The organism is Desulfomicrobium macestii (genome assembly GCF_014873765.1).
Taxonomy (GTDB): Bacteria; Desulfobacterota; Desulfovibrionia; order Desulfovibrionales; family Desulfomicrobiaceae; genus Desulfomicrobium; species Desulfomicrobium macestii.
Genome location: NZ_JADBGG010000018.1, coordinates 1 through 100,225, shown reverse-complemented (window position 1 = coordinate 100,225; position 100,225 = coordinate 1). Strand labels below are relative to the sequence as shown.

The window sequence follows — 100,225 nt, the reverse complement described above, 5'->3', positions numbered from 1 at the left end:
TCCGTTTTGCCTTGGCACATGAGGCCGACCAATGTGCGGAAAATTTCACGCTCCTTGATCTGCGGAGCTTTTCCAGGCCCAAGACGGTCGACCAGTGTATCCAGGCCGCAAACCCTGGCCATCTCGCCGATCAGAGCCAGGCCGACGTGGCCAATGTTGTTTCCTTCGTTTCGCTTGATATCGGTGATGAGCATTGCAAACTCCTGCCGCACCCAATGGGTGCAAAATCGTATTCAGGAAAAGCAAGTTCAATATACCGATATCATTGATTTATTTCAAGTGCAAAATGTTTCAAAACTGTATATTCAATGCAACTTTTTCACGGATTCAGGTTCTTTTCCCGGGTCATTTTCATTTCATGTGCTCCGAAATATGAGTGATCCCACCCAGTGAAAAACGGGTGATGTGCAGGGCCGCCTCCGAAACCTCGTCGGGTGTGAAAGGCAGGCCGTCGCGCTGGGCCATGAGCGCGTCCCTGTTCGTGTTGTAAAAAAGAATCTGGGCAACGATGGAACGCCCCATCATCTGGATGCGCATATCGTCCCGGCCATCCGCGATCATGCCCCCTTCCCGGGCCAGATCGAGCAGCAGCGGCGCCAGAAAATTCCGGACATCCTCCCTGTGCTTCCGGGCGTGAACCTCGAAAGGCGGCATGGGATGGACAAAGGCCTCGGACAGCATCCGCCCGAGCATGCACTCGTCCTCACGGCCCTCTGGAAACAGGATGCGACACAGAAACGCGAACACGAAACCATGCAGCCGCTCGGCCGAAGGGGCATCGTCGGACACCCCGCCATTCATGGGGTATATGGCCAAAAGCTCGTCCAGAAGGATGCGCAGGACCTCCGCCAGGAGCTCCTCCTTGCTGCCGAAATGGTAATTCACGGCAGCGACATTGGCATTGGCGGCGCGGCATATCTCCCGCACCGTGACCCCGCCCCCCTTGCGCCCGAACACCTCCCGCCCCGCCAGCAGGAGCCGGTGGCGCGTCTGGACGTCCGCCGCCGGGTCCCTGGCATCCTGTCCGAGGCACGAACCACGGCCGTCTATAACTCCCCGCGCGGCCTTCAGCAATCGCTCCGCCACCTTCTGCATCGTCATGGGCACCCCTTGTTTCAAACGGCGTTTGAAACAAGGTTTTGATCACGTCAAGCAAAAAATTGCCCAACCTTCGCACCCCGGCGCCACAAAAAAAACCCGCCTGGGCACGTGCACAGACGGGAAAGCAAAATTACGGAAATAAAGCCTCAAGGCGCTTTTAGCGCCCGTAGACGTCCTCGAAACGCCTACTACATTAATCTATAGCTTTTGCCCGCAGCGACGCAGCAATCGGGCCTTTCTCGCCTGCCCGGCGAAAAGTGCGATCCAAACTTTTTCTTTCCACCGTCAGCACACCACGGTGAGGGGCGATCCCAAACTTTTTTTTACACCGTCAGCACGCCACGGTGAGGGGCGAGAAAGGTTCGAGGGCAAGGAGCGTGGGTAAAAGCTGAGCCGAAGTGTAGCCGACTACATGAGGCTCAGCTTTTGCCCGCAGCGACGCAGCAATCGGGCCTTTATCGCCCCTCACCGGCCGTAGACGTCCTCGAAGCGGACGATATCGTCCTCGCCAAGGTAGCTCCCGACCTGCACCTCGATCAGTTCAAGCGGAATCTTGCCGGGGTTGGCCATGCGGTGCACCACTCCAAGAGGCAGGTATACGGACTCGTTCTCGCGCAGCAGGATCTCCTCGCTGTCCCGGGTAACCAGCGCCGTGCCCTGGACCACCACCCAGTGCTCGGCGCGATGAAAATGCTTCTGCAGGGACAAAACCTGCCCCGGCGCGACCACGATGCGCTTGACCTGATAACGCACGCCATCGCCGATGGACTCGTAATGCCCCCAGGGCCTGAAGACCTTCTTGTGGGAGACGGCCTCGATGCGATTCTCGGCCTTGAGCTTGTCCACGATCTTCTTGACTTCCTGCACCCGGTCACGCGGCGAAATGAGGACCGCGTCGGAGGTCTCGACCACGATGTGGTTCTCAAGGCCCACGGCGGCCAGAAGGCGTGTCTCGGCGTGCAGATAGGAGTCATGGACGTCGCAGAGAACCACGTCCCCCTTGCTCACGTTGCCGCTCTCGTCCTTGCTCCCGGCCTGCCACAGCGCGTCCCAGGAACCCAGATCGTTCCAGCCGCAGGACAGGGGGACCATTACCCCCCGGTCCGTCTGCTCCATGACCGCGTAATCCACGGAATCCTCGGGACAGGCGGCAAAGGCGTCCCGGTCCAGCCGCAGAAAGTCCAGGTCCTGTCCGGCAAGCTCAAGAGCCTTGCGGCAGGACTCCACGATGGCCGGTGCGAAGCGGTCCAGTTCGGACAGCACGGCCTTTGCGCGGAACACGAACATGCCGGAATTCCAGAAATATTGCCCAGAGGCGACATAGCTCTCCGCCGTAGGCAGGTCGGGCTTTTCCACGAAACGCTCGATGGCGCGGGCCGAGGAGTCCGGAAGCGCCGGTCCCTGGAGGATGTAGCCGTACCCGGTCTCCGGGGCCGAAGGGACGATGCCGAAGGTGACCAGATGGTCCGCTTCGGCATGCACGGCGGCTTGGCGCACGGCCTCGTGAAACCGCTCCGGTTCTCCGATGAGGTGATCCGCCGGAAGCACGAGGAGCACGGCCTCAGGGTCGGTCTCCAGGGCCTTCATGGCCGCGATGGCCACGGCCGGGGCGGTGTTCCTGCCGACGGGCTCAAGGATGATCGCCGCCGGCGACACGCCAAGGGCCCGCATCTGCTCGGCGATGATGAAGCGATGCTCTTCGTTGCATATGATGATGGGCCGTGCGACCTCGTCCAGTCCCTGCAAGCGCAGCAGCGTGTTCTGGACCAGGGTCCGGTCGTCGATGAGCGGCAGCAGCTGCTTGGGGTACAGTTTTCGCGATAGGGGCCAAAGCCTGGTGCCGGAGCCGCCGGCAAGAATGACTGGAATGATCATGTTCTGCTCCAAAAAAAAGAAATGAGGGCATGCGCGCCAAAACTCGGCTTATGTACCTTGGATGATGACAAAATCAAATGGCAATTTCAGCGCCCCTTGCCACGCGGAACGGGGTGTGCGACCGTCGCCGGACCCTTGCCGGTCATGCCCGGCCAGGGGGTCTGGATTTATGAATGTCTTTGCCGTACAGGAAGGGTTAACGCCAACCGAGGCACACAAAGAGGCAGGGTGATGAGCAGACAAGTTATTGATATTTTTCCAGATGAACTCGAAGAACTCAAGAACAAGACCAGGGAGCGCGACTATCTGCTGATCGATGTCCGACAGCCTGGAGAATTCGCCCAGAGCCACATTCCAGGCGCCCAGCTCATCCCGCTGCCGGAGATCGAAAACCGCATGACGGAGCTGGACGGGGAAAAAAACCTGATCCTCTACTGCCGCACCGGCGGCAGATCCTCCGTGGCCGCCGCCCTGATCAAGGACGCCGGACCAAGGCAGGGCGCGCTCTACAATCTGGTCGGCGGAATCGCCGGCTGGGAGGGCAAGGCCCTGAAAGACATCCCGCATCTGGAGCTCTTCCCCCGGGACATGGCCTTGAGCCAGACCCTCTACCGGGCCATGAACATGGAAAAGGGAGCCTGGCTTTTCTACAACGAGCTCGCCCAGGAATACAAGGGGAAGGAACTCGGCGACATGATCAAGGATCTTGGCGGCATGGAAGAGGTCCACGCCCGCGCCGTCTTCACCTACTGGAAGAAAAACAGCCCCACACCCATCACCGACGGCTTCGAGGAAACGTTCGAGCGCCTGGACGGCCGGATCATGGAGGGCGGCAAGCCCATTTCGGCCTGGATGGCCCGTCTGGGCACGGATCCCGAAGACCGAATGCTGCGACTTCTGGAACTGGCCTGCGAAATCGAGTACTACGCCTACGATCTCTACCGGGGTCTGGCCAAACGTGACCGCGACAGCGAAGCGGTCCGGACCTACCTCATGCTCGCCGAGCAGGAAAAAGCCCACGTCCGCGTCGTCACCAAGGCTCTGGACCGGTTCTTTGGTGATTGAAGTCTTCCTGAGGCAGACGCCGGACTACGCCCATGCCGCAGGCATGATCCCGGAACTGCTCGACAACGTGCTCCCGGACATCGCCGGCTCCCGGCTGCTCATCAAACCCAACTTCGTGGCGCTGCGCGGGGCGCACCCGTGCTGCACCCATCCCGTGGTCATCGCCGCCGTCGCAAGGCACTGCATTGAACGCGGGGCGCGCGTCACCATCGGGGATTCACCCGCATTCGGAACCGCCCAGGCCATCGCCCATGGCATCGGGCTGACCGAACTGCTGCGCCCCCTTGGCCTTGAGGTCGTCACCCTGAACAGCGGCGTTTGCGTCAAGAGCGGACCCGTGCGGGTCCAGGTCTCGTCTGTGGCGCTAAACGCCGACCTGATCCTGAATCTCCCCAAATTCAAGGCCCATTCACAGATGCGGTTCAGCGGCGCGGTCAAAAACCTGTTCGGATGCGTGACCGGGGTGCGCAAGGCCTGGCTGCACGCCCTGCACGGCGACAAAAAGGACCGCTTCGTGGCCATGATCTGCGGACTCATGCAAGTCCTGCCGCCCACGGTCAGCCTCATGGACGGAGTGCAGGCCATGCATCGCACCGGACCCATCTCAGGCGAGGCCTATCCGCTCGGCTTCCTCGGAGCGAGCGCCAGTCCCGTGGCCATGGATGCGGCGGCGGGCATGGTCCTTGGCGCGCCGCCGGAATTTTTCCCCATCTGGGCCCATTGCCTGCGCGAAAGGCTGCCCGGCGCGGACACGGCGGCCCTGGGCTTTCCCGGGGACAAACCCGAGGATTTCGACGCTGCGGACTTCATCCTCCCGGCATCGCTCAAGCCGGAGTCGTTTCGGCCGGACATCCTCTTTTGCAGCCTGGTCAAGCGCGCGTGGCTGGCTCGATGCAAAAGCTGACCAAACCGATTCTATTCATCTCAATAAAGGACACAACACCGGATATCTCAAATGCTCATGCAACGCTGGAAATGGATCATCACCGGAGGGGTGCAGGGTGTGGGCTTTCGGCCCTTCGTCTACAAGGCGGCACTGCACGCCAAGGTCACGGGGCAGGTCCTGAACACGCCCGAAGGAGTGCTCATCGAGGTTCAGGGCACGCCGGACCGGCTTGAGGCCTTCGAAGACACCTTCTCCGCCACCATCCCCCCCCTGGCCCGCATCGTGACCTGGGACCGGGAAGTGACCTCGCCGCTGCCCGGGGAGGACGCCTTCCAAATCCTCAAAAGTACGGGCGGGCACGGGCATCAGGTGCTCATCAGCCCCGACGTGGCCACCTGCGACGACTGCATCGCGGACATGCGCGACCCGGGCAACCGCAGATACCGCTACGCGTTCACCAACTGCACCAACTGCGGGCCGCGCTACACCATCACCCGCTCCATCCCCTACGATCGCGCCTGCACCTCCATGAGCTGCTTCCCGCTCTGTGCGGACTGCCAGGAGGAATACGAGAACCCGCTGGACCGGCGCTTCCACGCCCAGCCCAACGCCTGCCCCGAATGCGGCCCGAAACTGTGGCTGACGGACAGGACGGGCCGGACCCTGTGCGAAAACGACGAAGCCGTGCGCCGCACCGCCGCCCTGCTGCTTGAGGGCAGACTGTTGGCCATGAAGGGCCTGGGCGGTTTCCACCTCGTCTGCGACGCCCGCGACCAGGAGGCCGTGCAGGAACTCAGAACCCGCAAGAACCGCAAGGACAAACCCCTGGCGATCATGGTCGCGGACCTCGATGCGGCCCTGTCCTTCTGCGTTTTGTCCGAGGCTGAACGGGAACTGCTGACCGGCAGGCAGCGGCCCATCGTCCTGGCCCGGGCCCGCAAGGACTCGGGGCTCGCGCCCGGACTGTCCCCGGACACCGCCTTTCTGGGCGTCATGCTGCCCTACACGCCCCTGCACCATGTGCTCTTCGATGAACTCAAACGCTCAGGGATTCTCCCGGCGGCCCTGGTCATGACCTCCGGAAACCTGAGTTCCGACCCCATCTGCCTTGGCAATCGCGAGGCATTGCGACGCCTTTCCGGCATCGCCGACAATTTTCTGCTGCACGACCGCGACATCCTGATCCGCTGCGACGATTCGGTGCTGCGGGTGGTGGACGAAAAGCCCCAATTCATCCGCAGGGCGCGCGGCTACACCCCGGCACCCATCGATCTGGCCAAGGACGGCCCGACGGTGCTTGGCGTCGGCCCCCTGCTCAAGAACACCCTGTGCCTGACCAAGGGTCGGCAGGCTTTTGTTTCCCAGCACATCGGCGATCTGGACCACCTCGAAGCCTACGGCTTCTTCCGGGAAATCCGCGCCCACCTGCAGGACATCCTGCAAGTCGAACCACAGGCCGTGGTCCACGACCTGCACCCGGATTTTCTAAGCACCGGCTTCGCCCGTGAGTCCGGACTGCCCTGCCTGCCCCTGCAGCATCATTTTGCGCACATCCACGCGGTCCTGGCCGAAAACCGGCACATCGGGACGGCCATCGGACTGGCCCTGGACGGAGTCGGGCTTGGCGACGACGGCACCATGTGGGGCGGCGAGGCCCTGCTGGTCGATACGGCGAAACTCGAACACAGGCGTCTGGCGCGCTTTTCCCAGGTCATGCTGCCCGGCGGGGATGTGGCCACGCGCGAACCCTGGCGGCTGGCGCGGGCCCACCTGCATGCCCTCGGCATCCAGGCTCCGGGCGAAAAGCCCTGGCCCTGGCTGCAGGAATACGCCGCCGCCGACAAGGTCGTCGCCCAGGTGCTGGAGCGCCGCATCAATTCGCCGCTCTCCTCCAGCTGCGGAAGACTTTTCGATGCAGTGTCGGCCATGCTCGGCCTTTGCGAACGTATCTCCTACGAGGGGCAGGCGGCAATCAGGCTCGAAGCGATACAGGACAAAGAGGAAAAAGGTGTTTATTCGTGTCCCGTAATCGAATATGACGGGATCGTGGAACTTGATACCCTTGAACTTTTTGCGCAGGTTCATGCCGAGTGGCGCGACGGTGAACGCCCGGCAACAATAAGCAGGCGCTTTCATCTTGGTCTCATTGACGGACTGTGCAGGCTTTGCCTCCATCTGGCCGAGAGGTGCTCCTGCACCACCGTGGCCCTGAGCGGCGGGGTCATGCAGAATCTGACCCTGGCCACCGAGCTTCCCAGGGCCCTGGCCGCGCAGGGGGCAACCGTCCTGACCCACCGCGAACTGCCGCCCAACGATGCCTGCATCTCACTTGGCCAGGCAGCCTACGGACAACTGGTCCTGCAACCCTAACAGGAGTGCATCCCGTGGAAATACTCGCCCGCATGAAAACAATACTGAGCATACTGTGGAAGGTCCTGAGCACCACAAGAGTCGTCGTCGCCAACATTTTCTTTCTGGTGGTGGTCTTCATCCTCCTCGGGGTATTTTTTACCGATACGGAAGATGCGTTGCGCCAGAACTCGGTCCTTCTGGTCAACCCGGCCGGAACCCTGGTCGAACAGCGCAGCGCGCCGGAAGCGGCCGAGGCCCTGCTCAAGAAAATGGGCCGGGAGACGGCCAAGGCAGACGAGACCAAAACCCAGGACGTCATAGACGCCATCCGCAAGGCCGCCACGGATCCCAAAATTCTGGCCCTGGTCATCGACCCCCGGGACCTGCAGGGCTGCGACACGACCAAAATCCTCGACATCGGCAAGGCCATCCTCGATTTCAAGGAGACGGGAAAACCCGTGCTCGCGCACTCCATGGTCTACACCCAGGGCCAGTACCTGCTGTCGTCCTATGCCGACACGATCTCCGTCAATCCGCTGGGCGGAGTGCTGATCACCGGATTCGGCATGTACCAGACCTATTTCAAGGGCCTCCTGGACAAGACCCGCATCAATTTTCACGTCTTCCGCGTTGGCGACTACAAGACCGCCGTGGAACCCTTCGTACGCGAATCCATGTCCGAAGAAGCCCGGGAGTCCGGGCGGGAATGGCTGAACGGTCTCTGGCAGGCCTATCTTGACGAGGCGTCCAGGAACCGTGGCGTCTCCCCTTCCGACATCATCTCCTACGTGGAGAACATCGACACCAGACTTGCCGCGACGGGCGGCGATGCCGCGCGCCTGGCAGTGAATGCGCAACTGGTCGACGAAATCAAGACCTCCACCCAGTTCGACCAGTTGCTGGCCGGCAAGACCGGAAAGAGAATCCAAGACCTGCACCGGGTCGGCTTTCAGGACTACCTTGCCATGTCGCCCTCCTCCGAGCCCTCAGGCAAGGAAGTCATCGGCATCATCAGGGCCCGGGGAGCCATCCTGCCCGGCAAGCAGCCGGAAAACATGACCGGCAGCGAATCCATCGCCGAACTTTTCCAGAAGGCGCGACAGGATCCCGCCATTCTGGCCGTGGTCCTGCGTCTGGACAGCCCCGGCGGGAGCGCCGCCGCCTCCGAGGAAATCCACCACGAGATCGCCCGCACCCAGGAGGCCGGCAAGCCCGTCGTGGTATCCATGGGCAGCGTGGCCGCCTCGGGAGCGTACTGGATCGCATCCGGCGCCAACCGCATCGTGGCCGCTCCGACCACCCTGACCGGCTCCATAGGCATTTTCGCGGCCTTCCCCACTTTCGAAGACACGGCCATGAACCTTGGCATCACCACCGACGGCATCGGAACCACCGCCCTTGCCGATCTGGGCAATCCCCTGCGGCCCCTGTCCGCCCAAAGCGAGAGGGCCATCGGGCAACTGCTGCGTTTCGGCTACGACCTCTTCATAAACCGCGTGGCCAGCGGCCGCAGACTGCCCGCGGCCGAAGTCGAGAATTCGGCCCAGGGACGGGTCTTCCTGGGCCGCGAAGCCCATGACCGCAGGCTGGTCGATCAGCTCGGCGATCTGGACGACGCCCTGAAGACCGCCGCCAGCCTGGCCGGACTGACCGTGGTCAACAGCAAGGAACTGCGCCGGGAGCCCTCTCCCCACGAAAAGATCCTGCAGGCCTTTTTCTCGACGGCCCAGGCCCTTTTCACGCAACAGTCCCCGGCCGTGTCCAGACTGCTGAACATGGTCGAGACCCAGGCCCGGGTTCTGGAAAGCTTTGCCGATCCGAACCACATCTATGCCCGCAGCATGGAGTGCGAGGGCTCTCTCTTCTGAGCGAATTCCCCGCCCGGCGCCGGTCGCCGGGCGGCCCCTCTCTTTTTGCGCCTTGCCAACCCCTCGCCTTGTGTTTAAAAATACGGGTTTGCCTAACCGCGAACCCGCTTATCGCGTCCCGTCCAAAAACCGCAGCGGCCGCCTGCCGGCCTTATATATGGAACCGACATGCCTCAAAAAGGACCACATATCTCCCTTGCTCCCGAACGCCTGGTCAAACGCGTTCTGGGCCTCCCGCTCGAAGAATTCCAGACCTGGCCCGAATACCTGCAGCAGCTGGCGCTGGATCTGGCCGAAGAACTTTTCATCATCCGCTACAACCCCTTCATCCCGGCCAAGGATGTTCGCCAGAGCGTAAACGCCCGGTTGCAGGCCGAACGCGCGGCCCTGTCCCCGGAGTACTACCGCGAGCTGTCCGGTTGTCTTGAGCGTTTCTGGCAGAGCTACGAAGCCGACCAGAAATTCAAGGCCACGCTGATCTCGCGCCTGTCCTCGATCATGAACAAGGAGCAGATCGTCTCGACCTCGAACAACCTGATCGAGTGCTCCACCGACGCCACCGACCTGCGCATGGAATTGCCCGCCCTGGTCGTCTTTCCGGAAAACACCACCCAGATTCAGGGCATCATCCGTCTCGCCAACGAGATGGGCTTTCCCATCGTGCCCCGTGGCGGAGGGTCCGGCCTGACCGGCGGAGCCGTGCCAGCCAAGCCGCGCAGCGTGATTTTAAGCCTGAGCCGCTTCAAGGACATCCTCGACATCGACGTGCAGGCCCGGACCATCACCGTGCAGTCCGGAGTCATCACCCTGACCGCCATCCAGGCGGCGGCCGCCAAGGGCCTGCTCCTGACCGTGGACCCGGCCTCCAAGGCGGCCTCGTCCATCGGCGGCAACGTCTCGGAGAACGCCGGCGGTCCCTTCGCCTTCGAATACGGCACCACCCTCGATAACCTGCTGTCGTACAAGATGGTCCTGCCCACGGGTGACGTGATCCAGATCACCCGCAAGGACCATCCCCGGCACAAGATCATGCCGGAAGACACGGCAGTGTTCGAGATCACGGACGAATTCGGCAACAGCCGCGAGACCATCACCCTGCAGGGCGACGAGATCCGGGGCACGGCGCTGGGCAAGGACGTGACCAACAAATTCCTGGGCGGCCTGCCCGGAGTGCAGAAGGAAGGCGTGGACGGCATCATCACCGAGGCCACCTTCACCCTGTACCCCATCCTGCCCCACTCGCGAGTCATGTGCCTGGAATTCTACGGAAATTCCATGCGCAACGCCATGTACGTCATAAAAGACATCGTGGCCCTGCGCGACGAGATCCGCACCCAGGGCGACCTGGTCAAGCTCTCGGCCCTGGAGGAGTTTGGAATCAAGTACGTCCAGGCCATCGAATATTCGAAAAAATCGCAGCAATTCGACGGTATCCCCATTTCGGTCCTCATCGTGCAGCTCGATTCCATGGATGAAGAGGCCGTCCTCGATGCGGTGCACCGCATCACCGAGATCTGCGAACGCTACGACAACGTCGACAGCTTCATCGCGGCCGACGCCCATGAAGCGGAGGTGTTCTGGCACGACCGTCATCAGCTTTCGGCCATCTCCAAACGCACCAGCGGATTCAAGCTCAACGAGGATATCGTCATCCCCCTTGAGGTCATCCCGGATTTCGCGGACTTCCTGGAGGAGCAGAACCTCCATTACCTGGCCATCGCCTACCGCGAAGCCCTGCAACAGGTTCAGCTCCTGCCCGGCATCGAGGTCGACGACGAGTTCATCCGCATGGAGATGGACGTGGCCTCGTCCATCATCAAGGGCAAAACCACCAAGGAGAGTCTGCCCGAGCAGGAGCTGGAGCTTCAGACCTCCTTCTTCTTCCAGCATTTGAAATCCAAGTACCCCAAGGTGCACGAAGAGCTGACCAAGATCTTCGACAACATGCTGGCCACCCGCGTGGTCATCGCCAATCACATGCACGCGGGCGACGGCAACTGCCACGTCAACCTGCCGGTCAACTCCAACGATCCGCGCATGCTCGGGCTGGCCGAAGAGGCGGTGGAAAAGATTTTCCACAAGGTGCTCGAATTCAAGGGACAGGTCTCGGGAGAACATGGCATCGGCATCACCAAGATCGGCTTTCTGGCCGAGGAAAAGATCGCGGCGCTGCGGACCTACAAGAAAAAGGTCGATCCCAACAACATCTTCAACCCCGGCAAGCTGACCCAGCGCGACCTGGTGGTCGTGCCCTACACCTTCTCCTTCAACCGGCTGATAAAGGACATCAACAAGACCGCGCTGCCGGGCAAGGAAAGCCTGATCAACCTGCTCCTGAACGTCCAGACCTGCACCCGCTGCGGCAAATGCAAGCAGGTCTGCCCCATGTACCTGCCCCAGAAGGGGCTGCTCTTTCATCCGCGCAACAAGAACATCACTCTCGGCGCGCTGGTGGAGGCCATCTACTACTCGCAGTTGCAGAACGGGGAACCAGAGACGCGCCTTCTGGGCGAACTGCGCAAGATCCTTGAGCATTGCACGGCCTGCGGCAAATGCTACGCCATCTGTCCGGTGAAGATCCGCACCCAGGACGTGACCCTGCAGATGCGCGCCTACCTTGAGGAAAAAGGCGCGGGCGGACACCCGTTCAAAAACCGGGTCCTGAACCTTTTGAGCCAGGACCCGCAGACCACCCTGCCCAAGATGGCCAAGATCGCGGGCATAGGCCAGGAGATGGGCAACCGTGCCGTCGGACTGTTGCCCGCCAAATGGCGAGAGCGCCTGGACAGCCCGCTGCTGCGCGGCAAGGGCCCAAGCACCCAGTTCCGGAATCTCAAGGAAGGTCTCGGCCTGGCCAGGGGCAACATCATCACCGCCGAGAACCTCGGCAGCAAGCGCGCGGTGATCTATTTTCCGGGCTGCGGCGCGGGGCTCTTCTACCGCTCCATCGGCATGGCCGCGGTGCGCCTGCTGCTTGACGCGGGCGTGAGCGTGATCCTGCCGCCGGACCACCTGTGCTGCGGGTATCCGCTCCTGGCGTCGGGCTGCAAGGATCAATTCGAGCGCATCGGCATGGAAAATCAAAAGGTCATGGAAGGGCTGATCCGCCAGGCCGAGGCGGCTGGATTCGTCATCAAGGCGGTGCTGACCTCGTGCGGCACCTGCCGTGAAGGCATCCGCAACTATCGGCTCAAATCCCTGGAAACGAGGCAGGTGGAATTTCAGGACGTGGTCCAGTTCATCATCCAGCAGGGCAAGGGCAAATTCGGGCAGGGACCGGAGCAGCTTCTCTACCATGCGGCCTGCCATCACGAATGGACGGGAGTTTCTCCCCTCAAGGCCGGGGAAATCTACGCGTCGGAACTGGGCAAGATGGTCGGCTCCAAGGTTGCCATTTCGCCCCACTGCTGCGGCGAATCGGGCCTGGGCGCGCTGACTTCGCCCAAGATCTACAACCGTCTGCGCTTGCGCAAGAAGGAGCAGCTCGCCACCGACCTCACGGGCTACTCCGCCGAAAGCCCCGTGGTCGTCGGCTGCCCGTCCTGCAAGATCGGCATCAGCCGCACCCTGCTTGAGATGGGCGTGAAACGCGATGTCGTGCACACGCTCGAATTCCTGGCCCGGCTCAGGCACGGCGACACCTGGCGCAAGGACTTCCACAAGCTGTTGGCCAAGTCTTCAGCGCAGAACGACGTGCAGACGCTGACGCGGATTCCATGAAGATACTCGGCATCGATTACGGCCAAAAGAGAATCGGACTGGCCATGGCCCGGCACGGCATGGCCTTTCCGTTCAAAACCGTGGAAAAAAGCACCCGCGACAAGCTCTTTGCCGACCTCATGGGCATCATCGAGAGTGAAGGCGTGGAGGCCATCGTGCTGGGCCTGCCCCTTGACATGAACGGAGCCGAGACCCTCACCACCCGCCAGGTCCTGAACTTTCGCGACAGCCTGGCCAGGCGAACCGAGATTCCCATCCATCTGGTCAACGAGGCCCTGACCTCCTTTGACGCCCGGCAACGCCTCAGAGAAGCCGGCGTGCCGGAACGAAGGCACAAGGAAATGCTCGATCAGATGGCCGCGGTCTGCATTCTGGAAACGTATCTGGGGAATTCATGAAACTTTGGCTGAAGCTCTTTCTGGCAGGAATCGCGCTCATGCTGCTCGCAGCCGGGGCCACGCTCTTCGCGGCCCGGCAGTTCATCGAGACTCCGCTCGACATGGCCGCGAACGCCACGGTGATTTTCAATGTGGAACCGGGGGAAAACCTGTTCACGGTCTCCGCGCGACTGGAACGGGAAGGACTTGTACGCTGGGGCGAGGCTTTCCGAACCTACGGACGTTTGCGCAAGGCCACCTTGCAGGCCGGAGAATTCGAGCTCTCCGCGAGCATGTCGCCACGGCAGATCCTTGAAGTCCTGGCCTCCGGCAAACCCATCCTCTACCGTCTGCACTTCCCCGAGGGGCTGACCATGCGCGAAGTGGCACTGGCCGTGAATGCGACCGGGCTGACCACGACCGAAAAGTTCCTCGCGGCCTGCCGCGACCGGGACTTTCTTGTTTCACAGGGAATAAACGCCACAGACGCCGAAGGCTATCTCTTCCCCGAAACCTATTTTTTCCCGCGCATCCCGGACAAGAATCCCTACCCCATCCTGAAAGCCCTGCTGGGCCAATTCAAGGACACCGTCGCGGATCTGCCGCAGGCGCGGGACCCCGAAGAACTGCACCGCATGGTCATCCTGGCCTCGCTGGTGGAGAAGGAGACGGCCGTGCCCTCCGAGCGTGGCACCGTGGCCGGAGTCTATGCCAACCGCCTGCGTGTCGGCATGCTCCTGCAATGCGACCCGACCATCATCTACGGCCTGGGTGAAGATTTCGACGGCAATCTGCGCCGCTCCCATCTTCAGGACCCCAAGAATCCCTACAACACCTATGTCCACCCGGGGCTCCCCCCCGGCCCCATCTGCTCCCCCGGCGCGGCGGCACTGCAAGCCGCTTCCAACCCGGAAAAACACGACCTGTTCTACTTCGTGGCCAGACAGGACGGTTCCCACCACTTCAGCCGGTCCCTGCGTGAGCACACCAATGCGGTCATCAAGTACCAGCGCCGGGGCAAGCCGTTCCCGGACAGCTCGGGCGGGAAAGGCAATTGACACCGCGACGACGGGGCATTTTCAGCACATAAGGGCTTCGCGCTGTTCGTCGGACTCGGAATTGAACAGCGCCACCTGCCTGAAGCCCGGAGCGAACTCGCCGAAGACACTCACCAAATCGGGATCAAAATGCGTCCCCGCACCGTCGATGATTATCTCCATCGCACGGGTATGGGTAAAGGGCGCCTTGTAGACCCTGCGGCTGATGAGCGCATCGTACACATCGGCCAGGGCCATGATCCTGCCCGAAAGAGGAATGTCGGTCCCGGCAAGTCCTCTGGGATACCCGGTGCCGTCCCATTTTTCGTGGTGGGTGTACACGATGTCCTCGGCAATCTTCAAAAAAGGCATCGAGCCGAGCTTCTTCTGCACGGAGAGGATGGCGTTGCGGCCGTAATCGGTGTGGCGCTGCATTTCCCGGAATTCGTCGGCGTTCAGCGGACCGGGCTTCAGAAGAATCTGATCCGGCACTCCCACCTTGCCGATGTCGTGCAGGGGCGAAGAGAGGGCAAGGATTTCGATGTAGTCACGGCTCAGCAATCCGGCGTAGTTGGGCAGACTTCGCAATTCCTCGGCCAGCAAGGTCACGTAGCCCTTCACGCGATGAATGTGCAGTCCGGTTTCGGGATCGCGATACTCGGCCAGTGCGGCCATGCTCTCGATGGTGGCCTGCTGGGTCAGGATGAGCTCCCGGGTCCGCTCCCTGACCTTTTCCTCCAGAATTTCGTTGTGCCGCCGCAGATCCTTGTGAGCCTGCGCAAGCGACAGATGCGTCCGCACCCTGGCCCTGAGTTCCTCGACTTCAAAAGGCTTGCTGACATAGTCCACGGCTCCGAGCTGGAAACCCCTGGACTTGGTGTGCAGGTCCGAGAGCGCCGAAATCATGATGACCGGCACCGCCCTGGTCTCGGGGCGGCTCTTGAGCTTGGCCAGGACCTCATAGCCGTTCATGCCCGGCATCATGATGTCGAGCAGAATCAGATCAGGGGGTGAGGCCTGCACCATCTTCAGGGCCGTGACCCCGTCAAGCGCCACGGCGAGCTCATAGTCGGCCCCAAGAGAGTTGACCAGTATGTCCAGATTCAGCTTGGTGTCGTCGACCGCCAGCACCCTGCAATGCGAAAGCTCCATCATCGTCCCCTGTGCATCCGTTCCAGCATGTTTTCCACAAGCGCCAACGCCGGCGCGTAGTTGTACTGATCCATGAGAGCGCAAACCCGGGCCACATCTCCCTGGTAATTCCTTGAAGGAATCGCGTTGCAGAGCTTGTCCGCCACGGCCTGACAGTTCATGGGCGTGCGTGAGCGCAATCCGGGCAAAAGTTCCTCCAGCAACAGAGCCAGATCCCGGTCATCCAGAGCGGGAAGCCGACGGTCCTTGGCCGTGAAATCCCCAATCCTGCCTATTTCGCTGAGCATGGCATCAAAGCTGATGCGCATTTGAACGTACAGGGCGTCAACCTCGTGCAGGTTTTCAGCATCCAGAGCGCGTTCAAGATCAGCGGCCGCCGTCACGACCCTTGTGGCGCCAAGATTGCCGCACATCCCGAGCAAAGTGTGCACATACATTCTGGCTTCCTTGAACGCTCCGCCCTCAAGCTGGGCGCGCAGCACGGACATGGCCTGTGAATACTCCCGGCGCACCTGCAAAAGAGTCTTGAAATACGCATCCTTGTCGCCCAGAAAACGCCTCACTCCTCCGCACGTGTCGATGTCCCGCAAGACAGGAACGTCCTGACTTTCCGGCATCTGGACAGGCAGGGCCACGCGGCAGGCCTTGGGTTGCAGCCAACGGTTCAGCACGCGATACACCTCGTCCGGATCGATGGGTTTGAAGACATGATCGTCCATGCCTCCTTCCCTGATCCGCTGCTGCTCCTCGGGGAGGACATGAGCCGTCATGGCCACGATGGGCAGGCCGACCAGGCGCGTGATGGACTTTATCCGCCGCGCGGCCTCGAAACCATCCATGAGGGGCATCTGGATATCCATGAAGATCAGGTCGAACTCGCCCTCCTCGGCCATTTTCAGGGCCTCCCGGCCGTTCGACGCCAGGACCACGGTCAGGCCTGCCTGCTCCAGAATGCCCTTGGCCACCTGCTGATTGAGTTCGTTGTCCTCGGCCAGCAGGATGCGTCCGCCATCATACAGGGACCGGCTCTCGCCGGCGAGATTGACGGGACAATACTGGCCGAGCTGCAAATCAACGCCCAGGGCCTCGGACACCCCGTTGGCCAGGGATGTGCGGCTCACGGGCTTGGTCACCACGGCCGCGAACCCATGTTCGGGGGCGCTCTTGATCAACGTACCCTGGCCGAAGGGGCACAGCAGGATCGCCCGGGGAGCAGGATCAGGGCCGGGAAGACGGGCCATGCGCTCGAAGAGATCAAAGCCGCTCATATCCGGCAACTTCCAGTCCACAAGCGCGAGCCAGGGCGCGCCGTCTCGGTTGTTTTCGAGCACGTCGAGCCCCAGAGCCGCCGAAGCCACCCCCACGGCATCCAGACCCATGCCGTGCAGAGCATCCAGAATGACTTGGCGGGATGAATCCAGGTCGTCGATGACCAGCATGCGCCACTGACGGGCCTCTTCCAGAATTCCGGAAAAATCGCCGGCGGACGGAGCCGTGGATGAGAGGAGAAAGTCAGCCTTGAAAGCGAACGTGCTTCCCTTTGCAGGTTGGCTGCTCACGCTCAATTCCCCGCCCATGAGTTCCACGAGGTGCTTGCAGATGGACAGCCCCAACCCGCTGCCCCCGTAGCGTCTTGTGGTCGAGGCGTCTCCCTGGGAAAACGGGCTGAAGAGGGTTTTGATCTGTTCCGAAGTCATGCCGATGCCGGTGTCCATCACTTCGAAGCCAAGCCGCGCGGACTGGCCCGCAGTAGTGTCCTCAAGGGAAACGCTGACCCGAATCTCTCCCTCGTGCGTGAATTTGGCGGCGTTGCCCGCCAGGTTGATCAGGATCTGGCCGAGGCGCAAGGGATCTCCGATAAGCACACGCGGCACATCGCCGCCGACCATGATCACAAACTCCGGCCCCTCCTGGACGCGCACGCCCACGACCGCAGCCAGATTATCCAGAACCTCGGTCAGGTCGAACTCGACATTCTCCAGGGCGATCTTGCCCGCCTCGACCCTGGAAAAATCAAGGATGTCGTTCAGGATGCCAAGCAACGCCTTGGCCGAGCGCTCGACCTTGGTCAGATAATCGCGCTGGCGGATGGAGAGGTCGGTGCCGAGGGCCAGGTGGACCATGCCGAGAATGGCGTTCATGGGCGTGCGGATTTCATGGCTCATGATGGCCAGAAAACTGCTTTTGGCCTGGTTGGCGACTTCCGCCTCGCTGGCCAGCTTCTCGGCGCGGGCGATGGTTTGCTCGAGCTGCCGGTTGAGCATCCGCATGGACTCCTCGGCCTCCTTCCTGTCCCGGATGTCCACCAGACACTCAAGCAGCTTGTCCGTTCCGCCGACACTGATCCTGGTCACGGTCTTGAGCACCGGAATGCCTGTTCCGTCCGAACGGATCATCATCCGGTCGGAATTGTCCATGTTGCGGCCCAGATCCACTATGGGGCAACGGCTCTCGCTGGCCGGACACAGGAAGCGGTGACAGCGCTTCCCGACGATCTCCGCTTCGGGCGCGCCAAAAAGCAGGGCCGCGGCCGGGTTGATCTTCTCGATGATTCTGGTCTTCGCATCGATGATGATCAGCCCCACCGGGAGATGCTCCATCAGGCTGCGCTGCAGAAATTCGCTCTCCTGCAGTGCCATTTCCGTGTGCTTGCGCTCGGTGATGTCGTGAAAGGCCGTCACCGTGCTGACGAAAAGCCCCTTGCTGAAAATTGGACGGCTGGCCACTTCCACCTGCAGGAGTTTTCCGTCCTTGCCCAGAAAGCACTCCTGCGCGTCGTACGGCTCACCACGGCTGAGCGCCTTCAGAAACGGGCAGTCGGACTTCGACAGGTACGTGTTCCCTTTGTGGCAATGAAAGATATCGTGACCGATCCGCCCCAGAAGTTCCTCTTCGGAGTATCCGAGAATCTGGCACCCGGCCGGATTGATCCGGGTTATGACGCCCTCGGGATTGGTGACGTACACGCCTTCGGCCAGTGCGTCGTTCATTGCGCGCAGATTGCCGCGCTCTGCATCAAGGGCCAGACTTCGCTCACGCAGTCTGGAAATCAGCACGAAAAGCAGGGCCAGAACCCCGGCCGCAAGAAACATGGAGGTATGGAACTCCCGCCGGTATGAGGCCACGGCCCGATCACGCGAGTAGCTGACCAGATAGCCCGTGGTGCGCTCCAGGATATCCTTCAGAGGCAACAGGATCACATCGAAATCGGCGCCATCGACATTGACGCTGGTGGCGAAAGACAGGCCCTGCTCCATGGCGGCATCCAGGTCCGGATCACCGGCGAGGGCCTTGTTGATGCTCAGAGCCTGCGGCGACAGGGGCGGAGGGCTGGTCGGCAGAAAGGCGTTGGCGTCCTCCACCAGAAAATCGGGATTCAGGGTCGATGCGCTGTAGAGCCATTTTTGTTCGGGAAAAAGCAGCGCGTCGTTCAATTCGCCGGATAGGATGAACGAACTTTCGCGGCCGGGGTCGATGCCCGCCAGCGCGTCGCGCAGTGCCTTGGTGGTGATGAGCGTCTCCACGCTACCCAGATGCCTGTCGCCATCGCCCAGGGGAAATATGTAGCGAAATCCCGTGCCCGTATGTCCGATTTCAAAGCCCTGCGCGGGCTTTTTGAATTCGCTTGCGTACTTCACCAGCGGGCGGGTTTCGAAAAGCCGGTCTCCGTAATGCTCGGACATGTTGAAGCGCAGGAAACTCGTGCCGTCGGCCAGATGAAAATGCAGCTGGCGCAGGTTTTGACGCTGCATGGCCTCGAAAAGCGGAAACAGCTTTCTGTAGAGACGCCCGCGCGCCAGCGCCTTTTCGTTCTCCTGCGCCCCGGAAGCTTCGCGCATGAGTTCGAGCACTTCCCCGGTATTCAGGGACGTGTCGTAAAATCCCTCCATGGCCAGTCGGTACATCTGCACGCTGGCCTTGAAAGCCGTCTCAAGGACGCTCTTCTTCTCGGAGAAATGAGCCCGCTCCTTCTGGGCGAAGTGCGTGTACAGAAAAAAACAGGCGCCAAGGCCGATGACAAGGGTGAGCACCACCAATAAGTGGCGCTCGTTGATGGACTCACGGATGGATTCGCGGATGGAAGCCATCTAGAAGTTTCCGGTTTCCGGAATGAGGGTGTCTCCAAGCAGCTCGCGCACCGGAGCATAATCGCCGTCCCGGGCAGGCACCGCCCCATGGCGGATGTTCGCGCCCCAGGTTTCGAGCAGCGCCTTGTCCCTTCCGGCCGGATCAAGGCGGGTCAGGGCATCGCGGATGGCTTCTCGCTCCACGGCGCTCAAGGTCGCGCCGTTGCCGATGAGGGCGAAGGCAGGAAGCGGGGACGTGCGGGCCAGCACGACCAGCCCGAGGTGTCCATATTTCTCGGCGATGGCGGTCTTGAGCCCGCCGATATCGAACTCGCCGCGCACCACGGCCATGGCCACCTCGTCGTGCTTGCTCACGTAACGGTACAAATTTCCGGCCAGACTGGAGCCCTGCTTGCGCAGCAAGCCGTTGGTGGACAGAAAGCCGCAGGTGGACAAAGGCTGGGTCAAGGCGACCTTGCGCTTCTCCATGTTGGCCAGGGTGAAATTCGCGTCGGCGAGGGCGACAATGGAGCATGTGTAAAGAGGCCTTCCCGAAGCTTCGTTGAAATGAACCAGCGGCACGGCGTGCTCGTCGATGCTGCGAAGCGACACGTAGGGCAGCGGCCCCAGGTAGGCCAGATCGACCTTGCCCTGCCTGAATTTTTCCAGAATCTGAGCGTAATTGTCAGAGTAATCGAATTCGATTTCATGCCCCAGGGTCTGCTTCAGGTAGAACGCCAGGGGCATGAACTGCTTGAGCACCGTCTCCCGGCTTTCCATGGGCAGAGGGGCGAAAACGATGGTCCGGGCCTGGAGCGGGCACGGAAGCAGCAAAAAAATCATCCAGAAAAATATCGATCGCATGCGAAGTCTCCACGGACAAGTTCAAGCGCTGATGCAGTGAAAGTGCGGCACGTTAGCCGCGATGCTTACGGAAATCCAGCCCACAGGCGGAATTCGGCGGCGGGGCCCTGGTCATCGACCAGAACCGATTATATATAGTCCGGGGAAATTTTTCGCTTCAGTTATTTTCCATAATCAGCTATGCGTATTGCCGCCTTGTCATCTACGGCCAGGCACGAATCAGATTGTTTTGCCAAATACTTATCAACCAGCCCAAGCTCATGTGAAAACCCCGCCGGGATGTTCCCGGCAGGACGTCATACCGATTCATCATTCAAGGAGGTTGTTTGTGAAAAAACTGCTCTTTTTCGCACTGGCATTCATTTTTCTTGCTACGTCCGCCCAGGGCAAGACGCTGAAAATGGCCCTCGACGCCGACCCGGAATCCATGGACCCGCATGTCCAGCTCTCCGGCGGCATGCTGCAGTACACCCATCTGTGCTTTGATCCGCTGATCCGCTGGACCAAGGACATGAAGTTCGAACCGCGCCTGGCCACCAAGTGGGAGCGCATCGATGATTTGACCGTGCGTTTTTATCTGCGCGAAGGCGTCAAGTTTCACTCCGGCAACACCTTCACTGCGGCCGACGTGGCCTGGACCATGGACCGCCTGAAGAAGAGCGAGGACTTCAAGGGTCTGTTCACGTCCTTCGCCGAGCCGAAGATCATCGATGACTACACCATCGACATCATCACCACCGAGCCCTATCCGCTGGTGGAAAACATGGCCACCTACATTTTCCCCCTTGATTCCAAATTCTACACCGGCACCGACGAGAAAGGCCTGCCCAAGGACGCCATCGTCAAGACCGAGTACTCGTTTGCCAACCAGAACCAGTCCGGCACCGGTCCCTTCTACGTGGAATCCCGCGAGCAGGGCGTGAAGATGGTCTACAAGCGCTTCGCCGACTACTGGGACAAGGACAGCAAGGGCAACGTGAGCGAGATCATCCTCACCCCCATCAAGGAAAACGCGACCCGCACGGCGGCCCTTCTGTCCGGCGGCGTTGACTTCATCGCCCCTGTTCCTCCCCAGGATTTCGATCGTCTGAGCACCAACAAGGACATCAATCTGGTCAGCATGGCCGGCAGCCGCATCATCACCTTCCAGCTCAACCAGAAGAGAAAGCCCGAATTCGCCAACCTGAAGGTTCGCCAGGCCATCATCGCGGCCATCGACAACGCCGGCATCGTGGCCAAGCTCATGAAGGGCACCGCCACCGCCGCGCAGCAGCAGGGTCCCGAAGGCTTCGACGGCTATGTGGAAGGTCTGACTCCCCGCTTCGATCTGGCCAAGGCCAAGCAGCTCATGAAGGAAGCCGGATTCGAGAAGGGCTTCGAGGCGACCATGATCGCCCCCAACAACCGTTACGTGAACGACGAAAAGATCGCCGAGGCCGTGGTTTCCATGCTCTCCAAGATCGGCATCAAGGTCAGCCTCAAAACCATGCCCAAGGCCCAGTACTGGGATGAGTTCGACGCCCAGGTGGCCGACATCCAGATGATCGGCTGGCATTCCGACACCGAGGACTCCGCCAACTACTCCGAGTACCTGCTCATGTGCCCCAACAAGGACACCGGCAAGGGCCAGTACAACAGCGGCAACTACTGCAACGCCAAGCTTGACGAACTGGTCAACCAGGCCAACGTCGAGAACGACCGCGTCAAGCGCAGAGCGCTGCTGCAGGAAGTCGAGAAGATCGCCTACGAAGATGCCGCCTACGTGCCCCTGCACTGGCAGAATCTGTCCTGGGCAGCCAAGAAGGGCGTGGACATCGAGCCCGTCGTCAACATCATGGACTTCCCCTACCTTGGCGACCTGGTCGTGGAATAGTCCCGTTTGAAGACTTGATCCATTCGCCAAGACTGTGTACGCGGGGCAGGCTTTTCACGAGGCCTGCCCTTTTTCGAACAAACACCCCCCGTCCGCGCGGCCGCAGGCGCTCCTGACCGTCAGGACGGCAACGGATTCACACATGTTTGCATTCACTGTCCGCCGTATTATTCAAGCCATCATCGTCATGCTCATCATCAGCTTCATCGGCTTCGCCCTCAAGCAGAGCGTGGGCGACCCGGTGCGGGAACTGACCGGCATTTCGGTTTCAGCCGCCGAGCGCGACGCCATCCGCGAGAAGCTGGGGCTCAACGACCCGTTTCTCATCCAGTACGGACGCTTTTTGAAAGGCGCCATGCAGGGCAACATCGGCCAGTCCTTCTTCTACAAGAAGCCGGCCATGGAAGTCATCCTGAACAAGGCTCCGGCCACCATCGAGCTGGTCATGTGCTGCACTTTCCTCATTGTCGTCCTGTCCATACCCATGGGCATCTACAGCGCCATCTATCCCAAAAGGCTGCTTTCAAGGCTGATCATGGGCTTGAGCACCATCGGCGTGTCCGTACCAATTTTTCTCATCGCCATTCTGCTCATCTACGTCTTCGCCATCGAACTGAACTGGTTGCCGTCCTACGGGCGCGGGGAAACCGTGAACGTCTGGGGCTGGGAATCCGGGCTGTTGACCCTCGACGGCCTGCGGCATCTCATCCTGCCGACCACGGCCCTGACCGCGCTGATGCTGCCGCTCTTCGTGCGCCTCATCCGCTCGGAGATGATGGAGGTGCTAGAGACCGAATACGTCAAGTTCGCCTGGGCCAAGGGCCTGCCGCGCATGCGCATCTGGTTCGTGCACGCCTTCAAGAACACGCTCCTGCCGGTCATCACCGTGGGCGGCGTTCAGATCGGCACCATGATCGCCTTCACCATTCTGACCGAGACGGTTTTCCAGTGGGGCGGACTCGGCTTTCTTTTCCTGGAAGCCGTCGAGCGTGCCGACACCTCGCTTCTGGTGGCCTATCTGATTTTTGTCGGCATCATCTTTGTCGTGGTGAACACCGCCGTTGACATCATCTATGGCCTGGTCAATCCCATGGTCCGCATCACAGGAAGGAAATAATGAGACTTTGGAAGCAATTCCGCGGCTCGTACTTTTTGTACAGTTTTCTGCATGACCCCGTGGCCATGAGCAGCTTCGTCGTGCTGACCGTGCTGACCCTGTCCGCCTTCGGCGCGCCGGTCATCGCTCCCCACGACCCCTATGACACCACCACCATCAACATCATGGACTCGGAACTCCCGCCCGTGTGGATGGACGGAGGCGACAAGAGCTTCACCCTGGGCACCGACGCCCAGGGCCGGGACATGCTCAGCACCATGCTCTACGGCATGCGCATCTCGCTGATCATCGGCGTCGGCGCCGTGTTCATGCAGGCAGTCATCGGCATCGTGCTCGGCCTTCTGGCCGGATACAAGGGAGGAAAGATCGACAATTTCCTGATGCGCATGGCCGACGTGCAGCTCAGCTTCTCGACCCTCATGGTGGCCATCTTCCTCTCGGCCATCTTCCAGGCCGTCTTCGGCGTGGCCTCTTTCGAGCGCATGGCGGTGCCATTTCTGGTGCTGGTCATCGGCATCGCCGAGTGGCCGCAGTACGCGCGCACCGTGCGCGCCTCGGTCCTGGCCGAGAAAAAGAAGGAGTACGTGGAGGCGGCGCGGGTCATGGGCCTGCCCGCGGGCCGCATCATGTGGCGGCACATCCTCCCGAACACCATGTCGCCCATCCTGGTTCTGTCCACCGTACAGGTGGCCCACGCCATCATGAGCGAGGCCGCCCTGTCCTTTCTGGGGCTGGGCATGCCCATCACCAAGCCGTCCCTGGGATCGCTCATCAACTCGGGCTTCGACTACATCTTCAGCGGTTCGTGGTGGATCACCATGTTTCCCGGATTTCTGCTCGTGCTGCTGATTCTGGTCATCAACCTGCTCGGCGACTGGGTGCAGGACGTTCTCAACCCCAAACTGTACAAAGGATGACCAATGACCCATCTTCTTGAAGTGCAGGATCTGGTGGTCAAATTCGGCCTGCGTTCCGGAGACCTCACGGCCTTGAACGGCATCAATTTCACGCTCAATCCCGGCGAACGCATGGGACTGGTGGGCGAATCGGGCGCGGGCAAGTCCGTGGCCGGGTTCTCCATCATCAACCTCATAAGCAAGCCCGGATTCATCGCCTCCGGCCGCGTCCTCTTCGAAGGCGAGGAGATCAGCTCCTATCCGCTGGAGCAGATGCGCGACATTCGGGGCAACCGCATCAGCATGATCTTCCAGGACCCGATGATGACCCTGAACCCCGTGCTGACCATCGGCACCCAGATGGTCGAGACCATCCAGGCCCACAATCAGGTCAGCACCGCCCATGCCCGCGAGATCGCGCTCGAAAAGCTCCAGAAGGTCTACATTTCCTCGCCCGGCAAACGCCTCGGCCAGTATCCTCATGAACTCTCCGGCGGCATGCGCCAGCGCGTGGTCATCGCCATATCGCTCCTGACCAACCCGAGCCTGATCATCGCCGACGAACCCACCACGGCCCTTGATGTGACCATCCAGGCCGAGGTCATGGCCCTGCTCCTTGAACTGTGCAAACACGAGAACATGGGGCTCATCCTCATCACTCACGACCTTGGCGTGGTCTCGCAGGTCACGGAGAAGATCGCGGTCATGTACGCCGGGCGCATCGTGGAGCAGGGTTCGACCACAAGCATCGTCGGAAGTCCCCGGCACCCCTACACCAAGGGCCTGATCCAGGCACTGCCCCAGGGCGGGAGCGGGCGCGGCAGGCTGCACCAGATTCCGGGCATGATGCCCAACCTGACCAGCATCCCCCCGGGCTGCGCCTTTCATCCGCGCTGTGAACACGCCATGGACATCTGCCGGCGCGAGACGCCCGGACTCTTCGGCAATTCGGACAACTCGGGCCTGGTGGCCTGTCATCTTTACGCGCAAACCAGGTAGATCATGACAGCACAAAACAACTCCCTCGTGCGGATCACCAATGTGGTGAAGCACTTCGACATCTCCGGCGGCTTTCTGGACCGGATCAGCTTTTCCGGCGCGATGCCGACCCTGACCACGACCACGGTCAAGGCCCTGAACGACGTCTCCCTCGACATCGTGCAGGGCGAGATTCTCTCCGTGGTCGGCGAATCCGGCTGCGGCAAGTCCACCCTCGGGCGCACGGTGCTGGGCCTTTACCCGCCCACCAGCGGCGAAATCGCCTTTCGCGGGCAGCGCATCGACAATCTCTCGCCCAAGGAGATGCTCCCCTACCGCCGCAAGATGCAGATGGTCTTTCAGGACCCCTATGCATCGCTGAACCCGCGCATGACCGTGCGCCAGATTCTCGAGGAACCGACCCATTTCCACTTCCCCGACCTTTCGAATTCGCAGGTCCGGGACAAGGTGGCCGAGGTCATGCGTCAGGTGGGAGTCGACCCGGCCTGGGCCGGACGCTTTCCTCACGAATTTTCCGGCGGCCAGCGCCAGCGCATCAGCATCGCCCGCGCGCTGATGGTCGACCCGGAGTTCATCGTGGCCGACGAGCCCATCTCCGCCCTGGACGTATCCATCCAGGCGCAGATCCTGAATCTGATCATGGACTGTCAGGAACGCTTCGGCCTGACCTACATGTTCATCACCCACGATCTTTCGGTGGTCGAGCACATCAGCACCCGCGTGGCCGTCATGTATCTGGGCACGCTCTGTGAACTGGCCAGCAAGGAAAACCTCTACGGCGATCCGCGCCACCCCTATTCCCGCGCGCTGCTCTCGGCCATCCCCAAGCTCGGCGGCAAGGGATTTTCGCACATCCGCCTCAAGGGCGAGATGCCCACTCCCATCCTGCTGCCCACGGGCTGCGTCTTTCACACCCGCTGCCCGTTCGTCGACGAACGCTGCCGCCGTGAGATTCCGCCTCTGCTGCCCCAGCCGGGCGGCAGTCAGGCCGCCTGCCACGCACTGGAAGAAGGACGGCTCTCGTGAGCTCTATCGCCCGCAAGGTCAGCGAAAGCGAGACCCTGATGACCCACCGCGCCCTGCCGGAAGACGCCAACCCGGCTGGGAACGTGCACGGCGGGGTGATATTGAAGCACCTCGACCTGGCCGGGGCAGTCTGCGCCATGCGCCACGCGCGCATGAGCGTGGTCACGGCCTCCATCGACCGCATGGAGTTCAAGGCCGCCGTCAAGGTGGGAGAACTCATGCTGCTGCACGCCAGCGTGAACAGGGTCGGGAAACAGTCCATGGAGATCGGGGTTCGCGTGGTGGTGGAAAATCTCATGACCGGAGAGCAGCGTCACGCGGCCTCGGCCTACCTGACCTTCGTGGCCATGGGCCCGGACAAGAAGCCCGCGCCCGTGCCGGACCTCATCCTTGAGACTCCGACTCACCAGCGCCGCAACCGCGAAGCCATGATGCGCCGCGAATTGCGTCTGGAAGAACGCAAACGCGAACGACTGGCGCAGGAATCCGAACAGGCCTGACCGGAAAACCTGTCGGACCCCTTTTTCTGATCGTGCGCATGCCCAAATCCGGCATTTACAGCCCAGCCGCTTCAGTCTAGGGAAAGGCCCGAATTCATCTTCCGGAGCATCCCATGAACGCAATCGTCATTCTCGTGGCGTCCTATATCGCCCTGCAGATATTTTCCGATGTCGGTTCCCTGCGCATCGTCATACTCGGCGGCATGTCCATCGACGCCGGCACCTTCATCTATCCCCTGACATTCACCCTGCGCGACATGGTCCACAAGACCATGGGCAAGCAGGGCGCGCGGCTCATGATCATCACCGCCGCCGGCTTCAATCTGCTCATGGCCGCCTATTTCTGGATGGTCTCCATTTTGCCGCCGGACATGGGCGTGGGCTCGCAGGCGGAGTTCGGACAGGTGCTGGCCCCCCTGTGGCGGCTTGTTTTCGCGTCCATCATCGCCGAAGTCATTTCCGAACTGACCGACACGGAAATCTACAGCCTGTGGAAGGAAAAGGTCACGGCCCGGCATCAATGGTCCAGGGTCCTGGTCAGCAACGCGGTCAGCATCCCGCTGGACAGCCTCATCTTCTGCTGGATCGCTTTTGGCGGCCTGTTCGAGGGGGCCGTGGTCTGGTCCATATTCTTCAGCAACACCCTGATCAAATTCGCCACCACCCTCGTGTCCCTGCCTGCCATATATCTGGTCAAGGAAAAAGAAAGCGATCCTGCAGCCACAAACAACTGCTGACCACATTTTCGCACCAGAAAAGAGCACTGAAGTGCTCCTGAAAGCCGGGTAACCGGCTTTTTTTTGGCTCTCCGCCCTGCGCCGATCATACATTCATGACCGACCGCAAAAGCCGATTCTGTGACAAGAGCATTTCCTCTCAAAAAACACTGGATTTATCCTGCTCTACTCATATACATAAAAATATGTACCCCCCCTTTGAACCAGCCCGTCACATCAGCCCATCCCCAAACGGGGAAGGAGATCCGCATGAAGCTCTCCATTCGAAAAAAGCTTCTTTTGGCCTTCACCACCACCATCCTGACCTCGATCCTGATCATATGTGTCGTGCTGGGGCTCCAGATTCGTGAATCGTCCATCGACACGTTTCACAATTCCGCGGGCAAGGAATTATCCCAGATAGACCGGGCCATCGGCATCTTTGTCGACAAGGCGCTGAAAATGACGACCATGATCGCCCGCGACGCCCTGGTGCTCCAGGCCGATGAAAGCCTGCACAGCTATGTCGAGGAGACCGTGAAGAAAGCTCCCAAGGACATCGTGCGCAGTCCGTTGGAAGAAAATATTGCGCGGTTTTTTAAAAATATCCACACCACGCATCCCGAATACGTCGAAGTGTTTCTCGGCACCAAATGGGGCGGCTTCGTCTCTTCAGGCGAAAGCGAGATGCCTCCCGGTTACGATCCCCGCAAACGCCCCTGGTACACCACGGCCATGGCTACTCCGAACAAGGCATCCATTTCTCCTGCCTATCTTTCGACGACGGGCGAGGCGGTCATCAGCAACATGTTCCCCATCACCACCGAAGGCGGCGAGATCATCGGCTGCACAGGGCTGGACGTGGGGCTCGGGGTGCTGACCGAATTGATCGAAAAGTCTCCCATGGGCCAGACAGGATACGTGATTCTCGTACAGGACGACGGGACAATCCTGGCCAACCCCAGGCATGAAAACCTCAATTTCAAGAAGATGAATGAAAGCGATGTCCCGGCATTGGCGCAACTGGACACGATCGACCAGGGAGGAATGGAAGTGGTCATGGACGGTAAGGACTGGTTCGCCCAGGTGCACACCATCGAGGGACTGGGCTGGAAGCTCATTGGAGTCATCGAAAAAGAGGAGGTCATGATCGGATTCAACTCCATGCTGCGCAAGATGGCGATCATGGCCGTGGTGCTCGTGGCCATATTCCTGACTCTGGCCGCATTCTTCGCCAACACCATGGCCAGACCCGTCATCAACGCCACCGGCATGCTCAAGGATGTGGCCGAGGGTGAAGGAGATCTGACACGCAAGCTCGAAGTGACCTCCAACGATGAGATCGGCGAGATGGCGCGCTGGTTCAACACCTTTCTGGAAAAGCTGCGCGTCATAATCAGCGAGGTTGTCTCAAACGGCGGAAGCCTGAACAACGCTTCGGACCGCCTGCTGTCCATCTCCCAGGCTTTGACCTCCGGTGCGAACGAGGCGGCGCGCAAGGCAGAGTCCGTGGCCGCCGCGACCCAGGATCTCAACACAAGGTTCGGCAGCGTGGCCGCCGCCATGGAGCAGACCACCCAGAACACCAACATGGTGGCCACGGCCACCGAAGAAATGGCTGTGACCATAACCGAGATCGCCTCCAACACCGAAAAGGCCAGAACCGTCGCCGGGCGGGCAATGACCGAGGCCGATGCCGCGACAGCCGCAATGAGCGCGCTGGGCGACGCGGCCATGGATATCGGCAAGGTTACCGCCATCATCACCGAGATTTCGGATCAGACCAACCTGCTGGCCCTCAATGCCACCATCGAGGCCGCGAGAGCTGGAGAAGCTGGGCGCGGGTTTGCCGTTGTCGCCAATGAAATCAAGGAACTGGCCAAGCAGACCGCGACAGCCACGGAGGAGATCAAGGAGCGTATCGTCGAGGTCCAGGGAACGTCCAAGACCACCGAAGGTCAGATCATCACCATCTCCAAGATCATCGAAGAGATAAACAACATCATCGCCAGCGTGGCGGCCGCCATCGAAGAGCAGTCCGTGGCCACGCGCGACATCGCCGGCAACGTGGCGCAGGCTTCGCAAGGACTGCAGGAAATCAACGTGAACGTGGCCCAGAGTTCGGCGGTCATAAGGGACATCTCGGACGAGATAGCGGACGTGAACAGCGCGGCCGAAAGCACCAACCGGAACACGGCGGAAGTGGCCCTCAACGCGGAAGAGCTGCGCCGGCTGGCCTCCAACCTCTTCAACCTGCTCGGGCGGTTCCGTACCTGAGCCGAAGCGTTGCAAAAACCCGCCCCCCCTCCCTGCGCCGAAAACAGAGCATAAAAAAACGCCCCGCGATGCGGGGCGTTTTTTTTGACTTCAAGTGTCTGATTCCTGGATAAGAGCTAGAACTTGTAACCAATGGACAGGCCGACCATATGCGCATCGGCGTTGTCGATTTCACCTTCACGCACATAATCCGCTGCCCTGGCGTCAATGTCGCGATCCATGATCATAAGGTAAGTGTAGTTCACGTCCACAACCCAGCTGTCCCAATGAAAACCAAGACCACCGTTCAACAAGTGACGGTCATTGGCCGGGACCATGTAGTCGATGGTGTCGTCCTGAAGAGGAGACTGGTCATAGACGTATCCTACGCGCAGATCGAGCCAATCCAGAGCGGCGTATTCAACACCGATGTTGAAGCGCCATACGTCATCCCAATTTTTCTCCTGAACTGTCTGATCAACAAGGCCAACGCCTGGCTTGAGAACAACCGCATCTCCATAATTGATCTTCAGTTCGTCATACTTGCTCCACAATGTATATACTGCTCCAACTTCGACACTAAGCCTTTCCAGGGGATATATTGCGACGCCAAAAGAAAAAGAGTCAGGCAATGTTACAGTTCCACTTGCAGATGTATCTGTAAAAGCTACTCCAGGAACTCCAGGATATGCATAAATCCAGTCAGGAGTAGAGAATTCTGCATCTCCATTAACTTTCATCGTCACAGGACTTCTGTAAGAAAGACCAATCTTAGCATAATCACATGGCTGATAATGCAAAGCCATATTGAATCCGTAACCCCAACCATCGGCTTCAAGCTTTAAATCTCCATCTGGGTTTGAAGAATATGGAGCAAGGCTGAATTTTTGTTTTTTAGAAAAATTTAAATACATCGCTTCGACACCAAACGCAGCGGAAAGCTTGTCTGTAACCTTTACAGCCACGTTGGGATTGATGGACATGGATTCGATAATGGCTTCGTAGGAATTGTAACGGCCGCCCCAATCTTCATCAAAAACGGAGCCCAGGCCGAAGCGGGAGAACGTTCCAAGGCCTATGGAGTAGCGGTCGTTAACCTTCCAGGTGGCGAAAAAATGCGGCGGAATCCAGAGGGAATCCTTGTCCGAGGAATACCACTTGCCGTCAGTCTTGAGGTCAAGCACCGGATGAATTGCCGTGAACCCGCCCAGAACCTGCAAGCCATCAAGCTGGGTTATGCCTGCCGGGTTTGTGGCAAGGGCGGATGGATCGTCAGCACGGCCCACCGTGGCCCCGCCCAGGGCGTTGCCGCGAGCGCTCCATTCATAAATGCCGAACCCGGCCGCAAAGCCGAATTGCGCGGTTAACAGCACCAGACTCCAAGCAATGACCCACGATTTCAAAGTTTGCATCCATCCTCCCCTTAGTTGCACTGTTTTCGCCACAAGCGAAGCACCTTAAGTGCGCGCTCAATATATTTTTGCTAGAGCGCTAAATGAAGAAGGTTTCTGCGTCAAGAGTTTTGCAACGCACCGCCATTAAAGAGCATTGCCCGTACTCATCCTCATTTTCAGGCAATCAGCTTTATTGAACGGACAAGCAGGATTTGGACGGAAAAATGGTGGACTGGTCAATGGGGGCTGGGTACAAGTCAGAAAAAAAACAAGGGGAGAAGGCAAGTGGCCATAGGCAACAAAGAACGCATTCTGAAGACGGCCAAACGGCTTTTTGGGGAACTGGGGTACGCGGAAACCACCTACAAGCGCATCGCCCAGGAGGCGAGTATCGCCGACGGGCTCATCGCCCATCACTACGGAAGCAAGGAGAATCTGTTCCAGTTGGTGGAGATTGACATCCTCTCGAACCTGCTGCTCAAGATCGACGAGAGCCAGTACTATGCATCCGACGGACTGAGCGGCGTGCTAAATTTCGCCAAATGCATCCTGAAGGCGTCCACGGAGCCCGACTCAGGCTTCCTGACCCTGCTGCGCTGCTCCCCGTTTCTGGCCAACACCGTCGACGCGGACAACTCCGAAATCCTGAATGTCTGCTCCAAGGTAGTCGAAAAGATGCTTGAGTGCCTGCGCAAGGGCATCGCCGACGGCTCCATCCGCGCGGATCTGGAGCCCAATCTGGCCGCCAGCGTCATCTTCTCCACGGTCTTCGGCTCGACCCGCGCCCGCCTGCTGGCCAAGGAAAATATCCTGGGGCTGAGCTTTTCTGACGATTTCTATCCTGAAATCCTGCGGATTCTCACCAGGTACCTGGAGCCCGTCGAAAAGACCCTGCCTCAGGGCTGTGAGTCATCGTCATCATCCGAGCTTCCCTGAACCAGGGCATAGGCAACCAGACATCCGAGCAAAAATCCGCCAATCGTAATCCACCAGACCATCCCAGCCCCCTGTCGGCAATCAACCCAGATGAAAGGACCGGCCGCGCAGCATCCATCCGCCTGCGACGGCCGTGAAGAAAACATTGGCCGCCCAGGCTGCCAGCATCGGCGGCACAAGGCCCTTTTCCCCGGCCGAGGCGCACAGCACGAACAATCCGTAATAGCAGAATGTGGCCACCAGCCCAATGGGGATGATGACGAAAAGCGACCCGAAAAGAGACACCACGGCCAGGGCGATGAGCGCCATGACCAGGACCGAGCCCGCATAGGCCAGCTTCATGTGCCAGGCGGTCTGCAAACGCTCGATGTTCGAACCGGAATCTTGCAGCCGCTGTATTTCGGCTCCCAGTTGCCAGAGCGGCAACGACTCAAGCCGGGTCTTGGGATCGACGATCAGAAAGCTGCCCAGATCGGTACGCAGGTCAAGCTCCATTTGCGCCGCTTCGAGCACCTCGAAGGACGCAGGGAACGTGCGCGTCACATCCGTCAGAAGCCAGCCGGCGGCAGTCGACTTGAATGTCCGGGCACGCAGGATCTCTTTTATGCTCCCGGCGTCGTCATCTTCCAGGACATGCACCGTCAGTCTTGAACCCTGACCAGCGGCCGGAGTCACTTCGCCCATGTGCACGATGCGATTGCCCTCGCGAAACCAGATGTCGGCCAGCTGCCGTTTTTCAATCTGACGGTTGCGCACCTCCTCGTTCCAGATCCGATCCGCCGCCCTGTGACCGCTCACGCCCAACGCCTCGGAAAAAAGAAGCTGCGCCACGCAGAGGGCAAGGGCGTACCAGATCACGGATTTGGCCACAGCCCCCGGTGACACGGAACATGCTTCCAGGGCCAGAAGCTCGCGGCTGCGCAGCATGAGCCCCATCTGCACCATGAGCGCGATCAGGAAAACCGCAGGAAAGATCTGGGCCAGGATAAAGGGCGTGCGGTAGAGAAAATAGGCCCCAACGGAAGACAGACCTACCCCCGCCTCCAGAAAGTCATCGAGCCTGTCGAAAAGATCGATGAAGACATAGATCCCAAGGCCGATGCCGCAAACCAGCAGAAGAAGAAAAAGATTTTGCCGCAGGATGTAACGTGTCAGCAGCTTCATGCGTCTGCCCCCTTCAGGCCCAGGGTTCTGAGTACCCAGAACCGCAGCATCCGGAAATTGACCTCCTTCTCCGTCGCGACCAGCCACATGCCCACCGCCGCGGCCAGCAGGAAAATGAAGTTGGGCAGCCACAGGGCCAACGCCGGTGTCAACACCCCGCTTTCAGCCAGGGACATGCCCCCGGACAAAAGCACGTAGTAGAGGAAAAATGCGCCAAGGCAAACGATCAGCCCGAACTGGCGCTTCGTGCCCTGAAAGAAAAAGGCCAGCGGCAGGGCGAAAAATCCAAGCACGATGCAGGCCGCGGGCAAGGAAAAGCGTTTGTGCAGTTCTATCTCCACCCGGCGCTGAAAATTTTCGCTCCTGTCCTTGAATCCGTCGCCCTTCAACGCTTGAAGATCCTTCCAGGACATCTCCTTGGGGGCCTTGTCACTCAACTCGAAACCGCCCAGCAAGCGTGTCATGTCCAGGGAAAGGATGTAGCTTTCAAAGCTTATGACGCTCAGCTCACCACCCTCCTCGCGGTAGACATGCCCGTCCTTAAGGCGCACGAAAACCTGGCCAAGATCCGGGTCGGAATCAATCTGGCCGACAGGGGCGACAATGGTCGCACGGGCCTTGGATCTTGAACTGTCGAGAACGAAAACGTCCAGCAACGCGCCGCTGCCCGGGTCCGCCTGGCGGGCATACACGGTCAGGCCGGGAAAGGAGGTGTTGAAGACTCCGGGTTGTACGTTGACGGAAGTCTTGTGGCGGGCCAATTCCACCACCGTCTGCCGGAAATTGTCCATGCCCCAGGATATGCCCGAGAGGGAAATCCATACCGTCAGCGCGGAACACAGCAGGCACAGGAGCATGGGCGCGGGCAAGAGAGGCCAGATGCTGACTCCCCCGGCGCGCAGGGAAATGAGTTCCCGGTCGGCGCCCATACGCAGGAAAGTCAAAAAAAGTCCAAGCATGCACGACACCGGTATGAGCATGATCAGGAAAAAAGGGCTCAGATAGGTAAAGAGCTTGACCAGGTCGAAAAAAGTCACGCCCTGGGCCATGAACAGATCCCGCAATTGCAGGAGGCGGCCAAGCAGGATGAGACACAAAAAGCCGCCAAGGCAAATGGAGGCGATTATCCCCATCTCCTTGAAAAGCTCCCGTTGCAGAAGAGGCACTCGAATCACCGGGACACGGCCTCCTCGCGGTAGAATCTCGCCAGAGCCAGCTCTTCCGGCGGGGTCAGGTCGAACCGCATGGCCGCCTGGGCCATGAGCTTCTTCAAATCCGGGTCTTCGCGGCGATGCTCCTCGATCCAGGCGATGGCGTTGCGCAGGTTCTTGTCACCGGGCATGATGGTTGTCATCTGGTTCTCCTTCTGGGTTGTCCGTACCGCCACGCCCATACAGGAAAGACCCGCGAGGCACAATCGGATCAATCCCTGCAAAGCGCTCCGAAGCGCGCGCTTTCGACCCGCGCCGCCTTCTCTCCGCGCCAGCAAAATTTGAGCGCGCCATGTTCGGCGGTGGTCAGGACCTCAAGCCTCGCCCGCTTGCAGGCCAGCACCACGGAAGGATGAGGAAAACCGAACCGGTTGCCCGGCCCGCAGGCCGCCACGGCCCATGCCGCTCCGGCCTTGCCCAGGAAGCGGGGGTGCAGGCTCGATTTGGAGCCATGATGAGGAAGCACCAGCACTTCGGCCGTCAACGCACTTCCCTGCCTCATAAGCCGCTCCAAAGCGCTTTTTTCCAGATCGGCGGGCAAGAGGGCCAAGCCGCGCCCATTCCGCACCAGGCGCAGCGCCAGCGACGTGTCGTTGTCGGAAATGCCCGTCTCGGCGGGTGCAGGATAAAGCACCTCCAGATGAAGACCGGGCTCGATGACCACCTTGTCTCCGGCGCGCAACCGGTGCGCCGGCCAGGAGTTTTGCGCCAGCCTCTCCACCAGCCGCCGCGAATCATTCGACTGGTCCACAAGTCCGGACCACCCGAACCAGGCCACCTCAAAAGCATCCAGAATGTAAAAAAGACCCCGCAGATGATCGGCGTGAACGTGGGACAACAGCACCCTGTCAACTCGGGGAGGATGCTGCCAGCTCAAGGCCGGGCCAACCACGGCCCGCCCCGGATCATAATCGGCGCTCCAGCCTCCCCCGCCATCCACGAGCACCGTCCGGCCGGTACTGCCACGCACCATGATCGCCTGACTCATCCCCGTGTCCAGGACCGTCAATTCAACCTCGTCGCGCCACTGCCTGCCCTCCTGCCACAATGGCGGAACGGCCAACAAAGTCAGCCCCAGCCCCAGAAATGCAAGCGCCCTTGCCCTGGGCCGGGCGGGACTCAGGAGCACGCTTCCCGCCACCAGCACGACCCCGTACCCGACCACCTGCACCCCTGAAGGCCGCAGCACGGGCGTTACGGCAAGAAAACCCGCCCCATCGAGCAGCACCAGAAAGCGATCCAGAACGTCCACACCCCAGGCGGCAGCGAAGAAACATCCTTTGGCCAGGAGCGGGCAGCACGGCGACGCCGCAAGCCCCAGAAAGGCCAGGGGCAGCACCGCCAGGCTGAGCACCGGCAGCCACAAAAGATTGAGCCACAGGTGCGCGGTGACCTCGGAAAAATACAGGACCTGCGCCGGCAGGATGAACAGGTTGGCGCAGCATGTCACCGCCAGAAGCGTCAGCAGCCCATGAATGGGCCGCCAGAGGGCGCCGCGATCTCGCAAGGGAGCGATCAGGGCCGCAGCGATTGGCATGAACAGAACGAGGCCTCCGACGGCCAGCACGGAAAGCTGCAGGCTCAGATCGTGGGCCGAGGCGGGATCAGCCATGATCAGCACGGCCATGGCCGCAAAAAGAGCATCCTGCGGATGCGACCGTGAGCCAATAAATAGATGCAGGGACACGGCGGTAAGCATGACAAAGGCGCGCAGAAGCGACGGAGAAAAATCGCCGAGCCACAGATAGGCGGCGACAAGAGGAAAAGCCGAAAGGACGGCCAGTTTCCGGCGCGGCAGGATCAGAAGCAGCCAGGGACAGACCCGGCTCAAGACCGAGGCCGCGCCCAGGCCAAAGCTCGCGACCAGCGCCAGATGCAGCCCCGACAGAGCCAGGCTGTGGGACAGCCCGGCCCTGCGGATGCGGTCCATGAAGTCTGCCTCAAGCAAAAACCTGTCCCCGAAAAGCAGAGCCCGGACCGCCGCCCCGCCCTGGGTATCAGGCATCAGCGGACTGGCCAGATTCAACAGCCAGGCCCGAGGGCTGATCCGTCCTTCTTCCCAGGTTACGTGGGCGGCTCCTCGTGAGTACGCGCGGTGCCGAACGCCCTTTCGCTTCCAGTATGCCTCACTCGATGAAAGACCAAAATTGGCCCTTGAGCGCAGTTCGCGGATGCGCAGATCGGCCGTGAATTTCAGGCCAGCCTGCGGAATGAAGGGCGGATCCGTCCAGCTCCAGAGCAGCCTGCCTGGCAGGGTCGCGTTTGTGTCCAGCTCCACCACATCGCGGACCAGAACACTGATCCTGCGCCCCGGATGCGTGCGCACCGCATCCACTACTCCCTGCATTCGAAACTGACCATTCAAGAGCGCCATCTGATCATCCTCCACCCCTGGCATCCCCGCGAGCAGCCCGAGCCCGAAACACGACACCATGAGCGCAATGGTGCGGCCGCGACGGGCAAATGCCAGCGCGGTCAACATGCAGGCGATCACGACGGGGAGGGCGTGGGCCCAGACCAGAATACCGCCGAGATAGCCCATTACGCCAAGTTGCCAGGGAAGTGGGGGGATGGGGCCTTGAATGCGCGTACGCTGTTCCTCCTAAACGGACAAACTAGCAAAACGCATCTCGGGTGTCGTACGTAAAAGTCCGTATTATCGGCGACAAAGGACCAACAAGGGCGTTGCCTCCCGGCCGCATCTCGGGCTATGTATGCCTATAGGCAATTACGTGATGTCGGTGCCTGTTCGAAAGACTTCAAGGAGCCCAAATGGAAGAATTTTCTGTATTGCTTGTGGATGACGAGGAAGACTTCCTGCGCACTATCATAAAAAGGCTGGCCAAGCGGGGCCTGAAGGCCCAGGGCGCGTCGCGGGGAGAGCAGGCGCTGGCCATGCTGGCCGAGGAACCCCGGGACGTGGTTGTCCTGGACGTGAAGATGCCGGGCATGGACGGACTGGAGGTCCTGAGAAGAATCAAGGCCAACTGGCCCAGTACCGAAGTGATCATGCTTACCGGCCATGCCAGCATCGACGCGGCCATGGAAGGGATGAATCGTGGCGCCTTCGACTACCTGATGAAGCCAGCCGATTTGGAAGACCTGCTCTACAAGCTTGAGGACGCGTACCGCAAGAAGTGCGTCAACGACAGCCGCAAGGCCTCCTCCCCCACGAACAACGAACCGGCTTAGGCCAGGCTCGTCTACAACAGGACCAGACGTGGCGCATTCCCGGCTCTTCTTCGATTCCAACGACTATACGCTGCTGCGCATCGTCAACGATGTTTTGGACCGCACGGCGCAAAACACCAATATCCGTTCCCTGCTCGATTCGTGCATGCATCCGCACGGCATCAAGGAAATGGCCGCGCCACGGGTACTGCGCATCGCCTATGCCATCGCGAGCCTCCTCGGCTCCCTGGAAGTGGGCATGTCCTCCGACCGCCTCAACGCATTGCGCGCGCTCAAGGACGAGGTGCTTCTCGCGGGCAACGCCTACCTGCAGAAAAACACGTCGCGGGTGCTCCTGCAGATCATGAAGGAGCTCATACGCCACCGGGAAGACGAGGAAACCCAGCTGCGCCTCGCCCACGACTTCCGCATGGCTTCCTCCGGCAAGCCCCGCGTGGTCCGGGCCGAACTCGACAAATACCACCTTCTGGAAATGCCCGAGGAGTGGAATCAGCTCGCCTTCGACCACCATGTCCACGACGCCAACACCAAGGGCCGCAAATCCCCGACCCATCTTGTCATGGACGCATGGATCAAGGGCGTGCGCTTTTTGACCGTTGTCTATTACAACTATGTGGACGCCGAGGTGGCCGAGGAACTTCTGGAAGCGGGCTGCATACTGGGCATGCACATTCGCATCGGCATCGATGTGTCCTCGCGTTTTCGGGGCAAGTACGTACGCGTGATCTGGGAACCCCAGAGCTACACCGACCCCAAGTCCTTCCGCGCCTTTCTGGAGGAACAGCCGGTCAAGGCCTTCATGAAGGAAGGGCGGATGGTTTCCGCCTACCAGCAGAAATACGTATTCGAGGCGTTGCAGGCATACAACCGCATCCACCGCGGAGAATTGGCCCAGGAGTACGGACTGGAACTCGACCTGCTCGACGAAAAGGCCTTCGCCACCTTCGTGGGCACGGGCCAGCCGTCCCTCCTGCACCTGGCCAAATACATCCAGAGCGGCATGCAGCCAAAGCTCAAGCAGATCGCGCAGGTCATGGCCCAGGAGTACGAAACCGCCACGCCAAAAAGGCGCAAGGAATTGATTGAACGCCTCGACGCCCTGAACTCCATCGACTCGGAACTGCTCATCAACCGCTACCTGCAACCATGCCGCAACCCGGAACTGCACGACCCGACCATTCCCCAGGACACTCCCGAGGTTCCACCCCTGCTGCGCCTCAAGGTCGGGGAACTGTTGCCGAGACTGGCCAAATTTCACTCATCGTCACATTTCACGCTGAACCTGAGCAATCTCTCCACGGCCGATGCCCTGGAAATCCTGTATGATTGCCAGGGACATATCAGCAACATCGAACTCTACAATCTCAAAGACGCATCCAGGGGCAAATGGTCGATGCCCGTGTCCTCGCAACTGGTCTGTCCCGGCGATGCCGTGGACGCCATCAGTCCGGAGCGAACCTGCGCCCAGATCGCTGAGCTGCAAAAAGCCCTGAACGAGGACAACGTCATCGCCTTGAAGCGGGCCATCCGTGCCGTGATATGGTCCTTCGAGGAAGACCGCCTGGCCCTGGAAAACACAGTGGCCCATTCGCGAAACAAGAATGCCCTTTCACACGCGACCGAGCTTGAACGCGAACTACTGCTCATGGAGGCGCGCAAAAACAAACTCCTCGACATTCTTTTCAACATCGAAGCATTCCATAAGTACTACAAGAAGCGGCCCCTCGGCTCGCGCATCGGAAGCGGCTCCACGGGCCAGTCCAGGCACCAATACGGGATGGGCGTGGTGGTGCTTGAAACTCTGCCCAAGCGAGCCCAGAAAATCGCGCTGAACCAGTCTCAAAGGCAGCGCAAGCAGCTTCCGGTCACCGCCAGGATGACGGTCCATTTCCGCACCCGCTGTCACGCAAAAAATGAAGATACTTTCCTTTTGAGGCTGGCGCGAAAGATCCCAGGAATGGAACTGGCCGGATGCTGCCGGGAGCAGGAATGGTTTCTCGACAGCATCGACATCCATCCCAAACGCCGTGGCAATATCGTCACCTTGGGCGGCGTGCAGCTTGAGCACGACAACGGGCTACGCATCACCAAAAAAAGTGGTGCGGCCGGCGATAACCATCTTTCCTTGAAGTACCTGAACACGGGGCTGAAAAACGTCCTCAAGATACTGGTCGGATTCATTCCGGCCTTCCTGACCTTTGCCCTGACCAAGGACTGGTGGGTCCTGGCCTATTTCGGAGGACTGATCTGGTTCGCCATCACCGGAGTGCGCAACATCCTGCAGGCAGTGCTCGGCGGGGGCGGCTTGACGCGCTCACCTCTTTTGCAGTGGAATTCCCTGATCAGCTGGAGCCGCGTTGCCGACGATCTGCTGTACACAGGCTTCTCCGTCCCCCTGCTGGACCTCCTGGTCAAGACCATTATCCTGGATCGTGGCCTGGGCATCACCACGGCCACGGAGCCGGTCCTGCTTTTCGCGTCCATGGCCCTGGCCAACGGCATCTACATCTCCAGCCACAACACCTTTCGCGGCCTGCCGCGTGCCGTGGTCCTGGCCAACTTCTTCCGCAGCATCCTGTCCATCCCCCTGGCCGTTCTCTTCAACAGCGGCATAGCCGGCAGCATGCACCTGGCCGGAATGACCGGGGTGGAGCAGGCTCTGCAGAAATGGGCCGCCATCATCTCCAAATTCGCCTCGGACTGCGTGGCGGCGGTTATCGAAGGGCTGGGCGACCGTCACAACAATGTAAGGGTGCGCCTGGCCGACTACCGTGCCAAACTCATCGCCATGTTTGACGCCTTTGCCCGCCTGGATGTCCTTTTCCCGGAAGAAGACGTGCTGGACATGCTCCAGTCGCCCAAAATGTTCATGGAAACGATTTCCTACGAAGCCCGCGACCTGGAAAAGGTGCTCATCGTCAACGCCCTGGACCTGATGTATTTCTGGCTCTACCAACCCCGCGCCTCCAAAGCCCTGGAATTCATATCCCAGGACATGAGCAAGGAGGAATGGCTCATCTTTCTGCGCTCCCAGTACGTTCTCAAACGCTACCGCGAGATCAGCCAGATGTTCGTGGACGGTCTGGTAGGCAAGAACTTTTCCCGGGCCCTGGCCTTCTACCTGGACAGGTCGGATGAATACCTGCGGGAGGTGGAAAAGATGGGGAGCAGCCGCAGGCTGCGCTGAAGAGAATCAGAGATCCGGATCTGAGCGGACATGGAGAGCTGAAGCACCCTGGATTCCCGCCTTCGCGGGAATGACGTCGAGGCGGATTCGGCGACTCAATCCCGCGAACGTTTTTCCTGCACAGGTTGCAAAGGCTTGCGCCCGCCCGGATGGTTGAATTGTTCAAGGGCACCCGAGGGCGCAGGCTCCCGCCTCTTCAACTCCACTTCCTGTCTATCATCAGGTGCGAAAAATACCCCAGCACGGCCGCCCCGTAAAAAGGCGCCATGGCCTTGGGTGTTGCGCCGTACAGCCAGACCGGAAGCAGCACCAGGGGCAGGGGTACGGCGAGCATGGCCCACCAGGTGTGGGTCCAGCCGCGATGCGGGCCGATGGCCGGGAACATGGCCGCAAACCCCAGCACCGCCGCCCACTTGTAATAGCCCTGCACGATGAGGGCGAAATCGAGCACGGCCAGAGTCAGATAAAAGATGTGCTGGCCCTTGGAGTCCGTGTCGACGTCCGGAAAGAGGCTCCCCAGCAGCACCAGCGCGCCGAGCACGGCCAACTGCGGCATTTCCGGGACATACGTCCCGGTCCAGAACAATCCCCCCAGCACCGCGCCTCCCGTCAGCACCCCGCCGACCAGATGTCCCTTGTATCCGGGCATGGCATCCTCCAGAAATGCAAAAGCCCGGTCAAGCCGGGCCATTGCGAATGAATAAAGACGATTACATGGCGTCGCTGGCGTCCAGTTCGGCGATGGTCCGGTCGATGGACTCGCGCAGTTCCTGGGGCAGCCCCATTATCTCCACGTTCAGAAAGCCGCGCACGATGGTCGAGGTGGCTTCGTCCTCGTCCAGGCCGCGCGCCATGAGATACTCGATCTCCTCCTGGGCGATCTTGCCCACGGCCGCCTCATGAGACAGCTCCACACCGGTCACGCAGCCCTGCAACTCGGGGATGGCGTGGATCAGTCCGCCGCCGAGGATCAGGCCCTTGCACTCCAGATGTCCGCGCGCCGGAACCGCATTGCCGATGATCTCGCCGCGCGCGACGATGGTCCCGCCGGTAGTGATGGTGCGCGAAATGATCTCGCCGCGCGTGTTCGGGGCGTTGAGCACGATGCGGTTGCCCGTGTCCACATGGGAACCGGTGGGCGTGACGATGACGGAATTGAAGCGGGCCACGGCTCCGTCGCCGTTCAGATATATCGTCGGATAGGACTGCACGGACTTGACCTTTTTCAGAAGGACGTAGTTGTTCTGAAGAACCCCGTTCTCCTCCACTATGCCCACCGTGCGCGGCCGGACCATGACGTCCTCGCCCCAGTTGTGAACCATGGTGAAAGTCAGCTTGCCGCCCTTCTTGATGTAGAATTCGGAGATGCCCAGATGCAGAGCCGAAGTCACGTCGTGGGAAGTGGCGCAACCGGTGATGATGTGAACCTCGGAGTCCTCCTCCACGACCACGATGTTGTGCACGTTCTGGCCCACGTTCTGGCCTTTTATGAACAGGCAGGTCTGGACCGGCTCGGCGACCTTGACCCCTTTCTCGGTGCGGATGAAATAGCCGCCGTGCAGCTCTTCCTTGGCCGCCGTGCGGGTGAAATCGTCCTTTTCCGGGTCCATGGCCTTCCAGAAATATTCGGGCAGGCCGTCGTATTTCTTGAGCGCCTGACGAATGCCCAGCACCTCCACACCCTTGCCCGAGCTCTTGCAATGCACGGTGGAGTGGTCAAATTGCACAAACGTGCCCGCACGTTCGCCGGTGGCGTCGACGTCCACCCCGACCATGCGCAGCTCATGCTTGCTCTCTTCGGACAGGGAGGAAAAATCGGGCAGCTCGGGGCTCTGGCGACCGGTGAAGGAATAGGAGTTCAGATCGACCAGGGTTGGGCTTAGTTCAGACATCTGATGCACTCCTTGTAGCCGTACTTGCTGATGTGATCAAGAATGTCGCGGGGTCTGGTCGGCCGCGTGTCGCAGCACAACACACCGTTGTACATGACCTGGCCACGGTCGGCGTTGACGTAGTCGAGGATATAGCCGGTGTGGGTGATGATGAGGCCCGAGGTCTTGTTGCGGCGACGCAGGTCGCGCATGCACGTTTCGGGCGACGGAGCCGCCGCGCCGTCGAGCAGGGCGCGGGCCGTGTTGCCGATCAGGACCATGTTCTCCAGATCAACGCCCGATTCCGGCTCATCGAAGAGGATGAGGTCCGGATTCTGGGCCATGAGCTGCAAAAGCTCGGAGCGCTTGATCTCGCCTCCGGAAAAGCCCGAATTGATGTCACGATTCAGAAAGTCCTGAAAATTGACGGTCTTGGCCATGCCGTCCACGTCAATCTCACGGCCACGGGCGCACATGGAGACAAGATGGCGGGTTTTGAGCCCATGAATGGTCGGCGGCCGCTGGAAGGACATGCCGATGCCAAGCCGGGCCCGTTCGTAGGTGGGCATTGCGGTGATATCGACACCCTTGAAGACAATCTTGCCCGCGGTCACGGTGTAGCCGCCAAAACCCATGAGCGTCATGAGCAGGGTGGTTTTTCCGGAACCGTTGGGACCGAAGAGAATGAACGTCTCTCCTTCGTCGATGTTCAGGTTGATCCCTTTCAAGACTTCCCTGTCACCGATACTGACATGCAGGTTTTCAATCTGAAGCATATGGTATCCTTGTGGTATGAAAGGCAGGACGGCGCGACAAAACAAGAATCAGCGCTTAATTGAGGCAGGGCCAAATGTCCAGTCGCCCTACTTCCACTCCTTCCAGGTTTCGGAACGGTAGCAATAATAGCAGCGCGAATCGTCGCGAAAAAAACGCAGCAGGAGCATGCCGACCACGAAGCCGCCGATGTGCGCCCACCAGGCCACTCCCCCGCCGCCGGCCGGAGCAAGCATACCGGAGAAGACCTGGGTCATGAACCAGGCTCCAAGATAAAACACGGCGGGCAGCTCGAAGATGAAGGGAATGATCAGGATGGGCAGGAAAGTGACCACCTTGGCATGCGGATACAAAAAGAAATAGGCGCCCATGACCCCGGCGATGGCCCCGGAAGCCCCAACCACGGGCATGGTGGAAGAGGAATTGGTGAGCATGTGCACCGCCAGCGCTCCAAGACCGCACAGCAGGTAGAAAAGGAGAAACTTGAAGGGGCCCATCACGTCCTCCACGTTGTCCCCGAAAATCCAGAGCGTCCACATGTTGGCGATGAGGTGCAGCCAGCCGGAGTGCAGGAACATGTGCGTTGCAAGAGGCAAGAGCAGCCCTTCGGGATAGCCCTGGAACATGGCCCACTGAGAATCGAAATAGCGGGCCGGGACCACGCCGTAAAGATGAAAGAGCCTGAACTCCTGGGCATTGCTCAGGCCAAGCCCGGCCAGAAAAAAAGCGATGTTCAGGGCCAGCAGGGTCCACATCATGTAGGATCGATGCCGGGAGGGGATGTTGTCGCGCAGAGGAAACATGGGTCAGCTCCCCTCTTCCATGGTGTCCGGATTTTCAAAAATGTCCTGCAACTCCTCCATGCACCGCTCGGCATGGCCGAGCAGCATCCCATGCACGACCCGGATCAGGGCCCGCGCGCGGGACTCAAGTTCCTCCAGGGAGCCGGAGTTGTCGACCACGAACTGCGCCATGCCCACCTTTCTGGCCTGGGGCCACTGCCAGGCATCGACCATGACTATCCGCTCCGGACTCCATCCCCGGCCCTGCAGCCTGGCATGCCTCAGGGAATCCGGGCAGTAGACCACCGCCAGCAGATCGATCTCGCCGGCTAGCCCGGCTTCGCAAAGCAGGGGGATCTCGGCCAGGGTCACGTCCTCGTCATGCGCGGCCCGAAAGGCATGCAGGGCATGTCGCACCAGGGGATGAACCAGGCGCTCCACCTCACGGCGCAGGCTGTCGGATTCGGCCAGGGCGTCACGCAGCAGGTCCTTGTCCACGCCACCTCCGGGTTGCGTGAAGCGGCTTCCGAAATGATGCTCCAGAATGGCGCAGCCCTCCCCGCCCCTGGCGTAGGCTTCGGCCACCACCCGATCCGCGCAGAAAACCGGCACGCCCATCTCCTCGGCCACCGCGCGGACGGTGGACTTGCCGCTGCCCACTGCTCCGGTCAGACCGATGCAGGCCCGCTCGCGGCAAAGCCCGCGCAGCACCTGCATAAAATCTTCCGGCGGGGAAGCGCAAAACTCCAGGGGCTCAAGTCCCCGGGGATGCTCGAAACGCAGCTGCCAGGCATGCAACATCTGCCGGGGGGCGCGCGCGGCGGTCGTCTTGTCGGCATAGACCGAGTCCCCCAGCAGGGGGTGCCCCAGCGCGGCCATATGCACGCGGATCTGGTGAGTGCGGCCCGTCATGATGCGAACCCGGACCAGGGAAGCGCTCCTGTCCGAAGCGCTCCAGAGCAGCTCGTAGCGGGTCTCGGCCGCGCGTCCCCCACGTTCGACCACGGCCATGCGCGTCTTGATGCTCGGATGCCGCCCCAGGGCGAGATTCACGGTACCGGAAGAATCGGGCACTCCGGCGACCAGGGCCAGATATTCCTTGTAGACCTCGCGGGACGCGAAGGCCTGGGTCAGGCTCAGACGCGCCGACTCGGACAGCGCCAGCACGATAAGCCCGGAAGTGTCCTTGTCCAGGCGATGCACGACACCGGGACGCTCCCCGGACTGGGACAGCAAGGCCGGAAAATGGTGGGCCACGCGGTGCACAAGCGTCGGTTCAGCCACCGACGGCGCCGGATGCACGGTCATGGCCGGAGTCTTGTTGATCACGACCAGGTCGTCATCGGCGAATAAAACGTCCAGGGGGCCGTCATCGGGAACGATGCTCGAATCGATGTATTCCGGGGCCAAGGTCAGGGTCTGGCCGGGTGTGAGCCGGGTTGCCGCCTTGGTGCAGACCTGCCCATTGATACGCGCCCGTCCGTCCTTGATCCAGGCCTGGACGCGGCTTCTGGCCACGCCCTCCTCTTCAAGGCAAGCCTGCCAGAAAACATCCAGACGCTGCCCGACGTCCGTGACGCCAACCTTTTCCACGTATTCCTGCATGCAACCTTCCCATTTAGACCGTCATCGACCGCGCTCAAATCCGCAAACCAGCCAAAGATGCTCACTCTCATCACAACACGCCTTGCGTAGTCACCTTTCGCGCCGCTGACAAATAGAAAAGGCGGCCCCCCGCAAGGGACCGCCTCTGACGATTTCAAACGTCCTGAAAGACTACTTCTTCTTGAAGACGCCCTTCAGTTCGGCGAGGATGCGACGGTTTTCGGCGCGGCCTGCGTCGGTGTCATTGCTGGCAATGGGCTTGCTCTCGCCATAGCCTACGGCGGAGAACAGCTTGTCGTCCATGCCGAGTTCATTGACCATATAGTCGCGAACGGCCTTGGCGCGACGCTCGGACAACTTCTGGTTGTATTCATCGGAACCCACGGAATCGGTGTGACCGGCGATTTCAACAACAGTGAAGGACTGCTGCTGTCTCATGTAGGAGGCGAAATCAGCCAGTTCCTGGTAGTACTCGGGCTTGATGTCGGACTTGTCGAAGTCGAAGTTGATCTTGAGGGTCACGATATCGGCAACAGGGCAACCATCGGCGTCAACAGCCAGACCCTTGATGGTGTCGGGGCACTTGTCGATGCAGTTGTTCACGCCGTCGTTGTCGTCGTCAAGGGAGCAAGGGTCAACCGCGGCCGTATCGTAGAACACGTCCTGCACGAACTGCTTCAGAGCGGCGTCATCGGCCAACTGGGCAGCGGAAGCTCCAACGCCGCAAGGCTTCAGAGCGGTGATGGCATCAAGCAGGGCCTGGTTGCCGTTGACAGTGTCGGCAAAGCTGATGGTGTGGAAACACACGCCGTATTTTTCAGCCAAGGCGGCGGCAACCTGCAAGGAGCCTTCGCCGACATTCTCACGTCCGTCCGACACAATGATAACCGCACTGCGGCCCACGGCGCTCTGCAGGGCAGGCTCAAGAGCGGCGAGTCCATGGCCAAGAGGGGTGGGATTGGAACCGATCAGTGTAGGAACCTTGGCCAGGGAAGCACCGTAACCGGCATTGGAATATGCTTCCATACCCTGGAGTTCACCTACCGGAGCGGCAGTATTCAGGCCGCCCATGTAACCAAGCTCGGGAATCATGCCGTTCATGCGCTCAAGCAGGGCCTTGGCCAGAACGATTTTCTTGTCCTTGGTGCCTACATACTTTTCATCCATGGAACCGGAGCGGTCCACCAGGATTATGAAGTTGTCGACCTTGCGCACGTAATTTTCGGCGGCCACCGCCACGGAGGCGGAAAACATGGCCACGAGCAGTGCCAGAAGAACCAATTTTTTAACTTTCATACGTCCTACTCCTCGGGTTGATATTGCTACTCAGATGAAAAAGGGACAATTCTCTAAAAACGTGTCTCATTATCTTTAGCTCTATCACATTTTATTGTCAAAGACAGAAAAATGAAAGAAATATAAAATCGCCTTCGGCAAAGGGCGGCACCGCGACAAATACGACTTGACCCAGGACTGGGCAGCGCCGACAATCAACAATATGCAAGATCCTCTCAATGATGCCCCGGACTTTAAACGGGTCATTTTGCACTTGGACATGGACGCGTTTTTCACCTCCGTGGAACAGGCCGACGATCCGAGGCTGCAGGGACAACCTGTAGTGATCGGACAATCCCTGCGCGGAGTGGCTTCGGCAGCGTCATACGAAGCCAGGAAATACGGCATCAGATCCGCCATGCCCATCGTACAGGCCAAAAAACTCTGCCCTCACGCAGTGTTTCTGCCGGGCCGCATGTCCCGCTACCGTGAAATCTCCGGCAAGATCATGAACATCATGCGCGCGCTGTGTCCCGTGGTCGAGCAGGCCTCCGTCGACGAAGCATATGCGGATATAAGTGGCACGCTTCGAATCTTCGGACCTCCGGAAAACCTCGCCCGACGTCTGAAGGCAGAGATTCTGTCCGACACCAATCTGACCTGCTCCGTGGGCATCGCCCCCAACAAGTTTCTCGCCAAGATCGCTTCGGACTGGGACAAGCCAGGAGGCCTGACAAGCATCCGCCCCGCCGACGTGCCCACGTTCCTGCACGAGCTCCCGCTGGGCAAAATCCCCGGGGTTGGAAAACACTTCCAGGAGGAGCTTCGCCGAATCGGCGTGACCACGGTTCCCCACGTGCTGGCCCGCCCCCGGGCCTACTGGAGCGAGACCATGGGCAAACGCGGAGCGTTTCTGCACGACAGGGCGTGCGGCATCGATGATTCGCCGGTGGTTCCCGGGCACGACCCCAAGTCCTGCAGCGCGGAGAACACGCTGGAGCGGGACACGCTGGACCGGACCCTGCTTGAGCGGTGGTTGCTCATCCAGGCGGAACGCATCGGGCGGGAGCTGCGCGGGCTCGGAAAAAAAGGGCTGACCGTGACCCTCAAGATCAAATTCAAGGATTTCTCTTCCATCACGCGCAGCAGGACCCTGACCCGGCCCACGGACATCACCACGGAAATCCTCGAAGCCGCGCGCAAACTCCTGGCGGCCGAAAAACTCCCCCAGCCCGTTCGACTCATCGGCATCGGGGTCTCCAATTTCCGCTTCGTGCAGGCCGAACTGCCGCTCATGCCCGATGCAAACCGCAAGCGCAGTCAAAAGCTGGACCAGGCCATGGACCGCATCCGGGACAAATTCGGAAGCACGAGCATCCTCCGAGCTGAGGCCGCGGTCAGGGAAACGGAAGCCATCGAGGACCTTTTATCCCAAAAAAACCGCACTTTGAACGGACAATAATACTTGCCAAAGAAGATTTTTCTTGCTTGGGATTTCCGCTTCGAACATCAAGCATATAAGGATATCCCATGTTCTCTCATGCCATCACCCGCATTCCCGGCCCCGATTACTCCAAAGGTCTGACCACCTCCACCCTGCCCGCTCCGGACCTTGAGCTGGCGCTCCGGCAGCACGGCGCATACGTGCGCTGCCTCGAATCCCTGGGGCTGACCGTAGAAGTCCTGCCCGCCGCGCCCGGCTTTCCCGACGCCTGCTTTGTCGAGGACACGGCCGTGGTCACCCGCGAGATCGCGGTCATCTCCCGGCCCGGCGCGCCCTCCCGCCGCGATGAAATCCTGTCCACGATCGGCCCGCTGTCCGCTCACCGCCCCCTGGCCCGCATCGAAGATCCGGGCACCCTCGACGGCGGTGACATCCTGCAGGTTGAAAAGCGCTTTTTCATCGGCGTCTCCGATCGCACCAACGAGGAAGGCGCAAGGCAGCTGGCCGCCATTCTGGCAGGCCACGGCTACGAAAGCAGCATCATCAAGGTCGCAGCCGGCCTGCACCTCAAATCCAGCCTTAATTTCGTTGGCGAAAACACCATGCTGGTCACCCGTGATTTCGCCGGGCATCCGGCCATCTCCAATTTCAGGCAGATCATCTGCCCCGAAGGCGAAGAGTACGCGGCCAACACCCTGCTCGTGAACGGCACCCTGATCATGCCCACGGGCTATCCCCGGACCAGGGTCCTGCTCGAATCCCTGAGTCTGCCCATCGTGGAACTGGACACCAGCGAATACCGCAAGATGGACGGCGGCCTGACCTGCCTGTCACTGCGTCTCTAAAGCCCTGTTTCTTGAGTTTTCAGCCATCACGGCGTAGGGGAATCAACGCGAGGGGGATATATAATGGAACTGTTCAAAAATCGGTACAAGCGTGAATTCGTCGAAGTCGCCTGCCCCAAATGCAAGCAGACCAAAATCATCTGCCTGCCCGAGGAGGAGATACCCACCTGCGAATACTGCAAAGTGAAGATGAACATCAAAGAGGTTCTGACCGAGGGAAAATATTGACCCCTGGCAAGCCTTGTAACCAAAGAGGAGGCTTTATGCGTTTTATGACGAAGATTGTTTTGGCCCTGCTCCTGGTCGCCTTCGCGGCCATGCCGATCATGGCCGCGGACCATGAACTCGCCCAGAAATCCACCCTGAACCAGATTCTCAAGCGCGGCGAACTGCGTGTCGGTCTCGATGCCGGCTACATGCCCTTCGAGATGACGGACAAGAAAGGCGACATCGTCGGCTTCGACGTCGACATGGCCAAGGAAATGGCCAAGGCCATGGGCGTCAAGCTGACCATCGTCAACACCGACTATGACGGCATCATCCCCGCGCTGATGGCCGACAAGTTCGATATCATCATCAGCGGCATGACCGTGAACCAGGAACGCAACCTGCAGATCAACTTCGCCGATCCGTACATCGTTGTCGGCCAGGCCATCCTGCTGTCCAAGAAGCACGAAGGCAAGATCACCTCCTACAAGGACCTGAACGATCCCAAATACATCGTCGCCTCCCGCATCGGCACCACCGGCGAGCAGGCCGCCAAGCGCATGATCCCCAAGGCCCAGTACAAGAGCTTTGAGAAGGAATCCGACGGCGCCATGGAAGTGGTCAACGGACAGGCCGACGCCTTTGTCTACGACCTGCCCTTCTGCGCGGTCTTCATGGCCCAGCAGGGCGGCGCCAACCTCGTCCTGCTGGACAAGGTCTTCACCTACGAGCCCCTGGGCTTCGGCGTGAAGAAGGGCGACCCCGATTTCCTGAACTGGCTGGACAACTTCCTGACCCAGATCAAGGCCGACGGCCGCTTCGACCGCATCTACGACAAATGGATCAAGGGCACCGAGTGGCTCAAGGAAATCCAGTAATCAAGCAATGTTGAGGGATCCGGCTTTCACGCCGGATTCCTCGTTTTCATGACTTAAGCATCACTAGGACGGATAATGGCCACCTACACCGGACTCGATCGGCCCAAAAGCAAGTTTTATTACCAGTTCTGGAGTTTCGCCTTCGTGATAGGGCTCTGCGGCGCCATGGCCCTGCTCTACTACTCCACGAAAAAAGTGGAGTACACGTGGAGATGGAACCGCGTGCCACAGTATTTCATCTACGACGAAAAGGTGAACATCCGCGCCGAAATGGAAGGCACCATCACCTCGATAACCAAGTCCGGCGAGAACGTGCTTGTTACGGTGCAAGGCGACGACGGAGAGGAAAGCCACACCCTGCCCGGCACCTCGCTGCTGCTGGCCCAGGGCGACTATGTCTATGCGGGCGACAACATCGGATTCTACACCCAGACCAAGCCCGGAATCCTGATCGAGGGGTTGCTGCTGACTCTTGAGGTCAGCGCTCTGGCCATCGTCTTCGGCATCCTGCTCGGCCTCTTCACGGGCCTGGCCCGCATCTCCGACAACCCGGCCTTGCGCTGGGGAGCCATCGCCTACATCGAGCTCATTCGCGGTTCACCGCTTCTGGTGCAGATTTTTCTCTGGTATTTCGTGGTCGGCACGGTCATCAACAGCATGCTGTCCCAATACGGGATCGGCCAGATTCCTCCGCTCTGGTTCGGCGTCATGGCCCTGGCCATCTTCACCGGCGCCTACACCGCAGAAATCGTGCGCGCGGGCATCCAGTCCGTGCACCGAGGCCAGATGGAGGCCGCGCGCTCTCTTGGAATGACCTACCCCCTGGCCATGCGCAAGGTCATCCTGCCCCAGGCCTTTCGCCGCATACTGCCGCCCCTGGCCGGACAGTTCATCAGCCTGGTCAAGGACTCGTCCCTGCTCGGCGTCATCTCCATCCGCGAACTGACCAAGGCCTCCCGCGAGGTGGTGTCCTCGTCTCTGCAGCCCTTTGAAATCTGGATCGTGTGCGCCATCCTGTACCTGGTCCTGACCTTTACCCTGTCCATGTTCGTGCAATATCTCGAACGCAAGGCCATCTAGAGGATATTCATGCACAAGCAGCCCATCATCGACGTACAAAGCATCGACAAGTTCTTCTACACCCCGGAGCGCCTTCAGGCCTTGAACCGCGTCTCCTGCACCGTGGCGCACGGCGAGGTCGTGGTCATCATCGGACCGTCCGGCTCCGGCAAATCAACCTTCCTGCGCTGCCTGAATCGGCTGGAATACGCCGATACCGGCCACATCATCATCGACGGCGTGGACATTCTCGATCCCAAATGCGATATCAACGCGATTCGCGCCGAGGTGGGCATGGTCTTCCAGTCCTTCAACCTCTTCCCGCACAAGACGGTGCTGGAAAACCTGACCATGGCCCAGATGACGGTCCGCGGGCGTTCCAAAAAAGAGGCCGAGGCCAAGGGCATGGCGCTCCTTGAAAAGGTCGGCATCGCCGAAAAATTCGCGGCCCGGCCCGAGCAGCTTTCCGGCGGCCAGCAGCAACGCGTGGCCATCGCGCGCTCCCTGGCCATGGATCCAAAGATCATGCTTTTCGACGAACCCACTTCCGCCCTCGATCCGGAAATGGTCGGCGAGGTTCTCGACGTCATGAAGAACCTGGCCCGCGAAGGCATGACCATGGTCGTGGTCACCCACGAAATGGGTTTCGCGCGTGAGGTGGCGGACCGGGTCCTCTTCATGGACAAAGGCGAAATTCTGGAACAGGGCGCGCCCGAACATTTCTTCACCGCGCCCACCCTGGAACGAACCAAGGAGTTTTTGGGGCAAATTCTCTGATCTGACAACGACAAACCGAGGAAGGAGCGAGATGAGCAAGGCGCTACAGAATCAATTGGCCAAGACCATCAAGGAACAGGGGGACATGGCCCGGGACATGGCCATCGCGGAACTCAAGGATCTGAAAAAAGACCTCTTGGAACTGGAAAAAGCCCTGGGTACCAAGAAGACCCCGGACCAGGGTCTGCTCATGGACATCTCCCACGGCGCCTTCGAGCTCTTCCGCACCGCCTCCATCGTCCTTGAGACGGACAACCTGCAGGAGCAGCTCCAGCACGCTGCCGAAGCCGGCAAGGACCTCGAATACCTCGAAAAGAAAGGCGCCATCCTGCTCACCAAACCCGAAGGCTGGCACTGGTTCACACCCAAGGGCGAAATGCTCTTCCTGGCGGCCCCGAACGAGACCAGGCTGGCAGCCCAGAAGCTGCAGGAACGCATCAGCCGCAAGACCCCGGCAAAACCAGCCCCCAAACCCCAACCAACCCCCAAAGCCCCACCCATTTCGCTGGAAGATTGATCCCGGCTTAAACGCAAGAATGCCCGCCGGACCGAAAGGTTCGAGCGGGCTTTTTTTTAGTTGTGTGCGTCAAGTTCTGCAAATTCTTCCACAGCATAACGGGTATGCTCAAGCATCTGGCGACCGAGAATGGGCCACCCAGAGCTCGTCGGAGGTCGCCAGATGCGTTTTCCTGCATTTTTTTGACATGGCTCAAAGCGGGCATATCCCAAAACCCATAGACAGGACTCACGCAACAAACAGCGGAGGAACACATGAAAAGAAAAATCATCGAGATAGACGAAGAAAAATGCACGGGCTGCGGCCAGTGCGTGACTGGATGCGCCGAGGGCGCTTTGGCCATCATCGACGGCAAGGCCAAGATCGTAAGGGATATGTTTTGTGACGGGCTTGGGGCCTGCATCGGGCACTGCCCGGAGGACGCGCTGCATATCATAGAGCGCGAAGCAGACGAATTCGACGAGGAAGCCGCCATGGAGCATGTGCGCAAGGTGGGCGGCGTCGAGGCCCTGGTTCACGGAGCGGGACATGGTGGCTGCCCATCGGCCCAAGTTTCGACCCGCACGCCCGGCCACGGCGGCTGCCCTTCGGCCGGCATGATGCAGATGAGCCCCTGCGAGCAGGCCAACGTGCCCGCCGGACAGGTCGGCTCCGCCCTGACCCACTGGCCGGTTCAGATTCGTCTGATCCCGCCCCACGCGCCCTTCCTGCAGGACGCGGACCTGTTGATCGCTGGCGACTGCTGCCCTGTGGCGGCCCCGGACTTCCACGCTCGGTTCCTGGCCGGGAGGACCATCATGCTCGGTTGCCCGAAATTCGACAACGCCGGGGAATACGTGGAGAAATTGACGCAGGTCTTTGCCCAGAACAGAATCAAGTCCGTGACCATCCTGGAGATGGAAGTGCCCTGCTGCTCCGGACTTTCGCGCATCGTCGCCCAGGCCCTGACCGGAAGCGGCAAGAACATCCCTTGCGTGCGGGCCATCGTGGGCCGGGACGGCAAGACCACCGAAGAAGCGTTTACTCCCGCCGTGGCGGCTCCCGCAGGACTGACCCGGCTCTAGACTCACCCGCCCGGTTCACGACGCATCCCCTTGAACCGGGCGCCCGTCCAATCAATCCTTGCCGCGCACCGGAACAAGGACACTTTCAAGAGACGTCCCGTCGAGGGATACCGTCACGGATTCAACCAGGGCACCCTCTTCCGCCAGATCGCGGACGAGGGTGTTTCTGTTTTCAGTCTCCGGCCACTGCTGACACAGCAGCACCCCGGCAAAAACCACTCCCACTCCCGCAAGTTGCGAAAAATTGAGCCGTTCATCAAGGCAAAGCCAGCCCAGGAGCATGGAGAAGACCGGGATGAGGTTGACAAAAGCCGAAGCCTGCCAGGCCGGAAGCTTGCTGATCCCGTAATTGTAGAAACCGTACGCGCCGATGCTTATGAACACGCACAGGTAGAGCACGGCCAGACTTGGACCAACGGGAAAGGCCACCGGCAAGGCCGTCGATGGCAGAAAAAGAAGCGGAAAAAAGAAAACCGTGCCTACCATGGACTGCACGGCGGTCAGAAACCATGGGGAATAGCGGGCGCAGAGCTTTTTCATACTCACGGTGTAGCCAGCCGCGCAGAACATGGCCAGCAGCTCAAGAAAATTGCCCAAAAGCGGACGTGGAGCCGCTTCCGTGGCAACTCCCGAGATGCTGACCCAGACCACTCCGGCCAAGGCCAGGACAAGCCCGGTCCATGAGCGCGAGCTCAGTTGCTCCCCAAGAAAAAAGCCCGCGCAGACCGCCACCAGAATCGGCAGCGTAGCCGCGACCATGCCTGCCTGGGAAGCCGAGGTCAGGGTCAGGGCCTGGCCCTCGAACACAAAATAGAAACACGGTTCGCACAGGGCCATGAAGACCATGAACCCCAGATCCTCCCTGCGCAGGTTCCGGGGACGCCAGCGCGGCAGCACGAGCAGAAACAGAAAGGCTGAAAGAGCCATGCGCATGAAGACGACGACAATGGGATCGAAAAACATCACGGCATACTTGAAGGCCACAAAAGAGCTGCCCCAAAGCAGCATGCCGACAAAGAGTGAAATAAAGGGAAGGGCTGGAAAAAATGTCATCGTGATCCACCAAACCATGCATAATAGCAGTATATTTTAAAAAAAAGCTTGCATAGAATTAAGGCTGCACCTACGTATTAAGCGAAGGCTCATAAATAATCATGAGTATCAGACGCCACCCCGATAACTTTTCGAAAAGCAGACATTCCATGCACGACTCACCTTTTGAAAACATGTCCGAAACTGCACAGCACTTCAGTACTCCGCAGCTTGAAGACATTTTTCAATCTGTCTTGAGCGACATACAAAGCCATCGTCTGCTGAGCTGTGTGATCGGATTTCCAAAATCAGGCAAGACTTTTTTTCTGAACCGCCTAAAGTCTGCCCAAAGCGCCCACACGTTAAGCATCACCGCATCATCCGGACTGACACTTTCTCAAACGATAAATGAAAATTTGTCACCCGAGAAAGAAAATAAAGCGGCTTTGACCCAACTGCTTCGCGAAAAGAAGCACGTCATTCTCTTTGTCGACAATGCCCATCTGCTCACGGATGCGGATTTCGCCTTTCTTGGAGGTCTTTTCAGCCTGACAAAGCACCTCACAACAGTGCTCCAGGTTGTCCTGGTCGGAAACGGAGAGATCGTGCACCGGCTGGCCCGACCCGAAAACCGGCCCATCTACAACATGCTCGGAGCCATCTGGACTCTTCCCAAACTGACCCGCGAACAGTCGCTGGCCTACATCCGCTTTCTCCTCGACGGGGCCGGGCTGGCGACAGACCTCATCGGCAATCCCGAAGCGGTGGCCAAACGCGCGGCCGGAGTGATCGGCATCCTGCGCATGCTGACCATGACGCTCGCCTTGAAGGCCCTGCATTCGGATCAATGCTGCGATGCCGAAGAGGCCCTGAATTTCAAAACCAACTGCCCGGACACTGAGGCCCCGATGCCGGACGAAGCCATGCCGACCCAGAACATGGCCTCCGGCAACTCCTGGATGGCAGGCGTGGTCCTGGCCCTGAGCATGGCGGCAATCATCGGAACATTTTTATTCTTTTTTTCCTGGCTCATGCCGGAGGCGCGCATGAGCGACCTTTTCCATGCCTTCACCGGAACGCCACGGGAAACGACTGTCGAGCCCGCTCCGAGCGCTCCCGCCCTCCCGGAAAACATCCACACGGCGTCCGGGTCCGTACACTGGCAGAGCGTGGCCAAAACCGTCTTCCGCAAGCGCACCACCGACGGCCCCTATTCACTCCAGCTCGGCGCCTATCCGACCATGGAATCCCTCTTGCTGCACCTGCCGCGCTTCATGGACCAGAAACAACCCCTGTTCTGGAACCAGGACCAAAGCGGCGAAGCCCCCTTCACCCTGTTCGTGGGCCGCTTCGAAAGTTTCGAGCAGGCCGGAAGATTCGCATCCCAAAACAGCCTGGCCGATACGCCGGTGGTCTTCAGGCCATTTGTGGCCACGGTGGGCCCGCTCACGGATCAGCAGCAGATCGACCGCGCAAGCATGAGCCTTGGACTGCCAGAGCAGCTGAACATTTTCGAACGCGAGCTGGTCAGCGGCATTGAGATCCAGTTCGCCCTCGAACGGTCCCGCGACGATGCCCTGGCGCATTGCACCCGCGCCGAGGAAAAAGGGCTGTCCTGCGCGGTCACGCAATACGAATGAAAAAAGGACGACCCCAGCCATTTGCGGCCAGGGTCGTCCCGAACGTCTGATCTGAAATCAGTTGCCGACTGCTCTTTATTCGCGCAGATCCAGAACCCGCTGTGCCTTGCCTTCCGACTTGGGCAAGGAGTTCTGCTCCACCAGATCGATGCGCGCGGTAATGAGGATCTCGTCGCGCAGCCTGGAGCTGATGCGACTTTGCAGGCTCTTGAGTTCACGCATGTCTTCCACGAAGTACTCTTCCTTGACCTCCACCTTGACGCGCATCTGGTCCAGATAGCCGTCACGCTCCAGCACGATCAGATAATTCTGCCCGACCTCCGGAATGCTCATCAGCACCTGCTCGACCTGCATGGGGTAGATATTGACCCCCTTCAGGATGATCATGTCGTCGGCGCGGCCCATGATGCGGTCCAGGCGACGATGCGCGCGGCCGCAGGCGCAGTCGCCGGGAATGAAGCGGGTCAGGTCCTTGGTGCGATAGCGAATCAGCGGCATGCCCTCGCGGCACAGTGTGGTGATGACCAGCTCGCCGACTTCGCCGTCCGGCAACTGCTCGCCCGTTTCCGGATCAACGATTTCGGCCAGGTAGGCGTCCTCCCAGATGTGCATGCCGTTCTGCTCAAGGCACTCGAAAGCCACGCCCGGACCGTTCATCTCGGACAGCCCGTAGGAGTTGTAGGCCTTGATTCCGTAGACTTCCTCGATGCGCTGCCGGATGGCCGCGGTGTGCGGCTCCGCACCGATGAGGGCCACGCGCAGGTTCAGGCGATCGGGAGTGTAGCCAAGCTCGTCTTTGACCGTGCCCAGATGCAGGGCATAGGACGGGATGATATGGACGACGGAAACCTGAAAATCTTCCAGCAGCTTGAGCTGGCGCTTGGAATTGCCCGCCCCGGCCGGGATGGTCAGGCAGCCCAGCCGCTCGGCTCCGTAGTGAATGCCAAGACCGCCGGTGAAGAGGCCGTAGCCGGACATGTTCTGAAAAGTGTCCTCGGCCCTGATTCCGACCATGTGCATGCACCGGGCCATGAGATCGGCCCAGGAATCGATGTCGTTTCTGGTGTAGTAGATGACCGTGGCCGAACCCGTGGTACCCGAGGATGCGTGCAGGCGGACCATGTCGGTCACGGGCCGGGTCAGCATGCGCGCGGGGTAGGCGCTGCGCAGGTCATCCTTGGTGGTGAAGGGGAGGCGCGTGATGTCGGCGGCGGAAGTGATCGCCTCGGGGCGTATTCCCGTTTCGGCGAAGCGGTGGCCATAAAATTCGGACTTGGCAGCACGTTCGAGAGTGGTTGCAAGACGCGTTTTCTGAACCTTGTCCAATTCGCTGCGCGAAAAAAATTCTTCCGGGCAATAGGCTTTCATGGGTTTGTCCGCTCTTGAGTTGAAGGTGCGCGGGATTGGTCAGTACACGCCGCCGTTCTCGGACGGCAACCCCACTTCCGTAAGATTCTCGAAAACAGTGTACTGACCGAAATAGCCCAGACGGATGGCCCCGACAGGGCCGTTACGCTGTTTGCCGATGATGATCTCGGCGATATTCTTGTTCGGATTGTCCTCGGCCTTGTTGTAGGCCGCGTCGCGGTAGATGAAGACAATGACGTCGGCGTCCTGCTCGATGGCTCCGGATTCGCGCAAATCCGAGATCATGGGCCGCTTGTCGGAACGCTCCTCGACCTTGCGGTTGAGCTGCGACAGGGCGATGACCGGCACCTCAAGTTCCTTGGCCAGGGCCTTGAGGTTACGCGAGATATCCGAAATTTCCTGCTCGCGGGAGTCGCTCTTGTGGGAAGAGCGCATGAGCTGCAGATAGTCGACGATGATGAGCCCCACGCCCTTCTCGGCCTTGAGGCGCCGGCTGCGGGCCCGTATTTCCATGGTCGAAAGGGCCGGAGTGTCGTCGATGTAGATGGGCGCCCGGGAAAGATCCTCGGCGGCCTGATAGAGCCTGCTCCAGTCCTCGTCGTTCAGATAGCCGCTGCGCAGACGGCTCAGGTCCACGCGTCCGTGACAACCCAGAAGGCGCATCATGAGCTGGTCCATGGACATTTCAAGCGAGAAGACCGCCACGGGTACATCGTGCTGAATGGCGGCGCGCATGCCCATGTTCAGTGCCAGGGCGGTCTTGCCCATGGACGGGCGGGCCGCGAGAATGATCAGGTCGGACTTCTGCAGTCCGGCGGTCATCTGATCGAAATCGGTGTAGCCCGTGGGCACGCCCGTGACCAGCTCGCCCTGCCCGGCCCGCGTCTCAAGCTGCTCGAAGACCCGCTGGACCAGGTCCTTGCTGCTCATGAAGACGGGCTTGCCCTTGGATTCGGCGATGGAGAAAATCTGCTGCTCGGCCTGATCCAGCAGGGATTCTGTCTGCTCGCCGGCTTCGAAGCAACTGGTCAGGATCTCGGAAGAGGTCTGGATGAGCCTGCGCCGCACGGACTTGTCGCGCACGATCTGGGCGTGAAAGACTGAGTTGGACGCCGAGGCCACGGACTCGGCCAGGGAGGCGAGATAGACCGTGCCGCCGACCTCGTCGAGCTGGCCCTTGGTCTGCAGATATTCGGCCACCGTGACCAGATCGACGGGCTCGCGGCGGCGGTAGAGTTCCTGGAAGGCCTGATAGATGGTGCGGTGCACCGGAGAATAGAAATCCTCGTCGTTTATCGTGTCGACCAGAGTATGAAAAATGTCGTTACGCAGAAAAACCCCGCCCAGCACCGCCTGTTCGGCTTCGGTGTTGTGCGGGGGGACTCGGCGCAACAAATCAGAAGAGGCCTTTTGCAAGGCCTCCTCTGGTTGGATTCGAGTTTCGAGGCGCTGCCCGAACTTATTCCGCGGCGGCTTCTTCGGTTGCATCGGCCTGCGGTTCGGGTTCGTTCACCTGCTCAGGACGACCAAACTTGACCACGTTCACGGTCAGCTTGGCCACGACTTCGGGGTGCAGCTTCACGTCGATGACGTATTCGCCCAGGGAGCGGATGCCGTCTTCGAGCTGGATCTTGCGGCGATCCACTTCCACGCCCTGCTCTTCCAGGATCGTGGCGATCTGGGGAGTGGTGACGGAGCCGTAAAGCTTGTCGCCGTCGCCCACGCGCACTTCGATCACGACCTTGGCGGCCTCGATCTTGGCGGCCAAAGCGGCTGCCTCGGCCTTGACGGCGTCGTTCATGGCCTGCAGCTTGCGGCGTTCCTGTTCAAAGACCTTCAGGTTGCCGGGAGTTGCCATGGAGGCAAGACCCTGAGGCAACAGATAATTTCTGCCATAACCGGGACGGACCGCGACGATGTCGCCAAGTCGGCCCAGATTATCCACGTCTGCTCTCAAAATGACCTTCATGATCAAATCTCCTAGACTCTAGATTTTTTGAGCACGTCGGTGCTGTGGGTAGCCGTGTAGAACATCAGAGCCATCTGGCGGGCGCGCTTCACTTCACGGGTGAGAGCCCGCTGGTGCTTGGCGCAGGTGCCGGTGATGCGGCTGGCAATGATCTTGCCGCGATCGGTCACGAAATCGTTCAGGACTTCGGGATGCTTGTAATCAAGCAGGATCTCGGGATTCTCGCAGAAACGGCAGTACTTTCTCCGGGGTGCGAATTTCTTCTTAAAGGACATGCTATGCCTCCTCGGTTGCCGCAACAGGAGTCTCGGCGAGTCTGACGGTGATGAACTTGAACACGCCATCGGTGATGCGGACATTGCGTTCCAATTCCGCGACAGCCTTGCCGGGCATGTTCAGTTCCATGCGGACGTACCGGCCACGATTGAACTTGCGCACCGGATATGCCGTATCCTTGACGCCCCAGTCATCGATCTTGAGGACGGTGCCGCCCTCGCGCTCGACAATGGCGCTGAAGTTGTTCACGATTTCGCGACATTCTTCCACACCCAGCTCAGGGCTGAGCAGGATCAATTCCTCGTACCTGGTCATCATTATAAATCCTCCTTACGGGTAAAAGCCCACCCCATTCCATTCGGGGGAGCAAGGAAACAAGGATCGTTATTCCCATCCTCCCAGCCTGTCAAGGATAGCGGCCCTCAGACTTGAAGGTCGCACGGATTGCGCTTACACCGTGCCCATGACGCGCATCATTCTTTTTCTCCTGCTGTTCCTGCCGCCCTTGCCGCTCCTGGCCGCACCGCCAAGCGTGCTCGTTCTGCACTCCTATCATCCGGGCCTGTCCTGGACCGACACCCTGAACACGGGCATCAGCGAAACGTTTCGCGCCGAAATGCCCGGAGCACTGCTCTGGGTTGAATACCTAGACACCAAGCGCAACACCGACACATCCTATCTCTCCCTGCAGGCCGCGCTTCTGCGGCACAAACTCGCCGAGAGCACCTTCAACCTCATCCTCACCACGGACAACGACGCCCTGGACTTCGTGCTCGAATATCGTGACAGCATCTTCCGCGGCGCGCCCGTCGTCTTTTGCGGCGTCAACGATTTCACACCCGGACAATTGCGCGGCCAGAAGGACATCACCGGCCTGGCCGAAAACCCGGCCTTTGCCGAAACCATGCTCTCGGCCCTCTCGCTCCATCCCGGCACACGGGAGTTCGTGGTCATCGGCGCGGATCAGTCCATCACCGACCTGCTCACGGACCGTTCCCTGCACGCCCTGGAACGGCAGTTTCCGGGCATCCGCTTCACCTATTGGAACAACCTCGACGCGCTGGAACTGCGTGATAGGCTCAAGGAACTGGGCCCCGGCCAGGTCATCCTCATCCACGGAGTCATGCGCAACGAGGAAGGGGTACTGGTCGATTATCGCGGCAAGAATCTCTTCCTCTCCACCCACACCAAAGTGCCTATTTACGGATTCTGGGATTTCGAGATGGGCACGGGCTGCGTGGGCGGCAAGATGGTTCAGGGGCGCACCGAGGGCGAACGCGCGGCCCGGCTGGCCATGGAGGTCCTCGGCGGAACCGATCCCGACGACATCCCCGTGCACACGAAGACCCCTTCGCGCTTCATCTTCGACTACATCCAGTTGCAGCGCCTTGGAATCAGCGAGAAGGCCCTGCCCGCAGGCAGCCTCGTTCTCAACCAGCCCGCCCGTTTCTACCAGATCGACAAACGCTACATCTGGACCGCCACCGTGGGCGTGGCAGTACTTCTGGCCGCCCTGGCCATGCTCCTGAGCTCCATCCGCCGCCGTCAGGAGGCCCAGGCCGTGCTGCGCCGTCACAAGGAGCAGCTCGAAGAGGCGGTCCGCGCCCGCACCGAGCATCTGCGCACAGCCAATGACGAACTTGAACGCGAAGTCCACGAGCGCATCCGGGCCGAAGGCGATCTGCGCAAGGCGCGCGCCAGCCTGGAGATCGAGGTGGACCGCCGCACCACCGATCTGCGCTTCGAGATCGAACAGCGCCGCCTGGCCGAGGCCCATATCCGCGACCGCGAGGCCAAGGCCCGGGCGCTCATCAATGCCCCGACAGAAACCCTGCTGCTCATGGATCAGGCCGGAATCATCCTCGACATCAACGAAACCGGGGCATCACGCCTGGGCAGAAACCGGGAGTCCCTCTACGGGCTGTCCCTGTATGCCCTGCTGCCCGAAACACGCGCCGAGCGATTTCGGCAGGCCGTGGACAAGGTCTTCGCCAGCGGGGAAGTTCGCTCCATCAACGAGTACGGGGAAGAGCGCGATCTGGACCTGCGCTTCTACCCCGTCCTGGACGATCTCGGACAGGTCACGCGCGTGGCCGTGTTCATGGCCGACGTCACGGGAGCCCGGCGCATGGCCCGGCAGATCATGCTCCTCGACAAGATCAATTCCCTGGGCCGCATGGCCGCCGGCATCGCCCACGAGATCCGCAACCCCCTGACCGGCATCCACGGGTATCTCTACGCCATGGACGAGATCTGCGACGACCTTCCGGCCACAGAGCCCGCCTCGGTCCTGCGCCAGACCATCGCCAAGATCCGCAAGGCCGCCGGCAAGATGGAGTCCGTCATCCGCAGGGTGCTGGATTTCTCCAAACCCGGCACGCCGCGCCTCGAACTGCTCGACCTGTCCGTTCCGGTGCAGGAGGGCCTGAGCCTCATGCTCCCGACCCTGCGCAAGGCCGGGATTACCGTGGATACGGATCTCACCGCCGCGCCGGCCATCCTCGGAGACCGCATGCAGCTTGAGCAGGCGGTCATCAACATCGTGGATAACGCGGCCCGGGCATTGCGTCACAACGAGGGAGCCAAGAACATCTCGCTGCGCGTCCTGTCCGACCAGGACCGGCTCAGTCTGTGCATCGCGGACAACGGGCCGGGCATAGCCCCGGCCGATCGGGAACGCATTTTCGACCCGTTCTACACCACCGCGAACGACGGCACCGGCATCGGCCTGTCCATCGTGCAACGCATCGTCGCCGACCACAGCGGCACCATCCACGTGGGCGAAAGCCCCTCGGGCGGAGCGGAATTCAGACTCGAATTCCCTCTCCCGGCCCCGGAGCACCAATGAACTACTCCCTGCTCATCATCGACGATGAAGAATCCATCCGAGACAGCCTGTCCATGGCCCTCGGCCGCCACTACAAGGTCAGCGCCCTGGCCAGCGGCAAGGAAGCCCTGGAATCGCTGCCCGCCCTGGCCCCGGACCTCGTGCTCCTGGACATCGGACTGCCCGACATCAGCGGCCTAGAGGTGTTGGATCACATCCGAGGACAGGCGCCTCACGCCGCCGTGATCATGATCACGGCCTTCGAGGATCTGGACACGGTCATCTCGGCCATGAAGCGCGGCGCCTTCGATTACCTTCTGAAGCCACTGCGCATGGATGCCCTCAAGCTTTGCCTGGAACGGGCGGGGAGTTCCATCCGCCTCGGCAAGGAAATCCGGCTCCTGCAGGACAAGGCCCTCAGGGAACAGATTCCCTTTTTCGTGGCCGAGAGCGAGGCCCTGACCGATGTGGTCCAGACCGTGGCCAAGGTCGCGGTCAGCCCGGACACGCCGGTGCTCGTCGAAGGCGACACGGGCACGGGCAAGGAGCTCATCGCCAGCGCCATCCATTACCGCAGCCCGAATTTTCGCGGCCCGCTGATCACGGTCAACTGCGCGGCTATCCCCGCTGAACTGATCGAGAGCGAGCTCTTCGGCTACGCGCCGGGAGCCTTCAGCGGCGCCGGAAAAAGGGGCAAGACGGGACTGGTGGAGGAAGCGGCTGGAGGCACGCTCTTTCTGGACGAAATCGGAGAACTGCCGGGCAGCGCCCAGGCCAAGCTGCTGCGCTTTTTGCAGGAGGGCGAATTCTACCCCCTGGGCTCCACGGCCAAGCGCACGGTGCGCACCCGGGTCGTGGCCGCTACCAACCGTGACCTCGAAGAGATGGTCCGCACCGGGACGTTCCGGCAGGACCTCTTCTACCGCCTGGCGGTGGTCCGCATCCGCGTGCCCTCGCTGGCCCGCCGCAAGGAAGACATCCTGCCTCTGGCACGGCTCTTCCTGCATCAATACGGGGAAAAATTCGGCAAGAAATTCAATGATCTCACCCAGAGCGCCCGCACCGCCCTGCTCGACCATTCATGGACGGGCAACGTGCGCGAACTGCGCAACATCATGGAGCGGGCCACACTCATGGCCTGCGGGCCGGAGCTGGATGCCGGGGATCTCGGGCTTGCGACGGACTGCGCGCCGGTCGCTGAAAACCGGGCGCCGCTCACGCGGGAAGGAGTGGATCTGCCAGCCCTGCTGCACGATCTGGAACGCGGGTATTACGAGCAGGCGCTGGCCCTGGCGGAAGGAAACGAATCCCAGGCCGCCAGACTGCTGGGAGTCTCAAGGGACACCTTCAGGTACAGACGCGGCAAGCTGGGCGTCTAGAAGCCGGGAAGCACATTCGCCTGCCGCGCTAGCGCCCTTCTTCAGCGCCGAGGCCGTAGGTCTTGAGCTTGCGGTACAGATACGTCCGCTCCAGCCCTATGTTTTCCGACATCCGCGCGACGTTTCCGTCTGCGTGGGCCAGCTCGCGGCGCAGGAAGGCTTCCTCGAACCGGGCCCGGGCCTCTTTGAAGTCCGTGATTCCGTCCGGGACCATGGCCAGGCTGTCACGGGCGGCGCTGGCCCTGTATTCCGGCGGAAGCATGGAGACGTTCACTTCCTGGCCCTGATAAAGAATGAAGAGCCGCTCCACGAAATTCTTGAGCTCGCGCACATTGCCGGGCCAAGCGTAGCGCTTGAGCAGATCCAGGGACTCCCGATCGAAACGCACGGGCCTCAAGCTTTGCTCCTCGATCATGCGCCGCGAGAAAAACTCGATCATCTCCGGAATGTCCTCGGCCCGCTCGCGCAGCGGTGGAACGGACAGGGGAAAGACATTGAGCCGGTAATACAGATCCTGCCTGAAGCGCCCCTCGACCATCTCCTGCACGAGGTCCTTGTTGGTGGCCGCGATGACGCGCACGTCAACCTTGAAGGTCTTGGTCCCCCCCACCCTCTCGAATTTCTGCTCCTGCAGGATGCGCAGGATCTTGGCCTGGGTCTTGAGGCTCATGTCGGCAATTTCATCCAGAAACAGGGTGCTCTTGTCGGCCAGCTCGAATTTGCCCTTCTTGGCCTTGTCCGCGCCGGTGAAGGCGCCCTTTTCGTGGCCGAACAGCTCGGATTCGATCAACTCCTCCGGAATGGCCGCGCAGTTGACGCAGATCATCTCCTTGGAAGCCCGTTTGCTGGCGCGGTGGATGGCCCGGGCCGCGATCTCCTTGCCGGTCCCGTTTTCACCGGTGATGAGCACCCAGGCCTCGGTGGGGCCGACCTGGGCGACAAGCTCGCGCAGCCGGACAATGCCCGGCGAAGACCCGGTTATGGTCGGAGCCTCTTCGGGCTGGATGCGGGAACGCAGCTCCCTGTTTTCACGCTTGAGCAGGGACAGCTCCAGGGCCTTGCCCGCCGTGACCAGAACGTTGTCCAGGGACAGGGGTTTCTCGATGAAATCGAAGGCTCCGTTTTTTAGAGCCGTGACCGCGGTCTCGATGTTTCCGTGGCCGGAGATCATGATCACCGGAGTGTCCACGCCCTTGTCCCGCAGCGCGCACAAAACCGCCATGCCGTCCATGCCGGGCATCCAGATGTCGAGAAAGATGAGATCGAAATCCCCTTCCAGCGCCAGCCCAAGCCCCTCGGTTCCGTTGCCGGCCTCGGTCACCTGCCAGTCTTCGTCCTCGAAAATCCCGCGCAGGGACAGGCGGATGTCTCGTTCATCGTCGATAATGAGAATGGAAGCGTTGGTATGCATCATGCCTCGCCGCGTGCGGCCGGAAGTTCAATGACAAAGGTGGTGCCGGCCGGTTCGTTGGGTTTGACCCGGATATGCCCGTGATGGTCGCTGATGATGGATTTGACGATGGCCAGGCCAAGGCCGGTGCCGCTGCGCTTGGTCGAGTAGTAGGGCTCGAACATGCGCGACTGTTCCTCGGGCTTGATGCCAGGGCCGTTGTCGCTGATCTCTATGTAGATCCTGCCCTTGCGCTTGCGCGCATAGAGAACGGTCTCGACCCGTCCGTCTTCCTGATCGGCCAACACTTCGGCCGCGTTCAGCAGGATATTGTAGATGGCACGGCCCATGGCTTCGCGATCGAGCATGACCGCAGGGACATCCTCGGCCCTAAGGACCCAGCGAATGGAAGCGTGACTGTTCGAAAAAACCGAGATGGCCTCCTGCAGCAGGGGCTCGACGCGACCGGCGGAAAGCATCACCTCGGGCAGTTTGGCAAAGCTTGAAAATTCCCGCACCATTTCCTGCAGATGCTCGACCTGCTTGACGATGAGCCCCGTGCACTGGGTGAAGACGGGGTCCGCCACCACGGGCCCGAACTTGCGCTCCAGCCGCTCGGCCGAGAGCTTGATGGGGGTGAGCGGATTCTTGATCTCATGGGCGATGCGCCGGGCCACTTCCTTCCAGGCGTCGAGACGCTGCATCTTTTCAAGCTCCGAAATGTTCTCGAAAACCGCGACGATGCCGCTGTCCCCACCTTCGTTGTCCATCAGCGCCACCGCGTTGATCAGAAGCTTGATGGTTTCGCCGCCGACCTCCAGGTCGAGCCTGCGCTGCCACTGGGATCCCGGACTGCCGCGCAGCAGCTGACTGACTTCCTGCACCAGCCCACGATGGGCCGGGCCCATCAGGTCCAGGGCGGACTCGCCGATGAGCGCACCGGCTTCAAGCCCGAGAATGCCCTCGGCCGCGCGGTTCATGGTCGTGATCCGTCCGGCCCTGTCCAAGGAAACAACGCCCGCGGTGATATTCTCCAAAATGGCCTGTACGTAGTGATTCTTGGCGATAAGCGCCTGATACTGCTCTTCGAGCTGTAGATTGGCGCGGGTCAGGTGCGTGCGGCTCTGCTCCAGATCCTCGGCCATGCTGTTGAATGACTGGACCAGAAGACCGAGCTCGTCGCGGGACTCGTCCATGAGCCGGACCGAAAGGTCACCCTGGGCGATGCGCTGGGTTCCAGCGGCCAGCGCCTGGATGGGGGCGCTAAGTTCCCGGGCCAGCCGAAACCCGAACCAGGTCGCCCCGAGAAAGATGAGCATGGTCATGAGTCCAAGGACCATGTAAAGGGTCATTTTCAATGGATATTTGAGACTGCGCAGCTGTTTGTACTCGCCCACGCCCTGGGCGATCAGTTCCAGCCGGTCCAGAAAACCCGCTCCCACCTCCGCGCCTACGACAAGAAAGGCCGACCCGGCCTCGTCCACGGGCATGACCCCGATCACCAGATCCGAATCCGCATGCGGCCAGAGGGTGCTCCAATACCGGGCGCCCTTGGCCAGCTCGGCAAAAGGCACTTCGCTTCTGATCCGGGGCCAGATGTCGTTCCAGACCGGAGTGGACTCCCAGTGTTTCTGCTGCATGGTGCCGGTGATCACGCCGCTCAGGCTCAGTCTGTACTCACGGCTTTTTTTCCGCAGGGCCTCGTCCGCCCCCTTGGCCTTGAAATCCAGCTTCCGTTCCCGCAAATGCTCAAGGATTCCCAGTGCCTTGATCTCAAGACCAGATTCGGCGGACGCATAAAAATCCTGCCCCACGCTCAATGCCTGATCCATGGACGTCTCGACCTGGGCCTGGAACCAATAATCGACGGAGGTCTGCACGAACCAGGTCGAAAGAACGAACATGATGAAGGTCGGGACCATGGACAGGGTGACGAAAACAAGGACCAGCTTGGCTCTGAGGCCCGACCCGAGCACCCTCCTGCGCCGATCCAGCACGAGTTTAATGACATTGCGCAGGACCAGGAAGAGAACCAGAATGAGGAGGATCAGATTGACGTTGAAGAGGGCGAAGAAAAGGTAGGAATTGAGACCCAGCAGGCGCAGCTCGATCCAGGTCAGGATGACGATAAGGAAGATGCCTACGGCGGCCAGGGTGATTTCCCGCTGCCGCTTGCGACGTTCATGCGCGGTGCGTTCCTGCACGGGAATGTGACGAGATGACTTGTCCATGCTCCTCGCGGCTGGTTGAAATCAGAAATCGAAATCCAGTACGTACACCACTTCGGGGACCAGGTCCCAGCTGACGAAAAAGAGCGGCTTGCTGACCCAGCCCGGAACATTGGTGCGCGTGACGCTGAACGTGAGCACGACGCGGTAGGCCTTTCCGCGCTCGATGGCGTCCCAACTGCCCATGGGCAAGGACAGTCGCGACCAGAAACGGTTCAGTTCGTCCTCCAGGCCCGTGAACTCAAAGGTATGACTGCCCCGGTGATCCGTGACCACGCATTCACGCGCGATGGGCTTGCTCGCCACGGTGCATGAGTACTCTGCCTCGGCCAGGAAGGCATCCCAGAAACCAAGGCGGCGCTTGTAAAGCTTGCCGGAACAGCGCACCTCGTATTGTCCGCCGTTCTGCAAGGCCTCCATCAGGGGGGCTATTTCATTGATCACGACGCTGAAACCCACTGAGACGGAGCCTTGGGCGTTATCCACCCCGAGATCCGTAAGCGCGATGGAATCGGCCCGCAGCACCGACGCCGAAAAAAGATTCAACGTCAAGGCCAATCCGATGGTGATTAAAATTCTTAATTTTTGCATTTTTGACGGATTACATGAATAAAAAAAGAGTGTTGTCGTAATTTTTCTTGATTTTCAACCCAAGGCAGGTATGCAACAGACAAAATCGCGAGGCCCGGGCAGTCACCACCCGGAAGCCCCGTCCCGAATGTCATTTCGCGGTGATAGTCCAAGGCATGGTATTTGACAACAGCTGAAGCGAGGAGAGAGTCATGAAGCTCAATGAACACAACAGCAAGCGACTTTTCGAGGAGGCGGGCATTCCTGTCCCCCGAGGGACGCTTCTCGGGCCGGGAGACGAACCGGCCCCCCCTTTCGCGCTGCCCTGGGTCCTTAAATCGCAGGTCTTGAGCGGCGGCAGGGGCAAGGCCGGCGGCATCCGCATGGCGGATACCCTTGAGCAGGCCGAAAGCGAACTGACCAAGCTCTTCACGCTCGCCATCAAGGGCGAAAAAGTCAAGCTGGTGCGCATCGAACCCAAGGCCGCGTACACTCGCGAACTGTATCTCTCCATAACCCTGGACCGTCAAAGCCGCTCTTTCGTCATCACCGCCGGACGCTTCGGCGGGGTGGACATCGAGGCCTGCGCCCCGGAAACCCTGCTGATCGAACACGCCGCCCCCGACACCGGACTGGCCCCCTTTCAGATCCGCAACATCTTTTTCCACCTGGGCCTGCCCAAGGAACTTTCCAAACCCTTCCATGCCCTGCTCACAAACCTCTTCGATTGCTGCCTGCGCCATCGTCTGCTCCTGGCCGAAATCAACCCCCTGGTCATCACCACGGACGGAGGGCTTCTGGCCCTGGACGGCAAGGTCGAGATCGACGGACACAGGATCGGCATCGATCCTTCCCTGAACCGCTTTTTCGAGGCCGCGCACTTAAGCGACGAGGAAAACAGGTCCCGCGAGGCGGGCCTCAGTTACCACAAACTCGACGGCTATGTCGGGCTCATGGTCAACGGCGCGGGCCTGGCCATGGCCAGCATGGACATCCTCAATTACTCGGGCTTGGAGGCGGCCAATTTCCTGGATCTGGGCGGAGGCGCGGACAGCGAAGCCATGCGCACGGCCCTGGACATCCTTTTTGACGACTCCCGCGTGGGCATGGTCTTCATCAACATTTTCGGCGGAATCCTGTCCTGCCACAAGGTAGCCCGGTCCATGCTCGAAGCGCTGGACGGGCAGGAGCCGCGCAAACCAATCGTGGTCCGCTTCGCGGGCAACGGCTCGGTCCAGGGGCTGGAACTCCTGAACCAGGCAGCCCTGAACGGACTGCATCTGTGCCCCGATCTGACCTCGGCCCGCGCCGCCCTGGAAAAACTCAAGGGCGACAGGCCCGAAGCCCGGCACAAGCCCCTGATCGTCCCGTCCACGGCCCCCCTGCTCCCGGCCCGGCCGCGCCAGACGAGCACGCCCTTCCCCCTGCCCGACGATTGCCGCATCCTGGTCCAGGGCCTGACCGGCAAGCAGGGGCAACTGCACTGCCGCCTGATGCAGGAATACGGTTCGAAGGTCGTGGCCGGAGTGACCCCCGGCAAGGGCGGTACCGAGGTCCTTGGAGTCCCGGTCTTTGACACCGTGCGCGAGGCCGTAAAAGCCATGCGCATCGACGCGTCCATCATCTTCGTGCCCGGAGCCATGGCTCCGGATGCGGTGCTGGAGGCCGCTGCCGCGGGGATCGGCTGGGTGGTCTGCATCACCGACGGCATCCCCCAGCTCGACATGCTGCGCGCCCTGGAGCGCCTGAAAGGCAGCCCGACACGAGTCATCGGGCCCAACTGTCCCGGCCTGGTCATGGCCGGCAAGACCAAGATCGGCATCATGCCCGGCGACATCTTCACCCCCGGCCCGGTGGCCGTCTTCTCGCGCAGCGGCACCCTGACCTATGAATGCGTGGACCGGCTGACCAAAGCGGGGATCGGACAATCCGTGTGCGTCGGCATCGGCGGCGATCCTTTCGTGGGCACCTCCTTCACGGACCTGTGCAAACTGGTGCGCCACGATCCGCAGACACGCGCCGTGGTCATCCTGGGCGAGATTGGCGGAAAGGCCGAGGAGGAGCTTGGGCAATACATGCGGGAAAGCGGCTTCGAACTCCCGGTCTTCGGCTTCATCGCAGGGCGCACGGCCCCTCCTGGCAAGCGCCTTGGCCACGCCGGAGCCATCCTCGAAAAAGGGGCTGGCGGCATAGAGGTCAAACTCCAGGCCATGGCCGACTCCGGCTTCCACCTCATCGACGACCTGGACCAGATCGCGGGGGCGGTGGCGCAGGTGCTCTAGCCCCGCGTCACGACGTATCCACATGCAGACGACAAAGCCCCGACCGGAGAGTTCCGGCCGGGGCTTTGCTTGTTATGAGAGGCGATTTTGCGCCGGAGCCTCAGCGGCCCACGCAAAAATAGGCGAACCCTTCGGCTGCAAGGAGCGCCGGCGAATAGAGGTTGCGGCCGTCAAAGAGGATGGGAGCGGCCAGGGCCGCCTTGATCCTGGCGAATTCGGGATTCCGGAACTGGTTCCATTCCGTGACCACGGCCAGGGCCTCGGCGCCATTGAGCGTCTCGTACTGATCCTCGCATATCTCCACCAGCGGGTTGTCCTGAAGGATGCGGCGTGCATTGGGACCGGCCACCGGATCGAAGGCGCGCACGCGCATGCCAAGATCAGTCAGGTGCCGGATCAGCTCCAGGGAGGGGGCCTCGCGCATGTCGTCGGTGTTGGCCTTGAAGGCCAGACCCCACAAGGCCAAGGTCTTGCCCTTCACACCGCCCTGCTCGGCGAAATAGGTCTCGATCTTGCGCGCGATGACGGTCTTCTGGCGATCGTTGACCTCGTCCACGGCATTCAGGAGCTGCGGCTCGTAGCCCACGCCCTGGGCCGTGCCGATGAGCGCCTTCACGTCCTTGGGGAAGCAGGACCCGCCGTAGCCGACGCCCGGATAGATGAACTGGTAGCCGATGCGATGATCCGCCCCGATGCCGTGGCGCACGTCGCGCACGTCGGCTCCGACCTTCTCGCAGATGTTGGCGATTTCGTTGATGAAGGAGATCTTGGTGGCCAGCATGCAGTTGGCTGCGTACTTGGTCATCTCAGCGCTGCGCACGCCCATGATGATCATTTTCTCGCGACTGCGGGCGTAGGGGGCGTAGAGGCTCTTCAGAAGCTCGGCCGTGCGCACGTTATCGGTGCCCACGACCACGCGGTCGGGTTTCAGGAAGTCGTTGACCGCGTCGCCTTCCTTCAGAAACTCGGGGTTGGAAACCACGTCGAACTCGATATTGAGCCCGCGCTTGTCCAGCTCCTCCTGCACGGTGGCGCGCACGCTGTCGGCGGTGCCCACGGGCACGGTCGATTTGTCCACGATGATCTTGTAATCGTTCATCTGACGGCCCACGTCGCGGGCCACCTGATGGACGTAGCGCAGATCGGCGGTGCCGTCCTCGCCTTCGGGGGTGCCCACGCAGCAGAAAACGAAGAGGCTGTCTTTCAGGCCTTCGGCCAGATCCGTGGTGAAGGTCAGGCGGCCTTCCTGGAAATTGCGGCGGACCATGGCCTCAAGGCCAGGCTCGTAGATGTGCACCTCGCCCTTCTTGAGCCGCTCGATCACGTCGGGGTTGATGTCGACGCAGGTCACCGCGTTGCCCATCTCGGCGAAGCAGGCCGCGGACACCAGTCCGACGTACCCCGTTCCGACAATGCATATGTTCATTGGTATGTACTCCTTTTGGCCGGCGTCCGGTATCAGAATCCGGAGAAGCGTTTGGCCAGCATTATTTTTAAAATGGTCCGATCAGTCTCGATCATGCCTTCGGTGCTGAGCATGCCTATGTTCTGCATGGTCTGCTCGGGCGAAGCGCCGATGATGCCGTCGGTGTCCATGACATTGACGCCTTGCAGCGAAAAAAGTGCGGCCTGTACGGCCGTTCCCGCGGCCGTGGCCAGCTTCAGGGAGCAGCCGGCCTTGGCCCCGTCGCAGATGACTCCGGCCAGGTCCTCGATGATGTTCTTGATGGCCCCTGCGATATGCGCCAGATTGCCGCCCAGCAGATAGGCCACCCCGGCGCTGGCTCCGGCCCCGGCCGCCACGGAGCAGCCGCAGACGGCGGAAAGCCGTCCGGTGTGGGCCTTGACGTAGGCCGTGACCAGATGACTGAGCGCCATGGCTTCAAGCACGTCCTTTTCCTCGCAGGTGATGAATTCGCGGATGGCCCAGATGGGCAGAATGGCGGTCAGACCGTGATTTCCGCTTCCGGCGGAACTCATGGCCGGAAGCTTGACTCCGCCCATGCGCGCATCGGAGGCGGCGGAGGTCAGGATGCGCGCGGCCAGGATCATGTCCCGGCAGACGAGCTTCTGCCGGACCAATCGGTCCAGGGCCTTGCCTATGCCAAGGCCGGGCCCGAATTTCAGACCATGCTCGGCAAGGCGCACGTTGGTGCGCACGCCTTCCATCAGAAATTCGCGGTCCTCGTCGTCCAGATCGTCGAGCAGGCGGACCAGATCCTCCAGGGCGAGGCCCTTGATCCATGCCTCCAGACGCGGCATCTCGCTTGAGGCGGCGACTTTCCCGGAAGTCTGGGCGCGAGGCAACAGGGTGCCGTCAAGGCTCACGCTGACCACGTTGTCGTGCATGTCGCGAACGACCGCCTCGGCCACGTGCGAGCCGTCGAAAACCTCGGCGCGGATGAAAAGCCCCCGCTGCTCATGCAGCAGGTTGAGGGTCACCCTTCCGTCACGCACCAGGGTCCGGGCGGCCTGCACGGACTCGTCGTTTAGCGGTTCGAGGACTTCCAGGCCCAGCGCGGCGTCCCCGCCGAAAACGCCCAGCGCCCCGGCCAGATCCAGACCGCTCAGACCTCCCGTGCCGGGAATGATGACGGCCAGACCGTTCTTGTAAATATTGGGATCGACCCACAAATCCAGCCGCTCGGGTCTGCCGGGCAGAACAGCCGTGGCAGCGGCGGCAGCCAGGGCCACGGCCACGGGCTCGGTGCAGCCCAATGCCGGCGCGACCTGCATGCGCAGAATATCCTTGACACAAAAGCTCATTGCCGCCTCACGAAAATGTTCGCAAAAGCCGAGTTCATGGCCGACTTGCCCGGGGCTGTCAATTCAACGCTAGTCGCGGACTTCGAGCCGGGGCTCGAAAAGCTGAACCAGCCGTACAAAGAGGTCCGGAATCTTGTCCGGATCGGCGGCGGCCGATCCGGCGTAAATCTTGGTGATCTCCAGAGCCGTGTCGATGCCGGTGGTCTTGCCGAAACCCACATCGAAAAAGTCATCCAGACGCTTGCGCAATTCGGAATCCATGGTCACCCCCAGATTAAATTCCAGTCCGGCAAAGAAGCTTCGCCGCGTTGGTGCATTCGCCAAGCCTGTTACCATGACCAGACACGAATTCCAACGCCAAACCTGCGAAAAGCCGCTTTGAAACGCGATCGATGGAAACGACAAGACAAAAAAAGGCGCGCCCCACCGGGACGCGCCGCGAACATTCATCCGAACCTTTGTCGCTACCTGGTCTTGAGCCGCATCCAGCATTCCTCGTAGGCCTTCACGGCGGGTCCGAGATCGGTCTCGAATTCGCCCCGGGCCATGTCTTCGGCCCCGGGATAGACGATGGCGTTGCCGCGCACGTCCTCGGGAAGGATCGCCTGGGCCGCAAGGTTCGGGGTGGAATATCCCATCTCCTGGCAAATGAACGCCGCCACTTCGGGACGCAACAGGTAGTCGATGAAGAGATGGGCGTTGTCCGCGTTGCCCGCGTTCTTGGGGATGCAGAGATTGTCGATCCAGAGGCTGTAGCCTTCTGTCGGATAGATGTAGCGGATATCCGGATTTTCGCCGGTGGCGATGTACGCCTCGCCGTTCCAGAGCACCGCCGCCTGCACCTCGTTGTTGAGCATGGCCTGCTTGGGCGAATCGGAATCAAAGACGCGCACGCTGGACATGAGCGGCTGCAGAAGCTCGCAGGCCTCGGCGACCTTGGCCGGATCGGTCTCGTTGAGGGAATAGCCCAGGCGCTTGAGGCCCATGCCGAGCACGCCGCGCATGTCGTTGGGCAAAAGAATCTTTCCTGCCAGCTCAGGCTTCCACAGGTCGGCGAACGACGTCACCGAGGCCGCGGCCGGATCCTTGGTGTTCACGGCGATGGCCGTCGATCCCCACATGTAGGGCACGCTGTAGTTGTTGTCCGGATCGAAGGACTGATTCATCAGCTTTGGATTGAGGTTGCCAAGATTGCTCAGCTTGGACTTGTCCAGCTTCATGAGCAGGCCTTCCTTGTGCATGCGCGCCACGAAATCGGTGGACGGCACAATAATATCGTACCCCTTGGCCTCGACCATCCGTATCTTTGCGTACAGGGCCTCGTTGCTGTCATAGGTCGACATGATGACCTTGACTCCGGTCTCCTTCGTAAAATCCTCAAGCACGCTGTCCGGCATGTATTCGGACCAATTGTAGACATAGAGTTCCTTGGATGCCGCAAGAACCTGGGTGGCCAGCATGAGGCACAGGACCGTCAATACCAATCTTTTCATGATTTCTCCTTCAAAAAGCGCTGGGACGCGAAGACCGCCACAGCGGTTATAAGAATCATGATCGCGCACAGGGCGTTGACCTCGGGCTTGAGCCCCAGTCGGACCATGGAATAGATGCGCAAGGGCAGTACCTCGAACGTGGGTCCGGTGGTGAAGAAACTGATGATGACGTCGTCGATGGACAGGGTGAAGCTCAAAAACCACCCGGCCAGAACGGCGGGAAAGACCATGGGCAGGACCACGTGTCGAAAGACCTCGTACTCCCCCGCTCCGAGATCGCGCGCGGCCTCCACCACATGCGGGTCGAACCCCTGGAGCCTGCCGTAAACCGTGATGCCGACAAAGGGCACGCACAGGGTGACGTGGGCCATGAGCAGGGTCCAGAAGCCCAGGGGCAGGGACAGGGCCATGAAGAGCACCAGAAGCGAAATGCCGATGACGATGTCCGGAGACATCATCATGACAAAAAGCGAGGTGCGGATGACCTTGCGCGACGGAAAGCGCCAGCGCTGCAACGCCATGGCTATGAGCGTGCCCAGGATGCTGGAGCATGTCGCCGCCAGAGCCGCTATGAAAAGCGAGTGCAGGGCCGCCTGCATGAGCGCGGTGTTGCTGAAGAGCTTGACGTACCAGTCCAGGGTCAGGCCCTTCCAGGCCATGGAAAACCGGGACGAGTTGAAGGAATAGGCGATCATGACGCCAAGCGGCAAATACAGGAAAAAAAAGACCAGCGTGGCGTAGAGAATGCGCAATTTCCGCATCATGCCTCCTTCCTGCCCAGCCGGGCGGCGCTTTTCCAGTACAGGAGCAGCATGAGCCCCATGAGCACGGTCAGGGTCACGCTGGCCGCCGCGCCCAGAGGCCAGTCGCGGGTGGTCAGGAACTGGTCGCGGATGAAGTTGCCAAGCAGCATGGCCTTGGCCCCGCCAAGCACGTCGGACACGTAGAACATGCCGATGCCCGGCAGGAAGACCAGCATGCAACCGGAGACAATGCCGGGCATGGTCAGGGGCACGACCACTTTCCAGAACGCCCGCCAGGGGCTCGCGCCCAAGTCCCGGGCCGCTTCGAGATAACGGCGGTCCAGGCGCTCAAGGGCGGCGTACAGGGGCAGGATCATGAACGGCAGCAGCGTGTACACAAGGCCCAGGACCACGGCGCCGGGGGTGTACATCATGGCCAGGGGCGCATCGATGACGCCCAGAAACAGCAGTACGTTGTTCACGATGCCGCTGGAGTTGAGCATGGCGGTCATGGCGTAGGTGCGCACCAGGGAATTCGTCCAGAAGGGGATGACCACCAGCAGGAGCAACGTGTTGCGCAGCGGCTTGCGGGTCCGGGCCAGGATGGCGGCGAAGGGATAGGCCGTGACCAGGCAGATGACCGTGACCAGCCCAGAAAGCCGCAGGGATGACAGCAGAATGTCGAGATGTGTCGTGTCCATCAGCCGGGCGTAATTGTTCAGGGAAAAGCCGGGCTCGATGAAATTCGCGGACGAGGTGGAGCTGAAACTGGCCAAAAATACCAGGACATTGGGCACAAAGGCGAAAATCGCCATCCAGGAGATGACGCCAACTATGACGGTAAGCTTGAAGAAGCCGTCATTTTTCATACGGCAGCACCACTTCCCAGCCTTCGACCCAGCTCACGGCCACCCGATCCGAGGCCTTGAAATAGACGGTCTCGTCGTCCTCGTTGAAAAATTCCGTGGCCGTGACGATGCCTCCGGCATCCAGCCTGACCACGACATCGTAGGTCGCGCCCTTGTAGATGGTCTCCTCCACCGTGCCCACCAGGAAACGATCGCGGGAGAAGACACCCTCCAGTTCCGGGTCCTCGGCCAGGTCCTTCAGGGTCTCGACCCGCAGATCCTCCGGGCGCAGCAGGATGTGCACCTTTTCGCCCGGGTGGAAGGCGTGGCTGGTGCGCATGAACACGTCCAGCCCCTGCGCCCTCACCCTGGCGCGCCCCTCGCCAAGCTCAACCACCTCGGCATTGATGATGTTGATCTCGCCCACGAAGCGGGCCACGTAGAGATTGCGGGGCTCCTCGTAAACGCTGACCGGGGTTCCGATCTGCTCGATGTGGCCGTTGTTCATGACCACGACGCGATCGGACATGGAAAATGCCTCCTCCTGATCGTGGGTGACCAGGACGAAGGTGATGCCGAGCTTGCGTTGCAGGTGTTTGAGATCGAGTTGCATCTGCTTGCGCAGCCGGTAATCGAGAGCGGAGAGAGGTTCGTCCAGAAGCAGGACAAGCGGCCGGTTGATGATGGCCCGGGCGATGGCCACGCGCTGCTGCTGACCGCCGGAGAGCTTGCCGACCATGCGAGTCTCGAAGCCCTCTAACTGGACCAGACGCAGGGTTTCGCGCACTTCGATGGCGATTTCGGCGGCAGGGCGCTTCTTCATGCGCAGCCCGAAGGCCACGTTGTCGAACACGTTCATGTGCGGAAAAAGAGCGTAACTCTGAAAGACCGTATTGACGTTGCGCCGCTCCGGAGGAAGGTCGGTCACGATCTTGCCGTCAATGGAGATGACTCCGGCGGTGGCGCTCTCAAAGCCGGCCACGAGGCGCAGGATGGTCGTCTTGCCGCAACCCGAAGGCCCAAGAATGGTCAGAAACTCGCCGCGCTGCACGTCGAGGGACACGTCCGTCAAGGCGTGGTGTCCGTCGTAACTCTTTGCCACGTTTCGCAATTGAACAACCGGCAATGCCTGGCTCTGCGCCGCCGAATCCGTCATGACCCCTCCGGACAAATAATTCAGCCGGGGCGCGGACATGGCGACACTTCCCAGCAAGCCCTTTTTTTTGGAGAAGATAGAGTGCCGAGTCAAGGACAATTTTCCCGAAATCGGCATGGTCTCGACGCAAGATCGTGAGGAAAAGGACATGGGTGGCGCGTGACAAAAAATAATGGCACAGAGCCCTCTCATATACATAAGGCCACAACCGGGCCTCGCCTTCCACTTTTGAAGGCAGCGACGACGACCTCACACGAAGGAGATCAAATGGTTACCCTTTTGCCCACTCCCGAGGAAATGTCCCGTTGGGACAGACTGACCATCGATGAATTCGGACTTTCCGGACAAATCCTGATGGAAAACGCCAGCAGGGCCGCTCTTTACGCCCTCAAAAAAGAATTCGGGCCCTTGCGTGACGCATCGGTCATGGTTTTTGCCGGTCCCGGCAACAACGGCGGTGACGCCTTCGCCCTGGCCAGGCATCTGGTCAATCTCGGAGCGACTGTGCTCATCCTGCACGCCAAGCACCTCGCGCAGTACACCCATGACTCCGCCTACCACCTGAAACTGGCCATGGACATGGGCATCCCCTGCTCCTACCTGCCCGAATACGAAATGGACCTGGTGCCGAGGATCGACATTGTCGTGGACGGCCTGCTCGGAACCGGCTTCGAGGGTCCGCTGCGCCCCAACATGCAGGGCTGGATCAAATCCATCAACAAACTGGGCATGCATTCCCATGTCCTGTCCCTGGACATCCCCTCCGGGCTGAACGGCACCACGGGCCAGCCCATGCCGATCGCGGTCGAGGCCGACATGACCGTGACCTTCGAGGAGGCCAAGCTCGGGCTTTTCCTGCCTCCCGCCAAAGCCCATGTGGGCAAGCTGGTCACGTCCAAGATCGGCATTCCCCGGCACATCAAGGACCGACACCCCACAGCCCACATCGCCCTGGGGCCGGATCTTGCCAACCTGCTGCCCGAACCCGGCTCGACCATGCACAAGGGAGAGGCGGGACACATCCTGGTCCTGGGCGGCTCCCCCGGACTGACCGGCGCGCCCATGCTTGCGGCCCGCGCGGCCTTCCGCTCCGGCGCGGGGCTGGTCAGCATCGCCTGCCCCAAGGCCCTGACCCCGGCCTACGGCAGCTTCCCCGAAGTCATGACCCTGGGCCTTGGCAATTCGGACCAATGGAGCTCCGAGTGTTTCGATTCCCTGCAGCCGCACCTTTCGCGCTTCTCGGCCGTGGTCTTCGGACCCGGTTTTGGACGCAGTGACGGAGCCATGGCATTCCTGGAACGCTATCTGGCCAATCCGCACGCCAAAACCCTCTACGACGCCGACGCCCTCTTTCTCCTGGCCCAGCGCCCCGACCTTTTAGCCCTGGTCGGGCAGGACGCCGTGCTGACCCCGCATCCCGGTGAGATGGCCAATTTTTTCGGCGTCACGGCCGGGGCCATCAATCTGGCCAGAGCCCGCTACGCAAGGGAATTTTCTTTCGGACACCGCGTCAACCTGGTCCTGAAGGGCGCGGCGACAATCGTCGCCGGACACGAAGATCCCATCGCCATCTCGCCGTTCTGCGCCCCGAATCTGGCCATTGCCGGATCGGGCGACGTGCTCTCCGGGATCATCGGCAGCCTCGTGGCCCAGGGGCACCCGCCATTGACCGCCGCCCGGATCGGCGTGTACTGGCATGGATATGCGGGCACTCAGCTCGCCAATGATTTCCCGTACCGGGGCAACACCCCCATGGAAATCGCCGATCACCTGCCAACCGCCCTGAAGGAGTGGAAAAAATGCGTACAGCTCAAGATATCATGACCGCCGAGGTCATCACCATCAGCCCCGATGCAGACATAACCGAAGCCGTGAAGATCCTGCTCGACAAGGGCGTCAACGGACTCCCCGTGGTCGATGAAAGCGGTCATCTGGTCGGCATTCTGTGCCAGAGCGATCTGGTCCGCATGCAGAAAAGCCTGCCCATCCCCTCTCTTTTCACCCTGCTGGACGGCTTCGTGCCCCTGTCCTCCTCGGCGCTGCTCGAAGCGGAGGTCAAACGCATTGCCGCTTCCAAGGTTTCCGACGCCATGAGCACCAAAGTGGTCACCATCGCCCCGGACATGACCATCGACGAAATCGCGGCCCTCATGGTCGACAAGAAATTCCACACCCTGCCTGTCGCGGACAACGGCAAGCTGCTGGGCATTGTCGGCAAGAAGGACGTCCTCAAAACCCTGATCCCGCGTTCATGATCCTTGTTCTGACCTCTCTGGAGGCCACGGCAGCCCTGGCTCGGGCCTTCGCGGAATGCATCGCCGACAGTCCGGCCCTGCCCCCCGTGCTCCTGCGCGGACAGCTCGGGGCCGGAAAGACGACTTTCATCCGCGAGCTGGTCCAGGCCCTGCCTGGAAGCGAGAACGCCGAGGTCAGCAGCCCCAGCTTCAACATCCTGAACCTCTACCCCACGACGCCGCCCGTGGGGCATTTCGACCTTTACCGCACCGAGGGCCGGGACTTTGATCCCGATCTGGAAGAAACCCTCTTCGCCCCGGACCATTTCTGCCTGCTGGAATGGGCCGAATACCTCCCTGCGGACTGCATGCCCGACTCCCATATCGACATGTCCTGGACGGCCGAGGGAGAGACCAGGACCGTGGAGATCACCGCCCACGGACCCGAAGCCCTGGCCCTTCTTGGGTGTCTGGAACAGGCCACAAGCATTTAGCCGGAATTATCATCGTGTCCCAAAAACGACCTCTCGCCGAATCCCTGCGCCCGGAGTCCCTCGACGACTTCATCGGGCAAAGCCATTTTCGCCAGCGCCTGCGCACCCTGATGCAGTCCAAGGACCTGCCGAGCCTTCTGCTCTTCGGTCCTCCCGGTTGCGGCAAATCCACGGTGGCCCTTCTTTTGGCCAGACATGCGGGCAAGCCCTTCGTGCGGGTCAGCGCGCCCGAAGTGGGCATAACCGCCCTGCGCAAACAGATTCAGGACAAGGAAATCCTCATCCTGGACGAACTGCACCGCTATTCCAAGGCCCAGCAGGATTTCTTCCTGCCGCTCCTTGAGACGGGTGAACTGACGCTCATTGCCACGACCACGGAAAACCCGTCCTTCAGCGTCACACGGCAGCTTCTTTCACGGCTGCACGTATTGCGTCTGCGCTCGCTCGGCATGGCCGAACTGGTGGATGTAGGCAAACGGGGCATGGAGAAGCTGGGCCCTCGCATCCCGGAAAAAAGCCTGGAGCTTCTGGCCACCCTCTCGGGCGGGGATGCGCGCACCATGCTCAATCTGGTGGAGTTCGCGGCGGGGCTTGAGGAAAAGGACCTGGAACCTGACCAGCTCAAGACCCGATTGCCGGAGATCGTGCTGCGCGGAGACCGGGAAGGTGATTCGCATTACGAACTGGCGTCGGCGCTGATCAAATCCATCAGGGGCTCGGACCCGGATGCGGCCCTGTATTATCTGGCTTGTCTGGTGGAGACGGGCGAGGACCCGCGTTTCATCTGCCGCAGGCTGATTCTCTCGGCAGCCGAGGATGTCGGCCTGGGCGACCCCATGGCCCTGCCCTTGGCCGTATCATGTGAACAGGCGGTGGAACGCATCGGCATGCCCGAGGGCTGGATTCCAATGGCCGAAGCGACCGTGTATTTGGCCCTGGCGCCCAAAAGCAACTCGGCCTACGCAGGGTATCTCGCGGCCATGAAGGAAGTCCGGACCAATGGCGCAAGGCCCGTGCCGCTGCATTTGCGCAACGCCTCCACAAGCCTGCAAAAGGAGTGGGGCTACGGCCAGGGCTACAAATATCCCCACGCCTACCCAGAGGCATGGGTCGAACAGGATTACCTGCCCCCTGAACTCAAGGGACGCATTTTCTACCAGGCCAAAACCAGCGGCCACGAGGAACGTCTGTCCCTGTGGACCCGCAAGCTCAAAGCCTCGCGCAGCAAGCCCAAATCCAAGGACGCAAAGGATTGGACGAGATGAAAGAATGCCAAATCCCGATCCGCGCGTTGCCGGCTCAGCCGGACGGGGGGCGCCGACTGTCTGACTGAGTCAGGCATCGTTTGCCGAACCGTTGCCGCTCGTCTCATCCCGACTTCCCGACCCGGCACGCAACGATTCGGCATTACGAGGCCCACGAAGGAGTTTCGGAGGCCCCCGTCCGGCTGAGCCGGCACCGCGACCGCCACTCCTCGATCCGTTAACGCATCAAATCCTCACTCCTTCCCAGTCTGCCCGAACAGCATCCTCTGCACATCCCCGAGCCGCGACCATCCCTTCCCCCTGGCTCCGGTCTTGGGGTGGACCATGGGCGCATAGCCCAGGTTCGCGGCCTGGCGCAGCCTTACATCATGCCCCGTGACCGGCCTGATCTGGCCGTTCAAATCCACCTCGCCCCAGAACACCGCGCCCTCGGGCAGGGAGCGGTCATAAAAAGACGACAAAATGGCCGCGACAATGCCCAGATCAAGGCCAGGGTCCTTCATGCGCAGCCCCCCGCCGACCTTGGCGTAGACATCGACCTGCCCCAGACTGATTTGCAGGCGCTTCTCCATGACCGCGATCAGAAGATGCAGGCGGTTGGCGTCAAAGCCCAGGGCCGTACGCCGGGGAAAGGCCAGGAAGGTGCGCGTGACCAGCGCCTGCACCTCGACCACAAAGGGCCGCTGGGACTCCATGGACATGACCAGTGCCGTGCCGGAGAGCGCCGTGTCCCGGGCCTGCAGGAAGAAGGTAGAGGGGTCCTCGATGACGCTCATGCCCTTTTCCCGCATCTCGAAAAGCAGGATCTCGTTGGACGGACCAAAACGGTTCTTGACCACGCGCAGGATGCGGAAAAGGTGCTCCTTGTCGCCTTCGAGGTACAGCACCGTGTCGACCATGTGCTCCAGCAGCTTGGGGCCGGCGATCTGGCCGTCCTTGGTCACGTGCCCGACCAGGATGACCGTGACCCCGGTCTGCTTGGCCCGCTCGGTCAGGGCCGTGGCCACTGCCCGGACCTGGCTGACGGAACCAGGCAGGCCTTCGACCCTGGATGAAATCATGGTCTGCACCGAGTCCACGACAATGAGCGCCGGGGCGTCCTCCATGCAGGCCAGGATATCGTCGACCTGGTTGGTGGCAAGAGCGGTCAGCCTGTCTCCGAGCATGCCCAGGCGTTCGGCTCGGCCGCGGATCTGGGACAGGGACTCCTCGCCGGAAACATAGATGACGCCCTTGCCGGAGCGCTCCATGGACGCGCCCACCTGCAAGAGCAGCGTGGACTTGCCGATGCCCGGCTCCCCGCCGAGCAGGATGACGCCTCCGGGCACGAACCCGCTGCCGAGAATTCCGTCAAGCCCGGACAGCTGAGAGCTGACACGGTCTTCGAGGAGTGTCGGCAGCTCACGCAGATCGACGGGACGGTTCAGGGGCATGTCCATGGCCGAACCGGACTGTCGTATTGCCGGCTCCAGGGTGTTCCAGGCCAGACATTTGGGACACTGCCCCTGCCAGCGGGGACTGACAGCCTTGCAGGCCGTACACACATAAGCGCTCTTTGTTTTCATGAGGGAATAAAAAAGGCAGACTTGCGCCTGCCTTTCGTGGGTCAAAAGTTGTGCTATTGCTGCGGGACGCTGGATTGAATCACTTCCAGCCCGAATTCCTCGACAGAGTCCGGGGTCTGGAAAAACACGGCCATGAACGGCACGGACGCGCCGGGCTGGATATTGGTGTTGTTGGTCAGAATGCCGACCTTGGCGGTAAGGGCCGTCTCGATGTCCGCCCGGGTCGAAACCTGAAGCTGGTACAGGGAAACGACATTGCCGCACATGAATTCCTGGGTGGCGACCTCGGATCCCTGTCTGTCGAAGAGGGAGGCCTTGATGCGAATGAGCTCACGCGCCTCGGGAAAACGATTCACGGCCTTGCCTTCAATGATGAAAAGCTGGCCTTCCTTTTCGTTGGGGACAAAGTACTGGCGCACGTTCTCCAAGGCGATCTGGGCCGCACCTTCACGCGCGACGGTTTCCTGGGTCGCGGGAGCGTCCGGAACCGAGGGCGCAAGCCCGAGCAGGCCCGGCTGGAAGAAATAGACTCCGCCCAGGCCGCAGGCCAGAAGCAGGACAACAAGGCCGATGATCAGGCCTGCGGCCCCGGATTTTCGGGACTTGCGGGCAGAACTGTCGGCGGATCGCAAATCGTGATCGAGCTGATCGGTCAAAGGCTGCTGAAAGGCGCCCTGAAGATCGGCCAGCATTTCCTGATCCGCCGAGGACTTCGATCCGGCCTTGGTGCTTTTTTCTTCCAGCATGGCCGTCAGGTCGTCTTCAAAGGACTCGTTTGCGGCGGATTTCGGCGCGGGCCGAGACTTTTTCCCATCCAGCATGGCCGCCAGATCATCTTCAAAAGCGTCGGCATCGGCAGACTTCCTGGGGGCGGCCGCAGGCTTCACATCCTCGAACATGGCCGCGAACTCTTCCTCGAAGGAATCCTTTGAGGCCGGGGGAGCACCTTTTTTATCCTCGAAAGCCGACGCCAGATCGTCATCAAAAGAATCGTCCTCGAATGCGCCGGCCGCGGAGGCTGGTTCGGGAACCTCCGGCGTCACGACATCCTCGGAGATGGGGCGGAACACGGTGAACACGTTCTTGCAACGCGTACAACGGACCTTGCTGCCGTCGTGTCCGATCTTGCTTTCATCCAGATTGTATTTGGTGGTGCACTCAGGGCATTGAACGAGCATGGCCTTTCCTTGAAAAAGTTCAGTCTGGAGGCAGGGGTCTATGCTTCCGAGAATTTGAGATCGTATATACCGTCAAGTTCTCTGTATTGCTCGGCGTAGTCAAGTCCATAGCCGACGATGTATCCCTTATCCAGTGGGAAACCCACAAAATCCACATTCACATCAACCTCGCGGCGCTCTCTCTTGTCGATCATGGCCGCGATCTTGATGGATTTGGGACCACGCGCCTCGAGAACCTTGGTCAGAAAGCCCATGGAATGGCCCGTATCGACGATATCCTCGACCACGAGCACATGCTTGTCCCTGATATCGATTTCCTTGTCCTTGGAGAAAACCATCTTCGATTTGCGTGAAGTCTGATCCGCATAACTGGAAAGACGAACAAAATCCATGCTTGGATGGATGCTCAAATTACGCATCAGATCAGTAAAAAATGCGTAGGCGCCTTTAAGCACGCATACGCAAACCAAGGGCTCGTCGCCATAATGGCTGGATATTTCCCGACCCAATTCCTGGGCCCGTGCTTCAATTTGCGAACGGTCGAAAAGCTGTACAAATTTCATGAATTCTCCCGGAGAACCGATATGTCAAACTTACAATTCAATCATCATGGCCACTTCGTCACATTCGGGAAACTGGGGGCATTTGAGACAATCGGCCCACACCTTCTGCGGCAGGATGTCCTTGCTCACTTCCGAAAAACCCAGTTTCTGAAAAAAGGGGACCTGATAGGTCAAGGCGAATACCTTGTAAACACCAAAGGTCACGGCGTCGCTGACGCAAAACTCCACCAGCCTGCGCCCCAGGCCCTGGCCCTGGGCGCTCTCGGCAACCACCAGCGACCGGACTTCGGCCAAGGCTTCCCAGGTGATGGTCAAGGCGCAGCAGCCGACCACGGTTCCGGACTTTTCATCCTCGGCCACGATGAAATCCCTCAGGTGGGAATAGAGTTCACCGAAGGATCGGGGCAGAAGCAACCGTTTGGTGGCGCAATCCATGAGTAGCCGGTGAATGGCTTTGACATCGGCGATTGTCGCCTTTCTGAGTATATATTTTTCCATGCTTGCTCCCGCGTGATTCCTTGAAAGATCAGGCCGACCGGACCTCGGCGCACAACCGGGTGGCCACGCGCACCGCCGCCACCGCGTCGTCGGCATAGCCGTCGGCGCCGATCAGGTCCGCATAGGACTGGCTGACCACCGCGCCACCGACCATGACCCGGCAGGGAAGGCCCTGCTCGCGGACCAGGCGCACGGTATCCTCCATGCGGACCATGGTCGTGGTCATGAGCGCGGACAGGCCGATGACCGAGGCCTTGTGGGCCACTGCCGCCGCGACGATGTCCACGGCCGCAACATCCTTGCCCAGATCGACGACATTGTAGCCGAAATTCCTGAGCATCAGGCAGACGATATTCTTGCCGATGTCGTGAATGTCGCCCTCCACCGTGGCCATGACAATGGTGGCCTTGACCTCCTGCCCCTCGCGCACGAGCAGATGCTTGATGGACTCGAAGCCGATCTGCATGGTTTCGGCGCAGAGCAGGAGTTGCGGCAGAAAATACTCTTTCTTCTCGTACTTTTCCCCCACCTTGGCAATGGCCGGAATCATCTCTCCGTCGACAAGGACAAACGGATCCTCGCCCGCCGCGATGCGCTCGCGCAGCATCTCGACGATGCGATCCTTCTGGCCCTTGATCACCGCCAGCGCGACAGGGCTGCCTTCCTCTTCGGCCGGTCCGGAAACGGCCGCGGCCACCGGATTTCCAGGATTCCATCCGGCATAGGAGGCGATGAAGCCCGCAGCCTGGCGGTCCCGGCCAAGGAGCACCTCCGCCGCCGCCAGATTCTCGCGCAGGCGCACGGCGTTGGGGTTGGCGATGAACGAGGTCATGCCGACGCCCATGGCCATGGCCAGGAAGGTCGAGTTGATCAGATCCCGCGCAGGCAGGCCAAATGAGATGTTGGACAGGCCCATGGTCGAACCCAGGCCCCAGCGCTCACGGCAGTGCCGGATGACATCGAGGCAGGCCTTGGCCGCCTCGGGCTTGGAGGATACGGTCAGGGCCAGGGCATCGACCAGGATGAGGCGCCTCGGGATGCGCAGGCTTTCGGCCTTGATCAATAGTTCCTCAATGATGGCCAGCCTCTCGGCCGCCGTGACGGGCAGCTTGCGGCCTTTGAGCGGCAGCAGGATGAACGGCGCGCCGTAGTCGCGACAGAGCGGGCCAAGGATATCCATCCGCTCTTCCTCGCCGCTGATGGAATTGACCAGCGCCGAACCCGGATAGGCCTCAAGGCCCGCCCGGATCGCCGATATGTCGCTGGAGTCCAGGCACAGGGGGATGGAGTGGGCGCTGGTCAGGGTGCGCACGGCCAAAGGCAGCATGCGCGCCTCCTCGACCATGGGTGCGCCCACGTTGACGTCCAGAAGATCGGCTCCGCGCTCGACCTGCTCCTCGGCGTAGACCATGAGGCGACGGGTCTCAAGGCGTTGCAGCTCGGCCGCGAGCTCGGCCTTGCCCGTGGGGTTGATCCGCTCTCCGATGATGCGGCAGGGACGATCAAACCCGAACTCCACCGCCCGGGAACGGGAGGTGACGATCAGGCAGGGAGGATCGGAAATCTCGGGACGCGACACGCTCTTGCCGGTGCAAAGCGCGTTCAGGGCCTGGATGTGCTCAGGCGTGGTGCCGCAACACCCGCCGAGGCAGGAAACGCCCACTTCCACAAGGGTCGAGACCGTGGCCGCGAAAGGATCCGGGGGCAGGCGAAAAACCGTGGCCCCATCCACCAGTTCGGGCAGGCCCGCGTTGGGCTCGATGAGCACCGGAGTCCGGCTTACGCGCAGCATGGCCCTGGCGACCTCGATCAGCTGCTCTGGTCCGGCGCTGCAATTGGAGGCGATGAGGTCCACGCCCATGTTTTCCATGGTCTGGGCAAAGATTTCCGGGGTGGTTCCGGTCAGGCTGACTCCGCCCTCGAAGGTCATGCTGATGCCCACGGGCAGATCGCAGACTTCGCGCGCGGCCACGACCACCGCCCTGGCCTCGGCCAGATCGAAATGGGTCTCGCCCAGGATCAGGTCCGCGCCGCCTGCCGCCAGGCCACGAATCTGCTCCTTGAAGACGTCCACCAGCCCGCGAAAGGAGATGTCGCCCAAGGGCTCGATCATCTTGCCCGTGGGCCCGACGCTGCCGGCCACGAAAACCGCGTCACCCACGGCTTGACGCGCGGCGCGGGTCATGGTCTCATTGACTTCGAACACGTCCAGGCCGTGTGGAAGCTTGTAGCGGGTCGCTCCAAACGTGTTGGTGGTGACCACATGCGCCCCGGAACGGGCATATTCGGCATGGATCGCCGCGACAACATCCGGTCGCGCCATACCGAATTCCTCGGGGGACTGTCCGGCCTGAAGGCCGCGACGCTGGAGCAGGCTACCCATGCCCCCGTCAAAAATAAGAACGTTTCCGCCCTTGAGTGCCTGGCGAAAATCGCGCATTTCAACACCTCACGTAGTTCAAAAATTCACACTCCGGTGAACGAAGGGCCCTACTGAAAATCATTGAAAAGGACAAACAAAAACTCTATGATGGAAAACTCCGAAATAACGGATAGCTTCTCCAGAGAGCTTCTCGCGGAACAGCCCCGGGCACATTTTTTTCACCATTGCAGCACGTGATGCCCAAGAACCACCTCCATTCACGCACCATCATGAATCCCAATAAAAGACCCGAAGACAATGCTCTGGATGAAGAGCTCGAAACACCCTTGTCAGAGGATACCGAAGAATTCGACGACGATGATATCGACGATTCCGACAAGATCGACACTGTCGATATCGACGAAATCGCCCCGCTGGTCCTGGCCACCGTACCCAAACGGGAAGTCGCGACCCTGGACCCGCTGCACATCTACCTTCAGGAAATAAAGAAGTTCAAACCGCTGGAACAGGACGAAGAATTCGACCTGGCCCGGCGCTACCGGGATGAAAAGGAAGAGCAGGCGGCCTTTATCCTCATCACCTCCAATCTGCGGCTGGTGGTCAAGATAGCCATGGACTTCCAGCGGCGATGGATGAAGAATGTGCTCGACCTGATCCAGGAAGGCAACGTGGGCCTCATGAAGGCGGTCCAGAAATTCGACCCGGACAAGGGCATCAAATTTTCCTATTATGCCTCGTTCTGGATCAAGGCCTACATCCTGAAATTCATCATGGACAACTGGCGCATGGTCAAGATCGGGACCACCCAGGCCCAGCGCAAACTCTTCTACAACCTGGGCAAGGAGCGCCAGCGCCTGCAGGCCCAGGGTTTTGACCCGAGCACATCGACCCTCTCCAAGAATCTGCAGGTCTCCGAAGCCGACATCGTGGAGATGGGACAGCGCCTGGGTCAGCACGACGTGTCCCTGGACATGAAGATCGGGGACGATTCGAGCTTCACGCCCATGGACTTCATACCGGCCCTTGAAGCCGGAATCGAGGAGCAGATGGCCGCCGACGAGATCAGTGTGCTCATCCATGACAATATTGATGCCATACGGGACGGCCTGAACGAAAAGGAACTCGACATCCTTGAGCAGCGTCTTCTGGCCGATTCGCCCATCACCCTGCGTGAAATCGGCGACAAGTACGGGATCACCCGCGAGCGGGTACGTCAGATCGAAGCCCGCCTGCTGCAAAAGATAAAGGCCCAGATGTCGAGCACCATCCAAGATTTCTCCGCAGAATGGATTGAACATGAAGAATGAAACTCTCCTTCGCATCAAACAGGAAAGTGCAGCCGTCACCCCTGACGCCCTGCCCAGCTTTTATACGGCCATGAGCGCGGAGCTCGCCTCCGCCCGGGACACCTTCTTTTCGCACCCCATGGTCCTGCGGTGCCGCGAGGACGTGCTGCCCTTTCTGAACGACGAATTCGGACACGGCATCGACCATTCGAAAAAAGTCGCCATCGAATGCAGCGCGCTGATCCTTGGCGAGGCAGAGGCGCTGGGGCTGGAGCAGGCGCGGCGGCTGAGTCTTCTGGCCATGCTCGCGGGCCTGTTGCATGACACCTGCCGCCTCGAAGGCGATCACGCCACGCGCGGCGCCGACCTTGCGCTGCTGATCCTCCGGGACTATCCCCTCACGGACGAGGAAAAGCAGATGATCGCCGACGCGGTGCGCTGCCACGAAGCCTTCTCGCCTCCGGCCGAATTTGCCCACCACGGGACGCAGGTCCTGGCCGACGCGCTCTATGACGCAGACAAATTTCGATGGGGACCCGACAATTTCATCACCACCCTGTGGGAAATATGCAATTATCAGGAGTGGACCCTCGAACAGATTCTGGATAAATTTCCTGCCGGGCTTGAGGTCGTGGCTTCCATCCAGAACACGTTCCGCACTTCCGCCGGAAAAATTTACGGTCCGGAATTCATAGAGTTGGGCCTCGACATGGGAAAAAAAATTTACCAAATAATCCAGGCATTTTGTAGAAAAAATGACTGCTCCGGACACATCACTGCATGATCAGAAAGCTTGTCCAACGGCTCCTTCTTCCCGCCGCCCTAGCGGCTTCCCTGGGGTGCACCCATCAGGCGGCATCGACGCCTTTGCCCATGCCGCCCACGCCAGTGCCGGCCTCTGCCGAAGCCGAGGCCATCTATTCCTATCTGGCCTACCGAGAACTGCTACAGGAAGACAAAAAAGACCAGGCAGCCCAGGCGCTTGAGCAGGCCATCGCCCTCGCACCCACGCCGGAGCTCTACCTTGAACTGGGCAACCTGCACTGGCGCGCCTCCAAGTTTGCCGATGCCCTGGTTGTCCTCAATCAGGGTCTGGCCAGATACCCTGATTTTGAAGCGCTGGTCAGCACCCTGGCCAAGACCTATGCGGCCCAGGGGCGTTTTGACGACGCAGTGCTCGTTCTGGACGACTACCGCGAGAAGCACCCCGAGCAGATCGATCTGGCCCATGAAGCCGCGCTCTATCGTCTTGAGCAGGGAGAGTTCGGCGAAGCCGTGGACAGGCTGAACGCCATCCCCCAAAAAGACGCCAACGCGACAACGAAATTTCTCCTTGGAAAGGGCTTTTTCGGCCTCGAACTCTATGACAAGGCCATCACCGCCTACCAGCAGGCCGTAGCCGCGGACCCTGAGTATTACAATGCGTGGATAGAGCTCGGCCTGACCTACGAGGTCCAGAAAAACTATATCGACGCGGAACGCGTCTTCGCCAAACTCGTGGATTCGGGAATCGGGAACCAGCAGATTCTCTTTCGCCTGATCGAACTCAACCTGAAGCTCAACAATCCCGATCAGGCTCTTGCCTATGTACAACAGGGCGCTGATGACCAGTCGCTGGTCCTGGAAGCGGCCAATCTGCTGCTCAACCAGGATTTCTTCGACCACGCGGCGGAGCTTCTGGACCCCATGGCCCGGGAAAATCCGATCCCCAGCGACGCGCTTTTTTTCCTGGCCGTGCTCGAATACGAAGGCCGCGACAATGCGGACAAGGCCATGGCCTATCTGGAAGCCATACCCACAAGCCATCAGCACTATGAGCGCAGCCTGATATTCCGCATTCATCTTCTCTACCAGAAAAACCAGAGGGAAACGGCCAGGGAGCTGTGCCTGTCGGCCATGACGCTTTTTCCCAGACAGCCGGAATTTCGCATCATCATGGCGGAGATGCACGAGTTTGAAAAAGAGTACCAGCAGGCGCTGGACGTACTGCTTAAGGCCACGGCCCTCTGGCCGGAGAACACGACCATCCTCTACCGCCTGGGCCTGATCTACGATCGCATGGAACACCGGGACCAGGCCATGATCATGATGGAAAAGGTCATCTCCAAGGATCCCGAACACGCGGACGCGCTCAACTACCTCGGCTACACCCTGGCGGAACAGGGCCTCGATCTGGAAAGGGCGCAACTGCTGATCGAAAGCGCCCTCAAGGTCAAACCGGACAACGGCTACTTTGTCGACTCCCTGGCCTGGGTCTACTTCAAGCAGGGCAAGAACACGCTTGCCTGGCAGGAAATAAGGCGCGCCGTCCAGCTCGTGGATTCGGACCCGGTCATCTGGGAGCACTACGGAGACATCGCCCGCGCCATGGGTCTCATCTCCCAGGCCCGCGAAGGCTATGCAAACTCGCTGGATCTTGAAGGCGAAAATGCCGAGACAGTGCGAACCAAACTCAATTCCCTGGGCCGGACGCGATGAGAGCTTTTGCTCTGTTCATCCTGCTTGCCGTCCTTGGGGGATGCGCCCCGCAAATACCGATCCGGGACCCGGAAGCGGTTTCGCGCATATGGTCCACCCTGCATCCCAGATCCTCGGCCGCGGACCGCATCACGGCCCGCTTTTCCATGCACGTGGCGACCAGCGAGCGCACGGGGCGCCTGGTGGGGCAGCTTTGGGGCTATCCTGCTTCCGTCATCCGCATGGATCTGTCCTCGGGCACCGGTGCATCGGTGGCCATGATTCGTGAAACCCCGGACCTCTGGACCGCCTTCATCCCGTCGGAAAACAAGGCCTACCACCACGCCCAGGCCCGGGCCGGGTTGGCCCTTTTCCAGATTCCCGTGCCGTTCGACGCCAGACAGATCGGCAGCCTGCTCGGCGGAGATCTCGGGCCGGTCCTGCCGCCGGAATACACCTCTGTAGAGGGTACCCGGGAAGGCCGCATCCGTTTCAATTTTTCCTCGGGCGACGTAGCCTACATGGAAACCCCGGAAAACATGGAAATGCTGATCCTTGGCGGCAGGCAGGGCTGGACGCTGACCTGCGAAGGGGCCTACTCGGCACCGGCATTTCCCGACCATGTCCTCTATGACAAACACACTTTTTCATCCCCCAGGGATGGCAAGGCCGTGCTCAGGGTCAAATCCCTTGACGCCGGCGGAGAATGGCAAAACCGCGACCTGGACTTAAGTCTACCCCAGGACGTGCAATGGATGCGCATCACATCCACGCCTCGGAACAACTAAAACTTCATTGGAGGGAGTGAATGCTCAAGGACACGTTAAAACCCGTCACCAACGGATTCAAGCTCCTTGCCAGCGAGGGCAAGTGGGTATTCATCAAGGGCTTTCGGCGCTGGGAAATCCGGCAGATGGAAAAACGTCTGGCCGAAGAATTCCAGAACCTTGGCCGCAGCTATGCCGCAAGCCGGAACAAGGGCGAATCCTTCGACCCCAAGGCCAGCGACAACGACCTGACCCTGAAGCAGATCAGCTTCCTGCAGGAAGAAATCGCCCATCTGGAGCAGGAACTGGCCTCCACCCGGGCAGAATACATCAAGAACCGCGCGGAAAAACGCGGCGCCGAGGTCTAGATGCGCACCATCGTCTTCGGCTCCGACCACGCGGGTTTCGGCCTCAAGAACATTCTCATGGAGCACCTCGCGGGGCGCTTCAAAACCATCGATGTCGGCACGCACTCTCTTGAGAGCTGCGACTACCCCAATATCGCGGGCAAATTGGCTGAAGAGGTGCTGAATCTTGAAGCCACGGGCATACTCATCTGCGGCTCCGGGATCGGCGTGTCCATCACCGCCAACCGCTTCGAGGGCATCCGTGCCGCCCTGTGCGCCAACGAATACATGGCCCGCATGAGCCGTATGCACAACGACGCCAATGTGCTGTGCATGGGCGAACGCATCATCGGAGTCGATCTGGCCAAGGCCATCGCCGACGCTTTCCTGGACACCGAGTTCGAGGGCGGGCGGCATCAGCGCCGTGTAGACCTGATCGACCGGCAGACTCCTGCACATAAACAATCATAACGCCTTTTCCGCACATCACGAGAATCATCATGACCACCAACGCTTCCCAGATAGATACCAAAGCCGTCAACGTCATCAAGGGCCTGATCATGGACACCGTCCGGGCCTCCAACTCCGGGCATCCCGGCGGAGCCATGTCCTCGGCCGACTTTGCCTATGTCCTGTTCAAGGAATTCCTCAACTTCGATCCCAAGGACGCCAAGTGGTTCAACCGCGACCGCTTCGTACTGTCCGCTGGTCATGAATCCGCCCTGCTTTACGCCATCCTGACCTTGCAGGGCAGTCTGAGCGTCGATGACCTCAAGGCATTCCGCCAGTTCGGCAGCAAGACCCCCGGACACCCCGAACACGACATGACCGACGGCGTCGAGGCCACCACCGGCCCACTCGGCCAGGGTTTTGCCATGGCCGGCGGCATGGCCGTGGCCGAGGCGTTCCTGCGCGACTATCTGGACGCCCAGAGCGCAGGGCACTTCACCTACGCGCTGGTTTCCGACGGCGACGTTCAGGAACCCATTTGCCTTGGCAGCGCCGCCCTCTTCGGCCATTGGGGACTGGGCAGGCTCATCGCCTACTATGACAGCAATAAGATCCAGCTGGCCGGTCCCACCTGCCGGGCGGACAAAATCGACCACAAGGCTCTTTTCGAGAGCATGCACTGGCAGGTCATCGAGATCGACGGCCACGACCACGAGCAGATCCGAAAAGCCATCCTTGAAGGCCAGGCCGAAACGGCAAAGCCGACCCTGATCCTCGGTCACACGACCATGGCCAAGGGCTGCGCCACTCTGGAAGGCAGCGAATCCACCCACGGCTCTCCGTTGCCCGAGGCGGAAATCACGGCCACCAAAGCCAAGCTCGGACTGCCCGACGAGAGTTTTTATCTCCCCGAAGACGTACTCTCGCACTTTCGCGCCCGCTTCGCCTCCCTGGGCGCGGCCCGCAATGACTGGGACAAGCTGATCACAGCCAGGCTTTCGGATGCTGACTTCGCGGCCAGATGGGAAAACGCGACCACTCCGGTCTGCCAGCGCAGCCTGAACTGGCCGGAATTCGAGTCCGGATCCAGCGTGGCCACACGCAAGGCCTTTGGCGCCTGCCTGGGGGCCATGATGGAGCAACTGCCCACGCTCATGGGCGGTTCGGCCGACCTTGATCCGTCCAACCAGACCGTCAAATTCCGCGAGTTTGCAGGGATTTTCAATGCCGCCAGCAACGCAAAGGGCCGCAACCTCTGCTTCGGCGTGCGCGAATTCCCCATGGGCGCGATCCTGAACGGCATGTCCCTGCACGGCGGCATCGTTCCCTTCGGTGCGACCTTCCTCGTCTTCTCGGATTATGAAAGAAACGCCATCCGCATGTCTGCGCTGCAGCATCTGCCGGTCCTGCACGTCTTCACCCACGATTCCTTTTTCGTCGGCGAGGACGGCCCGACCCATCAGCCCATCGAGCATGTCAGCTCCCTGCGTCTCATCCCGAACCTTCTGGTGCTGCGCCCCGCCGACGCCCGCGAAAGCGCGGCCTGCATGGCGGTGGCCCTGAAACAGAAATCACGGCCCTCCGTGCTGATCTTCACCCGCCAGGGCCTCCCCGTGCTCGACCTGCCGAACCCGCTGGAAGAACACGTGAGCAAGGGCGCATACGTTGTCCGCGACCCTGAAGATGCAGCTCCCCAGATGCTGATCCTGGCCTCCGGCTCGGAAGTGCACCTGGCACTGGAAGCCGCCGAGGCGTGCCCGGAGCTGAAAATCCGCGTCGTGTCCGTTCCGAGCATGGAACTTTTCGACGAACAGAGCGCACAGTACCGCGAATCCGTCATGCCCCGCTCCATCACCCGCCGCGTGGCCATCGAGGCCGGACGCTCGGACCTGTGGTACAAATACGTCGGCCTGGACGGAAAAGTGTGGGGAATCAACCACTTCGGAGCTTCAGCTCCGGCTGGCGTGCTGAAGGAAAAATACGGATTCACCACCGCCAACCTGATCAAGTTCATCAAGGAATAGCATGGAAGCCCCGCAACGAAATCTGGCCATGGACCTGGTCCGGGTCACTGAAGCCGCGGCTCTGGCCTCGGCCCGTTGGCTCGGCAAGGGCGCCAAGAACGAGGGCGACGGAGCTGCCGTGGACGCCATGCGGCTGTCCTTCAACACCCTGGATATCGATGGCCGCATCGTCATCGGCGAGGGAGAGAAGGACGAAGCTCCCATGCTCTACAACGGCGAGCACATCGGCACGGGCCGTGGCGCGGCCGTGGACGTGGCTGTCGATCCTGTCGAGGGCACCAATCTGCTGGCCTACGGACGGCCCAACGCCATTGCCGTGGTCGGACTGGCTCCAGCCGGAACCATGTTCAATCCGGGCCCGAGCTATTACATGAAGAAGCTTGTGGTTCCGGCTCCGGCCAAGGGCGTGGTCGACATGAACGCCCCCGTGGCCCACAATCTTGAGGCCACGGCCAGGGCCCTTGGCAAAAAGGTCGAGGATCTGGTCATCTTCGTTCTGGACAAACCCCGCCACAAAGACCTCATCGCCCAGATCCGCACCGCCGGGGCGCGCATCCAGCTGCACACCGACGGTGACGTGGCCGGGGCGCTCATGGCCGTCGATCCATCATCCAACGTGGACATGATGTTCGGCACCGGCGGCACTCCCGAAGGAGTTTTGGCGGCCTGCGCCATCAAGGCTCTTGGCGGAGAGATCCTGGCCCAATTCGATCCCCAGTCCGAATCCGAACGCAAGAACGTGCTCGAATTCGGACTGGACCTGAACCAGGTGCTGACCACGGACACGCTCATCCGCGACGACAACGTCTTCTTCGCGGCCACGGGCATTTCGGGCGGCACGTTCCTGGGCGGCGTTTCCTACACCGGCACGGGAGCTACCACGCACTCTCTGGTCCTGCGCGGGAAGACCGGCACCATCCGCCGCATCACCTCTACCCACCAGTGGGACAAACTGATGCGTTTTTCGTCCATCAAGTACTAGACTCGCACGCTCACAAAACATCAAGCGCCTCCAGCCGAAACCCGGCCGGAGGCGCTTTTTTCATTTCTGTACTTGCCGCAAAAAACTCTTCCAAACTCTCAGCAAAACACCCTCAAACCAATCCTTAAAATCAAAATCTTACCCCATCGCCGCCACAAGGCCCGGGGCCGTCATGGTCTTGGGGTCCGTCGGCTGTCTGACTGAACCAGGCATCGTTTGTTGAAACGTTGCCTGTGAGCGGCCTCGATTGTCCGTCCGGCACGCAACGATTCAACTCTACGAAGCCGGAGAAGGAGTTCCGGCGGGCCCCAAGGCCATGGCGGCACCGGGCCGCTTCCCGCAAAAAAACTCTTCCAAACTCTCAGCGAAACACCGTCAAACCAATCCTTAAAATCAAAATCGTACCCCATCGACGCCACAAAGCCCGGGGCTGTCATGGTCTTGGGGCCCGTCGGCTGTCTGACTGATCCAGGCATCGTTTGTTGAATCGTTGCCTGTGAGCGCCCTCGATTTCCGTCCGGCACGCAACGATTCAACTCTACGAGGCCGGAGAAGGAGTTCCGGCGGGCCGCAAGGCCATGACGGCACCGGGCCGCTTGCCGAAAAATATCGAATTGAAAACGCCTAGAGCCCCCGGCTCTCAAACCAGCGGAAAAGCCCCAGCACAACGCAGATAAACACGATAATCACGACCCAGGGCGAAACGCCCAGAGCCTCGGGCAGTCCAATCTTGCCGTAGTCGGCCCAAGACAGAACCGTGCGCTGAAAAAAGGGATACAGTTCCGCGTAGATTGCCGCGCCCGCCAACATGCCGGCAATGGCGAAGATGGCGTGCCAGCGTCCTTCTCCAAGCGCCCCCATGGAGGTGCCTGGGCAGTAGCCCATGACTGCCCAACCGGCACCGAACAAAGCTCCGCCGACAAGAACCGCGCCCACGTTCATGGACTTGTGGCCCAGGGTGATCATCCCTGCGCTGGACATCAGGGCAATGCCTACCATGCCGACAATGATGGCGGAGAGCATGAACTTGAGAATGGTCATGTCTTTAAGCAACATGGCCCCGACCTGTTTCTCGAAGCGCAATACCCGGCCCTTCTGCAACAAAAAACCAAAGAGGATGCCGGTCACCAATCCGAGGATTTGATCCGTGCTCATCGTGACCTCCTTCCGTAAATGAACCCCGCCACGATTATGCCCACGCCAAAAAACATGCCCAGAGCCACAAAAGCGCTGACGGAAAGCTGCATCATGCCGCTGAGACCATGACCACTCGGGCAGCCGCTGGCCATGCGCGCGCCCATCATGGCCACGATCCCGCCCAAGAAAGCCCAGACGGCGCGTTTTCCAACTGATGGCCCGAAATGTTTTTCCCAGGTTGGAGGAACGCTTTCGAGCTTGAAACTCTTGTCAGTGCATGAGGCGATGAACGCTCCGGCAAAGATACCGAGGACCAGCATGAACTGCCAGTCAATCTTCACCTTTTGTTTAACGAAATATTCGTTGGCCTGTACGTGCTCCGGAGCAATCTGCTGTTCAATCACACCCGCGCCGCGCACAAATGTGGTGGAAGCTCCCAGATAACTTGTTTTCCCGAGCCAGACCGTCGTGGCATAGGCTGACAAAATGGCCAGCACGCCAACCAGGGCACCGGCCAGATATGGATTCCATCCACCGGAATCCTTTTTCTTCATTTGCATGCACCATACCTCCTGTTTGATTCCCGACAAATTAACCCAACAGAACAAATTTAAGCAAGTACATCCTCCGTCACGTCGTAATCTGAAAATATGGAAAAGAGCTTGACCCGGCCAATGTTGACGGGACCGGCTTAGCTGCCGCGAATCATGCAGAGACGTCCGGCGGCAAGGCGCCAACCGGACGAATATGGACATATCCGGAACACGTGAAAAGTTGGGAGAACCCTAATGCCACTATAAGGTGATCCAACGGAACGATCTTCTTGCTCCAGCAAATAAATTTTCCCTGAACAGCCGTTATAAACGGCCATTCAGGGAAAATGAAGGGAGACAGGAACGGTGTATCCTTGACAACGCCCTTGGCCAGCTATTTGGCCTCGCCAAGGTCCTTGACCTTGAGATCCACGCCAAGGGCGCTCATGAGCTGGGAAACGGGCATGCAAAGTCGATAGTATGAAAAAGTATGCGCCGTCATGCCGTTCAGGTACACCTGCTGTGAACTGAACAGACTTTTCTGTGCAGAGACAAGATCGACAAGAGTGCGCTGCCCCATGCGAAACTGATCCGTGTAACTCGAAACCACCTGCGCATTTTCGTTCGTCAGGTTGCGCAGCACAGGCAGCAGCTTGCCCGTGGCCTTGTAGAAGCTGTACGCCGTGCGCACATCTTCCTCCACCTGACGCTCGACATCCAGGGCATCCTGCTCGGCGCGCAGCTTCTCATTTTTGGACTTGCGGATGGAAGCGGCGTCAGAACCGCCGCGGTAAAGATTGAGGTTCATTTCCAGCATGGCGGAGGCGTCGTGGTAGCTTGCCTCGTAACCACCCGTGTTGTCCGAACGGGCGGCGGAAACCTTGGCATGCAGCTTGGGCATATACGCACCTTTGGCCGACTTGATCTCCAGTTCCTTCTGCTGCACGGCCAGGCGGGCCGCCTTCAGGGCGCGGTTGCCGTCCCGGGCCATGCTGATGGCGATGGCCTCGCTCTGCGGGATGGCCAGCAACGGCGGCTCGGGCATGGATAAAACACCGGGCTTGTCACCGAAAAATCGGGCATAGCCCGCCTCGGCGTCGTCCAGGGCCTGGTTGGCCTGGATCAGCCGTGAACGCGCCTCCTGCAGCGCCGCTTCGGCCTGGGTCACGTCAGCCTGCGTGCCGCCACCGCTCCCGAGGCGGATGCGTGTCAGGTCAAGCAGCTTCTCGTGCTCCTCGATGTTGCGCACGCAAAGCTCCACCAGCCCCCGGGCCCGGATCACATCCAAAAAATACTGCGTGGCGCTGAGACCGACATCCTCGGCCGTGTTGAAGAGCTCCTCCTTCTTGGACTCGGAGTACAGCTTGTCGGCCTCAACCCTGGACCGCGTCAGGCCGCCGTCGAAGAGCAGCTGGGACAGGACCAGACGCTGCTCGTCGGACCATTCCTCGCCCTGACCGTCAGCCTCCCTGGCGATGGTCGTGTCGTTGCGTCGCAGGCCATAACCGCCCCTGGCCATGAAATCCAGCTGCGGCAGAAGCGCGCCGTAGGACTCGCGGTATGCATCGTGCGAAATTGAATACGCGTGCTTCTGACTCAAAAACTTGGGATTGGAATCCATGGCGGACTGGATGGAAGCCTTCAGGGAATCGCCGCCCTGGGACACGTTCATCAGCACCGACTCCACCCCCGGGGCGCCCAAGGGCTCGATCCCGGTGCTTCTCTCCTGGACCACGAGTAGTTGAGCCGGGGACAGCGCCGGAATCAAAAACACGACAACCATCACCCAAAACATCCCGTGGTATACAAAACGCCTGTCTTTCATCTTGCCGTTCCTCCTTGGTGCAATCCCGGTTCGGGTCATCCGATTATCCTGTGTTTGATAGTATGAATCAAAGATTCAGCATGACTTCTTACTGCGCATCCATAACGCTCTGAATTCATATTAAAATATATATTCATAAATTAAACATACATATCTGAATAAGTAGCTGAACAAAAATCTACAAAAATATACTAATAACAGCATTTGTTGCAAAACTATGAGCCACCTTTCATCGCAAGGAGAAATTGTAGCCTTCCCCTAAAACCGAGCCATTGATAAATAGAGATTTCTGGTAAAGATTGCCTCACGGAGGGCAAGATGAAGAAGTCTCGATTTTCGGA

The 100,225-nt window shown here is 60.4% G+C and carries 84 protein-coding genes; 43 read left to right on the top strand and 41 right to left on the bottom strand.

Annotated features, from left to right (window positions below; genetic code table 11):
* The 3 genes from H4684_RS12495 to H4684_RS12485 all read right to left on the bottom strand — a co-directional run.
* A partial coding sequence (locus H4684_RS12495; RefSeq protein ID WP_192623983.1) for a hypothetical protein occupies nucleotides 1–194 on the bottom strand: 194 nt, incomplete at its 3' end.
* Nucleotides 195–351: 157 nt separating this feature from the next.
* Nucleotides 352–1,101, bottom strand: a complete 750-nt coding sequence (locus H4684_RS12490; protein WP_192623982.1) for a TetR/AcrR family transcriptional regulator — start codon at nucleotides 1,099–1,101, stop codon at nucleotides 352–354.
* 465 nt (nucleotides 1,102–1,566) lie between these two features.
* Nucleotides 1,567–2,976 carry a mannose-1-phosphate guanylyltransferase/mannose-6-phosphate isomerase gene (locus tag H4684_RS12485; protein WP_192623981.1) on the bottom strand — a complete coding sequence of 470 codons (1,410 nt, stop codon included), beginning with the start codon at nucleotides 2,974–2,976 and terminating at the stop codon, nucleotides 1,567–1,569.
* Between the two features lie 231 nt (nucleotides 2,977–3,207).
* Here H4684_RS12485 and H4684_RS12480 point away from each other — a divergent pair, with 231 nt between their 5' ends.
* The 7 genes from H4684_RS12480 (at nucleotide 3,208) to mltG (ending at nucleotide 14,302) form a co-directional block, all read left to right on the top strand.
* Nucleotides 3,208–4,041 (top strand): rhodanese-like domain-containing protein, encoded by an 834-nt coding sequence (locus tag H4684_RS12480; RefSeq protein WP_192623980.1) that lies wholly within the window; start codon nucleotides 3,208–3,210, stop codon nucleotides 4,039–4,041.
* Complete coding sequence (locus H4684_RS12475; RefSeq protein ID WP_192623979.1) at nucleotides 4,034–4,945, top strand: DUF362 domain-containing protein; 912 nt, start codon at nucleotides 4,034–4,036, stop codon at nucleotides 4,943–4,945. Before H4684_RS12480 ends, H4684_RS12475 begins: the two co-directional genes overlap by 8 nt.
* Before the next feature lie 51 nt (nucleotides 4,946–4,996).
* Nucleotides 4,997–7,297, top strand: coding sequence for a carbamoyltransferase HypF (gene hypF / locus H4684_RS12470; RefSeq protein WP_192623978.1), 2,301 nt, complete (start codon nucleotides 4,997–4,999; stop codon nucleotides 7,295–7,297).
* A gap of 14 nt (nucleotides 7,298–7,311) precedes the next feature.
* Nucleotides 7,312–9,147, top strand: coding sequence for a signal peptide peptidase SppA (sppA, locus tag H4684_RS12465; protein ID WP_192623977.1), 1,836 nt, complete (start codon nucleotides 7,312–7,314; stop codon nucleotides 9,145–9,147).
* 168 nt (nucleotides 9,148–9,315) lie between these two features.
* Nucleotides 9,316–12,867: an FAD-binding and (Fe-S)-binding domain-containing protein gene (locus H4684_RS12460; RefSeq protein ID WP_092191051.1), complete on the top strand. Its 3,552-nt coding sequence runs from the start codon at nucleotides 9,316–9,318 to the stop codon at nucleotides 12,865–12,867.
* Nucleotides 12,864–13,265, top strand: coding sequence for a Holliday junction resolvase RuvX (gene ruvX / locus H4684_RS12455; RefSeq protein ID WP_192623976.1), 402 nt, complete (start codon nucleotides 12,864–12,866; stop codon nucleotides 13,263–13,265). Before H4684_RS12460 ends, ruvX begins: the two co-directional genes overlap by 4 nt.
* Nucleotides 13,262–14,302, top strand: a complete 1,041-nt coding sequence (gene mltG / locus H4684_RS12450) for an endolytic transglycosylase MltG (RefSeq protein ID WP_192623975.1) — start codon at nucleotides 13,262–13,264, stop codon at nucleotides 14,300–14,302. The genes ruvX and mltG overlap by 4 nt, the downstream gene beginning before the upstream one ends.
* Nucleotides 14,303–14,323: 21 nt before the next feature.
* On the opposite strand, the gene H4684_RS12445 is transcribed toward mltG, so the two are convergent.
* From H4684_RS12445 to H4684_RS12435, 3 genes are read right to left on the bottom strand one after another with little or no spacing between them, the layout of a single operon-like run.
* The gene (locus H4684_RS12445) at nucleotides 14,324–15,433 is read right to left on the bottom strand and encodes an HD-GYP domain-containing protein (RefSeq protein WP_225940401.1); all 1,110 of its coding nucleotides are present in this window, start codon (nucleotides 15,431–15,433) and stop codon (nucleotides 14,324–14,326) included.
* Entirely contained in the window at nucleotides 15,433–19,521 is a 4,089-nt protein-coding gene (locus H4684_RS12440; protein ID WP_192623973.1) for a response regulator, read from the bottom strand. The genes H4684_RS12445 and H4684_RS12440 overlap by 1 nt, the downstream gene beginning before the upstream one ends.
* The gene (locus H4684_RS12435) at nucleotides 19,522–20,364 is read right to left on the bottom strand and encodes a PhnD/SsuA/transferrin family substrate-binding protein (RefSeq protein WP_225940400.1); all 843 of its coding nucleotides are present in this window, start codon (nucleotides 20,362–20,364) and stop codon (nucleotides 19,522–19,524) included.
* 328 nt (nucleotides 20,365–20,692) lie between these two features.
* On the opposite strand from H4684_RS12435, the gene H4684_RS12430 reads away from it, so the two are divergent.
* From H4684_RS12430 to H4684_RS12395, 8 genes are all read left to right on the top strand, one after another.
* The gene (locus H4684_RS12430) at nucleotides 20,693–22,237 is read left to right on the top strand and encodes an ABC transporter substrate-binding protein (protein WP_092191041.1); all 1,545 of its coding nucleotides are present in this window, start codon (nucleotides 20,693–20,695) and stop codon (nucleotides 22,235–22,237) included.
* A gap of 142 nt (nucleotides 22,238–22,379) precedes the next feature.
* A complete protein-coding gene (locus H4684_RS12425) occupies nucleotides 22,380–23,354 on the top strand; it encodes an ABC transporter permease (protein ID WP_092191039.1) in 975 nt (324 codons plus the stop codon).
* The gene (locus tag H4684_RS12420; RefSeq protein WP_092191037.1) at nucleotides 23,354–24,271 is read left to right on the top strand and encodes an ABC transporter permease; all 918 of its coding nucleotides are present in this window, start codon (nucleotides 23,354–23,356) and stop codon (nucleotides 24,269–24,271) included. Before H4684_RS12425 ends, H4684_RS12420 begins: the two co-directional genes overlap by 1 nt.
* Nucleotides 24,272–24,274: 3 nt before the next feature.
* Nucleotides 24,275–25,249 carry an ABC transporter ATP-binding protein gene (locus H4684_RS12415; RefSeq protein WP_092191035.1) on the top strand — a complete coding sequence of 325 codons (975 nt, stop codon included), beginning with the start codon at nucleotides 24,275–24,277 and terminating at the stop codon, nucleotides 25,247–25,249.
* Nucleotides 25,250–25,252: 3 nt separating this feature from the next.
* Nucleotides 25,253–26,275, top strand: a complete 1,023-nt coding sequence (locus tag H4684_RS12410; RefSeq protein ID WP_192623972.1) for an ABC transporter ATP-binding protein — start codon at nucleotides 25,253–25,255, stop codon at nucleotides 26,273–26,275.
* Between the two features lie 38 nt (nucleotides 26,276–26,313).
* Entirely contained in the window at nucleotides 26,314–26,775 is a 462-nt protein-coding gene (locus tag H4684_RS12405) for an acyl-CoA thioesterase (RefSeq protein ID WP_092191435.1), read from the top strand.
* Nucleotides 26,776–26,888: 113 nt separating this feature from the next.
* Complete coding sequence (locus tag H4684_RS12400; protein ID WP_192623971.1) at nucleotides 26,889–27,512, top strand: queuosine precursor transporter; 624 nt, start codon at nucleotides 26,889–26,891, stop codon at nucleotides 27,510–27,512.
* A gap of 249 nt (nucleotides 27,513–27,761) precedes the next feature.
* Nucleotides 27,762–29,768 (top strand): methyl-accepting chemotaxis protein, encoded by a 2,007-nt coding sequence (locus H4684_RS12395; protein WP_192623970.1) that lies wholly within the window; start codon nucleotides 27,762–27,764, stop codon nucleotides 29,766–29,768.
* 116 nt (nucleotides 29,769–29,884) lie between these two features.
* Here the strand turns inward: H4684_RS12395 and H4684_RS12390 are convergent, their stop codons facing one another.
* Nucleotides 29,885–31,159 (bottom strand): OmpP1/FadL family transporter, encoded by a 1,275-nt coding sequence (locus H4684_RS12390; protein WP_192623969.1) that lies wholly within the window; start codon nucleotides 31,157–31,159, stop codon nucleotides 29,885–29,887.
* Between the two features lie 267 nt (nucleotides 31,160–31,426).
* On the opposite strand from H4684_RS12390, the gene H4684_RS12385 reads away from it, so the two are divergent.
* Nucleotides 31,427–32,077: a TetR/AcrR family transcriptional regulator gene (locus H4684_RS12385; protein ID WP_161949084.1), complete on the top strand. Its 651-nt coding sequence runs from the start codon at nucleotides 31,427–31,429 to the stop codon at nucleotides 32,075–32,077.
* Between the two features lie 81 nt (nucleotides 32,078–32,158).
* On the opposite strand, the gene H4684_RS12380 is transcribed toward H4684_RS12385, so the two are convergent.
* The 4 genes from H4684_RS12380 to H4684_RS12365 all read right to left on the bottom strand — a co-directional run bounded on the left by H4684_RS12380 (nucleotide 32,159) and on the right by H4684_RS12365 (nucleotide 36,994).
* Nucleotides 32,159–33,241, bottom strand: a complete 1,083-nt coding sequence (locus tag H4684_RS12380) for an LptF/LptG family permease (protein ID WP_092191023.1) — start codon at nucleotides 33,239–33,241, stop codon at nucleotides 32,159–32,161.
* The gene (gene lptF, locus H4684_RS12375) at nucleotides 33,238–34,407 is read right to left on the bottom strand and encodes an LPS export ABC transporter permease LptF (protein ID WP_318779639.1); all 1,170 of its coding nucleotides are present in this window, start codon (nucleotides 34,405–34,407) and stop codon (nucleotides 33,238–33,240) included. Before lptF ends, H4684_RS12380 begins: the two co-directional genes overlap by 4 nt.
* A gap of 5 nt (nucleotides 34,408–34,412) precedes the next feature.
* Nucleotides 34,413–34,595: a hypothetical protein gene (locus H4684_RS12370; RefSeq protein WP_092191019.1), complete on the bottom strand. Its 183-nt coding sequence runs from the start codon at nucleotides 34,593–34,595 to the stop codon at nucleotides 34,413–34,415.
* A 68-nt stretch (nucleotides 34,596–34,663) separates the two neighbouring features.
* On the bottom strand, nucleotides 34,664–36,994 hold the full coding sequence (locus tag H4684_RS12365; protein WP_192623967.1) for a DNA internalization-related competence protein ComEC/Rec2: 2,331 nt from the start codon (nucleotides 36,992–36,994) through the stop codon (nucleotides 34,664–34,666).
* A gap of 230 nt (nucleotides 36,995–37,224) precedes the next feature.
* Between H4684_RS12365 and H4684_RS12360 the strand changes: the two genes are divergently transcribed.
* A complete protein-coding gene (locus H4684_RS12360; protein ID WP_092191015.1) occupies nucleotides 37,225–37,644 on the top strand; it encodes a response regulator in 420 nt (139 codons plus the stop codon).
* Between the two features lie 28 nt (nucleotides 37,645–37,672).
* Nucleotides 37,673–40,831, top strand: a complete 3,159-nt coding sequence (locus tag H4684_RS12355) for a hypothetical protein (protein ID WP_192623966.1) — start codon at nucleotides 37,673–37,675, stop codon at nucleotides 40,829–40,831.
* 196 nt (nucleotides 40,832–41,027) lie between these two features.
* On the opposite strand, the gene H4684_RS12350 is transcribed toward H4684_RS12355, so the two are convergent.
* The 6 genes from H4684_RS12350 to H4684_RS12325 all read right to left on the bottom strand — a co-directional run bounded on the left by H4684_RS12350 (nucleotide 41,028) and on the right by H4684_RS12325 (nucleotide 47,159).
* Complete coding sequence (locus H4684_RS12350; RefSeq protein WP_092191011.1) at nucleotides 41,028–41,480, bottom strand: metal-dependent hydrolase; 453 nt, start codon at nucleotides 41,478–41,480, stop codon at nucleotides 41,028–41,030.
* A gap of 61 nt (nucleotides 41,481–41,541) precedes the next feature.
* The gene (locus tag H4684_RS12345) at nucleotides 41,542–42,723 is read right to left on the bottom strand and encodes a SufB/SufD family protein (protein ID WP_192623965.1); all 1,182 of its coding nucleotides are present in this window, start codon (nucleotides 42,721–42,723) and stop codon (nucleotides 41,542–41,544) included.
* Nucleotides 42,711–43,478 carry an ABC transporter ATP-binding protein gene (locus H4684_RS12340; RefSeq protein ID WP_092191009.1) on the bottom strand — a complete coding sequence of 256 codons (768 nt, stop codon included), beginning with the start codon at nucleotides 43,476–43,478 and terminating at the stop codon, nucleotides 42,711–42,713. The genes H4684_RS12345 and H4684_RS12340 overlap by 13 nt, the downstream gene beginning before the upstream one ends.
* A gap of 87 nt (nucleotides 43,479–43,565) precedes the next feature.
* Nucleotides 43,566–44,279: a rhomboid family intramembrane serine protease gene (locus H4684_RS12335; protein ID WP_092191007.1), complete on the bottom strand. Its 714-nt coding sequence runs from the start codon at nucleotides 44,277–44,279 to the stop codon at nucleotides 43,566–43,568.
* Nucleotides 44,280–44,282: 3 nt separating this feature from the next.
* Nucleotides 44,283–45,863 carry a dephospho-CoA kinase gene (coaE, locus tag H4684_RS12330; RefSeq protein WP_092191005.1) on the bottom strand — a complete coding sequence of 527 codons (1,581 nt, stop codon included), beginning with the start codon at nucleotides 45,861–45,863 and terminating at the stop codon, nucleotides 44,283–44,285.
* Between the two features lie 171 nt (nucleotides 45,864–46,034).
* Entirely contained in the window at nucleotides 46,035–47,159 is a 1,125-nt protein-coding gene (locus H4684_RS12325) for an OmpA family protein (protein WP_092191003.1), read from the bottom strand.
* Nucleotides 47,160–47,361: 202 nt separating this feature from the next.
* On the opposite strand from H4684_RS12325, the gene dinB reads away from it, so the two are divergent.
* The 8 genes from dinB (at nucleotide 47,362) to H4684_RS12285 (ending at nucleotide 53,929) form a co-directional block, all read left to right on the top strand.
* Nucleotides 47,362–48,600 (top strand): DNA polymerase IV, encoded by a 1,239-nt coding sequence (gene dinB, locus H4684_RS12320; protein ID WP_192623964.1) that lies wholly within the window; start codon nucleotides 47,362–47,364, stop codon nucleotides 48,598–48,600.
* A 68-nt stretch (nucleotides 48,601–48,668) separates the two neighbouring features.
* Nucleotides 48,669–49,427, top strand: a complete 759-nt coding sequence (locus H4684_RS12315; protein ID WP_192623963.1) for a dimethylarginine dimethylaminohydrolase family protein — start codon at nucleotides 48,669–48,671, stop codon at nucleotides 49,425–49,427.
* Between the two features lie 63 nt (nucleotides 49,428–49,490).
* On the top strand, nucleotides 49,491–49,655 hold the full coding sequence (locus tag H4684_RS12310; RefSeq protein WP_092190997.1) for a hypothetical protein: 165 nt from the start codon (nucleotides 49,491–49,493) through the stop codon (nucleotides 49,653–49,655).
* Between the two features lie 35 nt (nucleotides 49,656–49,690).
* Nucleotides 49,691–50,512, top strand: coding sequence for a transporter substrate-binding domain-containing protein (locus tag H4684_RS12305; RefSeq protein ID WP_092190995.1), 822 nt, complete (start codon nucleotides 49,691–49,693; stop codon nucleotides 50,510–50,512).
* A 75-nt stretch (nucleotides 50,513–50,587) separates the two neighbouring features.
* The gene (locus tag H4684_RS12300; RefSeq protein ID WP_092190993.1) at nucleotides 50,588–51,592 is read left to right on the top strand and encodes an amino acid ABC transporter permease; all 1,005 of its coding nucleotides are present in this window, start codon (nucleotides 50,588–50,590) and stop codon (nucleotides 51,590–51,592) included.
* A gap of 9 nt (nucleotides 51,593–51,601) precedes the next feature.
* The gene (locus tag H4684_RS12295) at nucleotides 51,602–52,348 is read left to right on the top strand and encodes an amino acid ABC transporter ATP-binding protein (protein WP_092190991.1); all 747 of its coding nucleotides are present in this window, start codon (nucleotides 51,602–51,604) and stop codon (nucleotides 52,346–52,348) included.
* A 31-nt stretch (nucleotides 52,349–52,379) separates the two neighbouring features.
* Complete coding sequence (locus H4684_RS12290) at nucleotides 52,380–52,865, top strand: hypothetical protein (RefSeq protein WP_192623962.1); 486 nt, start codon at nucleotides 52,380–52,382, stop codon at nucleotides 52,863–52,865.
* Between the two features lie 254 nt (nucleotides 52,866–53,119).
* A complete protein-coding gene (locus H4684_RS12285; RefSeq protein ID WP_192623961.1) occupies nucleotides 53,120–53,929 on the top strand; it encodes an ATP-binding protein in 810 nt (269 codons plus the stop codon).
* A gap of 51 nt (nucleotides 53,930–53,980) precedes the next feature.
* On the opposite strand, the gene H4684_RS12280 is transcribed toward H4684_RS12285, so the two are convergent.
* Complete coding sequence (locus H4684_RS12280; RefSeq protein ID WP_092190983.1) at nucleotides 53,981–54,982, bottom strand: DMT family transporter; 1,002 nt, start codon at nucleotides 54,980–54,982, stop codon at nucleotides 53,981–53,983.
* A 101-nt stretch (nucleotides 54,983–55,083) separates the two neighbouring features.
* Here H4684_RS12280 and H4684_RS12275 point away from each other — a divergent pair, with 101 nt between their 5' ends.
* Nucleotides 55,084–56,601 carry an ATP-binding protein gene (locus H4684_RS12275; protein ID WP_318779638.1) on the top strand — a complete coding sequence of 506 codons (1,518 nt, stop codon included), beginning with the start codon at nucleotides 55,084–55,086 and terminating at the stop codon, nucleotides 56,599–56,601.
* A gap of 75 nt (nucleotides 56,602–56,676) precedes the next feature.
* Here H4684_RS12275 and H4684_RS12270 read toward each other — a convergent pair whose 3' ends face one another.
* The 5 genes from H4684_RS12270 to rpsF are packed head-to-tail and all read right to left on the bottom strand — an operon-like array spanning nucleotide 56,677 to nucleotide 60,529.
* The gene (locus tag H4684_RS12270) at nucleotides 56,677–57,969 is read right to left on the bottom strand and encodes a phenylacetate--CoA ligase family protein (protein ID WP_092190979.1); all 1,293 of its coding nucleotides are present in this window, start codon (nucleotides 57,967–57,969) and stop codon (nucleotides 56,677–56,679) included.
* A gap of 39 nt (nucleotides 57,970–58,008) precedes the next feature.
* Nucleotides 58,009–59,457, bottom strand: a complete 1,449-nt coding sequence (gene dnaB / locus H4684_RS12265) for a replicative DNA helicase (RefSeq protein ID WP_092190977.1) — start codon at nucleotides 59,455–59,457, stop codon at nucleotides 58,009–58,011.
* Nucleotides 59,429–59,938: a 50S ribosomal protein L9 gene (gene rplI, locus H4684_RS12260; protein ID WP_192623959.1), complete on the bottom strand. Its 510-nt coding sequence runs from the start codon at nucleotides 59,936–59,938 to the stop codon at nucleotides 59,429–59,431. The genes dnaB and rplI overlap by 29 nt, the downstream gene beginning before the upstream one ends.
* Nucleotides 59,939–59,949: 11 nt before the next feature.
* Nucleotides 59,950–60,213, bottom strand: coding sequence for a 30S ribosomal protein S18 (gene rpsR / locus H4684_RS12255; RefSeq protein WP_015774011.1), 264 nt, complete (start codon nucleotides 60,211–60,213; stop codon nucleotides 59,950–59,952).
* Nucleotide 60,214: 1 nt separating this feature from the next.
* Nucleotides 60,215–60,529 (bottom strand): 30S ribosomal protein S6, encoded by a 315-nt coding sequence (rpsF, locus tag H4684_RS12250; protein WP_177193261.1) that lies wholly within the window; start codon nucleotides 60,527–60,529, stop codon nucleotides 60,215–60,217.
* A gap of 148 nt (nucleotides 60,530–60,677) precedes the next feature.
* Between rpsF and H4684_RS12245 the strand changes: the two genes are divergently transcribed.
* Both H4684_RS12245 and H4684_RS12240 read left to right on the top strand, forming a co-directional pair.
* Nucleotides 60,678–63,062 carry an ATP-binding protein gene (locus tag H4684_RS12245; RefSeq protein WP_192623958.1) on the top strand — a complete coding sequence of 795 codons (2,385 nt, stop codon included), beginning with the start codon at nucleotides 60,678–60,680 and terminating at the stop codon, nucleotides 63,060–63,062.
* The gene (locus tag H4684_RS12240; RefSeq protein WP_192623957.1) at nucleotides 63,059–64,420 is read left to right on the top strand and encodes a sigma-54-dependent transcriptional regulator; all 1,362 of its coding nucleotides are present in this window, start codon (nucleotides 63,059–63,061) and stop codon (nucleotides 64,418–64,420) included. Before H4684_RS12245 ends, H4684_RS12240 begins: the two co-directional genes overlap by 4 nt.
* Nucleotides 64,421–64,448: 28 nt before the next feature.
* On the opposite strand, the gene H4684_RS12235 is transcribed toward H4684_RS12240, so the two are convergent.
* From H4684_RS12235 to H4684_RS12225, 3 genes are read right to left on the bottom strand one after another with little or no spacing between them, the layout of a single operon-like run.
* The gene (locus H4684_RS12235; RefSeq protein ID WP_192623984.1) at nucleotides 64,449–65,831 is read right to left on the bottom strand and encodes a sigma-54-dependent transcriptional regulator; all 1,383 of its coding nucleotides are present in this window, start codon (nucleotides 65,829–65,831) and stop codon (nucleotides 64,449–64,451) included.
* Nucleotides 65,831–68,041, bottom strand: a complete 2,211-nt coding sequence (locus tag H4684_RS12230; protein WP_192623956.1) for a sensor histidine kinase — start codon at nucleotides 68,039–68,041, stop codon at nucleotides 65,831–65,833. The genes H4684_RS12235 and H4684_RS12230 overlap by 1 nt, the downstream gene beginning before the upstream one ends.
* 21 nt (nucleotides 68,042–68,062) lie before the next feature.
* Complete coding sequence (locus H4684_RS12225; protein WP_192623955.1) at nucleotides 68,063–68,590, bottom strand: DUF4390 domain-containing protein; 528 nt, start codon at nucleotides 68,588–68,590, stop codon at nucleotides 68,063–68,065.
* Between the two features lie 230 nt (nucleotides 68,591–68,820).
* Between H4684_RS12225 and sucD the strand changes: the two genes are divergently transcribed.
* On the top strand, nucleotides 68,821–70,890 hold the full coding sequence (sucD, locus tag H4684_RS12220) for a succinate--CoA ligase subunit alpha (RefSeq protein WP_192623954.1): 2,070 nt from the start codon (nucleotides 68,821–68,823) through the stop codon (nucleotides 70,888–70,890).
* A gap of 100 nt (nucleotides 70,891–70,990) precedes the next feature.
* On the opposite strand, the gene H4684_RS12215 is transcribed toward sucD, so the two are convergent.
* From H4684_RS12215 to potA, 7 genes are all read right to left on the bottom strand, one after another.
* A complete protein-coding gene (locus tag H4684_RS12215) occupies nucleotides 70,991–72,316 on the bottom strand; it encodes a UDP-glucose dehydrogenase family protein (protein ID WP_192623953.1) in 1,326 nt (441 codons plus the stop codon).
* Between the two features lie 32 nt (nucleotides 72,317–72,348).
* Nucleotides 72,349–73,656, bottom strand: a complete 1,308-nt coding sequence (locus H4684_RS12210) for an L-cysteine desulfidase family protein (protein ID WP_192623952.1) — start codon at nucleotides 73,654–73,656, stop codon at nucleotides 72,349–72,351.
* Between the two features lie 69 nt (nucleotides 73,657–73,725).
* Nucleotides 73,726–73,917, bottom strand: a complete 192-nt coding sequence (locus H4684_RS12205) for a hypothetical protein (RefSeq protein WP_192623951.1) — start codon at nucleotides 73,915–73,917, stop codon at nucleotides 73,726–73,728.
* A 203-nt stretch (nucleotides 73,918–74,120) separates the two neighbouring features.
* Nucleotides 74,121–75,149 (bottom strand): extracellular solute-binding protein, encoded by a 1,029-nt coding sequence (locus tag H4684_RS12200; protein WP_192623950.1) that lies wholly within the window; start codon nucleotides 75,147–75,149, stop codon nucleotides 74,121–74,123.
* Complete coding sequence (gene potC, locus H4684_RS12195; protein ID WP_092190953.1) at nucleotides 75,146–75,910, bottom strand: spermidine/putrescine ABC transporter permease PotC; 765 nt, start codon at nucleotides 75,908–75,910, stop codon at nucleotides 75,146–75,148. Before potC ends, H4684_RS12200 begins: the two co-directional genes overlap by 4 nt.
* Nucleotides 75,910–76,761 (bottom strand): spermidine/putrescine ABC transporter permease PotB, encoded by an 852-nt coding sequence (gene potB / locus H4684_RS12190; protein ID WP_192623949.1) that lies wholly within the window; start codon nucleotides 76,759–76,761, stop codon nucleotides 75,910–75,912. Before potB ends, potC begins: the two co-directional genes overlap by 1 nt.
* A complete protein-coding gene (potA, locus tag H4684_RS12185) occupies nucleotides 76,751–77,896 on the bottom strand; it encodes a spermidine/putrescine ABC transporter ATP-binding protein PotA (protein WP_192623948.1) in 1,146 nt (381 codons plus the stop codon). Before potA ends, potB begins: the two co-directional genes overlap by 11 nt.
* A 37-nt stretch (nucleotides 77,897–77,933) precedes the next feature.
* Between potA and H4684_RS21000 the strand changes: the two genes are divergently transcribed.
* The 5 genes from H4684_RS21000 to H4684_RS12165 all read left to right on the top strand — a co-directional run bounded on the left by H4684_RS21000 (nucleotide 77,934) and on the right by H4684_RS12165 (nucleotide 81,889).
* Complete coding sequence (locus tag H4684_RS21000) at nucleotides 77,934–78,059, top strand: hypothetical protein (protein ID WP_264080952.1); 126 nt, start codon at nucleotides 77,934–77,936, stop codon at nucleotides 78,057–78,059.
* Between the two features lie 104 nt (nucleotides 78,060–78,163).
* Nucleotides 78,164–79,720, top strand: coding sequence for an NAD(P)H-hydrate dehydratase (locus H4684_RS12180; RefSeq protein ID WP_192623947.1), 1,557 nt, complete (start codon nucleotides 78,164–78,166; stop codon nucleotides 79,718–79,720).
* On the top strand, nucleotides 79,696–80,151 hold the full coding sequence (locus tag H4684_RS12175; protein WP_092190945.1) for a CBS domain-containing protein: 456 nt from the start codon (nucleotides 79,696–79,698) through the stop codon (nucleotides 80,149–80,151). The genes H4684_RS12180 and H4684_RS12175 overlap by 25 nt, the downstream gene beginning before the upstream one ends.
* Nucleotides 80,148–80,624: a tRNA (adenosine(37)-N6)-threonylcarbamoyltransferase complex ATPase subunit type 1 TsaE gene (gene tsaE / locus H4684_RS12170; RefSeq protein ID WP_092190943.1), complete on the top strand. Its 477-nt coding sequence runs from the start codon at nucleotides 80,148–80,150 to the stop codon at nucleotides 80,622–80,624. Before H4684_RS12175 ends, tsaE begins: the two co-directional genes overlap by 4 nt.
* A gap of 14 nt (nucleotides 80,625–80,638) precedes the next feature.
* Nucleotides 80,639–81,889, top strand: a complete 1,251-nt coding sequence (locus H4684_RS12165) for a replication-associated recombination protein A (protein WP_407644769.1) — start codon at nucleotides 80,639–80,641, stop codon at nucleotides 81,887–81,889.
* Between the two features lie 233 nt (nucleotides 81,890–82,122).
* On the opposite strand, the gene radA is transcribed toward H4684_RS12165, so the two are convergent.
* Genes radA through H4684_RS12140 form a run of 5 tightly spaced genes read right to left on the bottom strand, consistent with a single transcriptional unit; the run spans nucleotide 82,123 to nucleotide 88,133 of the window.
* Nucleotides 82,123–83,454 carry a DNA repair protein RadA gene (gene radA / locus H4684_RS12160; RefSeq protein ID WP_092191427.1) on the bottom strand — a complete coding sequence of 444 codons (1,332 nt, stop codon included), beginning with the start codon at nucleotides 83,452–83,454 and terminating at the stop codon, nucleotides 82,123–82,125.
* Between the two features lie 53 nt (nucleotides 83,455–83,507).
* A complete protein-coding gene (locus H4684_RS12155) occupies nucleotides 83,508–84,632 on the bottom strand; it encodes a DUF3426 domain-containing protein (RefSeq protein WP_192623945.1) in 1,125 nt (374 codons plus the stop codon).
* A 38-nt stretch (nucleotides 84,633–84,670) separates the two neighbouring features.
* Nucleotides 84,671–85,195 carry a hypoxanthine phosphoribosyltransferase gene (gene hpt / locus H4684_RS12150; RefSeq protein WP_192623944.1) on the bottom strand — a complete coding sequence of 175 codons (525 nt, stop codon included), beginning with the start codon at nucleotides 85,193–85,195 and terminating at the stop codon, nucleotides 84,671–84,673.
* Nucleotides 85,196–85,225: 30 nt separating this feature from the next.
* Nucleotides 85,226–85,693 (bottom strand): N-acetyltransferase, encoded by a 468-nt coding sequence (locus tag H4684_RS12145; RefSeq protein ID WP_092190939.1) that lies wholly within the window; start codon nucleotides 85,691–85,693, stop codon nucleotides 85,226–85,228.
* Nucleotides 85,694–85,721: 28 nt separating this feature from the next.
* Complete coding sequence (locus H4684_RS12140) at nucleotides 85,722–88,133, bottom strand: homocysteine S-methyltransferase family protein (protein ID WP_192623943.1); 2,412 nt, start codon at nucleotides 88,131–88,133, stop codon at nucleotides 85,722–85,724.
* A 179-nt stretch (nucleotides 88,134–88,312) separates the two neighbouring features.
* Between H4684_RS12140 and H4684_RS12135 the strand changes: the two genes are divergently transcribed.
* The 8 genes from H4684_RS12135 to glpX are packed head-to-tail and all read left to right on the top strand — an operon-like array spanning nucleotide 88,313 to nucleotide 96,389.
* Nucleotides 88,313–89,383: a sigma-70 family RNA polymerase sigma factor gene (locus tag H4684_RS12135; protein ID WP_192623942.1), complete on the top strand. Its 1,071-nt coding sequence runs from the start codon at nucleotides 88,313–88,315 to the stop codon at nucleotides 89,381–89,383.
* Nucleotides 89,373–90,146 carry an HD domain-containing protein gene (locus H4684_RS12130; RefSeq protein WP_092190935.1) on the top strand — a complete coding sequence of 258 codons (774 nt, stop codon included), beginning with the start codon at nucleotides 89,373–89,375 and terminating at the stop codon, nucleotides 90,144–90,146. Before H4684_RS12135 ends, H4684_RS12130 begins: the two co-directional genes overlap by 11 nt.
* Entirely contained in the window at nucleotides 90,143–91,840 is a 1,698-nt protein-coding gene (locus H4684_RS12125; RefSeq protein ID WP_192623941.1) for a tetratricopeptide repeat protein, read from the top strand. The genes H4684_RS12130 and H4684_RS12125 overlap by 4 nt, the downstream gene beginning before the upstream one ends.
* Entirely contained in the window at nucleotides 91,837–92,607 is a 771-nt protein-coding gene (locus H4684_RS12120; protein WP_092190930.1) for a hypothetical protein, read from the top strand. Before H4684_RS12125 ends, H4684_RS12120 begins: the two co-directional genes overlap by 4 nt.
* Before the next feature lie 20 nt (nucleotides 92,608–92,627).
* Nucleotides 92,628–92,954, top strand: coding sequence for a hypothetical protein (locus H4684_RS12115; RefSeq protein ID WP_092190928.1), 327 nt, complete (start codon nucleotides 92,628–92,630; stop codon nucleotides 92,952–92,954).
* Nucleotides 92,955–93,404, top strand: coding sequence for a ribose 5-phosphate isomerase B (rpiB, locus tag H4684_RS12110; RefSeq protein ID WP_092190926.1), 450 nt, complete (start codon nucleotides 92,955–92,957; stop codon nucleotides 93,402–93,404).
* A gap of 29 nt (nucleotides 93,405–93,433) precedes the next feature.
* Nucleotides 93,434–95,407: a transketolase gene (tkt, locus tag H4684_RS12105; protein WP_192623940.1), complete on the top strand. Its 1,974-nt coding sequence runs from the start codon at nucleotides 93,434–93,436 to the stop codon at nucleotides 95,405–95,407.
* Nucleotide 95,408: 1 nt separating this feature from the next.
* The gene (gene glpX / locus H4684_RS12100) at nucleotides 95,409–96,389 is read left to right on the top strand and encodes a class II fructose-bisphosphatase (RefSeq protein WP_192623939.1); all 981 of its coding nucleotides are present in this window, start codon (nucleotides 95,409–95,411) and stop codon (nucleotides 96,387–96,389) included.
* Nucleotides 96,390–97,013: 624 nt separating this feature from the next.
* Here the strand turns inward: glpX and H4684_RS12095 are convergent.
* The 3 genes from H4684_RS12095 to H4684_RS12085 form a co-directional block, all read right to left on the bottom strand.
* A complete protein-coding gene (locus tag H4684_RS12095) occupies nucleotides 97,014–97,544 on the bottom strand; it encodes a DUF6691 family protein (RefSeq protein ID WP_192623938.1) in 531 nt (176 codons plus the stop codon).
* Nucleotides 97,541–98,080, bottom strand: coding sequence for a YeeE/YedE thiosulfate transporter family protein (locus tag H4684_RS12090; protein WP_225940403.1), 540 nt, complete (start codon nucleotides 98,078–98,080; stop codon nucleotides 97,541–97,543). The genes H4684_RS12095 and H4684_RS12090 overlap by 4 nt, the downstream gene beginning before the upstream one ends.
* A gap of 373 nt (nucleotides 98,081–98,453) precedes the next feature.
* The gene (locus H4684_RS12085) at nucleotides 98,454–99,842 is read right to left on the bottom strand and encodes a TolC family outer membrane protein (protein WP_225940402.1); all 1,389 of its coding nucleotides are present in this window, start codon (nucleotides 99,840–99,842) and stop codon (nucleotides 98,454–98,456) included.
* Nucleotides 99,843–100,225 lie beyond the last annotated feature (383 nt).

Bases quoted from the DNA above. Each gene is read 5' to 3' on its own strand.
- H4684_RS12490 (WP_192623982.1), bottom strand. From the start codon at position 1,101: ATGACGATGCAGAAGGTGGCGGAGCGATTGCTGAAGGCCGCGCGGGGA.
- H4684_RS12485 (WP_192623981.1), bottom strand. From the start codon at position 2,976: ATGATCATTCCAGTCATTCTTGCCGGCGGCTCCGGCACCAGGCTTTGG.
- H4684_RS12480 (WP_192623980.1), top strand. From the start codon at position 3,208: ATGAGCAGACAAGTTATTGATATTTTTCCAGATGAACTCGAAGAACTC.
- hypF (WP_192623978.1), top strand. From the start codon at position 4,997: ATGCTCATGCAACGCTGGAAATGGATCATCACCGGAGGGGTGCAGGGT.
- H4684_RS12460 (WP_092191051.1), top strand. From the start codon at position 9,316: ATGCCTCAAAAAGGACCACATATCTCCCTTGCTCCCGAACGCCTGGTC.
- ruvX (WP_192623976.1), top strand. From the start codon at position 12,864: ATGAAGATACTCGGCATCGATTACGGCCAAAAGAGAATCGGACTGGCC.
- mltG (WP_192623975.1), top strand. From the start codon at position 13,262: ATGAAACTTTGGCTGAAGCTCTTTCTGGCAGGAATCGCGCTCATGCTG.
- H4684_RS12445 (WP_225940401.1), bottom strand. From the start codon at position 15,433: ATGGAGCTTTCGCATTGCAGGGTGCTGGCGGTCGACGACACCAAGCTG.
- H4684_RS12440 (WP_192623973.1), bottom strand. From the start codon at position 19,521: ATGGCTTCCATCCGCGAATCCATCCGTGAGTCCATCAACGAGCGCCAC.
- H4684_RS12435 (WP_225940400.1), bottom strand. From the start codon at position 20,364: ATGCGATCGATATTTTTCTGGATGATTTTTTTGCTGCTTCCGTGCCCG.
- H4684_RS12425 (WP_092191039.1), top strand. From the start codon at position 22,380: ATGTTTGCATTCACTGTCCGCCGTATTATTCAAGCCATCATCGTCATG.
- H4684_RS12420 (WP_092191037.1), top strand. From the start codon at position 23,354: ATGAGACTTTGGAAGCAATTCCGCGGCTCGTACTTTTTGTACAGTTTT.
- H4684_RS12415 (WP_092191035.1), top strand. From the start codon at position 24,275: ATGACCCATCTTCTTGAAGTGCAGGATCTGGTGGTCAAATTCGGCCTG.
- H4684_RS12410 (WP_192623972.1), top strand. From the start codon at position 25,253: ATGACAGCACAAAACAACTCCCTCGTGCGGATCACCAATGTGGTGAAG.
- H4684_RS12405 (WP_092191435.1), top strand. From the start codon at position 26,314: ATGACCCACCGCGCCCTGCCGGAAGACGCCAACCCGGCTGGGAACGTG.
- H4684_RS12400 (WP_192623971.1), top strand. From the start codon at position 26,889: ATGAACGCAATCGTCATTCTCGTGGCGTCCTATATCGCCCTGCAGATA.
- H4684_RS12395 (WP_192623970.1), top strand. From the start codon at position 27,762: ATGAAGCTCTCCATTCGAAAAAAGCTTCTTTTGGCCTTCACCACCACC.
- H4684_RS12390 (WP_192623969.1), bottom strand. From the start codon at position 31,159: ATGCAAACTTTGAAATCGTGGGTCATTGCTTGGAGTCTGGTGCTGTTA.
- H4684_RS12380 (WP_092191023.1), bottom strand. From the start codon at position 33,241: ATGAAGCTGCTGACACGTTACATCCTGCGGCAAAATCTTTTTCTTCTT.
- H4684_RS12370 (WP_092191019.1), bottom strand. From the start codon at position 34,595: ATGACAACCATCATGCCCGGTGACAAGAACCTGCGCAACGCCATCGCC.
- H4684_RS12365 (WP_192623967.1), bottom strand. From the start codon at position 36,994: ATGGGCTATCTCGGCGGTATTCTGGTCTGGGCCCACGCCCTCCCCGTC.
- H4684_RS12360 (WP_092191015.1), top strand. From the start codon at position 37,225: ATGGAAGAATTTTCTGTATTGCTTGTGGATGACGAGGAAGACTTCCTG.
- H4684_RS12350 (WP_092191011.1), bottom strand. From the start codon at position 41,480: ATGCCCGGATACAAGGGACATCTGGTCGGCGGGGTGCTGACGGGAGGC.
- H4684_RS12345 (WP_192623965.1), bottom strand. From the start codon at position 42,723: ATGTCTGAACTAAGCCCAACCCTGGTCGATCTGAACTCCTATTCCTTC.
- H4684_RS12340 (WP_092191009.1), bottom strand. From the start codon at position 43,478: ATGCTTCAGATTGAAAACCTGCATGTCAGTATCGGTGACAGGGAAGTC.
- H4684_RS12335 (WP_092191007.1), bottom strand. From the start codon at position 44,279: ATGTTTCCTCTGCGCGACAACATCCCCTCCCGGCATCGATCCTACATG.
- coaE (WP_092191005.1), bottom strand. From the start codon at position 45,863: ATGCAGGAATACGTGGAAAAGGTTGGCGTCACGGACGTCGGGCAGCGT.
- H4684_RS12325 (WP_092191003.1), bottom strand. From the start codon at position 47,159: ATGAAAGTTAAAAAATTGGTTCTTCTGGCACTGCTCGTGGCCATGTTT.
- dinB (WP_192623964.1), top strand. From the start codon at position 47,362: ATGCAAGATCCTCTCAATGATGCCCCGGACTTTAAACGGGTCATTTTG.
- H4684_RS12315 (WP_192623963.1), top strand. From the start codon at position 48,669: ATGTTCTCTCATGCCATCACCCGCATTCCCGGCCCCGATTACTCCAAA.
- H4684_RS12310 (WP_092190997.1), top strand. From the start codon at position 49,491: ATGGAACTGTTCAAAAATCGGTACAAGCGTGAATTCGTCGAAGTCGCC.
- H4684_RS12305 (WP_092190995.1), top strand. From the start codon at position 49,691: ATGCGTTTTATGACGAAGATTGTTTTGGCCCTGCTCCTGGTCGCCTTC.
- H4684_RS12300 (WP_092190993.1), top strand. From the start codon at position 50,588: ATGGCCACCTACACCGGACTCGATCGGCCCAAAAGCAAGTTTTATTAC.
- H4684_RS12295 (WP_092190991.1), top strand. From the start codon at position 51,602: ATGCACAAGCAGCCCATCATCGACGTACAAAGCATCGACAAGTTCTTC.
- H4684_RS12290 (WP_192623962.1), top strand. From the start codon at position 52,380: ATGAGCAAGGCGCTACAGAATCAATTGGCCAAGACCATCAAGGAACAG.
- H4684_RS12285 (WP_192623961.1), top strand. From the start codon at position 53,120: ATGAAAAGAAAAATCATCGAGATAGACGAAGAAAAATGCACGGGCTGC.
- H4684_RS12280 (WP_092190983.1), bottom strand. From the start codon at position 54,982: ATGACATTTTTTCCAGCCCTTCCCTTTATTTCACTCTTTGTCGGCATG.
- H4684_RS12275 (WP_318779638.1), top strand. From the start codon at position 55,084: ATGAGTATCAGACGCCACCCCGATAACTTTTCGAAAAGCAGACATTCC.
- H4684_RS12270 (WP_092190979.1), bottom strand. From the start codon at position 57,969: ATGAAAGCCTATTGCCCGGAAGAATTTTTTTCGCGCAGCGAATTGGAC.
- dnaB (WP_092190977.1), bottom strand. From the start codon at position 59,457: ATGCAACCGAAGAAGCCGCCGCGGAATAAGTTCGGGCAGCGCCTCGAA.
- rplI (WP_192623959.1), bottom strand. From the start codon at position 59,938: ATGAAGGTCATTTTGAGAGCAGACGTGGATAATCTGGGCCGACTTGGC.
- rpsR (WP_015774011.1), bottom strand. From the start codon at position 60,213: ATGTCCTTTAAGAAGAAATTCGCACCCCGGAGAAAGTACTGCCGTTTC.
- rpsF (WP_177193261.1), bottom strand. From the start codon at position 60,529: ATGACCAGGTACGAGGAATTGATCCTGCTCAGCCCTGAGCTGGGTGTG.
- H4684_RS12245 (WP_192623958.1), top strand. From the start codon at position 60,678: ATGACGCGCATCATTCTTTTTCTCCTGCTGTTCCTGCCGCCCTTGCCG.
- H4684_RS12240 (WP_192623957.1), top strand. From the start codon at position 63,059: ATGAACTACTCCCTGCTCATCATCGACGATGAAGAATCCATCCGAGAC.
- H4684_RS12235 (WP_192623984.1), bottom strand. From the start codon at position 65,831: ATGCATACCAACGCTTCCATTCTCATTATCGACGATGAACGAGACATC.
- H4684_RS12230 (WP_192623956.1), bottom strand. From the start codon at position 68,041: ATGGACAAGTCATCTCGTCACATTCCCGTGCAGGAACGCACCGCGCAT.
- sucD (WP_192623954.1), top strand. From the start codon at position 68,821: ATGAAGCTCAATGAACACAACAGCAAGCGACTTTTCGAGGAGGCGGGC.
- H4684_RS12215 (WP_192623953.1), bottom strand. From the start codon at position 72,316: ATGAACATATGCATTGTCGGAACGGGGTACGTCGGACTGGTGTCCGCG.
- H4684_RS12210 (WP_192623952.1), bottom strand. From the start codon at position 73,656: ATGAGCTTTTGTGTCAAGGATATTCTGCGCATGCAGGTCGCGCCGGCA.
- H4684_RS12205 (WP_192623951.1), bottom strand. From the start codon at position 73,917: ATGGATTCCGAATTGCGCAAGCGTCTGGATGACTTTTTCGATGTGGGT.
- H4684_RS12200 (WP_192623950.1), bottom strand. From the start codon at position 75,149: ATGAAAAGATTGGTATTGACGGTCCTGTGCCTCATGCTGGCCACCCAG.
- potC (WP_092190953.1), bottom strand. From the start codon at position 75,910: ATGCGGAAATTGCGCATTCTCTACGCCACGCTGGTCTTTTTTTTCCTG.
- potB (WP_192623949.1), bottom strand. From the start codon at position 76,761: ATGAAAAATGACGGCTTCTTCAAGCTTACCGTCATAGTTGGCGTCATC.
- potA (WP_192623948.1), bottom strand. From the start codon at position 77,896: ATGACGGATTCGGCGGCGCAGAGCCAGGCATTGCCGGTTGTTCAATTG.
- H4684_RS21000 (WP_264080952.1), top strand. From the start codon at position 77,934: ATGGCGACACTTCCCAGCAAGCCCTTTTTTTTGGAGAAGATAGAGTGC.
- H4684_RS12180 (WP_192623947.1), top strand. From the start codon at position 78,164: ATGGTTACCCTTTTGCCCACTCCCGAGGAAATGTCCCGTTGGGACAGA.
- H4684_RS12175 (WP_092190945.1), top strand. From the start codon at position 79,696: ATGCGTACAGCTCAAGATATCATGACCGCCGAGGTCATCACCATCAGC.
- tsaE (WP_092190943.1), top strand. From the start codon at position 80,148: ATGATCCTTGTTCTGACCTCTCTGGAGGCCACGGCAGCCCTGGCTCGG.
- radA (WP_092191427.1), bottom strand. From the start codon at position 83,454: ATGAAAACAAAGAGCGCTTATGTGTGTACGGCCTGCAAGGCTGTCAGT.
- H4684_RS12155 (WP_192623945.1), bottom strand. From the start codon at position 84,632: ATGCTCGTTCAATGCCCTGAGTGCACCACCAAATACAATCTGGATGAA.
- hpt (WP_192623944.1), bottom strand. From the start codon at position 85,195: ATGAAATTTGTACAGCTTTTCGACCGTTCGCAAATTGAAGCACGGGCC.
- H4684_RS12145 (WP_092190939.1), bottom strand. From the start codon at position 85,693: ATGGAAAAATATATACTCAGAAAGGCGACAATCGCCGATGTCAAAGCC.
- H4684_RS12140 (WP_192623943.1), bottom strand. From the start codon at position 88,133: ATGCGCGATTTTCGCCAGGCACTCAAGGGCGGAAACGTTCTTATTTTT.
- H4684_RS12135 (WP_192623942.1), top strand. From the start codon at position 88,313: ATGCCCAAGAACCACCTCCATTCACGCACCATCATGAATCCCAATAAA.
- H4684_RS12130 (WP_092190935.1), top strand. From the start codon at position 89,373: ATGAAGAATGAAACTCTCCTTCGCATCAAACAGGAAAGTGCAGCCGTC.
- H4684_RS12125 (WP_192623941.1), top strand. From the start codon at position 90,143: ATGATCAGAAAGCTTGTCCAACGGCTCCTTCTTCCCGCCGCCCTAGCG.
- H4684_RS12120 (WP_092190930.1), top strand. From the start codon at position 91,837: ATGAGAGCTTTTGCTCTGTTCATCCTGCTTGCCGTCCTTGGGGGATGC.
- H4684_RS12115 (WP_092190928.1), top strand. From the start codon at position 92,628: ATGCTCAAGGACACGTTAAAACCCGTCACCAACGGATTCAAGCTCCTT.
- rpiB (WP_092190926.1), top strand. From the start codon at position 92,955: ATGCGCACCATCGTCTTCGGCTCCGACCACGCGGGTTTCGGCCTCAAG.
- tkt (WP_192623940.1), top strand. From the start codon at position 93,434: ATGACCACCAACGCTTCCCAGATAGATACCAAAGCCGTCAACGTCATC.
- glpX (WP_192623939.1), top strand. From the start codon at position 95,409: ATGGAAGCCCCGCAACGAAATCTGGCCATGGACCTGGTCCGGGTCACT.
- H4684_RS12095 (WP_192623938.1), bottom strand. From the start codon at position 97,544: ATGAGCACGGATCAAATCCTCGGATTGGTGACCGGCATCCTCTTTGGT.
- H4684_RS12090 (WP_225940403.1), bottom strand. From the start codon at position 98,080: ATGAAGAAAAAGGATTCCGGTGGATGGAATCCATATCTGGCCGGTGCC.
- H4684_RS12085 (WP_225940402.1), bottom strand. From the start codon at position 99,842: ATGGTTGTCGTGTTTTTGATTCCGGCGCTGTCCCCGGCTCAACTACTC.